This window comes from Agrobacterium sp. CFBP 3001, from assembly GCF_027871605.1.
Classification (GTDB): Bacteria; Pseudomonadota; Alphaproteobacteria; order Rhizobiales; family Rhizobiaceae; genus Agrobacterium; species Agrobacterium leguminum.
Window position 1 is genome coordinate 1 of record NZ_JAQAHD010000013.1, and the last position, 112420, is coordinate 112420.

General features: G+C 59.7%; 115 protein-coding genes, 2 tRNA genes, 1 pseudogene and 1 riboswitch (1 of these 119 cut by a window edge). Of the genes and pseudogenes, 54 read left to right on the forward strand and 64 right to left on the reverse strand.

Annotation, left to right across the window (positions count from 1 at the left end; translation table 11 throughout):
• Window positions 1-239 precede the first annotated feature (239 nt).
• The 3 genes from PH605_RS16555 to PH605_RS16565 all read right to left on the reverse strand — a co-directional run bounded on the left by PH605_RS16555 (window position 240) and on the right by PH605_RS16565 (window position 2303).
• Window positions 240-1169, reverse strand: a complete 930-nt coding sequence (locus PH605_RS16555; RefSeq protein ID WP_142845480.1) for a DMT family transporter — start codon at window positions 1167-1169, stop codon at window positions 240-242.
• Window positions 1170-1263: 94 nt separating this feature from the next.
• Window positions 1264-1998: a helix-turn-helix transcriptional regulator gene (locus PH605_RS16560; protein WP_142845481.1), complete on the reverse strand. Its 735-nt coding sequence runs from the start codon at window positions 1996-1998 to the stop codon at window positions 1264-1266.
• A gap of 128 nt (window positions 1999-2126) precedes the next feature.
• Window positions 2127-2303, reverse strand: coding sequence for a hypothetical protein (locus PH605_RS16565; RefSeq protein ID WP_003496171.1), 177 nt, complete (start codon window positions 2301-2303; stop codon window positions 2127-2129).
• Between the two features lie 239 nt (window positions 2304-2542).
• Between PH605_RS16565 and PH605_RS16570 the strand changes: the two genes are divergently transcribed.
• A complete protein-coding gene (locus tag PH605_RS16570; RefSeq protein ID WP_078052945.1) occupies window positions 2543-3112 on the forward strand; it encodes an AAA family ATPase in 570 nt (189 codons plus the stop codon).
• Between the two features lie 9 nt (window positions 3113-3121).
• Window positions 3122-3577, forward strand: coding sequence for a type II toxin-antitoxin system RatA family toxin (locus PH605_RS16575; RefSeq protein ID WP_065655387.1), 456 nt, complete (start codon window positions 3122-3124; stop codon window positions 3575-3577).
• Here the strand turns inward: PH605_RS16575 and PH605_RS16580 are convergent.
• Together PH605_RS16580 and PH605_RS16585 are read right to left on the reverse strand one after the other, a co-directional pair.
• Complete coding sequence (locus PH605_RS16580) at window positions 3559-4068, reverse strand: CinA family protein (RefSeq protein WP_078052946.1); 510 nt, start codon at window positions 4066-4068, stop codon at window positions 3559-3561. The two genes, PH605_RS16575 and PH605_RS16580, sit on opposite strands and share 19 nt — an antisense overlap.
• Complete coding sequence (locus PH605_RS16585) at window positions 4065-5252, reverse strand: bifunctional 2-C-methyl-D-erythritol 4-phosphate cytidylyltransferase/2-C-methyl-D-erythritol 2,4-cyclodiphosphate synthase (RefSeq protein ID WP_078052947.1); 1188 nt, start codon at window positions 5250-5252, stop codon at window positions 4065-4067. The genes PH605_RS16580 and PH605_RS16585 overlap by 4 nt, the downstream gene beginning before the upstream one ends.
• 276 nt (window positions 5253-5528) lie before the next feature.
• On the opposite strand from PH605_RS16585, the gene dusB reads away from it, so the two are divergent.
• The 8 genes from dusB (at window position 5529) to hflX (ending at window position 16285) form a co-directional block, all read left to right on the forward strand.
• Complete coding sequence (gene dusB / locus PH605_RS16590) at window positions 5529-6545, forward strand: tRNA dihydrouridine synthase DusB (protein WP_142845482.1); 1017 nt, start codon at window positions 5529-5531, stop codon at window positions 6543-6545.
• Window positions 6542-7690, forward strand: coding sequence for a two-component system sensor histidine kinase NtrB (locus PH605_RS16595; RefSeq protein ID WP_065655391.1), 1149 nt, complete (start codon window positions 6542-6544; stop codon window positions 7688-7690). Before dusB ends, PH605_RS16595 begins: the two co-directional genes overlap by 4 nt.
• Window positions 7687-9138, forward strand: a complete 1452-nt coding sequence (gene ntrC / locus PH605_RS16600) for a nitrogen regulation protein NR(I) (RefSeq protein ID WP_035217434.1) — start codon at window positions 7687-7689, stop codon at window positions 9136-9138. The genes PH605_RS16595 and ntrC overlap by 4 nt, the downstream gene beginning before the upstream one ends.
• A 150-nt stretch (window positions 9139-9288) precedes the next feature.
• Window positions 9289-11550: a sensor histidine kinase NtrY-like gene (locus PH605_RS16605; RefSeq protein WP_142845483.1), complete on the forward strand. Its 2262-nt coding sequence runs from the start codon at window positions 9289-9291 to the stop codon at window positions 11548-11550.
• Window positions 11540-12904 carry a nitrogen assimilation response regulator NtrX gene (gene ntrX, locus PH605_RS16610; RefSeq protein WP_003521348.1) on the forward strand — a complete coding sequence of 455 codons (1365 nt, stop codon included), beginning with the start codon at window positions 11540-11542 and terminating at the stop codon, window positions 12902-12904. The genes PH605_RS16605 and ntrX overlap by 11 nt, the downstream gene beginning before the upstream one ends.
• A gap of 48 nt (window positions 12905-12952) precedes the next feature.
• On the forward strand, window positions 12953-14329 hold the full coding sequence (gene trkA, locus PH605_RS16615) for a Trk system potassium transporter TrkA (protein ID WP_127756071.1): 1377 nt from the start codon (window positions 12953-12955) through the stop codon (window positions 14327-14329).
• A 184-nt stretch (window positions 14330-14513) separates the two neighbouring features.
• Entirely contained in the window at window positions 14514-14756 is a 243-nt protein-coding gene (hfq, locus tag PH605_RS16620) for an RNA chaperone Hfq (RefSeq protein WP_003496145.1), read from the forward strand.
• 92 nt (window positions 14757-14848) lie between these two features.
• A complete protein-coding gene (hflX, locus tag PH605_RS16625) occupies window positions 14849-16285 on the forward strand; it encodes a GTPase HflX (RefSeq protein WP_193559580.1) in 1437 nt (478 codons plus the stop codon).
• 149 nt (window positions 16286-16434) lie between these two features.
• Here the strand turns inward: hflX and mazG are convergent, their stop codons facing one another.
• Together mazG and PH605_RS16635 are read right to left on the reverse strand one after the other, a co-directional pair.
• Complete coding sequence (gene mazG / locus PH605_RS16630; protein WP_142845484.1) at window positions 16435-17280, reverse strand: nucleoside triphosphate pyrophosphohydrolase; 846 nt, start codon at window positions 17278-17280, stop codon at window positions 16435-16437.
• A gap of 55 nt (window positions 17281-17335) precedes the next feature.
• Window positions 17336-17923 (reverse strand): deaminase, encoded by a 588-nt coding sequence (locus tag PH605_RS16635; protein ID WP_142845485.1) that lies wholly within the window; start codon window positions 17921-17923, stop codon window positions 17336-17338.
• A gap of 263 nt (window positions 17924-18186) precedes the next feature.
• Here PH605_RS16635 and cysG point away from each other — a divergent pair, with 263 nt between their 5' ends.
• The 5 genes from cysG (at window position 18187) to PH605_RS16660 (ending at window position 23112) form a co-directional block, all read left to right on the forward strand.
• Complete coding sequence (gene cysG / locus PH605_RS16640) at window positions 18187-19650, forward strand: siroheme synthase CysG (protein ID WP_078052952.1); 1464 nt, start codon at window positions 18187-18189, stop codon at window positions 19648-19650.
• The gene (locus tag PH605_RS16645; protein WP_003521341.1) at window positions 19643-19957 is read left to right on the forward strand and encodes a DUF2849 domain-containing protein; all 315 of its coding nucleotides are present in this window, start codon (window positions 19643-19645) and stop codon (window positions 19955-19957) included. Before cysG ends, PH605_RS16645 begins: the two co-directional genes overlap by 8 nt.
• 8 nt (window positions 19958-19965) lie before the next feature.
• Complete coding sequence (locus tag PH605_RS16650) at window positions 19966-21636, forward strand: nitrite/sulfite reductase (protein WP_003521340.1); 1671 nt, start codon at window positions 19966-19968, stop codon at window positions 21634-21636.
• Window positions 21637-21646: 10 nt separating this feature from the next.
• Window positions 21647-22153, forward strand: coding sequence for a DUF934 domain-containing protein (locus PH605_RS16655; protein ID WP_078052953.1), 507 nt, complete (start codon window positions 21647-21649; stop codon window positions 22151-22153).
• Between the two features lie 146 nt (window positions 22154-22299).
• Entirely contained in the window at window positions 22300-23112 is an 813-nt protein-coding gene (locus tag PH605_RS16660; protein WP_035264028.1) for a ferredoxin--NADP reductase, read from the forward strand.
• Window positions 23113-23170: 58 nt separating this feature from the next.
• Here PH605_RS16660 and PH605_RS16665 read toward each other — a convergent pair whose 3' ends face one another.
• On the reverse strand, window positions 23171-24457 hold the full coding sequence (locus tag PH605_RS16665) for an MFS transporter (protein ID WP_125145721.1): 1287 nt from the start codon (window positions 24455-24457) through the stop codon (window positions 23171-23173).
• A 194-nt stretch (window positions 24458-24651) separates the two neighbouring features.
• Between PH605_RS16665 and PH605_RS16670 the strand changes: the two genes are divergently transcribed.
• Window positions 24652-25155, forward strand: a complete 504-nt coding sequence (locus tag PH605_RS16670) for a hypothetical protein (protein WP_080856330.1) — start codon at window positions 24652-24654, stop codon at window positions 25153-25155.
• A gap of 39 nt (window positions 25156-25194) precedes the next feature.
• Here the strand turns inward: PH605_RS16670 and PH605_RS16675 are convergent, their stop codons facing one another.
• From PH605_RS16675 to PH605_RS16700, 6 genes are all read right to left on the reverse strand, one after another.
• Complete coding sequence (locus PH605_RS16675) at window positions 25195-25998, reverse strand: endonuclease/exonuclease/phosphatase family protein (protein ID WP_161987928.1); 804 nt, start codon at window positions 25996-25998, stop codon at window positions 25195-25197.
• A 158-nt stretch (window positions 25999-26156) separates the two neighbouring features.
• Complete coding sequence (locus tag PH605_RS16680; RefSeq protein WP_065655403.1) at window positions 26157-26714, reverse strand: fasciclin domain-containing protein; 558 nt, start codon at window positions 26712-26714, stop codon at window positions 26157-26159.
• 217 nt (window positions 26715-26931) lie between these two features.
• Window positions 26932-29796, reverse strand: a complete 2865-nt coding sequence (gcvP, locus tag PH605_RS16685) for an aminomethyl-transferring glycine dehydrogenase (RefSeq protein ID WP_142845488.1) — start codon at window positions 29794-29796, stop codon at window positions 26932-26934.
• Window positions 29796-30158, reverse strand: a complete 363-nt coding sequence (gcvH, locus tag PH605_RS16690; protein WP_065655405.1) for a glycine cleavage system protein GcvH — start codon at window positions 30156-30158, stop codon at window positions 29796-29798. The genes gcvP and gcvH overlap by 1 nt, the downstream gene beginning before the upstream one ends.
• Before the next feature lie 28 nt (window positions 30159-30186).
• Window positions 30187-31326 (reverse strand): glycine cleavage system aminomethyltransferase GcvT, encoded by a 1140-nt coding sequence (gene gcvT / locus PH605_RS16695; RefSeq protein ID WP_142845489.1) that lies wholly within the window; start codon window positions 31324-31326, stop codon window positions 30187-30189.
• Between the two features lie 149 nt (window positions 31327-31475).
• Window positions 31476-31563, reverse strand: a riboswitch (glycine riboswitch).
• A gap of 124 nt (window positions 31564-31687) precedes the next feature.
• Complete coding sequence (locus PH605_RS16700; protein WP_065655407.1) at window positions 31688-31873, reverse strand: DUF3008 family protein; 186 nt, start codon at window positions 31871-31873, stop codon at window positions 31688-31690.
• A gap of 173 nt (window positions 31874-32046) precedes the next feature.
• On the opposite strand from PH605_RS16700, the gene PH605_RS16705 reads away from it, so the two are divergent.
• Together PH605_RS16705 and PH605_RS16710 are read left to right on the forward strand one after the other, a co-directional pair.
• Window positions 32047-32427: a hypothetical protein gene (locus PH605_RS16705; RefSeq protein ID WP_142845490.1), complete on the forward strand. Its 381-nt coding sequence runs from the start codon at window positions 32047-32049 to the stop codon at window positions 32425-32427.
• Window positions 32428-32514: 87 nt separating this feature from the next.
• Entirely contained in the window at window positions 32515-33486 is a 972-nt protein-coding gene (locus PH605_RS16710) for a copper chaperone PCu(A)C (protein ID WP_142845491.1), read from the forward strand.
• Window positions 33487-33723: 237 nt separating this feature from the next.
• Here PH605_RS16710 and PH605_RS16715 read toward each other — a convergent pair whose 3' ends face one another.
• A complete protein-coding gene (locus tag PH605_RS16715) occupies window positions 33724-34026 on the reverse strand; it encodes a hypothetical protein (protein ID WP_065655458.1) in 303 nt (100 codons plus the stop codon).
• 204 nt (window positions 34027-34230) lie between these two features.
• Here PH605_RS16715 and crcB point away from each other — a divergent pair, with 204 nt between their 5' ends.
• The 6 genes from crcB to PH605_RS16745 all read left to right on the forward strand — a co-directional run bounded on the left by crcB (window position 34231) and on the right by PH605_RS16745 (window position 38350).
• The gene (crcB, locus tag PH605_RS16720; RefSeq protein ID WP_065655410.1) at window positions 34231-34608 is read left to right on the forward strand and encodes a fluoride efflux transporter CrcB; all 378 of its coding nucleotides are present in this window, start codon (window positions 34231-34233) and stop codon (window positions 34606-34608) included.
• 66 nt (window positions 34609-34674) lie between these two features.
• Window positions 34675-35664: an RluA family pseudouridine synthase gene (locus PH605_RS16725; protein ID WP_035264040.1), complete on the forward strand. Its 990-nt coding sequence runs from the start codon at window positions 34675-34677 to the stop codon at window positions 35662-35664.
• 6 nt (window positions 35665-35670) lie between these two features.
• Entirely contained in the window at window positions 35671-36339 is a 669-nt protein-coding gene (locus PH605_RS16730; RefSeq protein WP_065655411.1) for an HAD family hydrolase, read from the forward strand.
• Window positions 36340-36368: 29 nt separating this feature from the next.
• Window positions 36369-37163 (forward strand): ATP12 family chaperone protein, encoded by a 795-nt coding sequence (locus tag PH605_RS16735; protein WP_059752907.1) that lies wholly within the window; start codon window positions 36369-36371, stop codon window positions 37161-37163.
• A gap of 60 nt (window positions 37164-37223) precedes the next feature.
• The gene (locus tag PH605_RS16740; RefSeq protein ID WP_065655413.1) at window positions 37224-37712 is read left to right on the forward strand and encodes a hypothetical protein; all 489 of its coding nucleotides are present in this window, start codon (window positions 37224-37226) and stop codon (window positions 37710-37712) included.
• A 248-nt stretch (window positions 37713-37960) separates the two neighbouring features.
• A complete protein-coding gene (locus PH605_RS16745) occupies window positions 37961-38350 on the forward strand; it encodes a RidA family protein (protein WP_080852082.1) in 390 nt (129 codons plus the stop codon).
• A gap of 60 nt (window positions 38351-38410) precedes the next feature.
• On the opposite strand, the gene fghA is transcribed toward PH605_RS16745, so the two are convergent.
• Genes fghA through PH605_RS16760 form a run of 3 tightly spaced genes read right to left on the reverse strand, consistent with a single transcriptional unit; the run spans window position 38411 to window position 40413 of the window.
• Window positions 38411-39244, reverse strand: coding sequence for an S-formylglutathione hydrolase (gene fghA / locus PH605_RS16750; protein WP_142845492.1), 834 nt, complete (start codon window positions 39242-39244; stop codon window positions 38411-38413).
• A gap of 28 nt (window positions 39245-39272) precedes the next feature.
• Window positions 39273-39932: a DUF1345 domain-containing protein gene (locus PH605_RS16755; protein WP_003523623.1), complete on the reverse strand. Its 660-nt coding sequence runs from the start codon at window positions 39930-39932 to the stop codon at window positions 39273-39275.
• A 25-nt stretch (window positions 39933-39957) separates the two neighbouring features.
• Window positions 39958-40413 (reverse strand): YaiI/YqxD family protein, encoded by a 456-nt coding sequence (locus PH605_RS16760; protein WP_078052961.1) that lies wholly within the window; start codon window positions 40411-40413, stop codon window positions 39958-39960.
• A gap of 167 nt (window positions 40414-40580) precedes the next feature.
• Here PH605_RS16760 and PH605_RS16765 point away from each other — a divergent pair, with 167 nt between their 5' ends.
• Complete coding sequence (locus tag PH605_RS16765; protein WP_142845493.1) at window positions 40581-41033, forward strand: DUF5680 domain-containing protein; 453 nt, start codon at window positions 40581-40583, stop codon at window positions 41031-41033.
• A 54-nt stretch (window positions 41034-41087) separates the two neighbouring features.
• On the opposite strand, the gene PH605_RS16770 is transcribed toward PH605_RS16765, so the two are convergent.
• On the reverse strand, window positions 41088-41744 hold the full coding sequence (locus PH605_RS16770; RefSeq protein WP_035217366.1) for a peroxiredoxin: 657 nt from the start codon (window positions 41742-41744) through the stop codon (window positions 41088-41090).
• A 245-nt stretch (window positions 41745-41989) separates the two neighbouring features.
• On the opposite strand from PH605_RS16770, the gene PH605_RS16775 reads away from it, so the two are divergent.
• Together PH605_RS16775 and PH605_RS16780 are read left to right on the forward strand one after the other, a co-directional pair.
• Entirely contained in the window at window positions 41990-43201 is a 1212-nt protein-coding gene (locus PH605_RS16775; RefSeq protein WP_142845494.1) for an MFS transporter, read from the forward strand.
• 28 nt (window positions 43202-43229) lie between these two features.
• A pseudogene (locus tag PH605_RS16780) lies at window positions 43230-43455 on the forward strand (HpcH/HpaI aldolase family protein); the annotation flags it as partial.
• Between the two features lie 46 nt (window positions 43456-43501).
• Here PH605_RS16780 and PH605_RS16785 read toward each other — a convergent pair.
• From PH605_RS16785 to PH605_RS16810, 6 genes are all read right to left on the reverse strand, one after another.
• Window positions 43502-44131 carry a DUF1062 domain-containing protein gene (locus tag PH605_RS16785; protein WP_142845495.1) on the reverse strand — a complete coding sequence of 210 codons (630 nt, stop codon included), beginning with the start codon at window positions 44129-44131 and terminating at the stop codon, window positions 43502-43504.
• A gap of 689 nt (window positions 44132-44820) precedes the next feature.
• Window positions 44821-45549: an arsenical resistance protein ArsH gene (gene arsH, locus PH605_RS16790; RefSeq protein WP_237680930.1), complete on the reverse strand. Its 729-nt coding sequence runs from the start codon at window positions 45547-45549 to the stop codon at window positions 44821-44823.
• Window positions 45524-45946, reverse strand: a complete 423-nt coding sequence (arsC, locus tag PH605_RS16795) for an arsenate reductase (glutaredoxin) (RefSeq protein ID WP_125145707.1) — start codon at window positions 45944-45946, stop codon at window positions 45524-45526. Before arsC ends, arsH begins: the two co-directional genes overlap by 26 nt.
• Before the next feature lie 2 nt (window positions 45947-45948).
• Window positions 45949-47007, reverse strand: coding sequence for an ACR3 family arsenite efflux transporter (gene arsB / locus PH605_RS16800; RefSeq protein WP_142845497.1), 1059 nt, complete (start codon window positions 47005-47007; stop codon window positions 45949-45951).
• Complete coding sequence (locus tag PH605_RS16805) at window positions 47007-47534, reverse strand: arsenate reductase ArsC (protein ID WP_078052966.1); 528 nt, start codon at window positions 47532-47534, stop codon at window positions 47007-47009. The genes arsB and PH605_RS16805 overlap by 1 nt, the downstream gene beginning before the upstream one ends.
• Window positions 47535-47617: 83 nt before the next feature.
• Window positions 47618-47971, reverse strand: coding sequence for an ArsR/SmtB family transcription factor (locus tag PH605_RS16810; protein ID WP_065655425.1), 354 nt, complete (start codon window positions 47969-47971; stop codon window positions 47618-47620).
• Window positions 47972-48253: 282 nt separating this feature from the next.
• Between PH605_RS16810 and PH605_RS16815 the strand changes: the two genes are divergently transcribed.
• Window positions 48254-48388, forward strand: coding sequence for a hypothetical protein (locus tag PH605_RS16815; protein ID WP_262927925.1), 135 nt, complete (start codon window positions 48254-48256; stop codon window positions 48386-48388).
• Window positions 48389-48390: 2 nt separating this feature from the next.
• On the opposite strand, the gene PH605_RS16820 is transcribed toward PH605_RS16815, so the two are convergent.
• From PH605_RS16820 to PH605_RS16855, 8 genes are all read right to left on the reverse strand, one after another.
• On the reverse strand, window positions 48391-50172 hold the full coding sequence (locus tag PH605_RS16820) for a chloride channel protein (protein WP_078052968.1): 1782 nt from the start codon (window positions 50170-50172) through the stop codon (window positions 48391-48393).
• A gap of 21 nt (window positions 50173-50193) precedes the next feature.
• Window positions 50194-51018: an MBL fold metallo-hydrolase gene (locus tag PH605_RS16825; RefSeq protein ID WP_003523686.1), complete on the reverse strand. Its 825-nt coding sequence runs from the start codon at window positions 51016-51018 to the stop codon at window positions 50194-50196.
• Between the two features lie 2 nt (window positions 51019-51020).
• Window positions 51021-51803 (reverse strand): TatD family hydrolase, encoded by a 783-nt coding sequence (locus PH605_RS16830; protein WP_142845498.1) that lies wholly within the window; start codon window positions 51801-51803, stop codon window positions 51021-51023.
• A gap of 11 nt (window positions 51804-51814) precedes the next feature.
• Window positions 51815-53365 (reverse strand): methionine--tRNA ligase, encoded by a 1551-nt coding sequence (gene metG / locus PH605_RS16835; RefSeq protein ID WP_142845499.1) that lies wholly within the window; start codon window positions 53363-53365, stop codon window positions 51815-51817.
• 305 nt (window positions 53366-53670) lie between these two features.
• Window positions 53671-54696 (reverse strand): DNA polymerase III subunit delta', encoded by a 1026-nt coding sequence (locus PH605_RS16840; protein WP_142845500.1) that lies wholly within the window; start codon window positions 54694-54696, stop codon window positions 53671-53673.
• Window positions 54689-55363 carry a dTMP kinase gene (gene tmk / locus PH605_RS16845; RefSeq protein ID WP_065655460.1) on the reverse strand — a complete coding sequence of 225 codons (675 nt, stop codon included), beginning with the start codon at window positions 55361-55363 and terminating at the stop codon, window positions 54689-54691. Before tmk ends, PH605_RS16840 begins: the two co-directional genes overlap by 8 nt.
• Window positions 55364-55499: 136 nt before the next feature.
• Window positions 55500-56672: a D-alanyl-D-alanine carboxypeptidase family protein gene (locus PH605_RS16850; protein ID WP_065655432.1), complete on the reverse strand. Its 1173-nt coding sequence runs from the start codon at window positions 56670-56672 to the stop codon at window positions 55500-55502.
• A gap of 75 nt (window positions 56673-56747) precedes the next feature.
• Window positions 56748-57836: a septal ring lytic transglycosylase RlpA family protein gene (locus PH605_RS16855; RefSeq protein WP_065655433.1), complete on the reverse strand. Its 1089-nt coding sequence runs from the start codon at window positions 57834-57836 to the stop codon at window positions 56748-56750.
• Between the two features lie 317 nt (window positions 57837-58153).
• Between PH605_RS16855 and PH605_RS16860 the strand changes: the two genes are divergently transcribed.
• Window positions 58154-58492, forward strand: coding sequence for a hypothetical protein (locus PH605_RS16860; protein WP_003523701.1), 339 nt, complete (start codon window positions 58154-58156; stop codon window positions 58490-58492).
• 129 nt (window positions 58493-58621) lie between these two features.
• On the opposite strand, the gene PH605_RS16865 is transcribed toward PH605_RS16860, so the two are convergent.
• From PH605_RS16865 to PH605_RS16880, 4 genes are all read right to left on the reverse strand, one after another.
• A tRNA-Ser gene (locus tag PH605_RS16865) sits at window positions 58622-58711 on the reverse strand.
• Between the two features lie 87 nt (window positions 58712-58798).
• Window positions 58799-58951, reverse strand: coding sequence for a hypothetical protein (locus PH605_RS16870; RefSeq protein ID WP_162856850.1), 153 nt, complete (start codon window positions 58949-58951; stop codon window positions 58799-58801).
• Between the two features lie 341 nt (window positions 58952-59292).
• Window positions 59293-59520, reverse strand: coding sequence for a hypothetical protein (locus tag PH605_RS16875; protein ID WP_035261278.1), 228 nt, complete (start codon window positions 59518-59520; stop codon window positions 59293-59295).
• 15 nt (window positions 59521-59535) lie between these two features.
• Window positions 59536-59799, reverse strand: a complete 264-nt coding sequence (locus PH605_RS16880; protein WP_035261275.1) for a hypothetical protein — start codon at window positions 59797-59799, stop codon at window positions 59536-59538.
• Window positions 59800-59936: 137 nt separating this feature from the next.
• Here PH605_RS16880 and PH605_RS16885 point away from each other — a divergent pair, with 137 nt between their 5' ends.
• From PH605_RS16885 to PH605_RS16895, 3 genes are all read left to right on the forward strand, one after another.
• Window positions 59937-60656 carry a hypothetical protein gene (locus tag PH605_RS16885; RefSeq protein WP_142845501.1) on the forward strand — a complete coding sequence of 240 codons (720 nt, stop codon included), beginning with the start codon at window positions 59937-59939 and terminating at the stop codon, window positions 60654-60656.
• Window positions 60657-60794: 138 nt separating this feature from the next.
• Window positions 60795-62288, forward strand: a complete 1494-nt coding sequence (locus PH605_RS16890; RefSeq protein WP_142845502.1) for a D-alanyl-D-alanine carboxypeptidase family protein — start codon at window positions 60795-60797, stop codon at window positions 62286-62288.
• An 83-nt stretch (window positions 62289-62371) separates the two neighbouring features.
• Complete coding sequence (locus tag PH605_RS16895) at window positions 62372-62632, forward strand: hypothetical protein (protein WP_003502750.1); 261 nt, start codon at window positions 62372-62374, stop codon at window positions 62630-62632.
• A gap of 96 nt (window positions 62633-62728) precedes the next feature.
• On the opposite strand, the gene gyrA is transcribed toward PH605_RS16895, so the two are convergent.
• Window positions 62729-65521 carry a DNA gyrase subunit A gene (gyrA, locus tag PH605_RS16900; protein WP_142845503.1) on the reverse strand — a complete coding sequence of 931 codons (2793 nt, stop codon included), beginning with the start codon at window positions 65519-65521 and terminating at the stop codon, window positions 62729-62731.
• Between the two features lie 217 nt (window positions 65522-65738).
• Between gyrA and PH605_RS16905 the strand changes: the two genes are divergently transcribed.
• Window positions 65739-66368: a MarC family protein gene (locus PH605_RS16905; RefSeq protein WP_003525062.1), complete on the forward strand. Its 630-nt coding sequence runs from the start codon at window positions 65739-65741 to the stop codon at window positions 66366-66368.
• Between the two features lie 132 nt (window positions 66369-66500).
• Window positions 66501-67649 carry an HPP family protein gene (locus PH605_RS16910; protein ID WP_003525060.1) on the forward strand — a complete coding sequence of 383 codons (1149 nt, stop codon included), beginning with the start codon at window positions 66501-66503 and terminating at the stop codon, window positions 67647-67649.
• Between the two features lie 37 nt (window positions 67650-67686).
• Here PH605_RS16910 and PH605_RS16915 read toward each other — a convergent pair whose 3' ends face one another.
• The gene (locus tag PH605_RS16915; RefSeq protein WP_142845504.1) at window positions 67687-67941 is read right to left on the reverse strand and encodes a hypothetical protein; all 255 of its coding nucleotides are present in this window, start codon (window positions 67939-67941) and stop codon (window positions 67687-67689) included.
• Between the two features lie 39 nt (window positions 67942-67980).
• The gene (locus PH605_RS16920; protein WP_065655441.1) at window positions 67981-68556 is read right to left on the reverse strand and encodes a single-stranded DNA-binding protein; all 576 of its coding nucleotides are present in this window, start codon (window positions 68554-68556) and stop codon (window positions 67981-67983) included.
• A 264-nt stretch (window positions 68557-68820) separates the two neighbouring features.
• Here PH605_RS16920 and uvrA point away from each other — a divergent pair, with 264 nt between their 5' ends.
• Together uvrA and PH605_RS16930 are read left to right on the forward strand one after the other, a co-directional pair.
• Complete coding sequence (gene uvrA, locus PH605_RS16925) at window positions 68821-71742, forward strand: excinuclease ABC subunit UvrA (RefSeq protein ID WP_142845505.1); 2922 nt, start codon at window positions 68821-68823, stop codon at window positions 71740-71742.
• Between the two features lie 56 nt (window positions 71743-71798).
• Window positions 71799-72599: a DUF72 domain-containing protein gene (locus PH605_RS16930; protein ID WP_142845506.1), complete on the forward strand. Its 801-nt coding sequence runs from the start codon at window positions 71799-71801 to the stop codon at window positions 72597-72599.
• A gap of 6 nt (window positions 72600-72605) precedes the next feature.
• On the opposite strand, the gene dusA is transcribed toward PH605_RS16930, so the two are convergent.
• Window positions 72606-73616, reverse strand: a complete 1011-nt coding sequence (gene dusA, locus PH605_RS16935) for a tRNA dihydrouridine(20/20a) synthase DusA (protein WP_142845507.1) — start codon at window positions 73614-73616, stop codon at window positions 72606-72608.
• A gap of 137 nt (window positions 73617-73753) precedes the next feature.
• On the opposite strand from dusA, the gene PH605_RS16940 reads away from it, so the two are divergent.
• Both PH605_RS16940 and PH605_RS16945 read left to right on the forward strand, forming a co-directional pair.
• Window positions 73754-74443, forward strand: a complete 690-nt coding sequence (locus PH605_RS16940) for a fumarylacetoacetate hydrolase family protein (RefSeq protein ID WP_078052997.1) — start codon at window positions 73754-73756, stop codon at window positions 74441-74443.
• Between the two features lie 31 nt (window positions 74444-74474).
• Window positions 74475-75008: a gamma carbonic anhydrase family protein gene (locus PH605_RS16945; RefSeq protein WP_065655446.1), complete on the forward strand. Its 534-nt coding sequence runs from the start codon at window positions 74475-74477 to the stop codon at window positions 75006-75008.
• A 37-nt stretch (window positions 75009-75045) separates the two neighbouring features.
• Here the strand turns inward: PH605_RS16945 and zur are convergent, their stop codons facing one another.
• From zur to znuC, 3 genes are read right to left on the reverse strand one after another with little or no spacing between them, the layout of a single operon-like run.
• Entirely contained in the window at window positions 75046-75459 is a 414-nt protein-coding gene (gene zur / locus PH605_RS16950) for a zinc uptake transcriptional repressor Zur (protein WP_020809932.1), read from the reverse strand.
• Entirely contained in the window at window positions 75456-76274 is an 819-nt protein-coding gene (gene znuB, locus PH605_RS16955) for a zinc ABC transporter permease subunit ZnuB (protein WP_142845508.1), read from the reverse strand. The genes zur and znuB overlap by 4 nt, the downstream gene beginning before the upstream one ends.
• The gene (znuC, locus tag PH605_RS16960; RefSeq protein WP_142845509.1) at window positions 76267-77193 is read right to left on the reverse strand and encodes a zinc ABC transporter ATP-binding protein ZnuC; all 927 of its coding nucleotides are present in this window, start codon (window positions 77191-77193) and stop codon (window positions 76267-76269) included. The genes znuB and znuC overlap by 8 nt, the downstream gene beginning before the upstream one ends.
• A gap of 104 nt (window positions 77194-77297) precedes the next feature.
• Between znuC and znuA the strand changes: the two genes are divergently transcribed.
• Window positions 77298-78290: a zinc ABC transporter substrate-binding protein ZnuA gene (gene znuA, locus PH605_RS16965; RefSeq protein WP_142845510.1), complete on the forward strand. Its 993-nt coding sequence runs from the start codon at window positions 77298-77300 to the stop codon at window positions 78288-78290.
• Between the two features lie 194 nt (window positions 78291-78484).
• On the opposite strand, the gene PH605_RS16970 is transcribed toward znuA, so the two are convergent.
• The gene (locus PH605_RS16970; protein WP_161987931.1) at window positions 78485-79537 is read right to left on the reverse strand and encodes a LacI family transcriptional regulator; all 1053 of its coding nucleotides are present in this window, start codon (window positions 79535-79537) and stop codon (window positions 78485-78487) included.
• Window positions 79538-80027: 490 nt separating this feature from the next.
• Between PH605_RS16970 and PH605_RS16975 the strand changes: the two genes are divergently transcribed.
• The 3 genes from PH605_RS16975 (at window position 80028) to PH605_RS16985 (ending at window position 84178) form a co-directional block, all read left to right on the forward strand.
• Window positions 80028-82526, forward strand: a complete 2499-nt coding sequence (locus PH605_RS16975) for a beta-mannosidase (protein WP_161987932.1) — start codon at window positions 80028-80030, stop codon at window positions 82524-82526.
• Window positions 82527-82629: 103 nt separating this feature from the next.
• Complete coding sequence (mgrA, locus tag PH605_RS16980) at window positions 82630-83661, forward strand: L-glyceraldehyde 3-phosphate reductase (protein ID WP_142845512.1); 1032 nt, start codon at window positions 82630-82632, stop codon at window positions 83659-83661.
• 190 nt (window positions 83662-83851) lie between these two features.
• Window positions 83852-84178 (forward strand): RcnB family protein, encoded by a 327-nt coding sequence (locus PH605_RS16985; RefSeq protein WP_142845513.1) that lies wholly within the window; start codon window positions 83852-83854, stop codon window positions 84176-84178.
• 67 nt (window positions 84179-84245) lie between these two features.
• On the opposite strand, the gene gndA is transcribed toward PH605_RS16985, so the two are convergent.
• From gndA to ccoG, 5 genes are all read right to left on the reverse strand, one after another.
• Entirely contained in the window at window positions 84246-85676 is a 1431-nt protein-coding gene (gene gndA / locus PH605_RS16990) for an NADP-dependent phosphogluconate dehydrogenase (protein WP_003525022.1), read from the reverse strand.
• 164 nt (window positions 85677-85840) lie between these two features.
• Window positions 85841-85999, reverse strand: coding sequence for a cbb3-type cytochrome oxidase assembly protein CcoS (gene ccoS, locus PH605_RS16995; RefSeq protein ID WP_003502794.1), 159 nt, complete (start codon window positions 85997-85999; stop codon window positions 85841-85843).
• On the reverse strand, window positions 85996-88287 hold the full coding sequence (locus PH605_RS17000; protein ID WP_142845514.1) for a cation-translocating P-type ATPase: 2292 nt from the start codon (window positions 88285-88287) through the stop codon (window positions 85996-85998). The genes ccoS and PH605_RS17000 overlap by 4 nt, the downstream gene beginning before the upstream one ends.
• On the reverse strand, window positions 88284-88784 hold the full coding sequence (locus PH605_RS17005; protein WP_142845515.1) for a FixH family protein: 501 nt from the start codon (window positions 88782-88784) through the stop codon (window positions 88284-88286). The genes PH605_RS17000 and PH605_RS17005 overlap by 4 nt, the downstream gene beginning before the upstream one ends.
• On the reverse strand, window positions 88781-90364 hold the full coding sequence (gene ccoG, locus PH605_RS17010) for a cytochrome c oxidase accessory protein CcoG (protein WP_065655454.1): 1584 nt from the start codon (window positions 90362-90364) through the stop codon (window positions 88781-88783). Before ccoG ends, PH605_RS17005 begins: the two co-directional genes overlap by 4 nt.
• A gap of 119 nt (window positions 90365-90483) precedes the next feature.
• Here ccoG and PH605_RS17015 point away from each other — a divergent pair, with 119 nt between their 5' ends.
• The gene (locus PH605_RS17015) at window positions 90484-90888 is read left to right on the forward strand and encodes an SRPBCC family protein (RefSeq protein ID WP_142845516.1); all 405 of its coding nucleotides are present in this window, start codon (window positions 90484-90486) and stop codon (window positions 90886-90888) included.
• Between the two features lie 10 nt (window positions 90889-90898).
• Window positions 90899-91255 carry a VOC family protein gene (locus PH605_RS17020; protein ID WP_078053007.1) on the forward strand — a complete coding sequence of 119 codons (357 nt, stop codon included), beginning with the start codon at window positions 90899-90901 and terminating at the stop codon, window positions 91253-91255.
• 237 nt (window positions 91256-91492) lie between these two features.
• On the opposite strand, the gene ccoP is transcribed toward PH605_RS17020, so the two are convergent.
• The 5 genes from ccoP to cobU all read right to left on the reverse strand — a co-directional run bounded on the left by ccoP (window position 91493) and on the right by cobU (window position 95650).
• Window positions 91493-92356 (reverse strand): cytochrome-c oxidase, cbb3-type subunit III, encoded by an 864-nt coding sequence (ccoP, locus tag PH605_RS17025; protein WP_142845517.1) that lies wholly within the window; start codon window positions 92354-92356, stop codon window positions 91493-91495.
• A gap of 3 nt (window positions 92357-92359) precedes the next feature.
• On the reverse strand, window positions 92360-92512 hold the full coding sequence (locus PH605_RS17030) for a CcoQ/FixQ family Cbb3-type cytochrome c oxidase assembly chaperone (RefSeq protein WP_003502810.1): 153 nt from the start codon (window positions 92510-92512) through the stop codon (window positions 92360-92362).
• Window positions 92513-92525: 13 nt separating this feature from the next.
• Window positions 92526-93257 (reverse strand): cytochrome-c oxidase, cbb3-type subunit II, encoded by a 732-nt coding sequence (gene ccoO, locus PH605_RS17035; RefSeq protein ID WP_065655033.1) that lies wholly within the window; start codon window positions 93255-93257, stop codon window positions 92526-92528.
• Window positions 93258-93267: 10 nt separating this feature from the next.
• Window positions 93268-94890, reverse strand: coding sequence for a cytochrome-c oxidase, cbb3-type subunit I (ccoN, locus tag PH605_RS17040; RefSeq protein WP_065655032.1), 1623 nt, complete (start codon window positions 94888-94890; stop codon window positions 93268-93270).
• A gap of 238 nt (window positions 94891-95128) precedes the next feature.
• A complete protein-coding gene (gene cobU, locus PH605_RS17045) occupies window positions 95129-95650 on the reverse strand; it encodes a bifunctional adenosylcobinamide kinase/adenosylcobinamide-phosphate guanylyltransferase (RefSeq protein WP_142845518.1) in 522 nt (173 codons plus the stop codon).
• A 504-nt stretch (window positions 95651-96154) separates the two neighbouring features.
• Here cobU and PH605_RS17050 point away from each other — a divergent pair.
• Both PH605_RS17050 and PH605_RS17055 read left to right on the forward strand, forming a co-directional pair.
• Window positions 96155-96847, forward strand: coding sequence for a DUF599 domain-containing protein (locus PH605_RS17050; protein WP_003524993.1), 693 nt, complete (start codon window positions 96155-96157; stop codon window positions 96845-96847).
• 69 nt (window positions 96848-96916) lie between these two features.
• Window positions 96917-97882, forward strand: coding sequence for a heparan-alpha-glucosaminide N-acetyltransferase (locus tag PH605_RS17055; protein WP_065655030.1), 966 nt, complete (start codon window positions 96917-96919; stop codon window positions 97880-97882).
• A 268-nt stretch (window positions 97883-98150) separates the two neighbouring features.
• Here the strand turns inward: PH605_RS17055 and PH605_RS17060 are convergent, their stop codons facing one another.
• Window positions 98151-98537: a MerR family transcriptional regulator gene (locus tag PH605_RS17060; protein ID WP_003524989.1), complete on the reverse strand. Its 387-nt coding sequence runs from the start codon at window positions 98535-98537 to the stop codon at window positions 98151-98153.
• A gap of 72 nt (window positions 98538-98609) precedes the next feature.
• On the reverse strand, window positions 98610-100037 hold the full coding sequence (gene mgtE, locus PH605_RS17065; protein ID WP_142779228.1) for a magnesium transporter: 1428 nt from the start codon (window positions 100035-100037) through the stop codon (window positions 98610-98612).
• Between the two features lie 393 nt (window positions 100038-100430).
• Between mgtE and PH605_RS17070 the strand changes: the two genes are divergently transcribed.
• From PH605_RS17070 to PH605_RS17080, 3 genes are read left to right on the forward strand one after another with little or no spacing between them, the layout of a single operon-like run.
• Window positions 100431-102731: an FdhF/YdeP family oxidoreductase gene (locus PH605_RS17070; protein ID WP_161987933.1), complete on the forward strand. Its 2301-nt coding sequence runs from the start codon at window positions 100431-100433 to the stop codon at window positions 102729-102731.
• Entirely contained in the window at window positions 102731-103033 is a 303-nt protein-coding gene (locus PH605_RS17075) for a hypothetical protein (RefSeq protein WP_142845520.1), read from the forward strand. Before PH605_RS17070 ends, PH605_RS17075 begins: the two co-directional genes overlap by 1 nt.
• Before the next feature lie 17 nt (window positions 103034-103050).
• Window positions 103051-103545, forward strand: a complete 495-nt coding sequence (locus PH605_RS17080; RefSeq protein WP_142845521.1) for a peptide deformylase — start codon at window positions 103051-103053, stop codon at window positions 103543-103545.
• 3 nt (window positions 103546-103548) lie between these two features.
• On the opposite strand, the gene PH605_RS17085 is transcribed toward PH605_RS17080, so the two are convergent.
• On the reverse strand, window positions 103549-103974 hold the full coding sequence (locus PH605_RS17085) for an OsmC family protein (protein WP_142845522.1): 426 nt from the start codon (window positions 103972-103974) through the stop codon (window positions 103549-103551).
• A gap of 111 nt (window positions 103975-104085) precedes the next feature.
• On the opposite strand from PH605_RS17085, the gene PH605_RS17090 reads away from it, so the two are divergent.
• The gene (locus PH605_RS17090; protein ID WP_003502827.1) at window positions 104086-104253 is read left to right on the forward strand and encodes a Thivi_2564 family membrane protein; all 168 of its coding nucleotides are present in this window, start codon (window positions 104086-104088) and stop codon (window positions 104251-104253) included.
• A 76-nt stretch (window positions 104254-104329) separates the two neighbouring features.
• Here the strand turns inward: PH605_RS17090 and PH605_RS17095 are convergent, their stop codons facing one another.
• Window positions 104330-104755: a PAS domain-containing protein gene (locus PH605_RS17095; RefSeq protein ID WP_065655024.1), complete on the reverse strand. Its 426-nt coding sequence runs from the start codon at window positions 104753-104755 to the stop codon at window positions 104330-104332.
• A gap of 216 nt (window positions 104756-104971) precedes the next feature.
• On the opposite strand from PH605_RS17095, the gene PH605_RS17100 reads away from it, so the two are divergent.
• Window positions 104972-105217: a hypothetical protein gene (locus PH605_RS17100; RefSeq protein ID WP_125145676.1), complete on the forward strand. Its 246-nt coding sequence runs from the start codon at window positions 104972-104974 to the stop codon at window positions 105215-105217.
• A gap of 198 nt (window positions 105218-105415) precedes the next feature.
• Here PH605_RS17100 and PH605_RS17105 read toward each other — a convergent pair.
• Window positions 105416-105500: transfer RNA gene (locus PH605_RS17105), tRNA-Leu, on the reverse strand.
• 189 nt (window positions 105501-105689) lie between these two features.
• On the opposite strand from PH605_RS17105, the gene lipB reads away from it, so the two are divergent.
• The 3 genes from lipB to PH605_RS17120 all read left to right on the forward strand — a co-directional run bounded on the left by lipB (window position 105690) and on the right by PH605_RS17120 (window position 108579).
• Window positions 105690-106421, forward strand: coding sequence for a lipoyl(octanoyl) transferase LipB (gene lipB / locus PH605_RS17110; protein ID WP_142845523.1), 732 nt, complete (start codon window positions 105690-105692; stop codon window positions 106419-106421).
• Window positions 106422-106487: 66 nt separating this feature from the next.
• Complete coding sequence (locus tag PH605_RS17115) at window positions 106488-107555, forward strand: NAD(P)-dependent alcohol dehydrogenase (RefSeq protein WP_142845524.1); 1068 nt, start codon at window positions 106488-106490, stop codon at window positions 107553-107555.
• An 88-nt stretch (window positions 107556-107643) separates the two neighbouring features.
• The gene (locus PH605_RS17120) at window positions 107644-108579 is read left to right on the forward strand and encodes a DMT family transporter (protein WP_020810929.1); all 936 of its coding nucleotides are present in this window, start codon (window positions 107644-107646) and stop codon (window positions 108577-108579) included.
• A 20-nt stretch (window positions 108580-108599) separates the two neighbouring features.
• On the opposite strand, the gene PH605_RS17125 is transcribed toward PH605_RS17120, so the two are convergent.
• The 4 genes from PH605_RS17125 to secDF all read right to left on the reverse strand — a co-directional run.
• Window positions 108600-109058, reverse strand: a complete 459-nt coding sequence (locus PH605_RS17125; protein ID WP_059753108.1) for a hypothetical protein — start codon at window positions 109056-109058, stop codon at window positions 108600-108602.
• 145 nt (window positions 109059-109203) lie between these two features.
• Window positions 109204-110049, reverse strand: coding sequence for a phytoene/squalene synthase family protein (locus tag PH605_RS17130; RefSeq protein WP_078053017.1), 846 nt, complete (start codon window positions 110047-110049; stop codon window positions 109204-109206).
• A gap of 23 nt (window positions 110050-110072) precedes the next feature.
• Window positions 110073-110465, reverse strand: a complete 393-nt coding sequence (locus PH605_RS17135; protein WP_003524967.1) for an Mth938-like domain-containing protein — start codon at window positions 110463-110465, stop codon at window positions 110073-110075.
• Window positions 110465-112420, reverse strand: partial view of a protein translocase subunit SecDF gene (gene secDF / locus PH605_RS17140; protein ID WP_003524965.1) — the 3' portion only. The gene runs 618 nt beyond the window's last position; the window shows 1956 of its 2574 coding nt (coding positions 619-2574); the start codon falls outside the window, past its right edge — the gene reads right to left on this strand; it ends in the stop codon at window positions 110465-110467. The genes PH605_RS17135 and secDF overlap by 1 nt, the downstream gene beginning before the upstream one ends.

The window sequence follows — 112420 nt, forward strand, 5'->3', positions numbered from 1 at the left end:
GCCGCACGGTGTTGCTCCTCTTTCGTGTCCGAGATCGTCGCCAAACGCTCGAATACGAGTAGAATCAACACCGTGCGCCATGTCCACCAAATTTAAACCGGACAGCAGTGGCACAGGGCCGAGGATCTGCAACCTATCGATTGTACGATACGTGATTGGATCCTCGGGCCCTAGGATGACGTGAGTAGGAGGCGAGGCTTGTGAAATGGCTCCGCCGCCTGTTTCCGGCCTTCAACCGATCACACCACAACCTTTTCCGGCCGATGCGCCCGCATGCACAGCACGACGCTCAGCACCACCGCACATATTGCCACGACCTCAATCAGTGTCGGGCCACGCCCTTCCCAGAGAAAACCGTAAAGCAGCGCAAACAGCGTTTCGAACAGGATCATCTGCCCGACCATGGTGAGCGGCAGAAGGCGGCTCATGCGGTTCCATAAGGCATTGCCGAGAATGGAAGCGGTGAAACCCAGCCCGGCTGCAACAGCCACAAAATGCAGCCAGTCGCCCGAACTATGGCTTTCGCCGCCAAAGCCAAAGGCCGGGATAGCAAGCAGCAGCGCAAGCCCGCCGGTCACCACGCCGGTCATCATGTTCCAGTCGTCGGCGCTGACATCGTGAAGGCGGGAGAGCCAGCGGGCGTTACCGACGGCAAAGGCTGTCCAAGACGCCAGCGCACCGAGCGCACAGGCCAGCCCGATGACGCGAGAGACATCGAGCCCCGCATCGTTTTCCGTCAGCGACTGCCAGGAAATGCCGATAATCCCCATCGCGCCGAAGGCGAGCGACGGCCACAGCCGCTTCAGCGACACCGCGCCGTGATCGCGGCTGCCGATGATGGTGACAGCGACGGGCAGGAAACCGATGATAATGGAGGTGAAGGCGACGCCGCTCAATTTTACCGCGGTCGATATGAAGACATAATAGGCGATATTGCCGATCATGCTCAGCCAGCCGAGTGCTATCCATTCCCGCGCGCCAAAATGGGCCGAGATGCGTTTCAGACGCGGCCCGATGATGATGAGGGAAATCAGCCCATAGGTGAGATAACGCGCCGTCGAGAGTTGCAGGGCGGAAAAATCCGGCACGAGTTTGGGAGCGAGAAAAATCCCACCCCAAAGCGCACCCGCCAGCATGCCGAAAAAAACACCGAGACCTGTTCTGTTCATGTCATGTCACATCCGCATTCACATCTGCCTGCGATGTGCCACAGCCCTTTGCGGCTGTCTTGACAAAAACTCCTGATCGAATGTGCTGGCGGTTTTAATGAAGCCCGCAGGTCCGACGGTAGGCTGCGGGCGTTTCACCCACTGCATTGCGCATGGCGCGCGTCAGTGCAGTCTGGTCGGAAAAACCGGCCCGCAAGGCGATCTCGGCAATCGGCAGGGTGGAATTGCTGAGCAATGCGCAGACCTTGTCCATGCGCAGCCCGGCCAGCCAGCGGTGAGGCGGAAGGCCGAATTCTTCGAGAAACAGCGCATGCAGGCGGCTGTCGCTGATCGTCACGCAGGAGGCGAGCATCTCGATGGTCCAGGGGAAGAACGGTTCCGCCCTGATAAGTGCAACAACCCTGCGCAGGCGTTGGCGAATGTCGGCTTTCTCATTGGCAAGGCTGTCGATCAGGAGCGGCGCCCACAGGCCGGCAATATCGTCGCGTCGCCCTTCTGTTCCGATGACACCGCGCATATAGGCGATCAGTTGGCCCGTATCCTGCGCGATATCGAGAAACGGCGAATGGGCGAATTTCTCGAGCGTTTGCTCGGGAAGGGCGCCTTCATCGATATCGACCACCAGCGAGTGGTTGCTTGCCGTCGCTTCCTGCGTATGCGGCGCATCGCGATGGATGAACACGCCGCGTCCGGCCGACAATTCGTCCTGCCGTCCCGCCACATCGATCAGCAGACGCCCGGAGACCGGAAGAACGATCTGAACGAAGCCATGCCGTTCCTTCGGTCTTTCTTCCCTATAGGTTCTGATATCGGCGGATGCGGCTTTCATAACGCTGTCGTTTCCATTGTGCAAAGAAATGGCCGCCTCGAAAAAGCGGCCAGTTTCATTGTTTGATTATGACATCGTCTTGAAGATTGGGCCAGCCGGCTTTATCGGTCGGCTCTGCGCGCCGGCAATTAACAGTCTTCCTTGGCGGTCGATTCGCCGCGTTTGCGCTTGCGCAGAACCGGCTTGTTCTCTCTCGCCTCGCATTTCGCGACGTCGATCAGATAGGCAAGCACCGGCATGCCGTTCATCGATGCGAGTTGCTTGGCGGATTCGAGAAGGTTGATGATGTTGGAAAAATCGTCCATCGGCTCACTCAGTGGCTCAAAGCGGTTATATGTCGGGTCTGAACCCAAGGATGAATACGCTGGGTGAAATCGGGAGCTTCCAGCGCCGTTGCATCCAATGGGTGTAATATTAGTCGCAAATAAATAGCAATCCCTGCGACGGGGTTACAATAGTCAATTTTCCGTAACTGTCATGCACGGCGACGATATCGCTGCGGGGCGATGGCAGAAAAATCCAGTAGTCAGATGAGGTTTCTGAAATGCCAAACTATCTTCACAGGGTGGAAGATGCGGCTGCGATCATCGCCGGGGCGCAGCGAATCATGGTCGTGGGCTGCTCCGGCGGCGGCAAGACGACGCTTTCGCAGAAGCTCGCGCGCAATTTCGGACTTCGCTACATCTCCATGGATCGCGATGTTTTCTGGCTGCCCGGCTGGCAGGCGCGCCCGCGCGAGGAGCAGCGACAGAGGATAGCCACCATCATTACCGAGGAACGCTGGCTGATGGACGGCAGCAATCCGTCGTCGTTCGATATACGGCTGCCGCGATCCCACATCGTTTTGTGGGTGCGCATGCCGCGCTGGCTCTGCCTGTGGGGCGCCGTCAGCCGGGCGATCAAGGGTTATGGCAAGGCCCGCCCGGAAATGGCGGAGGGGTGTCCCGAAAGGATAGACATCGATTTCCTGCGCTATATCTGGAATTTCGAACGCCGCCATGCCTCGATTTTCGAGCAGAATTTCGCGCTTTATGGTCCTGATGTGCCGGTATTCCAGCTGAAAAGCCGAAAACAGTTTCGCCGCCTTCTTGATCTTCTGCGTATCGAGGATTAACTGCCGCTCATGCCACAGTTCGAAACGCATCGCCACGTCAAACACTCGCCCGACCGCATGTACGACCTCGTCGCCGATGTGGAGAAATATCCGCAGTTTCTGCCCCTTTGCGAGGCGCTCACCGTCCGTTCGCGCAAGGAGCGCGATGGCAAGGTGCTGCTGGTGGCGGATATGACGGTGGGTTACAAGGCCATTCGCGAAACCTTCACCACGCAGGTGCTGCTGAACCCGGCCGAGCGCGCCATCGACGTGAAATATATCGACGGACCGTTTAAATATCTCGACAATCGCTGGCGTTTCGAGCCTGCCGACGAGGGCGGCTCAGCCATTCATTTTTTCATCGATTATGAATTCAAGAACCGTCTGCTCGGCGCGGTCATGGGGTCGATGTTCGACCGGGCCTTTCGCATGTTCGCGGAAGCCTTCGAGACGCGTGCCGATAAAATTTATACGGACCCGGCCTGATTGAGGGCTATCAGCATCTGGAGCGCCGTCCTCACCGTAGCAAGCCGGATTTCGGTGCGGCCGATCTCGCCGTAACGCATTTCCCGATGCAGGATTTTACCGCCGCGCGCATGGGCGGCCAGATGCACCAGCCCCACCGGCTTGTCGGCGGAACCGCCACCCGGACCAGCGATGCCAGTTACCGCCACGGCGAAATCCGCGCGGGAACGGAAGAGGGCACCATGCGCCATCTGCAGCGCTGTCTGTCGGGATACCGCGCCGAAATTCGCCAGCGTCTCGGAGCCAACGCCCAGCATGTCCATCTTGGCTTCATTGGTATAGGTGACAAAACCACGGTCAACGACAGCGGAGGAGCCGGCAATCTCCGTCAGGGCACCGGCGATCAGGCCGCCCGTGCAGCTTTCCGCGGTCGAGACCATGAAACCATGCGCGGTGAAATCGGCAATGATCCGCCGCGCCAGCTCTTCTATGTCAGCGGGAAAAAGGCTCATAAAGGTCTGCCCCTGTAGACGACCGTAGCGGTGGCGATTGCAGCGATGCCTTCCCGGCGGCCGACGAAACCGATGGTCTCATTGGTCGTCGCCTTGACCGAGCAGCGCTCCAGCGCGATGCCCAGCATGTCCGACAGTGCTTCGCGCATGGCTTGCCGATGCGGGCCAATACGCGGCGCTTCCGCAATCAGCGAGACATCGGCATTCATGATCGTGCCGCCATTGTCGCGAACCACTTTGGCCGCATGTTCGAGGAAGATGCGCGAGGCCGCTCCCTTCCATTGCGGATCGGAAGGCGGGAAGTGATCGCCGATATCGCCGGCGCCACAGGTGGCGAGCAGCGCATCCGTCAGCGCATGCAAAGCCACATCGGCATCCGAATGACCTTTCAATCTCTGGTCGTGTTCGATGAAGACGCCGCACAACGTCACGCCGTCGCCGGCTTCCAGCTGATGCACGTCGTAACCATTGCCGGTGCGCACGTCCGGCAATCCGTGGGAGAGCTTTTCATCGGCCATGGCGATATCCCGCTTGAGAGTGAGTTTTACATTGTCGACCGAACCTTCGGTCAGAGTCACCGTCAGTCCCGCCCATTCGGCAATCGAAGCATCATCGGTAAAATCGGACTTTCCGGAGGCGGCAGCGGCGCGGTGCGCGGCGAGAATATCGCCGTAGCCGAAACTCTGCGGTGTCTGCGCGGCATAAAGCCCCTGCCGGGAAACCGTTTCCACGACGCGACCATCCGAGCCGCGCTTCAGCGTGTCGGTGACGGAGAGGGCAGGCAGAACGCCGCTGGCGCCGGCCCGGTGCAGGGCGACGATCTGTTCCAGCATGTCCACGGGAACGAAAGGCCGCACGGCATCATGGATCATCACATGCGTCAGCTCTTCCGAAGAGAGCGCTTCCAGCCCGGCAAGCACCGATTGCTGGCGTGTTGCGCCGCCCGTGACGGTAACGATCCGCTCGCCGGCATCAAGCCGCTGGATGATCGGCGACAGTAGTTCCGCATCGTCTGCATGGCTGACGATCACGATGGGGGAGGCATGATTCCAGTCGAGGAAGGTCGACAATGTATGCTCGATCACGGCCCTGCCTCCGATAGGGCGATATTGTTTCGGCCCTTCCTCGGGAGAGCCCGCTCTTTCTCCGCGTCCGGCGGCGACGATGACGATGCCGAGTTTCATGGTACTTTCCTGCATTGGTCTTATGCTTTGCGCGCAACCCTTAGCGGTTGACAGTCCTGCTCTAGCGTTTCAAAACCCGGATGGCCAGCCCGATAAGACGCGCATTCGCCCCTGCATGTCGCAGGATCGAGCGTCATTGCGCCTTTGAACCTGCACAAATTGCTGCCGACAGCAAAACAGGCAGGCAGTCGCCCAGCAAATAAAAGGTGCAACCCTCTAAAAGTGCTTGGCAACTGCACAAACACTGTCTAAAAATAATGCAAATAACCCTTCTGCATGAAAGATCATCAATTGCATCTTCCGGAGTTGTCAGAACCGTTCAGCATCGGCTCAGTCGCGATCCGTAATCGTGCCGTGCTGGCGCCCATGTCGGGCGTGACGGATCTGCCGTTCCGGCAGCTTGCCTGGCGTTATGGCGCGGGCCTTGTCGTTACGGAAATGGTGGCAAGCCGTGAGCTCGTCGCCAACCGAGGCGAATCCTGGGCGCGGCTGAAAAATGCCGGCATGGTTCCGCATATGGTGCAGCTCGCAGGACGCGAGGCGCATTTCATGGCCGAGGCAGCCAAGATCGCGGCCGACAATGGCGCTGGCATCATCGACATCAATATGGGCTGTCCAGCCAAGAAGGTGACGGGTGGTTATTCTGGCTCGGCTTTGATGCGCGATCCGGATCATGCACTCTCGCTCATTGAGGCAACGGTCAATGCAGTCAACGTGCCTGTGACGCTGAAGATGCGGCTCGGCTGGGACGAGAACACCATCAATGCGCCGGAGATCGCCCGCCGTGCCGAAGCCGCAGGTGTTCAGCTGATCACCGTTCACGGCCGCACCCGCATGCAGTTTTACGAGGGACGGGCGGACTGGGATGCCATCCGCGCCGTGCGTGAGGTGATTTCCGTGCCGCTGATCGCCAATGGCGACGTTGAAACGGCCGGAGATGCGCGCGAAATCCTGCGCCGTTCGGGTGCGGATGCCGTCATGGTCGGGCGCGGCGCGCAGGGGCAACCCTGGCTGCCGGCGGTGCTTGCCGGACATTCAGCGCCGCACCGCGGCGATATTCCCGCCATCGCCATCGAACATTACGAGATGATGCTGGAATTTTATGGAAGGGAAGCCGGTCTCCGGCATGCCCGCAAACACCTCGGCTGGTATCTCGACCGTTTCGCGCCAGAGATCGCCACGACTGACAAGGCTGAAATCATGACATCGCGTGACACGGCGGAAGTGGCGGATCTGCTTCGCTCTGCCCTTAGCGAAAATGCGGGCGAAGACGCCGCAAGGAAGGCCGCATGAGCGCTGACAAACACAGCTCGGCAGATGCAAACCCGCTTGCCATGGCGGTTCTGAACGCGGTGCAGAACCCGGTTATTCTGGTGGATGCCGAAGGTTTCATCGCCTTCGCCAACTGGGAAGCCGAAGCCTTTTTCGGGGCGAGCGCCTCCCATCTCGCGCGCTACCGCGTTTCCACCTTCATTCCCTTCGGCAGCCCGTTGCTCGCACTGATCGATCAGGTGCGGGAGCGCCGCGCGCCGGTCAACGAATATCGCGTCGATCTGAGTTCGCCGCGTCTAGGCCAGGACAAGCTGGTCGATCTTTATGTCGCGCCTGTTGTCAGCGAACCGGGATCGGTGGTCGTCGTCTTCCAGGAAAGGTCGATGGCCGACAAGATCGACCGGCAATTGACCCACCGGGCGGCGGCGCGCTCCGTTACCGGCCTTGCCTCCATGCTCGCGCATGAAATCAAGAATCCGCTGTCCGGCATTCGCGGCGCTGCCCAGTTGCTGGAGACGTCGGTTGCCGATGAAGACCGGGCGCTGACGCGGCTGATCTGCGACGAGACCGACCGCATCGTCTCGCTGGTCGACCGTATGGAGGTGTTTTCCGACGAGCGGCCGGTGGATCGCGTCCCGGTCAACATCCATTCCGTGCTCGATCATGTAAAGGCCATCGCCAAGGCCGGTTTTGCCCGCAATATCAAGATTTCGGAAAACTACGACCCCTCGTTGCCGCCTGTTTATGCCAATCGCGACCAGCTGGTGCAGGTCTTTCTCAATCTGGTGAAGAATGCGGCGGAAGCCGTGGGCAACCAGCCGGATGGCGAAATCATCCTCACCACCGCCTATCGCCCCGGCATGCGGCTTTCGGTCGCCGGCAGCCGCGAGCGCATCTCGCTGCCGCTCGAATTCTGCGTGCATGACAATGGCCCGGGCGTTCCGGCCGATCTTTTGCCGCATCTTTTCGATCCCTTCATCACCACCAAGACGAATGGTTCGGGCCTCGGGCTGGCGCTTGTCGCCAAGCTGATCGGCGCCCATGGCGGCATTGTGGAATGCGACAGCCAGAACCACCGCACGACTTTCCGCGTATTGATGCCCGTCTCGCCGGAAGTGGCGCTCGACGACCGCTCTTTGCCGAACACGACAGGAAATGACCAATGACAGCTACGATCCTCGTCGCCGATGATGATGCCGCAATCCGCACGGTGCTGAACCAGGCGCTGAGCCGCGCCGGTTACGACGTGCGCATCACCTCCAATGCCGCCACGCTCTGGCGCTGGGTTTCGGCGGGTGAGGGCGATCTTGTCGTAACCGATGTCGTGATGCCGGATGAAAACGCCTTTGACCTGCTGCCGCGCATCAAAAAGGCCCGCCCGGACCTGCCGGTTCTGGTCATGAGTGCGCAGAACACCTTCATGACGGCCATCAAGGCCTCGGAAAAAGGCGCTTACGACTATCTGCCGAAGCCCTTCGACCTGACGGAGCTGATCGCCATCATCGGCCGCGCCCTGTCGGAACCGAAGCGCAAGCCGGCCAAACTCGATGACGACATGCAGGACGGCATGCCGCTCGTCGGCCGCTCGGCGGCGATGCAGGAAATCTACCGCGTTCTCGCCCGCCTGATGCAGACCGACCTGACGCTGATGATCACCGGTGAATCCGGCACCGGCAAGGAGCTGGTGGCGCGCGCTCTGCATGATTACGGCAAGCGCCGCAACGGTCCCTTCGTCGCCATCAACATGGCCGCAATCCCGCGCGACCTGATCGAATCCGAACTCTTCGGCCATGAGAAGGGCGCCTTCACCGGCGCGCAGAACCGCTCCACCGGCCGTTTCGAACAGGCCGAGGGCGGCACGCTGTTCCTCGACGAAATCGGTGACATGCCGATGGACGCCCAGACACGCCTGCTGCGCGTGTTGCAGCAGGGCGAATATACGACGGTGGGCGGCCGTACGCCGATCCGCACCGATGTCCGCATCGTCGCCGCCACCAACAAGGACCTGAAGCAGTCGATCAATCAGGGCCTTTTCCGCGAAGACCTTTATTATCGCCTGAACGTCGTTCCGCTGCGGCTGCCGCCGCTGCGTGACCGCGCCGAGGATATTCCCGATCTGGTGCGCCACTTTATCCAGCAGGGCGAAAAGGAAGGTCTGGAAGGCAAGCGTTTCGAGAGCGAGGCGCTGGAGGTCATGAAGGCCTATGCCTGGCCGGGCAACGTGCGCGAGCTGGAAAACCTGATCCGCCGCCTGATGGCGCTTTACCCGCAGGAAGTCATTACCCGCGAGATCATCGAGCAGGAACTGCAATCGGATGTTCCCGACAGCCCGCTCGACAAGATGGCGGTCCGCACGGGGTCGCTCACCATTTCGCAGGCGGTGGAAGAAAATATGCGGGATTATTTCGCCAGTTTCGGCGATGGCCTGCCGCCGCCCGGCCTTTACGACCGCGTTCTGCGCGAACTCGAATATCCGCTGATTCTCGCGGCTTTGACTGCGACACGCGGCAACCAGATCAAGGCCGCCGATCTTCTCGGCCTGAACCGCAATACGCTGCGCAAGAAAATCCGCGAGCTTGGCGTTTCCGTTTATCGCAGCTCCCGCCCAAGCTGAGAATGTTGACAAGGTCGCATTTGTCGTTGCACTTTCGCCACATTGTGTTGCTTGAAAAACACTAGGAAGGAAAGAGATTCGCCGGTCTGAGGCGCGTCTTACCTGACTTCATAAATGTGGTGCTGGCTGGCCAGCGATTGGGAGTAGTGCATGCGGAAACCCGCCGCCGAAAACGCCGTTGCCGATGAAGCAGCGGGCATGGTGGTTGCCGATCGCAGGATGTCTTTCGCTTTGCCGGGGCTGGTGCTCGCCGGCGTCGCTCTCGTTTGCGCCATCCTCACCCTGTTCGTGCTTCTGGGCGTCACGCCAATCGCGCCGACATCGAACGTCGTCATCGCCTCCGTCGTCATCAATTCGATCTTCGTGATCGGCCTGATCTTCCTCATCGGGCGCGAAATCAACCGGCTGCTGAAAGCGCGTAAAAAGGGCAGGGCGGCGGCGCGTCTGCACGTGCGCATCGTCGTGCTTTTCTCCATCGTGGCGATTACGCCCGCGGTGCTCGTCGCCATCTTCGCCAGTCTGACGCTGAATGTAGGCCTCGACCGCTGGTTTGCGCTGCGCACGCAGTCGATTGTCGATTCATCGAGCAATATCGCCCAAGCCTATATGATGGAGAATGCCGGTTATCTTCAGGGTCAGACCCTGTCGATGGCGACCGACCTCGACCGCAACCGTGCGCTTTTTTATCTGGATCGCACTGGCTTCGTCGATCTGATGACCCGTCAGGCCAAGGGGCGCGGCCTTCTCGGCGCGTTTCTGGTGCAGGAGGACGGCGACGCCGTTGCTCAGGCCGACATCAAGACCGAAAAACCGCTTCCCGCCATACCGCATGACGCGCTTGAAAAGGCGGCCGCCGGCCAGCCGACGCTGATACCGCCCGGTATCACCAACCTCGTCGGCGCCATTATCAAGCTCGAAGGCATCAGCGGCACCTTCCTTTACACGGTGCGCGCCGTCGATCCCAAGGTGATGAGCGCGATGCGGCTGATGGAAGAGAACCGCGCGGAATACAAGGCGATGGAGGCGGGCCGCGCGCCGCTGCAGATCGCCTTTGCGATCCTTTATCTCGGTTTCGCGCTGATCGTGCTTCTCGCTGCCATCTGGACGGCGATTGCGGTGGCCGACCGTATCGTGCGGCCTATCCGTCTCCTCATCAGTGCGGCAGACAGTGTCGCCACCGGCAACATGCATGTGCTGGTTCCCGTCCGCGCCGTCGATGGCGACGTCGGGCGACTGTCGCGCACCTTCAACAAGATGGTCTCCGAACTGCGCAGCCAGCAGGAACAGATCATCGAGGCCAAGGACGATATTGATGATCGCCGCCGCTTCATCGAGGCCGTGCTGTCAGGCGTCACCGCCGCCGTCATCGGTGTCGATGAGAACCGCAGGATCACCATCGTCAATCCGTCGGGCGAAGAATTCCTGGCGCAGACATCCGAGCAGCTTATCGGCGCGCAACTGTCGGAGATCGCGCCGGAAATCGAACAGGTGGTCAACGAGGCGAATACCTGGTCACGCGGCAATTTCCGCAAGCAGATCAACATCATGCGGCGGGGCAAGGAACGAACGCTGAATGTGCAGGTGACCCGCGAGGACGCTCGCGACAGCCGTGACAGCTACGTCATCACCCTTGACGACATCACCGATCTCGTCATCGCCCAGCGTTCGACCGCATGGTCTGATGTGGCGCGGCGCATCGCGCATGAAATCAAGAACCCGTTGACGCCGATCCAGCTTTCCGCCGAGCGTATCAAACGCCGTTTCGGCAAGCAGATCGACGAGAGCGACCGTGCCGTCTTCGACCAGTGTACGGACACCATCGTCCGGCAGGTTGGCGATATCGGCCGGATGGTGGATGAATTCTCCGCTTTTGCGCGCATGCCGAAGCCGACGAAGGAAAAGTCGGACCTGCGGGCGATCTTGAAGGACGCCGCATTCCTGCGCGAGATCAGCGCCGCCGATACGAAATTCTCAACCGAACTGGGCGAGATTCCGCTCGAGGGCATGTTCGATGCCCGCATGCTGGGTCAGGCCTTCGGCAATCTCATCAAGAATGCGACGGAAGCCATCGAGGCGGTGGAAGGCGAAAAGCGGCCTGGTAAAATTCTGGTGCGCGCCGCTTTCGACGAAGCCAATTCGCGTTTCGTGGCTGACATCATCGACAATGGCCGCGGCCTTCCCGTCGAGAACCGTCACCGCATTCTCGAACCTTATATGACGATGCGGGACAAGGGCACGGGCCTCGGCCTCGCCATCGTCAAGAAAATCATCGAAGAGCATGGCGGGTATCTGGAACTCCACGATGCCCCGCCGGAATTCGATCACGGCCACGGCGCCATGATCAGAGTGCTGCTGCCCTATATCGAGGCGGTCGGCGGCGAAAATAACAAGGAAGCAGCATATGGCGTCTGATATTCTGGTCGTGGATGACGAGGCGGACATTCGCGAAATCGTAGCGGGCATTCTTTCCGACGAGGGCCACGAGACCCGCATGGCGTTCGACAGCGACAGCGCGCTGGCCGCCATTTCGGAGCGCGTGCCGCGTCTGATCTTTCTCGATATCTGGATGCAGGGCTCGAAGCTCGATGGTCTGGCGTTGCTGGATGAGATCAAGAGCCGCCATCCCGAAATCCCGGTGGTCATGATTTCCGGTCACGGCAATATCGAAACCGCCGTCAACGCCATCAAGCGCGGTGCCTTCGATTTCATCGAGAAGCCGTTCAAGGCCGACCGCCTCATTCTGATCGCCGAGCGGGCGCTGGAAAACTCCAAGCTGAAGCGTGAGGTTCAGGAACTCAAGAAGCGCACCGGTGACGCGGTTGAACTCGTCGGCGCATCGCTTGCGGTGTCGCAGCTTCGCCAGACCATCGACCGTGTTGCGCCCACCAACAGCCGCATCATGATCCTCGGCCCCTCCGGTTCCGGCAAGGAACTTGTGGCGCGCATGGTGCACAAGAAGTCCTCGCGTGCGAGCGGACCCTTTGTGGCGCTCAATGCCGCGACGATCACACCGGACCGCATGGAAATCGCGCTTTTCGGCACGGAGGGCCTTCCCGGGCAGCCGCGCAAGGTCGGGGCTCTGGAAGAAGCTCATCGCGGCGTGCTTTATCTTGATGAAGTCGGCGAAATGCCGCGCGAGACCCAGAACAAGATCCTGCGCGTGCTGGTCGATCAGCAATTCGAGCGCGTTGGGGGCGGCAAGCGGGTGAAGGTGGATGTGCGCATCATTTCCTCGACCGCCCATCACCTCGAAAGCCTGATTGCCGAAGGCCAGTTCCGCGAAGATCTCTATCATCGCCTCGCCGTGGTGCCGGTGAAGGTGCCGGCCCTTTCTGAGCGGCGCGAGGATATTCCGTTCCTTGTCGATATGTTCATGCGCCAGATTTCCGAGCAGGCCGGCATCCGTCCGCGCAAGATCGGCGACGACGCCATGGCCGTTCTCCAGACGCATGACTGGCCGGGCAATATCCGCCAGCTGCGCAACAATATCGAGCGGCTGATGATTCTCGCCCGTCCCGAGGGCGGCGAAGCGCCGATCTCGGCCGACATGCTGCCTTCGGATATTGGCGACATGCTGCCGAAAATTTCGGCGCAGGGTGATCAGCACATCATGACCCTGCCGCTGCGCGAAGCCCGTGAAATGTTCGAGCGCGACTATCTGATGGCGCAGATCAACCGCTTCGGCGGCAATATTTCGCGAACGGCGGAATTTGTCGGCATGGAACGGTCTGCACTGCATCGCAAACTGAAATCTCTCGGCGTATAAGGAAAGAAGGCGCTTCGCCGTAACCGATTATTCCGTCAGAGAGACAGCATGAAAGTCATCATTTGCGGCGCAGGGCAGGTGGGTTACGGCATCGCCGAACAATTGTCGCGGGAAGATAATGAAGTATCGGTGATCGATACGGCCGCGCCGCTCATCACCGCCATTACCGAGACGCTGGATGTGCGCGGTTATGTCGGCCATGGCGCGCATCCCGACATGCTGGCCAAGGCCGGCGCCGACCAGGCCGACATGATTATTGCCGTGACCTTGCATGACGAGATCAACATCGTCGCCTGCGAGGTGGCGCATGCCCTGTTCAGCGTGCCGACCAAGATCGCCCGCATCCGCGACCAGAGCTATCTGAAGCCGGAATATGCCGATCTCTTCAGCCGCGAGAACATGTCCATCGACGTGACGATTTCGCCGGAAGTCGAAGTCGGCAAGATGGTGCTCCGGCGCATCGCCTTTCCGGGCGCAACGGATGTGGTGCGTTTCGCCGACGACACGATCTACATGCTGGCCATCGAATGCATGGAGGATTGTCCGGTCATCAACACACCGCTGCAGCAGCTTTCCAGCCTCTTTCCAGACCTCATCGCCACCGTGGTGGGGGTGTATCGGGATGGTATCCTCAAGGTAGCGCATTCTTCGGAACAGTTGCGGGTTGGCGACCTTGCCTATGTCATCTGCCAGCGCCAGCATGCCCGCCGCACCTTAAGCCTTTTTGGCCATGAGGAGCAGGAAGCGCAGCGCATCGTGATTGCCGGCGCCGGCAATATCGGCCACTTCGTCGCCCGCAAGATCGAGGAAATGCAGCCGAAAACGCGGGTGAAGATCATCGAGGCGGACCGCGACAGGGCGGTTGCCGCATCAGAACAGCTCAGCAATACCATCGTCATGCACGGCTCGGCGCTCGACCAGAAAATACTGATGCAGGCGGATATTCAGGATGCCGATCTTATCGTGACGCTCACCAATAACGATCAGACCAATATTCTGGCGGCGGTGATTGCCAAGCAACTCGGCTGCAAATCGAATCTGGCGCTTTTGAACAGTACGTCGTTCCACGACGTCGCCCGCTCTCTGGGGCTCGATGCCTATATCAACCCCCGGGCCGTGACGATCTCCCGCGTGCTTCAGCACGTGCGCAAGGGCCGCATCCGCTCAGTCTATGCCGTCCAGCGCGGCTCGGCGGAGGTGATCGAGGCGGAAGCGCTGGAGACGTCGCCGCTGGTCGGCCAGTCCTTCCGCGACATCGATATGCCCGACGGTGTGCGCATCGGGGCGATCTATCGCGACGGCGTGGTGATCCGCCCGGACGGCAGCACGAAAATCAAGGCGAAGGACCGGGTCGTGCTGTTCGCATCCGCCGATGCGGTGCGCGACGTGGAGCAACTTTTCCGTGTTTCGATACAATATTTTTGACTGTCCCGAATTGAAAATGTGGGTCAATACTCGTACTCATTCGGCTGTTTTGACCGTTGCGGAACGGAACACGATTTGATACCAGAGTTTGAGGTCGGCCAAGCGGGGGACAAGACTCGGCCGGCTTATTATTGATTGATTATTTTCCGGTATCCCTGCCGGCAAAAAAGAAAGAAGCGGCGCCATGGCGGAACGTTCTCAAAACCTTCAGGATCTCTTCCTCAATACCGTTCGTAAGCAAAAGATTTCGCTCACGATTTTTCTGATCAACGGCGTCAAGCTGACGGGCGTTGTCACCTCCTTCGACAATTTCTGCGTGCTTCTGCGCCGTGACGGTCATTCGCAGCTTGTTTACAAGCATGCGATCTCCACCATCATGCCCGGCCAGCCGATGCAGATGTTCGAAAGCGAAGAAGGCGCTGCCTGATCGGGCTCCCTCGACGGATATTCGACATAGACTGACCCGGACCGGGAACATTTCCCGTGCCGTCAGGTTAATTCCCATGGCCGCCCGCGCGGATGCGGTCGGCCGCAATCCTCTTTCTGGACAAGGCTGAACCCATTTCAACGCGCGACACCTCGAACGAATCGATTATTCCGGAGCAGGAAAAGCGCCGCGACGACATGCGTGCGGTCGTCCTCGTGCCGGTCCTCAAGCAGCGCGAAACGCGCGATGCGGCTGCTGGCCCGGCTGCCCCCGGCCGTTCGGTCGAAGCCAAGCTTGAGGAAGCGAAGGGACTGGCGCTCGCCATCGATCTGGAAGTGACGCAGGGTCTCATCGTTCCGGTGAACCAGCCGCGCCCGGCCACGCTGTTTGGAACGGGCAAGATCGAAGAAATCGGTCATCTTCTCGAAGAGACCGATTCCGGCCTGGTGATCGTCGATCATCCGCTGACCCCGGTGCAGCAGCGCAATCTCGAAAAGCAATGGAATTGCAAGGTCATCGACCGCACGGGCCTGATCCTTGAAATCTTCGGCCGCCGCGCCTCCACAAAGGAAGGCACGCTGCAGGTCGATCTTGCGCATCTGAACTACCAGAAGGGCCGCCTCGTCCGAAGCTGGACCCACCTTGAACGCCAGCGCGGCGGTGCGGGCTTCATGGGCGGCCCGGGTGAAACCCAGATCGAGGCCGACCGCCGGCTTTTGCAGGAACGCATCGTCAAGCTGGAGCGCGAGCTGGAACAGGTGGTGCGCACGCGCCAGCTACACCGCGCCAAGCGCCGCAAGGTACCGCATCCGATCGTCGCGCTGGTCGGTTACACCAATGCCGGCAAATCCACGCTGTTCAACCGCATCACCGGCGCCGGCGTTCTGGCGGAGGATATGCTGTTCGCCACGCTCGACCCGACCTTGCGCCGCATGAAATTGCCGCATGGTCGCACCGTCATCCTGTCCGATACGGTCGGTTTCATTTCCGACCTTCCGACGCATCTGGTCGCCGCTTTCCGCGCCACTCTGGAAGAGGTGCTGGAAGCCGATCTCGTTCTGCATGTGCGCGATATGTCCGATCCGGACAATGCCGCCCAGTCTGCGGATGTGTTGCGTATTCTCGGTGACCTCGGCATTGACGAGAAGGAAGCGGAAAAGCGCATCATCGAGGTCTGGAACAAGGTCGACCGTCTCGAGCCGGAAGCGCATGACGCCATCATGCAGCGCGCCGAAGGTCGTTCGGATATCCGCGCTGTTTCGGCCATCACGGGTGAGGGCGTCGATGCCCTGATGGACGAGATTTCAAAGCGTCTTTCCGGTGTTCTGACGGAAACGACCGTTGTCCTCTCCATCGAACAATTGCCGCTGATCTCCTGGGTCTACAGCAATTCCATCGTCGACGGTCGTGAAGACCATGAGGACGGATCGGTCGCGCTCGATGTGCGCCTTTCGGAAGCGCAAGCGGCCGAACTGGAACGGAAGCTTGGTAAAGTGACTATCCGCGAACGCGAGGACTGGGAGCGCTGAGCGCTCCTTGAATTGTCCCAAACTCTGTCCGTCATTCCGGCCTTGAGCCGGAATCCAGCCACGACGCGTCTGCGTCGTGAAAAACGAGTCTTTTGCGATCAAGGACTTGATCGCACTGGACCCCGGACTAAATCCGGGGTGACGGTGGGCTAGGACGAAACCGTATCAAGCGAACGTTCGATGCGTTTCGCCGCCTGCCAGAGATCTTCCATTCTCTCGAGGCTCGCTTCTTCCAGCGTTTCGCCATTTTGAGTGAGCGACGTTTCGATGTGATTGAAACGCCTGCGGAATTTCGTGTTCGTACCGCGCAGCGTATCTTCCGGATCGGCTTTGACATGCCTGCCGATATTGACGAGGGCAAAAATGAGATCGCCTAGCTCGTCCGAGACCTTTTCCGGTTTTCCTTCCGCCAGCGCCTCACGCAGTTCGGCGATTTCCTCCTCGATCTTGTCGAGAATGGGAGCGGGATTCGACCAGTCGAAACCGGCACGCGCTGCCTGTTCCTGCAGCTTCAGGGCTTCGGTCAGCGCCGGCTGGCTGCGCTGTACGCCGCCCAGAAAGCCGGCCTTGAAATCCTCGGTGATACCACGTCGCGCGCGTCGCTCTGCACGCTCGCGTTTTTCTTCCGCCTTGATGCGATCCCATTGCAGTTTGACGCCGTCCGGCGTGTCGGCGTCGGATACGGCGAAGACATGGGGATGCCGTCGGATCATCTTCGAGGTCACGGCATGCACTACGTCTCCGAAGGCGAATTCGCCCATCTCTTCGGCAATACGAGCATGGAAAACCACCTGCAGCAGAAGGTCGCCCAGCTCCTCGCAAAGATCGTCCATGTCCTTTCGCTCGATGGCGTCGGCGACTTCATAAGCCTCTTCAATGGTATAGGGCTTGATCGTCTCGAAGGTCTGCACGACATCCCAAGGGCAACCGGTTTCCGGCTGCCGCAGGGCTTCCATGATCTCGATCAGGCGGGAAATATCCTTCGAGGCTTCCATAGTGTCTCAAACCTTCGTTCTTTGTTTCTGCGCATCGCCGGGACGCGGAAATGCTCTAGTTCAATGGAATGTCGTTGCCGCTCTTCGACGACTGGTAGCTGGTGGAAAGATCGTCATAGGCTGCCTTGATGCGGGCCGTCTGCGCCTTCAACGTGGTCTTCCGCGGATCGTCTTCACCCTCCACCAGATCGGCAATGAAATACGAATTCCAGAAGGCATTGTTGCGGCGATACCCGCCCGGTTCCAGTCCGAAAACTTCCTTGAGGATTTTCAGGTCGTGAGGGATCGCGAAAGCGTCGCGGGAATCCTCGTGGCTGAAGAAGGAGTAGAAATTATCGAAGCCCGCCCAGGTGATGGCGGACATGCACATGGTGCATGGTTCGTGGGTGGAGAGAAAAATCAGCTCCTTCGTGTTCGGCTTTTCGCCCAACTCGTAAAACCGTTTCAGCGTGTGCACTTCGCCATGCCAGAGCGGATTTTCCAGCTCGTTATTGGTCTCGGCGATCACCAGCGACAGGTCCGATTTGCGCAGGATCGCCGCACCGAAAACCTTGTTGCCAAGGCTGACGCCACGCGCCGTCAAGGGCAGGATATCGTGTTCGATGACATCGAGAAGGCGGGCGGCGAGGGTGGAGCTGGTCAAGGGTCTTGTCCTTCATGCCGCTTTAAGGAAAAGCGGTCTTCGCATGGGGAAATCGACAGTCGATGGTCGCTCCTTGTTCGGCGCGAGAACCCGCTTTGTCAAGGGATTGCAAGGGGATTCTCAGAGCTTGCGCAGGTGCGGAAAAGCATCGCCGGTTTGTTTTCCTCCAAAACCGGGGTCTTCGAGAAATAAAAATCCAGGTGCCGGAAAGGCTTGAATTTCTGTTTCTTCAATCTTGCACCGCAATGCGGGATATATGTCCAATGCACAACGAACATGATTTTTCCGCTGCTGGCGACCGCCTTTCAACCTTCCCCGCTTTCTTCCGGGTCGAGGGACGGCAGGTCGCTGTTTTCGGAAATGGCGATGAAGCCTTCGCGAAGGTAAGGCTTCTCGCCAACACCAACGCGCATATCATTGCCTATGCCGACAAGCCGGAAGCCGATTTTGCCCGTTATATCAGCGAAAATGGCATTGATCATCGAGCTTTGGCTTTCGCCGGCGAATTGATCGAAGGCGCCACGCTGGTCTTCGCCGCTACCGGCGATGAGGCGCTGGACCGTGAGATCGTCACCCTCGCGCGCGCCGCGAAAATTCCCGCCAATGCGGTGGATCAGCCGGAATTCTGCGATTTCTTTACCCCCGCGCTCGTCGCCCGCGCGCCCGTCGCCGTGGCTATCGGCACGGAAGGGGCAGGGCCGGTTCTCGCCCAGATGATCCGCGCCCGCATCGACCAGATGCTGTCGCCGTCGCTTGGCAAGCTTGCGCGCCTTGCCGTGCAGTATCGTGATGCGGCCGAGGAGAACGTGCCGAAGGGCGCCTTGCGGCGCAATTTCTGGCGACGGTTCTTTTCAGGTGCAGTGGCGGATGCCGTCGCCGTTGGCGACACGCTCTCCGCCCGTCAGGCCGTCGACCGCCTGCTGCAATCGCCCGAACGCAGCGAAGGCCGTATCTGGCTCGTCGGCGCAGGACCGGGCGCTGAAGATCTGCTGACGCTGCGCGCGCAGCGCGTGCTGATGGAAGCCGATGTGATCGTTTACGATGCGCTTGTGCCACAGGCGATTGTCGATATGGGCCGCCGCGATGCCGAGCGCCTCTCCGTCGGCAAGCGCAAGGGCTGCCACAGCAAGTCGCAGGACGAGATTAACCGCCTGCTGGTGCGCCTCGGCAAAGATGGCAAGCGCGTCGTGCGCCTCAAATCCGGCGATCCGCTGGTCTATGGCCGGGCGGGTGAAGAAATGGCGGCGCTGCGTGAGGCCGGTATTGCCTATGAGATCGTGCCCGGCATCACGTCGGCCTTCGCCGCCGCTGCGGATTTCGAATTGCCGCTGACGCTGCGCGGTGTCGCTTCATCGCTGATTTTCACCACCGGCCACGATCTGGCTGGCGATGTCCTGCCCGATTGGGCAAGGCTTGCGGTTTCCGGCGCCACCATCGCCGTCTATATGGGCCGCAGTGTTGCTGCTTCGGTCGCGAAGCGGCTGATCGACGCGGGATTGGGTGTGGAAACCACGGTTGCCGTCATCGAAAACGCCAGCCGCGCGGATCGCCGCCTGCTGCATGGCACACTGAACGATCTGCCCGAACTCGAACATCGCGATGAACTGACCGGCCCGGTCATGGTCATCATCGGCGATGCGGTGGCGGGCGCCAATTTTGACAGGTCCGAGGCGCTTGCATTGTCAGTGCGGCCGGCGGATTTCAAACGGGAGTATGTAAATGGCTGACAAGGTTTTGACCGCCAACCGCCTGAGCGATGGCATCGCCGTCTGGCTCGATGCCAACGGGGAGTGGACGGAGAACCTGCAGGGCGCAATCGTTGCCCGCCATGCGGAGGCCGTCGCCTCGTTTGAGGAAATCGGCAAGCGGGATTTCTCCGCCAACAAGGTCGTCGATGTGGCCGTCATCGATGTCATCGAAGAGAACGGCAAGCTTTGGCCGACGCGTCTTCGCGAACGCATTCGCGCCGCCGGCCCCACCGTGCACTATGCCACCGGCTTCAAGCCGGCCGATGCAGCATTCATCGCAGTCTGAGGAATAATATGTACCGTTACGACGAGTTCGATCACGCATTTGTTGAAGGCCGCGTGGCGCAGTTTCGCGATCAGGTCGAGCGCCGCCTTTCCGGCGAACTGGCCGAGGATGCGTTCAAGCCGCTGCGCCTGATGAACGGCGTCTATCTTCAGCTGCATGCCTATATGCTGCGCGTCGCCATTCCTTACGGCACGCTGAATTCGAAGCAGATGCGGATGCTGGCTCATATTGCCCGCAAATATGACCGGGGTTATGGCCACTTCACCACCCGTCAGAACATCCAGTACAACTGGCCGCGCCTTTCCGATACGCCGGATATCCTGTCCGAACTGGCGAGCGTGGAAATGCACGCGCTTCAGACGTCCGGCAACTGCATTCGCAACGTCACCGCCGATCATTTCGCCGGCGCGGCCGCCGATGAGGTCGCCGATCCGCGTCCCTATGCGGAAATCCTGCGCCAGTGGTCTTCCGTTCACCCGGAATTCTCCTTCCTGCCGCGCAAGTTCAAGATCGCCGTCACCGGCGCCGAGCGCGACCGTGCCGCCATTCAGGTGCACGATATCGGCCTGCATCTGAAAAAGAACGATAAGGGTGAGATCGGTTTCGCCGTCTATGTCGGCGGCGGGCAGGGCCGCACGCCGATGATCGCCAAGAAAATCCGCGACTTCCTGCCGGAAGAGGACTTGCTTTCCTACACGACGGCAATCATGCGCGTTTATAACCTGCACGGCCGCCGCGACAATAAATACAAGGCGCGCATCAAGATCCTCGTGCACGAGACCGGTGCGGAAGAACTGGCCCGCCAGGTCGAGGTCGAATTCGCTGAACTCAAGAACACCGAGTTGAAGCTTCCGGATGCCGATATTGCGGCAATCACCGCTTATTTCGCGCCGCCGGCGCTGAAGGATCGGCCGGAAGGCTGGGAAAGCCTGGCGCGCTGGAAGCGGGCCGATGAAGGTTTTGCCCGTTTTGTCGAGCAGAACGTCGCGCCGCACAAGCATCCCGATTACGGCATGGTGACGATCTCGCTGAAGCCGATCGGCGGCATTCCGGGCGATGCGACCGATGAGCAGATGGAACTCGTCGCCGATATCGCCGCGGAATATGCTTTCGATGAAATCCGTATCAGCCATGAGCAGAACATCATCCTGCCGCATGTGGCGCTGGCCGATCTCGAGCCGGTTTATCGCGCACTGGTGGGTGCGGGCCTCGCGACCGCCAATGCCGGGCTGATCACCGATATCATTGCCTGTCCCGGGCTGGACTATTGCGCGCTCGCCAATGCGCGCTCCATTCCGGTGGCGCAGGAAATTTCCACCCGCTTCGGTTCGCCGGAGCGTCAGGCGGAAATCGGTGAGCTGAAGATCAAGATTTCCGGCTGCATCAATGCCTGCGGCCACCACCATGTCGGCCATATCGGCCTGCTGGGTGTGGAAAAGAAGGGCGCGGAACTTTACCAGATCACGCTTGGCGGATCGGGCGATGAGAACACCTCGATCGGTGAAATCATCGGCCGTGGCTTCGAGCCGGAAAAAGTCACCGACGCCATCGAAACCATCGTCGACACCTATCTCGGGCTTCGCCTTTCGAAGGAAGAAATTTTCCTCGAAGCCTATCGCCGCGTTGGACCGCAACCGTTCAAGGATGCGCTCTACGGTTCCGCTGCAGAAGCCGCCTGAGGAGAATGCCATGACGAAAATCTGGAACCGCGACGGCTTCGTGGAAAACGATCCCTGGCTGATCGAAACGGAAGAAGTGAAAGCGACGGCGGAGCAGAAGCCCGTGCTGCCGCTCGCCGATTTTCTGGTTCGTGCCGCCGAAAGCAACGATATCGGCCTCGGCGTTCTGATCACGCCCGCCGACGATGTGACGCGGCTCGGACCCTATCTCGACCGTATCGACCTTGTCGCCATAAGCTTCCCGGCCTTCAATGACGGACGCGGGTTCAGCCACGCTTCGCTGCTGCGCAGTCGTCTCGGTTTTGCGGGCGAGGTGAGGGCGGTTGGCGACGTCCTGATCGATCAGGTGCCGCTGATGCTTCGCACCGGCTTCACCAGCTTTGCGGTGACGAACGGCACGGCCATCCGCCGCCTGTCCGAAAATCGCCTGCCGGAAATTCCGGTTTATTACCAGCCGACAGCCAAGCCGGCGAGCGGCGGTGAGGCCTATAGCTGGCGTCGTCGTGCGTCTCTATGACACGTTGCGTGGAAATATGAGTTTTTGATACATATTTCCTACGCACATGGCAGTATTGACATTCTCATGCCTTCAAACCGGAGCAAAAATGGTATAATTGCCCGGTCGGAGAATGTCGCATCGAATAAGAATGGACGGAACCTGAAATGAACGCGCCAGCCAAGACGGAAGATTTCGCGATCAAGATACCTGACGGTGTTTACGCCGAGACGGTTTTATCGGTGGAACACTATACCGACCACCTGTTCCGTTTCCGTATGACGCGCCCGGCCGGCTTCCGTTTCCGTTCCGGCGAATTCGCCATGATCGGCCTGATGGTCGGCGACAAGCCGATCTATCGCGCCTATTCCATCGCCAGCCCTGCCTGGGACGAGGAACTGGAATTCTTCTCGATCAAGGTTCCGAACGGTCCGCTGACGTCGCATCTCCAGGCAATCAAGCCCGGCGATACCGTTCTGATGCGCAAGAAGCCGACAGGCACGCTGGTTCTGGATGCGCTGACGCCCGGCAGACGGCTTTACATGTTCTCCACCGGCACCGGCATCGCGCCTTTCGCGAGCCTGATCCGTGACCCGGAGACCTATGAGAAGTTCGAGGAAGTCATCCTCACCCATACCTGCCGCGACGTGGCCGAGCTGAAATACGGCTTCGATCTGGTCGAGGAAATCCGTAACCACGAATTCCTGAACGAGATCGTCGGCGACAAGCTGAAGCACTATGCGACCGTCACCCGCGAAGATTACCCCTTCAAGGGCCGCATCACCACGCTGATCGAGAACGGCAAGCTGTTTGCGGATCTCGGCGTCCCGGCGCTCGATCCCGAAATCGATCGCGGCATGATCTGCGGCTCCTCGGCAATGCTGAAGGACACCAAGGAGCTTCTGGAAAAAGCCGGCCTGAACGAAGGCGCCAACAACAAGCCCGCCGAATTCGTGATCGAGCGCGCTTTCGTCGGTTGATCCCATAAAAAGCTACGAGATTTCAGGAGGCCGTCAGGCCTCCTTTTTGTTTGCGCCTTCAGTGCCGGTGTTGAGAGGCGGCGTCGTCATCCTGTTTCGGGGCTATTTCGTTGCGATAGAGAAGAAAAAGCCCGATGGCGATAGCGGCAATGCCGCCGCCGACGAGATGCGACAGCGAATAACCGCCCTTCGTCACCAGCCAGCCTGCGACGACATTGCTGAACGATGCGCCGATACCCTGAACCATCATGACGCTGGCAAGGCCGACATTAAAACGACCGGTGCCTTTCAAAATCCTCTCCACAGCAACCGGGGTGACGATGCCGAGCAGGCCCGCGCCAACGCCATCGAGAAACTGCACCGGGAAGATCACCCAGAAATCCGAAAAGGCCGAGGCGAGGAGACCGCGTATCGGCAACGCGATCAGCGCGATGATGAAAACGGTCGAGAGACCGAAACGGCGTATCAGCCATGGGGCCATTGCGGCGACGAAGATCATCGCGAATTGCGCGACGCCGGTAATGATGGCGGTGGTGCGGAAGGGCGTCTGCAGTTCGATGGCGAAATCCTGCGCGATCAACCGGCCCATCGGCGCGTTGCCGAAGTGGAAAACAAGCAGAATGATGGCGAGAAAGATCAGCCCGCGTTCGTGCAGCAGCACCCTGATGCCGGACGGTCCCGGCTCTCCCTTGTCTTCGGCAAGGCCACGCGCAACCTTGTGGTCAATCCTATCGGGATCAATGGCCGCCGTAGCGAGCAGGGCGCCGGCAGCGGTCAGCAGCATGAGACCGATGATCCCGTTCATGCCGAAGAACGTTACGACCACATAAGTCGCGAAAAGCGACGCAAAATTACCACCGTGGTTCCAGAACTCATTGCGCGAAATCTGGTGGGAAAACAGTCGCTCGCCGACAAGGCCGAGTGTGAGGCCGGCAAGCGCGGGACCGACCACTGCGCCAACCACCGCCGTCATGATCTGGCCGGTCCAGACGATCCAAACATCCGGAAAGATCAGCGTGATCAACGCCCCGACGGTCACGAGAACAACGGGGATAGCAATCAGCGTTCGTTTCCACGTCGTCCCATCCACCAGCGCGCCGCAAAGCGGCGTGGCAAGCAGACCGACGAGGCCACCGACCGTGGCGATCATGCCCAACGAAAGCGAAGACCAACCCTGTGTCGCCAGAAATGCATCCAGAAACGGCCCGAGGCCGTCACGGGCATCGGCAAGGAAAAAATTCAGCGCTGCAAGGGCAAAAAGCGTGCGGTCTGAGATACCACCGCTACGCGGCAAGCCACCGGAAGGAAGTCCGCCGGGTGGTGCCGAAACGCCGATTGTCGTCATGAAATATGCTCCGAAAAATATGCAAGAGGGAATGGGAATTAATTGAGGCTGGCGAAAAACATCTGTGCCCGCATTTGGTTGCATTGGCACGACATGACGATAAATCCTAGATGTTTTTGGTCGCTGCAAAGTCGGCTGGAGGAACGTTTAACGGTACTGGTGAGTTAGTCTTCGTGGAAAAACGGATACGCGCCATGAAGATCAAGGTTTTTGCAGTTTTATTTTCGGCCGCATTGCTCGGCACGCAGCCCGCACATGCGGACGAACGCGCATTTCTCTCATCGCTGAAAGGCACATGGGCAGGCAAGGGAACCGTGATTACCCGGATAGGCACGCCGCCGATCAATGTGAGTTGCACACTGAACTCCAATGCGGGGGCATCGTCGCTCAACATGTCCGGCACTTGCCGCGGCCTTCTCGTGGTAAGGCGGGCAATCGCTGCCGATCTGTCGGAGAAAGGCGGACGCTACAGTGGCGCCTATACTGGGCCTTCCGGCCGCCCATCCGCACTTTCCGGCACAAGACAGGGAAACGCCATAAATCTGACAGTGCGATGGAACCGGGATATCAACGGCGATCGCATTGCTGCCATGACCATTGAAAAGATTGGAGCCAACGGTCTGCGGCTGCGCACCACCGATAAGGACGGCAGGACCGGCAAGACGGTGGTGACGAGCGATATCCGGCTCGTTCGCTAAGTCAGCGGTGAGACAATGACGGATGGGCGGCTCGGGTTTCTAGTGGAATTCGAGCAGCAGGGGGCAATGGTCCGAAACTTCCGGCTGCCTCACCACATCGAAACGATCGATCTGCACGGCTGGATTGACCAGCATGTAATCCGCATAACGGTTCGCTTTGGCATAATGTGAGGTCCGGGTGTCAGTAAAGCCGCGTGTCGTGACGAGTTCGGTGAGATCCAGTTCCTTCAGCACAGTGAAGGTCTCGCTGTCAGGCAGGACATTAAAATCACCGCAGACGATGATCCGGTCGCCATCCTCAGCAATGTTTTTGACAAGTTGTACGAGGCGTTTCGCCTGCGCTAGACGGGCGGGGATATCGTGTTTGCCGCTGAGGTCGCGCAATCCGTGCATATGGGCGATGACGGCCGGCTGACCGGTGGTGAAGTCGAAAACCCTGACGGCGTGGCCCGTGCGCGACCGTGGATGATCTCCATATCCGTCTGCGGAAAAAGTCCCGTGCACGAACCCTTGCGCCTGCGCAACGATGGCGATGGATTTGCGCACAAATGTCGCCAGCCCCCATTGGGAAGGATATCTAATCTCGCTGTGCCAGAGATCACCCTGCGCCGCCGGACAGAAGATCGCGAGGTGATCCGGCAAGGCCTCGGCGATTTCGTGGAAGAAGTTCGCCCTTTGCGGCAGGTCGATGCCGTGATCGCGGTAGCTCAGCCAGTCCTCAAAGGCAGTCGGCGTGTGCACCACCTCCTGCAGGCAAAGAATATCGGGATCTGATGAGGAGATATAGGGAACAATCTCGTCATGAAGCTTTCCGCCCCAACCATTCAGGCAAATCACACGCATTCCCACTCCATCGCCGCTTGATTGTGGCATCCGTTCTAGCATGGAATGTGTGGCGAGCAATCGTGTGCGGCGGGGCCGAGAAACGTTGCTGCTGTAACGGAAAAGGCCCGGATCGCTCCGGGCCTCTACATGTACCAGTCGCCTGCCGTCTCGTTATATTACATCTTCGGCAGCAACACCTTGTCGATGACATGAATGACGCCATTGGATTGTTTGACGTCGGCGATGGTGACGTGGGCAACCGTACCATTCTCGTCCGTCAACGTGATTTTGCCCATGCTTTCCTTGGCCTTGAGAACGCAGCCGCCGACGGTCTTAACGTCATGCTCACCTTTGTCGTCCTTGATCATTTTTTCGATGGCGGGTGACAGTGCATTGGCGGCAACCACATGGCAGGTCAGCACCTTGACCAGCTTCTCCTTGTTCTCGGGCTTCAGAAGGTCATCGACCGCACCCTTCGGAAGGGCCGCAAAAGCCTCATTGGTTGGTGCAAACACCGTGAACGGGCCCTTTCCCTGAAGTGTTTCGACAAGCCCGGCAGCCTTGACCGCTGCGACAAGCGTTGTATGGTCTTTCGAGTTCATCGCATTTTCAACGATGTTCTTGTCCTCGAACATTGCGGCGCCGCCAACTTTGGGGTTCGCGGCATAAGCGGAAACCATGCCGATGGAAAGAGCTGCGGCCAGCGTCAGGACGCGAACAGAAACGTTGTACATCGTTATTCCTCCTTGGTGACTTCCAAACCCCGAAAGGCACTTCTTTCGGTGGCCGCTATCGGTGATCCGTAGCGACACAAGAGACGGAAGCCGGCTCCTCGAAGTTTCGAGGCGAGCCAGGAAAAATGATAAATAATTGATTTCAAGAATGATTATCTATGTGTCGACATAAAAAAGCCCGGAGCGATCCGGGCTTTTGTCTTGAGCGAAACGAAGTTTACTCAGCCGCTTCGGCATAAGCCTCCATCGGCGGGCAGGTGCAGATGAGGTTGCGGTCGCCATAGACATTGTCGATGCGGTTGACCGGCGACCAGTATTTGTCGATGCGGAACGCGCCGGGCGGGAAGCAGCCCTTTTCGCGGCTATAGGGACGATCCCATTCACCAACGAGGTCTTCCACCGTGTGCGGTGCGTTCTTCAGCGGGTTGTTGGTCTTGTCCGCACGGCCTTCCTCGATGTCGCGGGCTTCCTCGCGGATCGCCAGCATGGCATCGCAGAAACGGTCGATTTCCGCCTTGGTTTCGGATTCCGTCGGCTCGATCATCAGCGTGCCGGCAACCGGCCAGCTCATGGTCGGCGCGTGGAAACCGCAGTCGATGAGGCGCTTTGCGACATCGTCCACCGTCACGCCGCAGCTATCTGCCAGCGGGCGGGTATCTATAATGCACTCATGCGCCACGCGGCCGGTTTCGGACTTGTAGAGCACGTCGTACGCACCCTTCAGCCGCTCGGCGATATAGTTGGCGTTGAGGATCGCCACCTTGGTCGCCTGCGTCAGCCCTTCGCCGCCCATCATCAGGCAATAGCTCCACGAAATCGGCAGGATCGACGGCGAGCCGAACGGGGCAGCAGACACCGCACCCTCACGACCGTCCGTCGCCGGATGGCCGGGCAGATAGGGAGCAAGATGCGCCTTGACACCGATCGGTCCCATGCCGGGGCCACCGCCGCCATGCGGAATGCAGAAGGTCTTGTGCAGGTTGAGATGCGAAACGTCCGAACCGATATCGCCGGGGCGGGCGAGACCGACCATGGCGTTCATGTTGGCGCCGTCCAGATACACCTGTCCACCATGCTTATGGGTGATTTCGCAAATCTCGCGAACCGTCTCCTCGAACACGCCGTGGGTGGACGGGTACGTGATCATGCAGCACGAGAGGTTTTCCGCATACTGCTCTGCTTTTGCACGGAAATCGTCGATATCGATGTCACCATTATCCCGCACTTTGACCGGCACCACTTTCATGCCGACCATCTGCGCAGAGGCAGGATTGGTGCCATGCGCCGACGTCGGAATGAGGCACACGTCACGGTGTGTGCCGCCATTGGCGAGGTGATAGTTGCGGATGGTCAGAAGCCCGGCATATTCCCCCTGCGCGCCGGAATTCGGCTGCATGGAGAAGGCGTCGTAACCGGTGACCGAGCACAGCTTTTCGGAGAGATCGTCGATCATCTCCTTGTAGCCGAGCGCCTGATTGGCCGGCGCGAAGGGATGGATGTCGGAAAATTCCGGCCAGGTGATCGGCAACATTTCCGCTGTTGCGTTCAGCTTCATGGTGCAGGAACCGAGCGGGATCATCGAGCGGTCGAGCGCCAGATCGCGGTCCGAGAGACGGCGGATGTAACGAGTCATCTCGCTTTCGGCGCGGTTCATGTGGAAGATCGGATGCGTCATATACGGGCTGGTGCGCAGCAGGTCCTTCGGCAGGCGATATTCCGGCTCGAAATCCGAGATCGAGAAATTGCCGCCGAAAGCGCGCCAGACCGCCTCAAGCGTTGCCGGGCGCGTGCGCTCGTCAAGGCTCATGCCGATCTTGGTCGCACCGACCTTGCGAAGGTTCACGCCTTCCGCAACGGCCGAGCGCAGGATGACGCCCTGCATATGGCCGACTTCAACGGTGATGGTGTCGAAGAAGGTTTCCGGCTCGATGGTGTAGCCGAGCTTTTCCAGCCCCTTGGCCATCAGAACGGCCTTCTGGTGGGTCTGCTGGGCGATCGCCTTAATGCCCTGCGGGCCATGGAAGACGCCATACATGGAGGCCATGACGGCCAGCAGCACCTGCGCCGTGCAGATGTTCGACGTCGCCTTCTCGCGGCGGATATGCTGTTCGCGTGTCTGCAGCGACAGGCGATAGGCGCGGTTGCCGCGCGCATCGACGGAGACGCCGACCAGACGGCCGGGCATGGAGCGCTTATGCGCATCCTTGACGGCCATGTAAGCCGCGTGCGGACCGCCGTAACCAACCGGAACGCCGAAGCGCTGAGAGGTACCGATGGCGATATCCGCGCCCATTTCGCCGGGAGATTTGAGCAGCGTCAGCGCCAGAAGATCGGCGGCGACGGCGGCAATCGCGCCCGTCTGGTGCAGGCGGGAAATCAGGCCGGAGAAATCGCTAACATGGCCGTGGGTGCCCGGATACTGGAAGATCGCACCGAACACATCGACCGGGTCGAGATCAGTAAAGGGGTTGCCGACAATCACCTTCCAGCCGAGCGGGGCCGCGCGGGTCTCGATCAGCGCAATGGTCTGCGGATGGCAATTGGCGTCAACGAAGAAGGCGGTCGCCTTGGACTTGGCAACACGCTGGCACATGGCCATGGCTTCGGCAGCCGCCGTCGCTTCATCGAGCAGCGATGCGTTGGCAACATCGAGGCCGGTCAGGTCGCAGACCATGGTCTGGTAGTTCAGCAGCGCCTCAAGGCGGCCCTGGCTGATTTCCGGCTGATAGGGCGTATAGGCCGTGTACCAGGCCGGGTTTTCCAGAATATTCCGCTGGATGACCGGCGGCGTGATCGTGCCGTAATAACCCTGGCCGATCAGCGAGGTCAGAACCTGGTTCTTGTTGGCCGTTTCACGCAGGCGGTCGAGCGCCTCGCGTTCGGTCAGCGCGGCACCCCAGGTCAGCGGCAATTTCTGGCGGATGGAGGAGGGAACGGTGGCGTCGATCAGGGCATCGAGGCTCTTATAGCCAACGACCTTCAGCATCTCGGCCATTTCCGACGGCGACGGCCCGATATGACGCCGGTTGGCGAAATCATAGGGCTGATAGTCGGTGAAATGGAATTCGGTGGGCGTCGTCATTACGCGATCAGCTCCTTGTAGGCTGCTTCATCGAGCAGCGTCTCGGCATCGGCCGGATTGGAGAGTTTCAGCTTGAAGAACCAGCCGGCGCCCTGCGGGTCGGAATTGACGAGCGAGGGATCATCAACGATGGCCTGGTTGATTTCGACCACTTCGCCATCCAGCGGACAATAGACATCGGAAGCCGCCTTGACGGATTCAACGGTTGCCGCGTCGCCATCCTTGGAGAAGGTGGCGCCCACTTCCGGCAATTCAACGAAAACGAGATCGCCAAGCTGTTCAGCGGCGTGGCTGGTGATGCCAACGGTGGCGATATCGCCTTCGAACTTCAGCCATTCGTGTTCTGCGGTAAATTTCAGCATCGTATTCTCTCCGGAGATGGGATGAAGATTATCGTTTATAGGTGGGCTTGATGAAGGGAAGGGCGGCGACGGTGACGGGCAGATATTTGCCGCGCACTTCCGCGAAAATCGCCGTACCGGGAGCAGCGTGGGAAACAGGCACGTAACCCATGGCGACGGGACCTTCGACCGAGGGACCGAAACCGCCCGAGGTCACTTCACCGATCTCCGTCTTGCCTTCGGCATCCGCAAACAGCTTCGAATGGCCGCGCACCGGCGCCTTGCCTTCTGGCTTCAGGCCGACGCGGCGGCGCGATGTGCCGTCTTTCAGTTCGCCGAGAATACGCTCCGCGCCAGGAAAACCGCCCTCGCGGTCTCCACCGGCGCGGCGCGCTTTCTGGATCGCCCATTCGAGCGAGGCGTCGATGGGGGAGGTCGTAGTGTCGATATCGTTGCCGTAGAGACAAAGGCCGGCTTCGAGGCGCAGGCTGTCGCGCGCACCAAGCCCGATGGCATCGCAATCGGGATGTTCGAGCAGGGCTTTGGCAATTTCTTCGGCCTTGTCGGCCGGTACGGAAATCTCAAAGCCGTCTTCACCGGAATAACCGGAGCGCGAGACGATGCACGGCACGTCATGCAGCGGCACTTCCTGCACATCCATGAATTTCATTTCCGAGACGCCGGCCCAGAGTTCAGCCAGAACGGCCTCAGCGCGCGGACCCTGAAGCGCGATAAGCGCCCGGTCATCGAGAAGCGTTATCTCGCAGGCATCGGAAAGATGCGCCTTCATATGGGCGACATCGGCATCCTTACAGGCGGCGTTGACGACGACAAAAAGATGATCGCCGCGATTGGTGATCATCAGATCATCCAGAATGCAGCCGTTTTCGTCGGTGAAGAAACCGTAGCGCTGGCGGCCTTCCTTGAGGCCGAGAATGTCAACCGGCACCAGCTTTTCGAGCGCGCGTGCGGCATCTTCATTGTTGCCGGACTTCGCTTTCAGGATCACCTGACCCATATGGGACACGTCGAACAGGCCGGCGGAGGTGCGGGTCTGGAGATGCTCCTTCAGAACGCCGGCCGGATATTGCACGGGCATGTCGTAACCGGCAAAGGGCACCATGCGGGCGCCAAGCGATATGTGCAGGGAGTGGAGCGGCGTGGTTTTCAGCGCGGCGGTATCGTCCAAGGACGCCTCCAGGGTTGCGCGAAAGATCGCGCGGGCTCAGGTCATGGCGCAAAGCACCGGTTCAAGAGCCCCCTCTGTCCTTGTCGCCTGAGATTGTTATCCCTTCGGCGAGCCGTCCTTATGAAAGGTGGCTTCTCTCCAGAGTTCCGTCGTCACCGCTGGTCCTTTTGCCTGAGAGTTTCCGGGGCGGTTGCTCCTTCGGCACCGCAATGAAGCGGTTTCTCCCAACGATGATGCGACGCTCATTATCTGCGAAGCCCCGCTGTTGGCAAGGACCAAATGACGCATCTGAACAGATTCTTGCTCCATCTGCGCCATCGGCGCAGCGATCCGCGGCAACAGATGGTCTTGGCGGCTTTCTTCAGTCGGATTTTTTCTCAGGAAGGCCCTTGCGTTTCGTCGATGCGAAATCCTCAAGTTCCTTTTCTGTCATGGACTTCTCCATGCTTTTTGAAGCACCTTTTAAACTGGATTTCTTCGTTTCTCCGCGTTTGGCCGCCAGTGCGGCGCCCGCCGCTTTCTGCTGGGCCTTCGATTTGGCTGGCATGTCGGGCCTCCCTTGGAACGATGGTTGTGGCAGGAAAATGCCCCCCGGCATCTATTGTTCCCTTGCAACGGTCTGGCCTGCGGCAAAATTGCCCTTTGAAATCGGAGAGAAACAGGGATATCGCCTAGAACATGGATGCAAATCGAAAAAGACGGCTGATGGGGATGGAGAAAATGCTTCGCATTTTCTGCGCTACCCTGATGTTGTCCCTCGGTTTTGCCCACAAGCCGGCGCTTGCCGCAGCACCCGCCGTTGCGCTGGATGAGAGTTACCGGCTGCCGGACGGCACCTTCGCGGAAATCTGCCTTGGCCATGGCAACGGCGTCAATGCTTCCCATACCAGGGAAGGCCCCGCCCATTCCAGCGACGCCATCCTGTTTTGCGAGGCCTGCCTGCTCGCCTCGTCCATTCTTCTGCCGATGCCCGATACGGCTGGCTGGCTGAAGACTGAGTTTGCCTGGCTCGACAATCGCCTGCCTGCGGAATGGAGCTTCCGCTCCGTGCTGACGATCCAGAAGCCCGCCGCGCGCGGCCCGCCATCCCTGTCCGCCTGATTTTTCGTTTTACGGGATCATCGCCGCCTTTGGCGGCACGGAGCGGCTGCGCGGACCCAGAGGGATAGCAGTCGCAGGGACAAGCAAATGAAAACCACCAAGATCATCACCTGCAGCCTTTTCGTCGCCTCGGTTTCGACCGCGCAGGCTTTCGCCCATGCCACATTCGTTGACGGTTCGGCCGAACAGGAAAGCACCGTCGTTGCCGCCCTCCAGGTTCCGCATGGCTGCGAAGGCGGGCTCGCCACCACCGAAGTTCAGATCAAGCTGCCGGAAGGATTCATTGCCGCGAAGCCCCAGCCCAAGGCTGGCTGGGAACTGGAGGTCATCAAGGGAGACTACCAGAAGGCCTACAAGAACCACGGCAAGGAGATTAAAAGCGGACCGGTCGAAATCCGCTGGAAAGGCGGCAACCTGCCGGATGAATTCTACGACACCTTCTCCGTGCAGGGAAAAATCTCCGGTATTGAGGCGGGGCAGGACCTGCCATTCAAGGTAACGCAGCTCTGCGGCGACAAAGGCAAGGTTGCCTGGGACGAAGTGGCAGCGGCCGGCGTCGATCCACATTCCCTGAAAAGTCCCGCTCCCACCATTCGCGTTGCCGCAAAGGCTGCGCATGCCGGCGGCCATGATCACTCCGCCATGGATATGGATGTCGTGAAGGCCGGCAGCCTCGAAGTGTCGGAGGGAACGACCAAGGCCATGCTGCCGGGCCAGCCCGTGGGCGGTGGATACGTGACGATCAAGAATACCGGCGATAGCGACGACAAGCTGATCGGCGTTGAATCGTCGTCCGCCGGACGTGCTGAAATCCACGAGATGGCCATGGTCAACGACGTCATGAAAATGCGCAAGCTGGATGACGGCATCGTCATTCCCGCCGGCCAGACGGTGGAGCTGAAGCCCGGCGGCCTGCATATGATGTTCTTCGATGTGAAGAAGCCCTTTGCCGAAGGCGACAAGGTGCCGGTAACGCTCATCTTCGAAAAGGCCGGCAAGGTGGAGATCGTGCTGTCCGCAGGCGCAGCCAAGGGCGGCGGCGACCACCAGCATAATTGACCGATAAAAAACGGCTACCGGAACGCGTGACAGGTCCGGTAGCCGCAAATTTTCATCTGTCGTGTTTGTTCTTCAGCGCCGTGGCGGAAAAGCAGGGTACATCTGCCCACGTGATTTTCCGGAACTCGGTCGCAAATCTCTAGAAGATCAGTCTGACACCAGGCTGAATGCGAAGGCTCCGCCTATATGGCGAAAGACTGAAGAAACGACATTAAAATATCTATATATCCACTTGATCTATAAATTACTTTCAGATTTTGATGTGAAGCTGTTTTCCTCGTAGGCCTCCACGGCCTGCTCGAGTGTCGCCTGTGGCTCCTGACGCTGGCTGCTTGCTATCAGGAAATAGAGGGTGAGGGCCGGCGGCTTGATCGTCGTCATCAGGCCCCTGAGCTGGAAATCGTCGCCGTTTTCGGCCTTGCGCGCCAGTTCGTGAATGGCCTCTTCAACCTCGCTCTTGCGCGGCACGCGTTGCGGCGGCTTCATGGCCTCCAGCGCATAGGCCGCTGTATTCGCGGAAACGGAAAGAACCTGTGTCATCGAACCTCCGGCCATCTTCGCCGACCCTGAAAAACCGTAGATTAACAGTTGCCTATTGTTGGAAGGCTAAATCGCACAGCTGCAATTTAATCGTATTTTAACAGCCGAAAGCGCCGGGCAAAGGGGTTTCGCCGGCGGTTCCCATGGTCTAAAAATGTCCTGGACCGTCCGGTCCGACGATTTCTTCCGGAGACACAATTCCCCATGATCAATATCGCCCTTGTCGCTGCAGGCGGCGCAATCGGTTCCGTGTTCCGTTATCTGGTCGGGGTCTGGAGCATGCGGTTGGCCGGACCGAATTTTCCCTGGGGAACCCTTGCCGTCAATGTGGTCGGATCTTTCCTGATCGGTCTGCTGGTCGAGCTTGTGGCGCGCCGGCTGAACGCCTCGATGGAAATGCGCCTGTTTCTCGTCACCGGCGTGCTCGGCGGGTTCACCACATTCTCGTCCTTCTCGCTCGATGCGGTCGCGCTGTTCGAACGCGGCGCGCTCGGGCTATCGGCGGTTTACGTGCTTGCAAGCCTCGCTGTTTCCATCACGGCGGTTTTCGCCGGGCTGGCCTTGGGCCGCAGTTTGTTCTAAAGGCTTGGTCCAAACGGCGCGCCGACGAATAGGGCGCGCGATCAGGACAGAAAGACTGGAAATTTCATGGCAGGTATCGAGCATATCAAGGTCGGGGCCGACGAGGCCGGTATGCGCCTCGATCGCTGGTTCAAGATTCATTATCCGGGACTTGGTTTCGGGCAGTTGCAGAAGCTTCTGCGCTCCGGCCAGGTGCGTGTGGATGGCGGCCGGGTGAAGACGGATGCACGCGTGCAGCCGGGACAGATGGTGCGCGTACCGCCGGTCGATTCCGATCTCAAGGTCAAGAGCGGCCCGATCGGATCGAAAGACCTCAAACACTCCGAAGATGGCGAGCTTCTGGCGCGCATGCTCCTGCATGAGGACGACAAGGTGTTCGTCTTCAACAAGCCGGCCGGCATTGCCGTGCAGGGCGGCTCCGGCGTTACTCGCCATATTGACGGGCTGCTGGAAGCCTGGACCAATCAGAAAGGCGAAAAGCCGCGTCTGGTGCACCGCCTCGACCGCGATACGTCGGGTGTGCTGGTGGTTGCCCGCACCCGCGGTGCTGCGCAGAAGCTGACGGCCGCCTTCCGCGAACGCGATACCAAGAAGACCTATTGGGCCCTGGTCAAGGGCGTGCCGCGCAAGCATCAGGACAAGATTTCCACCTGGCTGGTCAAGGAACAGACGATGGATGGCGATCGCATGCGTATCGCCAAGCATGGCGAGGAGGGCGCCGATCACGCCGTTTCCTATTACCGCGTCATCGATACCGCCGCGCAGAACCTCGCCTGGCTGGAAATGGAACCCTATACCGGCCGCACCCATCAGCTTCGCGTGCACGCGCTGCATATGGGCCACCCGATCATCGGCGATCCGAAATATTACATCGACGATCCGAACTGGGATTTCCCGGGCGGCATCCAGAAGCGCCTGCACCTCCACGCACGCCATATCGACATTCCGCATCCGAATGGCGGCCGGCTTCGGGTCAGCGCGCCCCTTCCGCCGCATATGGTCCAGACCTGGAACCTGCTCGGTCTCGACGTGGCCGATGGCGACAGGGAAGACTGACAGCCCATGAAACTGGTTCTTTTCGATTGTGACGGAACGCTGGTGGATAGCGCCGGCCTGATCCATGCCGTCATGTCCGATACTTTCGCTGATTTCGGCAAACCGCGCCCCGATATCTCCGAAACCAAGGCGATCATTGGCCTGACGCTGGATATCGCCATCGCCCGCATGCTGGGCAAGGCGCATGTGGATGATGAAGCGAAGGCGATGACGGAACGTTACAGGGAACTCTATCATCCCCTGCGGGAGCGGCCGGAAATGACCGTACCGCTTTTCGACGGTATCGCCACGCTGATCGATACGCTTTCGAAACGCGACGATGTGCTGATCGGCGCGGTGACAGGCAAGGGCCGGCGCGGTCTTACCCATATCCTGCAGACCCACGGCCTTGCCGATCACTTCATCGTTTCGCGCACGGCGGATGATTGTCCCTCCAAGCCGCATCCGGCCATGGTGATGGAATGCTGCCATGAAACCGGCATGGTTCCGGCCGATACTGTCGTTATCGGCGATGCGATCTACGACATGCAGATGGCCAAGGCCGCCGGCGCGAAAGCAATCGGCGTTGCCTGGGGTTATGCCTCGGTCGACGATCTCTGGAAGGCAGGCGCCGATGCGGTCGTCAGCCACCCGCGCGAAATTCCGGCCTATGTTCCGGCCGATATTCTTGAATAACCTTTCTATCCGACTGACGAGGACGTGCCATGCGTGATCTCCTGAACGACCTTTCGGAGGGCCTGAGCCATCCCGACCCGATCCTGCGCGCGCAGATCCAGATGCAGAAACCTCTGCCGAAGCGGTTCTATAAAGATGTCACCGTCGGCGAGGCGGAGGAGGGCGGCTTTACCATCCTTCTCGATGGCAAGCCGCTGCGCACTCCTGCCAAGAAGCCGCTGACCGTCCCGACGCGTGCGCTGGCGGAACTGCTTCGCGATGAATGGGACGCCCAGAAAGAAGTGGTGAATCCGGTGGTAATGCCGGTTTCTCGGCATGTGAACACGGCCATTGATGGCGTCGCCAATGATACCCAGGCTGTTTTTGAGGACATACTTCGTTTTTCCTCTTCCGATCTCCTCTGCTATCGCGCCGGCGATCCGGAAGCGCTGGTTGCGCGGCAGACGGACCATTGGGATCCGGTTCTGGACTGGGCGGCCAATGTGCTCGGAGCGCGCTTCATTCTCGTTGAAGGCGTGATGCATCAGGACCAGCCGCGCGAAGCCATCGCGGCCTTTGCGGTAACGCTGAAGAAATACGATACGCCGATTGCGCTTGCCGCTCTCCACACCATGACATCGCTGACCGGCTCCGCCATTTTGGCGCTGGCGCTGGCGGAAGGGGAGTTGACGCTGGAGGAAGCCTGGGCGCTCGCCCATCTGGACGAGGACTGGACCGCCGAGCAATGGGGCGAGGACGAGGAGGCGCTTGAGCGCCGCGCCGTCAGGCTTGTCGATATGCGCGCGGCACTCAATGTTCTGGAGTCGCTCAAGAGCGCGTCTTAACGCTTTTCTAACCCTGATGGCCGAATATGCGGTTACCTCACGTTAGGGGAGCCGCTGATCATGACCACCTCGTTGAAACGCCTTGGCATTCTTGTGCTGGCGTGTTTCACGCTCATGTCTTTCAGGCTGGAACCGGAAGCGACCCATACTGACCGGCTGCTGTACGATGTGCGCGGCGCATTCGTCGCCGCACGCCCGGATGTCGCTCCGGCGCTGATGCAGTCCATTCATGCGCAGGTGCAGAATGCGATCAAAACAACGGCGCGTGGAGAAACGCGGCCGCGCGTGGTACTGACCATCCGTCTCGCATCTGTGACACGCGGCCCGTTCCTGTTCGGGGAAAGGGCGTCGGCCAAGGTCATCGTCCGCGCCGCCGCCGTCGCGACGGGAGAGGTGATCGCCGAGGCCAAATTCACCGCCACCGTCGTCAGCTTCGATAATCAGTCGATAGAGCAGGAACTTGCCTATGGTGTCGCCGAACGTGTGATCCGCGAATTCAGGCTCAGCCGGCCCGGCCCGACAACGCTGGCGACGGCATTGTTTCCATAAGCGGGACACAAAAGGCGAGGGCGCGACGCCTATTCGTCCGCATTTCAGCTTCCGAAATATTTCAAGCTTCAATCAGGCGCATCTTCGGTGCCCTTAAATTCACATACGTCGCGTATATGTAATTGACATGCGGCGCGTATGTAACTATCTGACATACGTAACGTATGTAAATGGGTGTCCGAAGCCCTCTTTTAAAAAGAGCAACGCTTCTCGCGTCCATGACCACTCAGCCAAAAGAGAGATGCATAATGACCGCACGCGAAGCAATTTTCCCCGCTAACAGGCATGCGCTTTACGAGGAGCATGGCTATTCCGCAGCTATCCGATCCGGTGACCTTCTTTTCGTTTCCGGCCAGGTCGGCAGCCGTGCCGATGGAACGCCTGAACCTGATTTTGAACGTCAGGTCCGGCTGGCCTTCGAAAACCTCAAGGCCACGCTTGCAGCGGCGGGCTGCACTTTCGACAATATTGTGGATGTAACGACGTTCCACACGGACCCGCAAAACCAGTTCGGAACGATCATGACCGTCAAGCAGGAGATTTTCAGCCAAAAGCCTTACCCGAACTGGACGGCTGTCGGCGTCAACTGGCTTGCCGGTTTCGATTTCGAGATCAAGGTCATTGCCCGCATCCCGTAATGTCAGGTTAAATCCGAAACGGCGGCGCTTACAGGGCGCCGCCAGCCTGCTTCTCCATCCTTATCCCAGCCGCTCCGCATGCCACTTCAAATGGTCATCCATGAAGGTGGAAATGAAATAATAGGAGTGGTCGTAACGCTCATGCATGCGCAGCGTCAGGCCGATATCCGTGCCCTTGACCGCTTCTTCGAACAGCCAGGGCCGCAGGCCCTTTTCAAGGAAACTATCGGCCTTGCCCTGATCTATCAGGAACTCGGGGAAACGCGCACCGTCCTCGACCAGCGCACAGGCATCGTACTGACGCCATGCGGCCTTATCCGCACCGAGGTATTTTTCCAGCGCCGGCTCGGACCAGTCGGCCGAAGAGGGAGCCACGATCGGTGCAAAGGCGGAGCAGCTCTTGAAACGCTCGGGGTTCTTCAGCGCAATGGTCATTGCGCCATGGCCGCCCATCGAATGGCCGAAAATGCCCTGGCGGCTCATATCCGCACGGAAATGCTGGCCGATGAGGGCAGGCAGTTCTTCCGTCACATAGCTGTACATCCGGTAGTGCTCGGACCAGGGCTCCTCTGTGGCATCGAGATAAAATCCAGCGCCTTTGCCCATCTGCCAGTTGGTCAGCTCATCCGGCACATCGTTGCCGCGCGGGCTGGTATCCGGGCAGACGACGATCAGCCCGAGTTCGGAGGCCATGCGGCGATATTCGCCTTTTTCCATGACATTGGCATGGGTGCAGGTAAGGCCGGAAAGATACCACAGGACAGGGCAGGGCTCATGGATCGCCTTCGGCGGCACATAAACCGCAAAGCTCATCTCAGATTTCAGGGTTTCCGATGTGTGCGAAAATACGCCCTGCATGCCGCCAAAGGCCGTATTCTGCGAAATAATGTTCATGAAGCCATTCCTTGTGAAATTCTGCGGTTTAGCCTGCAAGCGAAACGGCTGCATTGACCGCCGCCGCCACAAGAACCGTATTGAAGAAGAAAGAAACGATGGAGTGCAGCAGCGTGACCTTGCGCATGGCGGTCGTGGTTATCCCCACATCCGACGTCTGCGCCGTCATGCCGATCACCACGGCGAAATAGAGAAAGTCGTAACCGCAGGGTTCCTTCGTGCCCGGAAAATCCATGCCGCCGCGATGCTGGCGTTTGCCGTCCACCATCGCGGGCCGCCAGTAAAGATGGGCGTAATGCAGGGCGGTCATGGTGTGGATGGTCAGCCAGCCGAAGATAACCGACGCGAAGGCGATGAGCAGCGTCCAGACAGTCTCGCCCGTATGGTTGAGAGCTTGAAACAGCGATACCACCGCGACGGCAACGGCTAGCAGCGTAACGGCGATGATGGCGACCGCAGGCAGATCGTCGCTATCGGCATGGGCCTTAAGGTGCTGCGCCGTCAGGCCCGACAGGCGAAAGGCAATCAGGGTGAGATAGGTCAGGAAGAACAGAACGGCCGCGATCTCGATCGCCAGCGGCGGCGCAAAAACCAGCGCCAGGCCAAGGCTCACGGCGCCGACCAAAAAGGCAATGACGAAAGGTTGATGGCGGCGATAGCTGTTGCTTTTCATATTGGCCGGGGTCATGGGCGGCACCTTTCCGTTGGCGCCGTCATTTTTTGACACGGCGGCAGAAACGGTCAAGCGTCTCCAGAAAGGCGGAGCGGTCACGCGGTGAAAAAGCCGCATTATATCCCTTGCTTTCACCGGTTTCGCGCAGATGCGCGCCAAGATCGCGCATCGCCGTCGCCATCCCGATATTCGCCTGGTCAAAAACGCGGCCCGTCGGCCCGGTCACCAGCGCACCCTTGGCGACGCAGCGGCCGGCCAGCGGCACGTCGGCGGTGATGACGATATCGTTTTCGGCTGCATGATCGGCGATCCAGTCGTCCGCCGCGTCGAAACCGGCGGAAACAATGACGTTTTTCACCATGGGATCGCGCGACGGGCGCAGACCGGAATTGGCAACGAAGGTCACTTCCAGCCCATGCCGCTCCGCCACCTTGAGAATCTCCGGCTTCACGGGGCAGGCATCGGCATCGACATAGATTTGCGGGTTTTGCGGCATGAGCACTCTTTTTGAGATAATTCCTGTCACGCTTCTAAGCGTAAATGCCGCGATTACCAAGCCTATCATTGCTGAAATGCGGGGTCGATGCCGGGTAGGGGCGGCACTTGCGACCACCCTGAAAATCGCATATGTTCCCCTTATGTTCTTATCCCGAAAGGTTTCCCATGCTGGAAGAGTTCATCGTGCAGGCGAAGTCCGCCACCTATGTCGGCGGCGGCAGCAAATCCGCGACGCCCACCCGCAAGGGATCGCACGATCTCGGTTATCAGAGCGGCGACTTGCACTATATCGACAGCTATTTCGGGGGAGCCGATTTCATCGGCCAGGAGGTTGTCTGGCATCAGGGAACGGCGGTGTGGACGATGAGTTATTACGGTCGCATCCTCCGGCCCGACATGATCGACGGCTCCACGGCCGGCATGGTCATTCAGCGGTCGCTTTCCACGCTCTATCGTCAGGGCCGGTTCCTTGGCGGTTTCACCAACCCGGTGGAAAATCTGGTCTATGTCGATACGAATGAAGGTGAATCCCGGTCCTTCACCGGGATCGAGCGCATTTACCGAGGCCATGTCGAGACGTACCGGCTTGATTATCACGGCGGGATCATAAAGCCATGAGAGATGCGGCGGGATGGGACGATGATGTTTCACCGCCCCATCATAGGCTTCAAATCAGCCGGGCTGCTTGGTCTTGCGCAGATAGGGAAGAACCGTGTCGTAGGAGCCGAAACGGGCAATCGCATCTTCATTGGAAACGGCGGCGGTGATGATGACATCTTCACCCTGCTTCCAGTTGGCCGGTGTCGCCACCTGATGTTTGGAGGTGAGCTGGATGGAATCGATCGCGCGAAGAATTTCCTCGAAGTTGCGGCCGGTGGTCATGGGGTAGGTGAGGACCAGCTTGATCTTCTTGTCGGGACCGATGACGAAGACGGAGCGCACGGTGGCATTATCGGCAGGCGTGCGGCCTTCGGAACTGTCGCCAGCGCCGGCCGGCAGCATGTCGTAAAGCTTGGCGACCTTCAGGTCCTTGTCGCCGATCAGCGGATAATCGACGTTGAAACCGGTCGCGGTGCGAATATCGTTCTTCCATTTTTCATGGCTTTCGACCGGATCGACCGAAATACCGATGATCTTGACGCCACGCTTTTCGAATTCCGGCTGCAGGCCGCCCATCGCGCCGAGTTCCGTCGTGCAGACCGGCGTGAAGTTCTTCGGATGCGAAAACAGGACCGCCCAGCCGTCGCCGATCCAGTCGTGGAAGCTCACCGGACCATGGGTGGTCTCGGCGGTGAAGTCGGGTGCTATATCGTTGATACGCAGGCTCATCTGATGTTTTCTCCCTAATGATTTGAACTGAAAACTGATGGTTCTCGGCAATCCGTGTCCGGCGCTGGAGCTTAGAGTTTTTGCATGAAATGGCCAGCCCTTTCATCGGGCTTCGGCGGTATTTGCTTCAGCCCCACAGAGATTTGATGGCCCTGATTTCCCCTGTTTGTCGCGGTTGCGCGATATCGGCCCGGTTGATTGTTTCAGGAGGACATGATTATTCCAGAGACGATCGGGGGGCCATCATGACGACTTCTTCTGCGCCTGTTTCCGCGACGGTTCGGGCACGCATTCCAGCGACGGTCTGGGTGCTCGGCATCGTTAGCCTTCTGATGGATATTTCTTCGGAAATGGTGCAGACGCTGCTGCCCTATTATCTCGTTTCCGGTCTCGGCGCTTCCGCGGTCACTGTCGGTTTCATCGAGGGAATGTCGGTTGCCATCGCCACCACGACCAAGCTGTTTTCCGGGATTATCGCGGACTGGACGAGGCGGCGGAAAATGCTCGCCGTGCTTGGATACGGTCTCGGCGCAATCTCGAAACTCGCTTTTCCCTTTGCCACCTCGCTTGGCTGGATCGTCGCCGCCAAGGCGGTGGACCGGGTCGGAAAGGGCATTCGCGGAACGCCGCGCGATGCCCTTATTGCCGATGTGACGCCGCCTGAAATTCGTGGCGCCGCATTCGGGCTTAGAAAGTCGCTCGATACGGTCGGCGGCTTCCTCGGGCCGCTGGCGGCCATCGGGCTGATGTTCGCGCTCAGCGAAAATGTACTCGCCATTTTCTGGATCGCGGTCATTCCCGCTTTCCTTGCGGTGTTCATTCTCATCGCCGGTGTGACGGAACCGGATGCGCCCGCAAGACCGAAAGCCGAAAAGCCATTCCGGCTCGCCGATTTTGCGAAACTCAATCGGGCGGTCTGGATCGTCATCATCGCGGCGTCGCTCCTGACCTTCGCCCGTTTCAGCGAAGCATTCCTGTTGCTGAAATCCGAAGAGGCAGGCTTCCGGCCGGCATGGATACCGATCACCATGGTCATCATGCATGCCGTCTATGGCCTGACAGCCTATCCCGTCGGCCGGCTCTCGGACAGGATCGGCCGCTCAGGGATTATCGCGGCGAGCGTGGCCGTGCTGATGGCCTCTTATCTGACGCTCGCTTTTGCCAATTCCATTCCGCTGTTCCTGTTCGGCATTCTTCTGTGGGGCTTGCATATGGGTCTGTCGCAGGGTCTGCTTGCAGCCCTGATTGCGGAAACGGCGCCGCCACATCTCAAGGGAACGGCCTTCGGCGTTTTCAATCTGATGACGGGTCTCGCGGTACTGGTCGGCAATGTCATCGCCGGCTTGCTGTGGGACCTCCACGGTTCCTTCGGCACCTTCCTGGCAGGCGCCGCACTGTCTTTTACCGCATTGACGATGTTGATCTGGGTGTCCCGTCGAAAGAGCGCCGCCGCCTGAGCCTCTACCGAAAACACGACGACGTTCCGCGCCGCCATTCGGCGAGCCGCGCCGGAGGTGGTGATGCAGAAGGTCGCCATTGCTGTCGACAAGATACGCGCAGCCGGAAAAATCGTGGGGACGCTCGCGACATTGGAAGAAATGCCGCACTGGCGGAAGCGTGGCGTGCAATTCTTCTACTCCATTCCGATCCTTTCCTGCGCCGCGGTGAGGGAGGCGCTCGCCTGAGGCGGAGCAGGGGTTCTTCGGTTTAACGATGCCGCAAGCGAGGGCCTGAACCTTCAGGCCCTTGCCATGCCGTTAGAAATCCGCCGTGACGGATTTCCACAAATGCACCGGATCGAAGCCGCCGCAGCGCGCGATCACAATCCGGGTGCCGTTTTTAACCCGCCGCCGCAAAAGATCGGAACGTTCGGACTGCGCCCGAAGAGAACCGTCATCCTGAAGCTTCTGCAGCATCGACCGCGAAAGCCCGAGTTCAGACGCCAGCAGACGATCAAGGCGTATACCGGCCTGAAGCGGAACCATGAGATCGATCTCCGCCATGGCCCAGTCGGGAGGGTCATCCCGTATCTGTTTCGTGATATCGAATTCGGGAAACTCGTCAACGCGCTGCGATTTACGTCTCAAGGCTTCGAGGTTGAATGTCTCCGCCCTTATCCATTGCGGATCGTTGGACTGCAACGCTTCGAGAACGGCAGGGCTGATGTCCCGGACATTCTGCCGCTCGAAAATCGGCCTGTTCCAGCTCTTGTCGCAGATCAGGCATCTATAGATAAGCCACGCATCCAGCTTGCGGCCATTGGCATTGAGCCGGATCTTGCCGCTGGCCTGAAATGCCCTCAGGCCACCGCATCCGCTGCATGCAAGCCAGGGCTGGGGCGCCGTTCGTGGTGTAATGGTCCATTGGACCCGAAGTAAATTGCACATAGTCTCTTGGTCTTCCATTTGGAAGTCCACCGAGATGGTGCAGGAGAAAACCCTTACGGGAACGGCATGGCGGTGTTCTGGGGTGGTGAAGAGCTGAGACAGCGGCGCTGTGCAGGGCACATTGTAACAATGCCAGACCGGTCTCTTGCCACCACCCGATGAACATGATCATACGCAGACAGCCTGCGGCTATCCGCAATACGGGTGAAACTGGATTGAGACCGGTATTTACTTAGGCAAAGTCTACCTCGATGCGCCAATGCTCTTCGGTGGCGACAATAACAAACGATCGTTCCGAAGCAGAGTCATCAAGTGCAGCGAAAAGGCCGAAAGCCGTTACTATGCGACTTTTATGCAACGTCAGGTGACCCGCCCATTCTTCCCGGTTCGAACGACGTCGACGGACGGATTTTGCGCCTGTTAGCGGCTGTCGGAAACGGAAGATACCGGTGACTATACGCGGGGCAAACATCCTTAAGGGGCGACGGTTTCAATCTAGAAACATAATCGCATAAGATAGATTATGGAACTTATTCGATGATGTAATTCCGGATTCAATGTCGCCGCGCGATCAAGCCATGGCTGTTTCAACTCCTCGAAACCCTGCGTATATCCTCTCCCACCACAATCGAACCGATCATATGGTTCCGGAATTGAAAAGCACGAAGCGTTGAACTGAACTCACCCTGTCAGATTGATTTTAGCGAAACACGTTTCTCAAGTTCATCTGCCAACTCTTTGCGTTCGCTATATCTATCTGTGAGATAGCTGGAAGCGTCACGCGTCAGCAGCGTGAATTTTACCAGTTCCTCGCAGACATCCACGACACGGTCATAATAGGATGAAGGCTTCATCCGGCCTTCCGCGTCGAACTCCTGATACGCCCTTGCCACCGAGGACTGGTTGGGAATGGTGATCATCCGCATCCATCGGCCGAGAATTCGCATCTGGTTCACGGCGTTGAAGGACTGGCTGCCGCCGGACACTTCCATGACGGCGAGCGTCTTGCCCTGTGTCGGCCGTACAGAACCGATTGCAAGAGGAATCCAGTCGATCTGCGACTTCATGATGCCGGTCATTGCGCCATGGCGTTCGGGGCTTACCCAGACCTGTCCTTCCGACCATTCTGAAAGTTCACGCAGTTCCTGCACCTTGGCATGGCTGGCTGGCGCTTCATCGGGTAAAGGCAGGCCCTTCGGATCGAATATTCGAACCTCGCAACCGAAGTGTTCGAGCAGCCGCCCAGCCTCGAATGCCAGCAGACGGCTATAGGACACCTCGCGCAGCGAGCCATAAAGGATCAGGATGCGTGGTTTATGGGTCGAAAACGCCGGACGCAGAGCCTCCGGGTCAATGCTGTGCAGGTGATGCGCCTGTAACGCGGGAAATCTGTCAGACAATGCGCTTTCCTTCATTATCGAGAACCTGCTCGCCATCCTCCTTGAAGAATGGCCCTTTGAAAGCGTCCGGCAGAATATCCAGCACGACCTCTGAAGGACGGGCGAGCCTGGTGCCGAGCGGTGTTACGACAAAGGGGCGATTGATGAGGATCGGCGTTTCCATCATCGCATCGAGCAACTGGTCGTCAGTCAGGTCCGGATTATCGAGACCGAGCTCGGCATAAGGTGTCCCCTTCTCGCGCATGGCCTCGCGCACCGTCAGGCCAGCATCCGCAATCATTCTTGCGAGATTCTCGCGTGTCGGCGGTTCCCGCAGATATTCGATTACGGTCGGTTCGATCCCTGCCGCGCGGATCAGCGCCAGCGTGTTGCGCGACGTCCCGCAGGACGGGTTGTGATAGATGGTGATGTCCATAGTCACTGCCTTTCGGTCATTATCGTTCGGGAAACGGCGGGTGCGGCCTCATACCAGCCCTTCGAGCGGTTCACGATCCAGACGACCGAAAGCATGACCGGAACTTCGATGAGGACGCCGACAACGGTTGCCAGCGCAGCACCTGACTGAAAGCCGAACAGGCTGATGGCCGCCGCGACCGCGAGCTCGAAGAAGTTGCTGGCGCCAATGAGTGCGGAAGGCCCGGCGACGCAATGGCGCTCACCTGTCATGCGGTTCAGGAGGTAGGCAAGCCCCGAATTCAGATAGACCTGGATGAGGATGGGAATGGCGAGCAGGCCGATGATGGCGGGCTGGGCGATGATTTGCTCGCCCTGAAAGGCGAAGAGAAGAATGAGTGTCGCGAGCAGCGCCGCCAGAGAAACCGGCTGCAGCTTTGCGAGAACGCAATCCAGCATCCGTGAGGTTCCGTCAGTCATGAGCCGATGCCTGATCAGCTGCGCAAGGATGACCGGAACGACAATATAAAGCGCAACGGAAAGAACAAGCGTATCCCAGGGCACGGTAATGGCGGTGAGGCCAAGCAGCAGGCCGACCACGGGAGCAAAGGCCACGACCATGATCGCATCGTTGAGCGCGACCTGCGACAGCGTAAACAGCGGCTCGCCGCGTGTAAGGTTGCTCCAGACGAAGACCATGGCGGTGCATGGAGCAGCGGCAAGGATGATCAACCCGGCGACATAGGAATCGATCTCACCAGCCGGAAGATAAGGGCGGAACAGCCAGCCGATGAAAAACCAGCCTAGCAGCGCCATCGAGAACGGCTTGACGGCCCAGTTGATGAACAACGTCACGCCAATGCCGCGCCAGAACATGCCGACCTGCGAAAGAGACCGGAAATCGATCTTGAGCAGCATCGGAATGATCATCAGCCAGATCAGGATCGCGACCGGAATATTCACTTTGGCGATCTCGGCCGTAGCGATGAGCTGAAAGACGCCGGGCATCAGATGGCCGAGCGCAACACCGGCGACGATGCACAGAAACACCCAGACGGTCAGATATCGTTCGAAGACAGACATCAGGCCGACTTTCCTTCAGGATTGGTGGTTCCATCCAATGCACCGATCTGCCGAAGCTGCGTTTCCAGCGCCATTCGATCGATGGATTGCAGGGGAAGGCTGACGAACGCCGCGATCCTGTTCTTGAGGAAACGCGCGGCCTGCGCGAAGGCGCGCTGAACCTCGATCTCCGAGCCGACCGCAGCGGCAGGATCCTCTATCCCCCAATGGGCCGTCATCGGATGGCCGATCCAGACCGGACAGGCTTCTCCGGCGGCGCTGTCGCACACAGTGAAGATGAAATCCATCCGGGGCGCATCAGGTCCGGCAAACACGTCCCAGCTTTTCGAGGTGAAGCCGCTGGTGGGATACCCCAGTACCGCGAGTTCCTTCAGGGCGTGAGGATTTACCTCTCCCTTCGGCTGGCTGCCGGCCGAATAGGCATTGAACCTCCCCTCACCTTCCTTGGCGAGAATGGATTCGGCAAGAATGGAGCGAGCGGAATTGCCCGTGCACAAAAAGAGCACGTTATAGATCTTGTCGGTCATGGTTTCGTTCCGTGGTTAGATCGGTGGTCTCGCAAGCCCCGCGATCGAAGCAGAAGAAGTGGTGGACACCAGCCCGGCGGCGCTCATGACGGCTTTACCTGCGGGCTGCAGCAGGGTGTCAGCTCGGCAATCAAAGGCGCGCAAAGCTCGGTCGAGCCACCGCAGCAATCCTTCAGCAGAAACAGGGTCAGCAGGCGCAACCCGTCAAGATCGGCGCGATAGATGATAGACCGGCTCTGCCTCTCACTCTTGACCAGACCCGCCCGGGAAAGCGTGGCGAGATGCGCAGACATCGTGTTCTGGGGAACGTCGACAAGACGCGCGAGCTCACCGGCCGGAATACCTTCCGGCTCGTGGCGCACGAGAAGCCGGAAGGTCTCCAGGCGGGTAGATTGGGCGAGCGCGCCAAGCGCGGTTATTGCACTATTATTATCCATATATCTAGAATAATGGATATATCGAGCGTGTCAAGTGACGGATATCGTCATGGTCGACAGGCTGGGCGAAGTAATTCCCCTCGCCCTGCCCCCCCCCCCCGCAAGCGCTTGAACCAGCTTCGCGTCATAAAGCCGTGAGATGACCGTTCTTGAGACCGCAGTCCGGTTTTTGGGGACTATTCGGTACGGGCCTATGCCCCAGCTGTTGCCGGCGTCGGACACCGTCCGGTTTCATCCGCTGCATTGGAATTGCCGTGCCGAGAGGAAACGGCCGATGATCAGATGCATCATCTCGGCCTCTTTCAGGGGCCGGAAATCGGGATCGACCGCCAGGCGCGAGAAAACACCGTCAATCAATGCGGCAATCCAGGTGGCGGCGCGCTCGGCGTCGAGATTGGCACAGATAATCTAATGTAATTTCAAAACTCACCAGACGCCTCCCGGCGTCTCAGGTCCAGTTCTTCGCTATAGCGCCTCAGCGTATGGCTTTCGGTGAGCAATCCGACAGGGCGATTTTCGATCTTGTCATTAACGACAACCAGCGCTTCGCTCTCCGCCGCATCGAAGGCTGCCGCCGCCTGGCGGGCATTCATGGTCGGCAGCAACACATCGTTCTTGTATTGCAGATAGGTTTCGAGGCTGATCTTGCTGGGATCGCGATCCATCGGGTCGGCGTAAATTTCCGGCACGAGGACGATGCCGGCATAACGCCCGTCATCATGGGTCATGATTACCCGTTGCGTCGAACCGAGCGGGAACTTCTCCTTGAAGGCCGGGAGGCCCATGCTGACATTGGCCTTGCGGATATCGGCGCGCATCATCCTGCCGACCGTCAGGTCGCGGATCCAGCCAATATCATGGGCGCTGCGAATGCTCTCGCCCCGCAGGTGAAAACGCCAGGTGGCGAAGGAGTAACCGAAGGTGGTGCGCACCACGAGCGAGGTGGTGATGACGGCGGCAAGCACAAGCGCCGTGATCTGGAAGTCGCCTGTCAGTTCCAGCGCCAGAAACGTCATCGTCAGCGGACCGCCGATAATGGCGGCGGCAAAGGCGCTCATGCCGATCACGGCATAGACGATGGGCGCCGTCGACCCATAGCCGATATACGGTGCGCAGAGCGCGAAAATCTTGCCCAGCAGCGAGCCCATGAACAGCGACGCGAAAAACAGGCCACCACGGAAATTCGAACCGATGGAAATGGCGCTCGCCGCCGCCTTCAGCAGGAACAGCCCGGCCACCCCGTATATCGTCAGTTCCGCATCGATATTGAGATGCAGCGCCCCATGGCCGCTCGACAGCACCTGCGGTGAAATCAGCGCAAGCCCGCCCACCGCCACGCCGCCGATGGCAGGACGCAGCCAGCCCGGAATGGCGCTTTTGCGTGCGGTTTCTTCGATGAAGGACACCGCCTGCATCAGCACGATGCCGATGGCCGCACATACGACGCCGAGAAAGATGGCGGGCACATAATCCGCCGGTGTTACACGGCTGGCATCGACAATATCGATCGAGATACCATGGCCGCCGATAATCCCGATGACCGTCGTCGCCACCAGTGCCGAGACGATGAGCGGCGCAAGCGTCACGACGGTATAGGTGCCGATGATGAGTTCGATGGCGTAAAACGCCCCGGTCAGCGGCGCGTTGAAGGCGGCCGCAATCGCCCCCGCAGCGCCGCAGCCGACAAGGATACGCATGTCCCCTCGCCGCAGCTTCAGCTTGATGCCGATCTTCGAGGCGACGCCGCTGGCGATCTGGGTGTAACCGGCCTCCAGCCCCACGGACGCGCCAAAACCGTTGGAGACGATATTCTGCACGCAGACGATGATGCTGTCCGTCAACGACAACCGGCCGCCATGCAGCGCATTCGCCTCGATGGGGTCGACCATGGGTTTCTTGCGGGTCTTCGAAAGGATGAAGATGATCAACCCGAGCACGATGCCGCCGATGATCGGGCCGACAAGCACGATACGTCCGGAAAGATCGCTGCTGCTCAACCGCTCGACGCCGAAAACCAGCAGATGCAACGCCGTGCTCAAGGCGCCGATCAGCGCCACCAGAAGGCCTGCCGCAATGCCGATGAAGACGGCAAGGAGCACCAGTCCCAGTTCGCCGCGCCGGAACATCGCCCGCAGGCGACTGGCGCGCAGATTGTCGAAGAAGCTCGCCATACTGGGTGCACGGAAAGGCTTGGTCGACATGCTGTTCCTTTTCAGGCGGCGTCAGGCTGCTTCGATCTCGATCTCGAAACGCATTTGATCATAGGCCGGTTCGACATGATCAGGCGTTTCCCGCATCACCGTCTCATAATCGAGCGGAATATGCATGTGGGTCAAGATCGCCCTTTTGGGTGCGAATCTCTCGATCCAGCCGAGCGCCTGTTCCAGTGAAAGATGGCTGGGGTGGTAACGGTGCTGCAGCGCGTCGATGACGAGGACATCGAGACCGGCAAGCTTCGGCAGGCTTTCTGCCGGAAAATCGCTGACATCGGTGCAATAGGCGACGTCACCGATGCGGAAGCCCAGCGAATGCACATCGCCATGCTGCTGCATATGCACGTTGAACGGGATCGGCCCGCCTGCCCCATCGATGATCAGCGCCGCGTCGATATCGGCGATGATCCGCGGTTCGACGATGGGAGGATAGCTGCTGCCCGGCGGGGTCTCCAGGCAATAGGCGAAACCGTCCTTTATCCGCGCCATGGTAATGGGATCGGCATAGATCGGAATGCGGTTTTGCTGAAGGGCGAAATAGATGCGCAGATCGTCGATACCGTGCAGATGGTCGGCATGGGCGTGGGTGTAAAGCACAGCATCCACCGCCTCCACCTTGGCCGCGATCATCTGCTCGCGAAAATCCGGGCCGGTATCGATGACGACAGTCGTCCTGCCTCCATCCGGGCCGATCTGCTCCACCATGAAGGCCGTTCGCGTGCGCCGGTTCTTCGGGTTTTCGGGGTCGCAGGCGCCCCAGTCGCCGTTGATGCGCGGCACGCCGGGCGACGACGCGCAACCGAGAACCGTGAAGCGACGACGGTAGATTGCCACACCTATACCCTTGTCATCTTGGAAAAGCAGCGGAAGGCGTTTTCGGTGGTGATTTCGGCCATGCGCTCATAGGAAATGCCATGCACCTCGGCCAGAACCTCAGCTGTATTGACCACATAGGACGGCTCGTTGCGCTTTCCCCGCCAGCGCTTCGGCGCAAGATAGGGCGCATCAGTTTCCACCAGCAGCCGGTCCAGCGGCACGGAGGCGGCGATATCGCGGATATCCTGCGATTTCGGGAAGGTCAGAATGCCGGAAAAGGAGACATAACCGCCAAGCTCGACACCGGTTTTCGCCAGCTCGGGACCGGCGGAAAAGCAGTGCAGGATGAAGGGGAAGGCACCCTTCCCGCTTTCGGCGCGCAAAATAGCGGCCATATCGTCATCGGCGCTGCGGCTGTGGATGACAAGCGGCAGCTTCGTTCGTCTTGCTGCCTCGATGTGGCGAATGAGGCCGGTCTTCTGGTCTTCCGGCTTCTGCGTATCGTAGAAATAATCCAGACCCGCCTCGCCGATCGCCACGATCTTGTCATGGCTCTCCGCCAACCGTACCAGATCGTCGGCGGAGATATCCAGTTCCTCATCGGCATTGTTCGGATGCGTGCCGACCGAACAGAAGACCGACGGATATTTTTCCGTGATCTTCAAAAGTTCGGGCAGACGACGCACCCGGGTCGAGATCGTCACCATCTGGCTCACACCCGAAGCATGGGCGCGGGCGATGATATCGTCGCGCTCAGCCTCGAAATCGGGAAAATCCAGATGGCAATGTGTATCGATCAGCATGGGTCTCGCCTTCACGCTTCCGGTGCGACGTAACGCGGGAAGACCGGCTTCGGTGCTTCCAGCGGCGTGCCCGGAACCAGACGGCCCGCTTCGCCGAGTGCTGCAAAATCACGTTTGTCGGCAGGGGCAGCAACGAGATCCAGCAGCTTCTCGCAGGATTCCGGCATAAAGGGCTGCAGGAGAATGCCGATCTGGCGCACCACTTCCGCCGTTACGTAAAGCACGGTGCCCATGCGCTCGGGATCGGTCTTCTTCAGCGCCCACGGCTCCTGCGAGGCGAAATAGCGGTCGGTTTCCGAGACGACGGCGATGATGGCTGCAAGCGCACGGTGGATGAGCTGCTTGCCCATTTCCTCGCGGCAAAGCGCCAGCAGCCCGTCGGCGGAAGCCAGCATCGCCTTGTCTTCTTCGGTGAACTCACCGGGCGTCGGGATCTGGCCGTCGCAATTCTTGACGATCATCGATAGCGAACGGCTGGCGAGATTGCCGATACCATTGGCAAGATCGGCATTGATGCGTGTGGCGATGCCCTCTTCGCTATAGCTGCCGTCCTGGCCGAAGGAGACTTCGCGCAGGAAGAAATAACGGACTTGATCGAGACCGAAATGATTCACCAGATTGGCCGGATCGACGACATTGCCGAGCGACTTCGACATCTTCTCGCCCTTGTTGAGCAGGAAGCCATGCGCATAGACCCGCTTGGGCAGCGGCAGCTTCGCGCTCATCAGGAAAGCCGGCCAATAGACCGCGTGGAAGCGGATAATGTCCTTGCCGATGATATGCACGTCGGCCGGCCAATATTTCGCACGCGGGCCGTTTTTATCCTCGATGTAACCCGTGGCGGTGATGTAGTTGGTCAGCGCATCGACCCAGACATACATGACGTGTTTCGGATCGTTCGGAACCTTGATGCCCCAGTCGAAGGTGGTGCGGGAAATCGACAGGTCCTTGAGGCCGGATTTGACGAAGGAGATGATTTCGTTGCGGCGTTCTGCCGGGCCGATGAACTCCGGGTTCTCCTCATAGAGCTTCAGCAGCTTGTCCTGATATTCGGAGAGCTTGAAGAAGTAGCTTTCCTCCTCCACCCACTCGACCGGCGTGCCCTGCGGTCCGTAACGAACGCCGTCAGCACGCACTTCCGTCTCGTCCTCGGCGTAATAGGCCTCGTCGCGCACGGAATACCAGCCGGCATAGCTGTCCTTGTAGATGTCGCCGCTGTCGGCCATCAGGTTCCAGATATTGCGCGAGGTCTCGTGGTGACGCTCTTCCGTGGTGCGGATGAAATCGTCGTTCGAGGCGTTGAGCAGCTTGCCCATCGCGCGGAACTGGTCGGAATTGCGCGCAGCCAGGTCTTCCGGTGAAATGCCTTCCGCACGCGCCGTCTGCTGCATCTTCTGGCCATGTTCGTCGGTGCCGGTCAGGAAGAACACATCCATTCCATCCAGGCGCTGAAAGCGTGCCATGGCGTCCGTCGCAATCAACTCATAGGCATGGCCGATATGCGGCTTGCCGTTAGGATAGGAGATCGCGGTGGTGATGTAGAATGGTGTCTTGTCTTTCATGACGGTCTATCGACTTTACAGGCTGTTTTTTGGATAGACCGCTCTTAAACCATTGTTCGCAGCAGCGAAAGAAAAAGAGTACGTTTTGTACGACCGCTTGCAGACAAATTGGATTTGGCGAGCGCTTGGCATCCGCACTACCATCAACCCGGACTGGATCCGGGGTCCAGCCCGATCAAGTCCTTGATCGCAAAAGACTCTCTTCACGGCGCGGACGCGCCGTGGCTGGATGCCGGATCCAGTCCGGCATGGCGGAGGAGAATTTATGCACCGTCGAATCGTACATTCCGCACGATTTCTCGCCTTCAAACGCCGCGAATATCTTCCAGAATGGAAAGCACCATCTGCTTCTTGTCGAGATTATAGGCCTGCGCCACGGTGATGCGTTCCGAGAGCGCCGAGGAAAGCCGTGCATGTTTTTCCGCCGCCGCAATATCGCCCGCCATCGCCGCCGCCCGTGCGCGTTCCATCAGTTCTTCCGTCACATGCTCCATGAAGAAGCCGAGAACGATGTCGCCATCCTTCTGTGCCAGAACCTCGGCAAGCTTGTGCATCTGCTTGCGCACGCCAGGTCCCTCAGCCGCCATGACCTCAGCAAAGGCCTCGACAATGTCGGAGCCGCCGTAATTCATCAGCTTCAACGCCTGCGCCACGCTGCCCTTGGAGGCGGCAAGCAGGGCGTCACGTTTTTCGCCTTCCGGGCTGATGCCAAGATGATCGAGAGATTGCACCATGGCTGCATCGGAAAGCGGCAGGAGCCTCAACGGCATACAGCGCGAACGGATGGTCGGCAGCAATTTTCCCGGCGCATGCGACAGGACGAGGAACATCGCCCGCTTCGGCGGCTCCTCCAGTATTTTGAGGATCGCATTCGCGGCGTTGCGATTGAGATCGTCGGCGGGATCGATGATGACGATACGCCAGTTGCCGGTACCGGAGGTCTGCGAAAAGAAGTGCCCTGCCCGCCGCACCTCGTCCACGGTGATGGCGGATTTCACGCGGCCGGTCTTTTCATCCACCGGACGGGTCAGATGCAGCAGATTATGCGAGGCCCCGGCCGTGATCTGGCGGCTGACCAGCGATTGCGGATCGGGATCGGCGAGAAAATCCGGCGCCAGCGACGGATCGGGATGGCTGAGCACATGATTGGCGAAACGGAAGGCAAGCGTCGCCTTGCCGATCCCCTCCGGCCCTTCGATCAGAATGGCATGATGCCCCTTGCCGGAGCGATAGGATTGCGCGAGGAAGGCTTCCGCTTCCTCATGCCCGAAAAGCTTCGTGTTCTGCTGCGGCGCAATCGCACCGTCGAGAACGCCCTGGACCTCACTCATGCGCTGCGCCCGCTGCTGTTTTCAGCTGTTCGAGCAAGGGTTCGACGAAGGACATGACATCCTCCGCCACTTTTTCTTCCGGCTGATCGGCGTTGACGATCCGGCAACGACGCGGCTCGGCGAGCGCAATATCCAGATAGGCCTCGCGTCGCTTCTCGTGGGTCTCGATTTCCTCTTTTTCGAAGCGGTCCGGCGCAGCGCCTTCATCCGCGCGCTTTCTGGCGCGGGCGAGCCCCTTTTCGGCGGCAATATCGAAAATCAACGTCAGTTCCGGCACGACACCGTCAATCGCGATGCGTTGCAACGTCTCGATGAAATCCGGCTCCAGATTGCCGGTCGTGCCCTGATAGACGCGGGACGAATCGAGGAACCGGTCGCAGAGCACGATCTCACCGCGCGCAAGCGCCGGGCGAATGACCTCTTCGACATGGTCGTTGCGCGCCGCCGCAAACAGGATCGCTTCCATGCGCACCCCGAAGGATTCGGCAGCACCCGAGAGGAGAACATGCCGAACGGCCTCCGCGCCCGGCGAGCCGCCCGGCTCACGCGTCACGACCACCTCGAAACCACGGCCGCGAAGCGCCTCGGCAAGCGTGCGAATCTGCGTCGACTTGCCGGCGCCTTCGCCGCCTTCGAAGCTGATGAACAATCCGGTCTTTTCGGCCAATGTCACGTCCTGCGAGGAATTCACGTCAATGTTGAAATGCCTGTTTACAGCATCGAACGGAAAAGTGTGAAGCGCTTTTCAGAAAATCCGGTGGCTGAACAAAAGCATAGGAACAAGGCTGCGCGTCAACAGGCTTTCAGAGCCAGAACAGCAGTAGTTCCTTCAGCGCGCCAGTCGCATTCTGGGTGAGCGACCCCTTGCCGACTGCCGCCTTCGTATAAAGCGGTACCTCCCGCAACAGGCGCTCGCCCGAAAAAATCTTAAGCGTTCCGGCATTCGCCCCGACGTCCAGCGGCGCATTCAGAGGCCAGCGATAGACGATGCGGCCGGAAATTCGATCCGGATTATTGACCGGTACAAGCACGCTGACATCTTCCTTCGGCGAAAGATCGATATGCGAAACATCGCCGCCATAAACGCTGACGGACCCAACCGCTTCGTCCTTGCTGAAGAGATGGCGTTTTTCAAAGGCGGTCAGGCCCCAGTCCACCACCCGGCGGGCCTCCTCCTGCCGCGTCTTGTCGTCCACGATGCCGGCAAGCGCCAGATAGACCCGGCGGCCTTCCCGCTCGGCCGAAACGACAGCGGCAAAACCGCTGCCTTCCGCAAAACCGAGACCGAGACCGTCGATACCGCTGCCGGGCATCAGCAGCGTATTCTTGTTGCGCTGGAAAATCCGGTTCCATTCGAAATCCGGTTTGGTGAAAAGCCCGTAACGCTCCGGATAGGTATCGCGCAGATGCTGCGCGAGACGCACCATGTCCCTCGCGGTCGTCCGGTTGCCGGGGTCGGGAAGCCCGGTCGAATTGGTGAAGGTGCTGCTGCTCATGCCCAGTTCGCCCGCCCGCGCCGTCATGCGCTTGGCGAAAGCGGCATCCGAACCCGCCATGCCTTCGGCAACGACGATGCAGCCGTCATTGGCGTTCTGCACGATGATGCCGGTCAAAAGATCGTTGATGCTGACGGAGGATTTCAGCGCCGCGAACATGGTCGAGGTGCGCGAGGGCGCGCCGCCCGTGCGCCAGGCATATTCCGAGACGGGATAAGCCGTCTCTGACGTGACCTGCCCCTTTGACAGCGCATCCAGCACCACCTCAACCGTCATCAGCTTTGCAAGCGACGCGGGCGGAAAGGGCTGATTCTCGTTTTGCGAAAGAAGCACCGTGCCTGTTTCGGCATCGATCATGTAAGCCTGTTCGGCCTTTGCGATGAAGGGGCCGGTCTGTGATTGCACCGGGCCTGCACTGAAAAACGCAAACGCTGCCGCTACGGCGACCGAACGATAGGAGCGATGAATGGCCTTGCGCATGAAACCGCCCAGTCCTGCCTGCCGTAACCGGCTGCCCGCGATAAAGGCGAGAGGCCGGCCGTATCCTTCAACCCGTCAGCGGGACTTCGCCTGCTGACGCTTCACATGGGCGAGTATCGATTGCTCGTTGAGCGCGCCACGGTCGACGAGCACGCTGTCGAAGGCGCTCGCGGTCCTGGAGACCGTAGCCGATTCTTCGGAATAGGCCGCAGCAAATTTGGAGGAAGGCGTCGGCACACGCAGATAATTGCCGCCAGGCGCCGCCGGCTCACGCATGAAATTGCCTTCCGGGCGCTCCGCCAGGATAGGGCCGATTTCCGGCAGTATCGCGAACTGCTCGAAAGCCGGTGCCGGGCCGTTGACCAGCGGCATGGCCTGAAGCGCCGCATTCTTCTTGGAACCGACGAGCGCCGTCTGTGTGGAGCCGGCATAATTCGGGTTGGACGCGGGCGCCGGAACGAAATTCGGCGAGGCCGAAGCCACCATCACGCCCGTCGCGATCTGCCCTTCGGGTGCCACACCCGGCGAGCGCGAACCCTTCGGGATATAGGATGCCATCAGATAAGGCATGTCGTGACCATCAAGCGGTGCGCGGCCGGCATATTGCACCCGCACATTGGCCGTGCCGGTGGCCTTCATGTCGAGAAGATCGGCCGTCTTGCTGGAAACGTCGATCAGGCGGCCTTCGTGGAACGGTCCGCGATCGTTGACGCGCACCAGAACCGAAGCGCCATTTTCCATGTTGGTGATGCGCGCGTAGCTCGGCAGGGGAAATGTCGGATGTGCGGCAGAAAGATGTTCTTTGTCGTAGACTTCGCCATTGGCGGTCAGGCGACCATGGAAGGCAGAACCGTACCAGGAAGCAAGACCGGTCTTGTTGTAACCCGGCTCTTCCTTCGGGAAATAACGGCGGCCCTTGACTGTATAGGCATTGCCGATCAACTCTCGCCCGCCGCCCTTGGGAATGGCCTTGCCATCGGCCACACGCGGACTGGCTTTGACGCCATATTCGGATTCGGAAAAATATTCCTTGCTGCGCTTGGGCTTGGGCTTGGTCTCGGATGTCGTGGAACACGATGCGGTTGCGGCGCAAAGCACGGAAATTGCAAGCCACTTCACGCCCGACCTGGCGTTGATGCCGAGTTTCTTGACCGTAGAATTCAAATCGTCTGCCCCACGCTGCTATTGGCTCGGAGAACCGCACCCTCACTTGCCTCGATAACTGCCCCTGCCATCGAAGCACCTAACAGTCGCTTAATCTTGTGCATAACGTGGCGAAAATGCGAACGACTTCTGCAAATTCGATAAAATTGTAACGAACGTGGTTAATGATTTCTATCTTTTGAGCCCACCCATCGGGCCGGATTTACCCGCCTCAACATCTCCCGCTCACCGCGTCTGCAAGGAACAAACGGACGGCAACCGCGTTCTCTCCCCGCAAAGAAACGAGCTTTCCGCCGGTTTCGGCTGAGGGAGGAAACATGATCAAGCTTATGAAAACCACAGCTCTTGCGATGGGCATCGCCCTAGTATCCTTCGCCGCGCCGATCCCCGCAGGTGCGCAGGACATGGAACTCAGAATCGGCCCCGACGGCGTTCGCCCCGTCATCCGCGATCGTGACCGGGACGTAGACCGCCGCGGCCCGCCCCGCATGCGTGGCTGCAGCGAACGCGAAGCCCGCGCTGCCGCCCGTGAAGCAGGCCTGCGCGATCCAGAGGTCGTGCGCGTCACACCTGGTCGTGTCGTCGTCGAAGGCTTCACGCGCCGGGGACCGGATCGCATCACCTTCGCCAACGAACGGGGCTGCCCGGAAATCTGATTGGATGAACACTGGGAACCCGCCGCAAGGCGGGTTTCTCATTTGCGCTGAATTCGAGCCATTCCAAAGCTGATTAACGCGATCGAGGCATCCCTCGTCGCAGCGTGTTTGAATGATTTTTGCGCTTTATGGCAGATGGGGTGGGATTCGAACCCACGGTACGCTCTCACGCACGCCGGTTTTCAAGACCGGTTCCTTAAACCACTCGGACACCCATCCATCGGTGGTGAGGCTTTATAGCGGTTTGAAAAAGGCCGTCAATCCCGCCCGGGCGAGCTGTGTCGCCCTTCTCTTACGGCTGGCATATCATTGCCCCGGGGTCGTTGCCGGAGGCAGCAGGGATCCGTCGCCTGAAGGTATCGAGGGCACCTGCTGAGCCGTATCGAATAGCGTCAGGCTTAAAACGATTGCGACAAGCACCAGCAAAAGCGCCACGAAGAGGATTCCCGATTTATCCATGCGTCTGCTCATGTCACGTTATGTTAAAGGCGAATATGTGCAATTCGAGGCAATGCGAAGAATAAAGCGCAAGTCTGTCAAGTTGTCTTACAGATTGTCCGAACTCGTCGTTTAAAAATCTGCTGATTGAGCGAAATTTATGCATAGGCGTACTGTTTGGGACGGAAATGGCCTATCGCGTCAGCACTATCGTCACTTATATCAACCCATCGCTCCCGGGCATTGCCCAACTTTCCCCGAGCGATCAACCTGCCCCGCCTCTTTGCGGGGCTTTTTTCTTTTTTGGCCCAGAAGGCGAAGCGCACCCAAAAAAGGCCAGCGGCTCTCCAACCGCCCTCGCCTCAGACGCCGATGCTCGGCCCACCATTGCCATGCCGGCCGTCACCCCGGAGAATATCTTCGAACAGGTTCAGCAGCGCCGGCGGCAAGGTGTCGGACAATTCCGCGATGATTTCGTTGGCGCGATTATAGGAGTAGATGGCTGAGAGCGTCAGCACCAGAAGCACGATCCACGGCCAGATCGGCTTGCGCCTTTGCGGCGCTCCGTTCGGTTGTTGCGGTAAAGTCATGCTGGCACCTTCCCTTCAGGCCTTCACCCGTGGCTCGCCTCCGGGCGCATAGGCGGTTTTCTGCAGGAAACGGAATATATTGCCGCACTGAGCGCAGCGGATCATGAAATCCGTCGGATCGCCCGAGGCGCGCTCCGCGCGAAATCCACGCGGCATTTCATCGATGCGAAAATCGACGTCCCGGCGGCTCTTGTCATCCGATTCCGACGCTTCGGCAAAACCCTGATGACCACATCTGGAACATTCGAGCTTCCGGGAATATCTGTCGCGCGCTGCCATATGCCGTCCTTTGCTTGGTGGTTATCAGGTAGCAGCGGCAAAACATCATTTCAATGCCGATCGCCCCGGGTTAAAGCTTTGCACGGCTATTTCCCGGCCGGAAACCCATCCGGCGGCCGGAACGAATATGGAAGCCCATGAACGACCAGAAACCCCTGCTTTCATCGTCACTCATGCTCCGGGCCGCTCTCATCGCCGGAATTCTTCTCGTCTTTCTCGGCACCCTCAACGTCGGCATTAAATGGTATGGCGAGCGGATTCTCCAGGCGGGCCATACGACGGCCACCGAGGAGGTGGAGATCGTCATCGGCAACGACCGGCTGAAGCTTGCCAAAAACACCCTTCGGGCGCCTTCCGAGCGCCTCGGCGGAGAACGCGAGCGCGTCGACCTTTATCTGAGCTGGCCTGACCTCAAGGGTTACGAGGAAGCGAATCGCGCCGTCTTCGACGATCCGGCGCAGGCGGCAGGGCTGATCTTCATCCAGCTTTCGCAAAGCACCATGTCCGAGGACATGTCCGGTCGTTTCGGGCCGATCTATTCGCGGCTGACGGAGGGAGAGCCCGTACCGCTGAAGCACGGCCTGCTGCTGCACCGCCTGCGCGCCGATTCCGGTTACGGCAAGGAAGTCATATTGACCGGCGAGCGCGAAGGCCAAAGCGCCTATGTGGTGCGCTGCCTGCTGCCGCAAACGCCGCAGGCGGCCACCGGCAGCGATTGCCAGAGGGATATTCACGCCGGACAGGACCTCAGCCTGTTCTATCGTTTCTCCTCCGCCCTGCTGCCACAATGGCAAAAGCTCGACGCGGATGTAAAAAACTATATCGAGCGCCGCCTCGTAAAAGACGGAAATCGGTGAAACAGCACGGCACAGATTGCGTGCGAAAAGTCGCATTTTATGGAAGGCAGATACCTTTCATAAACCACTTGGTAACGCCATCCCGATAAAGTTTCTTCCCGGAGCATCGGGCGGGGCGTGTCCGAGCGGAACAGAAATATGCGATTGAAGAGTTCAGCAGTGTTGAAAAGTCTATCTGGGGCACATTCGCGCAAAGCGGGTGCGACGTCTTTCGTAAGGTTTATTGCGCTAACCCTTGCTGCGGCGTTCATAACCGCAACATCCGTTCAGACCGCAAAGGCCGATCCGAAATATGCGGGCATCGTCATCGATGCCAAGACCGGCAAGGTCCTCTATGGCGAGGATCCGGACGGGCTGCGTTATCCGGCTTCGCTGACGAAGATGATGACGCTTTATCTGACATTCGAAGCGCTCAATACCGGACGTATCTCGCTCGATTCCAGGGTGCCGGTGTCAGCCAACGCCGCGAAGGAGCCGCCATCCAAGCTTGGCGTGCGCGCCGGCGGCAGCATCACTGTGGAACAGGCTATCCTTGCACTCGTCACCCGGTCCGCAAATGACATGGCAACCGCGCTCGGCGAATATCTCGGCGGCTCGGAAGACCGTTTCGCCAGAATGATGACCGCCAAGGCCCGCGCACTCGGCATGACCCGCACGACCTATCGCAACGCCAACGGCCTGCCCAACACGGCGCAGATGACGACGGCACGCGACCAAGCCCGTCTCGGCGTCGCGCTTCGCCAGCATTTCCCGCAATATTACGGCTATTTCTCCACCCGCACCTTCAACTTCGGCAAGCAGGTTATCGGCAACCATAACCGCCTCGTCGGAACCGTGAAGGGTGTGGATGGCATCAAGACCGGTTATACACGTGCAGCCGGCAGCAACCTTGCCACATCGGCTCAACTTGACGGTCGCTCCATCGTCGCCGTCGTTCTCGGCGGCCGCTCCAGCGCTGCCCGTGACGCCACCATGCGCAAGCTTGTCGCAACCTACCTGCCGCAGGCATCGCGTGGCGGCAACAGCAACCTGATCGCGCAGACCCGCTCAGCGCCGGTCGAAGAGCCCGTCGCCGTGGCCGCTGCTGTTCCTTCCGTGGCAGTTGCAGCAACCGCAGCCGGCCTACCCAATTCCGGTCCGGTGCCGCAGACCCGTTACGAAGAATCCCCGGTCACCGCCTTCGCAGGCTCCTCTTCCAATGCAGCCGTCAAGGCCATGGAAGCTGCCACCTGGCAGAAGGGCAAGGATCCAATCAATCAGGCGCCCGCTGCACCGGACCGCAAATTGATCACCAATTCGACCAAGGTGGACAATATCGTCACCGCGTCCACCACGGCGCCTGTTGTCTCCGCCCCTTCGGTTTCGGCCAGGGCCGAGGCTCCGCAGGGTGGCTGGGTCATCCAGATCGGCGCATCTCCGGATGAGAACTCCGCACGTGGCCTGTTGCAGAACGCACAGGAAAAGGGCGGCGCGGCACTGCGCTCCGCAAAACCCTTCACGGTCGCCTTCAGCAAGGACGGCTCCCAGATCTACCGCGCCCGTTTCGGCGGCTTCGATGGCCAGAACGCCGCGGTAAATGCATGCAATGCATTGAAAAAGAAAGGCGTCAGCTGCTGGGCGTCACTCCAGTAACAGACGTTTCCGCAGGCGGTGGTTCATAGTCGAAACATCGCCTGTCTCCTCGAAGTTTGTAATGTGTAGCGAGGCTTTCCAAGATGGCAGTCAACGAGAATTATTCGGACATTGCGTCTGGCAACGGGCATGGCAGCCTGTCGGTTCTGCATCCCATTCACGAAGCGGCGATGCGTATCGCCGATCTCGGTCTTAATCGCTCCAAGGCGAAGACACGCGATCTCGTGGCGCTGCTTCTGTCGCATGGCGCCCGCGCCTGGCGCTCCAACCAGCCGGAAGCGAACATCCACCTTCATGTCGCGAGCCGCTCGGGTCGCGCTCCGGTCCATATTCGCATTCGCTGAAAATCAAACGCAGTCGACTAGACACAAACAAAAACCCCGCGGAGCCTGAGCGCCGCGGGGTTTTTCTTGATTGGTAACCGAAGATAACGAGGCGGCTTACGCCTCGCTCTCCGGTGCCTCCGGCGTATCCGGCAGATCGTCGGCGGCATCTTCGCCATTGCCGTTCTCTGCTTCGTCGTCGCCTTCCGGCTCGTTGATGCGCTCCACGGAAACCACCTTCTCATCCTTGGCGGTAGAGAAGATCGTCACACCCTTGGTGGCGCGGCTGGCGATGCGGATGCCGTTGACCGGCACGCGGATGAGCTGACCGCCATCGGAAACCAGCATGATCTGGTCGCCTTCTTCCACGGGGAAGGCCGCGACGAGTTCGCCGATCTCGTTGGTCTTCGAGGTATCGGTGGCGCGGATGCCCTTGCCGCCGCGACCAGAGGTGCGGAAGTCGTAAGAAGAGGAACGCTTGCCGAATCCCTTCACGGAAACCGTCAGCACGAATTCTTCGCGTGCCTTCAGTTCCTGATAGCGCTCTTCGCTGAGTTCGCCCTCTTCCGTAACTTCCTCGCCGACGAGCGCGATATCGTCCTCATCGACGCCTGCGGCACGCCGTTCGGTAGCCGAGCGCTTCAGATAGGCCGCACGCTCCCACGGTTCAGCTTCCACATGGCCCACAATGGTCATGGAGATGATGCGGTCGCCCTCGGCCATGTTGATGCCGCGCACGCCGACGGAGTTGCGGCCGGCAAAGACGCGCACATCGTCCACGGGGAAGCGGATGCACTGGCCGAGCGCGGTCGTCAGCAACACGTCGTCGCGGTCCGTACAGGTTTCGACGGAGAGGATTTCATCGCCCTCCTCGTCCAGCTTCATGGCGATCTTGCCATTGCGGTTGACCTGAACGAAATCGCCGAGCTTGTTGCGGCGAACCGTGCCGCGCGTCGTCGAGAACATCACATCCAGCGTTTCCCAGGTGGTTTCGTCCTCGGGCAACGGCATGATGGTGGTGATGCGCTCGCCGGGCTCCAGCGGCAGCATGTTTATGAGGGCCTTGCCCTTGGACTGCGGCGTACCGATCGGCAGACGCCAGACCTTTTCCTTGTAGACGATGCCACGCGAGGAGAAGAACAGCACCGGCGTATGGGTATTGGCAACGAAGAGACGGTTGACGAAATCCTCGTCGCGCGTCGCCATGCCGGAACGGCCCTTGCCGCCGCGACGCTGCGCCCGGTAGGTGGTCAACGGCACGCGCTTGATATAGCCGAGATGCGAAACGGTGACGACCATGTCCTCGCGGGCGATGAGGTCTTCATCGTCCATATCGGGACCGCCCTCGACGATCTCGGACCGGCGCGGCGTGCCGAACTCGTCGCGGATGGCGACAAGCTCGTCCTTGACGATCTGCTGGATGCGCAGGCGCGACGACAGGATTTCGAGGTACTCGGAAATTTCCGCGCCGATCTTGTTCAGCTCGTCGCCGATTTCATCGCGGCCAAGCGCCGTGAGGCGGGCAAGGCGCAGTTCGAGAATGGCGCGGGCCTGCTCTTCCGAGAGATTATAGGTGCCATCTTCATTGATGCGGTGGCGCGGATCGTCGATCAGACGGATCAGGCTTTCCACATCCTGCGCCGGCCAGCGCCGCGTCATCAGCTCTTCGCGGGCCGAAGCGGGATCGGGCGCATGACGGATAACCCGGATGACCTCATCGATATTGGCAACCGCAATCGCCAGACCAACCAACACATGCGCGCGCTCGCGCGCCTTGCGCAGCAGATATTTCGTACGACGGCTGACGACATCCTCGCGGAAGGCCACGAAGGCGCGCAGCATGTCGATAAGCGTCATCTGCTCCGGCTTGCCGCCGTTCAGCGCCACCATGTTGCAGCCGAAGGAGGTCTGCAGCGGCGTATAGCGGTAAAGCTGGTTCAGGATGACTTCGGCATTGGCGTCGCGTTTCAATTCGATGACGACGCGATAGCCCTGACGGTCGGATTCGTCGCGCAGGTCGGAAATACCCTCGATGCGCTTTTCCTTGACCAGTTCGGCCATCTTTTCGATCATGTTCGCCTTGTTCACCTGATAGGGAACCTCGGTGATGATGATCTGCTCGCGGTCGCCGCGCATCGGCTCGATGGTGGCGCGGCCGCGCATGATAACCGAGCCGCGGCCGGTCTCATAGGCTGAACGGATGCCGGAACGGCCCATGATCAGCGCGCCGGTCGGGAAATCCGGGCCGGGAATGATCTGCATCAGCTCCGGCAGCTCGATCGCCGGATTGTCGATCATGGCGATACAGCCGTCGATGACTTCCGAGAGATTGTGCGGCGGAATATTGGTGGCCATGCCGACCGCGATGCCGCCTGCCCCGTTGACCAGAAGGTTCGGGAACTTCGCCGGAATGACGACCGGCTCCTGCAGGGTGCCGTCATAGTTGTCGCGGAAATCGACCGTTTCCTTGTCGAGATCGTCGAGCAGCGAATGGGCGGCCTTTTCCAGACGGCATTCGGTATAACGTTCTGCCGCCGGCGGATCGCCGTCGATGGAGCCGAAATTGCCCTGCCCGTCGATCAGCGGCAGGCGGAGCGACCAGTCCTGCGCCATACGCGCCAAAGCGTCATAGATCGCCGCATTGCCGTGCGGATGGAATTTACCCATCACGTCCCCGGTAACGCGGGCGCATTTGACGTATTTCTTGTTCCAGTCGATGCCGAGTTCGGACATGCCGTAAAGAATACGGCGATGAACCGGCTTCAGGCCGTCTCGCACATCGGGAAGCGCGCGGGACACGATGACGCTCATGGCGTAATCGAGATACGACCGCTGCATTTCCTCCATGATGGAAATCGGTTCAATGCCTGGCGGAAGTTTTCCGCCGCCGGGGGGGCTCTGGTCAGTCAAAACGGATCACATTCTCTGTTAAGAATCGGATGGATTTTTATAGCGGAAACAGCCACGTTAAGCCAATTTCCCGGCGAGTTTTGAACAGGCTTTTGCGTCATTTGCAAGACGAACGCCGCTTTTCACGATTTAGCCCGGCAAAAGCACCGCCGCTCCCTTTCAAAGTGCCGGCGACTTGCGTAGGCTCCGTCCTAAAAACAGATAAGACGGGGAAAGAATGGCCAGCAGCGAAACGCTCATCAACGCGCTTACCACACTTCTGGTCACGCTCGATCCGCCGGGCCTTGCCCCCGTCTTTCTGGCGCTGACCGCCGGTATGACGCGCGACCAGCGCAGCCAGGTGGCGCTGCGCGGCTCCATCATCGCCTTCGGCATTCTCGCCGTCTTCGCGCTCTTCGGCCTTGCCATCCTCAATCTTCTCGGCATCTCGCTCGGCGCTTTTCGCATCGCCGGCGGCCTGTTGCTGTTCTGGATTTCCTTCGAGATGATTTTCGAAAAACGCCAGGAGCGCAAGGAAAAGACCTCCGAGATCGCCATCACCAAGGACCACCTTCACAATCTGGCGGTCTTTCCGCTGGCGCTGCCCCTGATCGCCGGGCCGGGCGCCATTTCCGCCACCGTGCTACTTGCCGGCTCGATGAAAACCACCGTCGAGATGCTGGTGCTCATCCTGATCCTCGCTTTCGCCATGGCCCTCGTTTATGCCGCGTTGATCGTCTCGGAACGGATGGACCGTTTTCTCGGCAATACCGGCCGCGCGATCCTGACCCGACTGCTCGGCGTGCTGCTTGCCGCCCTTTCCGTACAGTTCGTGGTCGATGGCATAAAATCGGCCTTCGCATTTTGAAAGGCCAACCCTTGGCGGTGCCTGCGCAATAAATTCCCGCCAACCGCTGAAATGCCGGAAAATCCTCCCTTTAAATCCGACCGCCGCTTCGGCTAAAAGACGCATGTTTTTTCGGATTCGAAAGTTATCTCCATGCGTTCCACGCTGCGTCGCCTCATCCCGGATGCCGCACCCGTCAGCAACAGGGAAAGGCTGCGCTCCGCAACCGGCGCCTTTGTCGGCATTCTGCTGACCGGCCTTCTGGGAAGTCTCGCTCTCAGTTTCGATCCCACCCTGCCCGCCATGATCGCGCCGATGGGCGCTTCCGCGGTGCTTTTGTTCGCCGTGCCCTCCAGCCCGCTGGCGCAGCCCTGGTCGATCCTCTGCGGCAACCTCGTTTCGGCCTTCGTGGGCGTGACAGTGGCGCTGCTGGTTCCGGATCTATTCCTTGCCAGCGCGCTCGCCATCAGCCTCGCCATTGCCGCGATGATGGCCTTGCGCTGCCTGCACCCGCCAAGCGGTGCGGTGGCTCTGACCGCCGTTCTCGGCGGCCCTGCCGTCCACAGCCTCGGTTATGGCTTTCTGCTGTGGCCGGTCGCCGGAAATTCGCTGATCCTTCTTGCCCTGGCCCTCGCCTATAACAATGCTACCGGCCGCGCCTACCCACACGGCCTGAAGCTCGGCAAGGCCGCCCATGGCACCACCGATCCGACCCCCATCCAGAAAATCGGCTTTTCCTCCAACGACCTCGACGAGGTGCTGAAGGAATATGACCAGGTCCTGGATATCGACCGCGACGAGCTCGAAACCATTTTACGCAAGACCGAACTGCGCTCCTGGCGTCGCCGTGCGCTGCATCTCGATTGCGCCAGCGTCATGTCGCGCGATGTCGTCGGTGTTGCGCCTGATGACAGTCTGCGCCATGCCCACGCGCTGATGCACAGCCACCATTTCAAGGCATTGCCGGTCACCAACGATAAAGCGGAGATCGTCGGCATCGTCACCCAGACGGATTTTCTGGAAAAGGCGAGCTGGAGAAACGGCCGCCCCTCCATTGGTTTCCTGCAGCGGCTGCGCCTCATCCTCTCCGGCGCAAGCGCCCCCAACGATACCGTCAAGGACATCATGACATCGCCGGTCAGAACCGTACGGCCTGAAACGGCAATCGAGGAGGCCATCATCCGCTTTGCCGAAGAAGGACTGCATTACCTGCCGGTCATCGACGCCAGAGGTAAGATGGTGGGCATCGTGTCGCAATCCGATGTCATGGTCGCGATGCTGGCGGACAAGGTCGCGGCATAGTCTGCCGCGACGCCCCTGGAACCGGCAAAGCCGGATGTTAGCGCCTCGCCTTCAGAAGACGCTGCCATAGCGTGCCGCCGAAGAACCGGCCGAGCACGACAAAATATGCGATGATAAGCGCAAAGGCGATAAAGGCAGGCACACCGTTCAAGGCAAACCCCTGTGGCGTGCGCCCGTCTGCAACCGCCGCCACGAGAAATCCGGCGGCGAAAAACGCCGTCCAGAAATCGAGAAAGAAGGCAAGAACGATGCGCCAGGTTGCCGGCTGTTTCGGTGCGGGCGCATCACTCATACCTGTCTCCCGTTACGCTTTCCCGAATTCGCCAGCCGCTCAGAACGGAATATCGTCATCCATATCGTTGGAGAAGCCGCCGGAAGGCTGGCCGCCGCCACGGGAAGAGCCGCCGCGCGACGAGGACTGCTGGTCGTAACCGCCGCCATAGCTGGAGCCGCCGCCACTGCCATAATCGTTGCCGCCGCCGAAATCGCCGCCGCTGCGGCCACCGCCCTCACCGCGACCATCGAGCATCGTCAGCGTGGAGTTGAAGCCCTGCAGCACGATTTCAGTGGAATAACGGTCGTTGCCGGTCTGGTCCTGCCATTTGCGCGTCTGCAGCTGGCCTTCGATATAGAGCTTGGCGCCCTTCTTGACATATTGCTCGACGACCTTGCACAGGCCTTCGTTGAAGACGACGACGGTGTGCCATTCGGTCTTCTCGCGGCGCTCGCCGCTGTTGCGGTCCCGCCAGGTCTCCGAGGTGGCAATGCGCAGATTGGCGATGGGGCGGCCATCCTGCGTCCGGCGGATTTCGGGATCGGCGCCCACGTTCCCGATCAGAATTACCTTGTTTACGCTACCAGCCATCTCGTCATCCTGTCCGCCGGCCATCATGACCGGCAATTGCATTTCAAAAAATTCGCCACACAATAGCTGCCGCCGCCCGCAAAGGGCACCGCAAGCATGGAACTATCCACAAAGAATAATCTTAAGCTGCGGGAGCAGACATTCGCGCTTGCAATTCGTTCCTTTTTTGTTCTATTAAATCGCAGATTTCGAGTCAAGCATTCCGAAAAGCTGCGACCGATTGGGAATAGACCTCGACACATCCGGCTGCGTCACTACATAAGGACGCGCTGCCATCAAGCCTGTTATTTTTGTCCGAGCCTTGTCATGAGTGAACTGAAGACGATTTCCATCCGTGGCGCCCGCGAGCACAACCTCAAGGGCATCGATCTGGACCTGCCGCGCAACAAGCTGATCGTCATGACCGGCCTTTCCGGTTCGGGCAAGTCCTCGCTTGCCTTCGATACGATCTATGCCGAAGGCCAGCGCCGTTATGTCGAGAGCCTGTCGGCCTATGCGCGCCAGTTCCTGGAAATGATGCAGAAACCGGATGTCGACCAGATCGACGGCCTCTCGCCGGCAATCTCCATCGAGCAGAAGACCACATCGCGCAATCCGCGTTCCACGGTCGGCACGGTCACCGAAATCTACGACTATATGCGCCTGCTGTTCGCGCGTGTCGGCGTCCCCTATTCGCCGGCCACGGGCCTGCCGATCGAAAGCCAGACGGTGAGCCAGATGGTCGACCGCATCCTCGCTTTCGAGGAAGGCACACGTCTTTATATTCTCGCGCCGATGGTGCGCGGCCGCAAAGGCGAATATAAAAAGGAACTCGCCGACCTGATGAAGAAGGGCTTCCAGCGCGTCAAAGTGGATGGCCAGTTCTACGAAATCGCCGACGTGCCCGCCCTCGACAAGAAATACAAGCACGATATCGACGTTGTGGTCGACCGTGCGGTGGTGCGCCCGGATATGGCCGCGCGCCTGGCCGACAGTCTCGAGACCTGCCTCAAGCTCGCCGACGGCCTGGCGGTTGCCGAATTCGCCGACAAGCCCCTGCCGCCGGAAGAAACCGCCGCCGGCGGCTCCGCCAACAAGTCGCTCAACGAGACCCATGAGCGGGTGCTGTTTTCGGAAAAATTCGCCTGCCCCGTTTCCGGTTTCACCATTCCGGAAATCGAGCCGCGGCTGTTCTCCTTCAACAATCCCTTCGGCGCCTGCCCGAGCTGCGATGGCCTCGGCTCGCAGCAGAAAGTGGATGAAAACCTGATCGTGCCGGAGCCCGCCCGTACCCTGCGTGACGGCGCCATCGCTCCCTGGGCCAAATCCTCGTCGCCCTATTACAATCAGACGCTGGAAGCGCTCGGCAAGGCTTTCGGCTTCAAGCTGTCGAGCAAGTGGTCGGATCTTTCGAAAGAGGCGCAGCACGCCATTCTTCAGGGCACGGATGACAAGATCGAATTCAACTATCAGGACGGCGCCCGCTCCTACAAGACGGTGAAGAATTTCGAAGGCATCGTGCCCAATCTGGAGCGTCGCTGGAAAGAGACCGACAGCGCCTGGGCGCGCGAGGAAATCGAACGCTACATGTCGGCGGCCCCCTGCCCGGCCTGCGCCGGTTATCGCCTGAAGCCGGAAGCGCTCGCCGTCAAGATCAACAGGCTGCATATCGGCGAAGTCACCGAAATGTCGATCCGCACCGCGCGCGACTGGTTCGAGGTACTGCCGGAAAGCCTCAACGCCAAGCAGAACGAGATCGCAGTCCGCATCCTCAAGGAAATCCGCGAACGCTTGCGCTTCCTCAACGATGTCGGGCTGGATTATCTCAGCCTGTCGCGCAATTCCGGCACGCTTTCCGGCGGAGAAAGCCAGCGCATCCGGCTGGCCTCGCAGATCGGTTCGGGCCTCACCGGCGTTCTCTATGTTCTCGACGAACCGTCGATCGGCCTGCACCAGCGCGACAATGCCCGCCTGCTGGATACGCTGAAACATCTGCGCGATATCGGCAATACCGTCATCGTGGTCGAACACGACGAGGACGCCATTCTGACGGCGGATTATGTGGTCGATATCGGCCCAGCCGCCGGCATTCATGGCGGTCAGGTGATCGCTGAAGGCTCGCCGCAGGACGTGATGGCCAATCCGAAATCGCTGACCGGCAAATATCTCTCCGGCGAGCTCGGTGTCGCCGTGCCGGCGGAGCGCCGCAAGCCCAAGAAGGGTCGCGAGATCAAGGTTTTTGGCGCACGCGGCAACAACCTGAAGAATGTCACGGCCGCCGTGCCGCTCGGTGTTTTCACTGCCGTAACCGGCGTATCGGGCGGCGGCAAATCCACCTTCCTGATCGAGACGCTCTACAAGTCGGCGGCGCGTCGGGTGATGGGTGCGCGCGAAATCCCGGCCGAACACGACCGCATCGACGGTTTCGAATTCATCGACAAGGTCATCGATATCGACCAGTCGCCGATTGGCCGCACGCCGCGTTCCAACCCGGCCACCTATACCGGCGCCTTCACGCCGATCCGCGACTGGTTCGCCGGCCTGCCGGAAGCGAAGGCGCGCGGTTATGCGCCGGGCCGTTTCTCCTTCAACGTCAAGGGCGGCCGCTGCGAGGCCTGCCAGGGCGACGGGGTCATCAAGATCGAGATGCACTTCCTGCCTGATGTTTACGTCACCTGCGATGTATGTCACGGCAAGCGTTACAATCGCGAGACGCTCGATGTCACCTTCAAGGGCAAGTCCATCGCCGATGTGCTGGATATGACGGTGGAAGAAGGCGTGGAGTTCTTCGCCGCCGTCCCGGCCGTGCGCGACAAGCTGCAATCGCTGTTCGATGTCGGCCTCGGTTACATCAAGGTCGGCCAGCAGGCCAATACGCTCTCCGGCGGCGAAGCGCAGCGCGTCAAGCTCGCCAAGGAACTGTCGAAACGCTCGACGGGCCGCACGCTCTATATTCTCGACGAACCGACGACGGGCCTGCATTTCCACGACGTCAACAAGCTCCTGGAAATGCTGCATGCGCTGGTCGAGCAGGGCAATTCCGTCGTGGTGATCGAGCATAATCTGGAAGTCATCAAAACGGCTGACTGGATCATCGATATCGGGCCTGAAGGCGGCACGGGCGGCGGCGAAGTGGTGGCGACGGGCACACCGGAGGACATCGTGAAGGTCGAGCGTTCCTATACCGGTCACTTCCTGAAGGAGCTTCTGGAGCGCCGGCCGGCCGGAAAACGGGAGGCTGCGGAGTAATCCGCAGCTTTCGTCGCAAGGGTTCGATAGGCCGAAGGCCGGAGGAGGAACAGCATATGTCTACATCAGGCACGATCCGCACCGGTATCGGCGGCTGGACCTTTGAGCCATGGGAAGGCACGTTTTATCCCGAAAAATTGCCGAAGAAGCGCCAGCTGGAGCACGCCAGCCGGCAGCTCACGGCCATCGAGGTGAACGGCACCTATTATAGCAGCCAGAAGCCGGAAACTTTTGCAAAATGGGCTTCCGAAGTGCCCGAGGATTTCGTCTTCTCGCTAAAGGCGAGCCGCTTCGTCACCAACCGCAGGGTTCTGGCCGAGGCCGGTGAATCGATGACGAAGTTTCTGACGCAGGGGCTGACGGAACTCGGGTCCCACCTCGGTCCAATCCTCTGGCAATTCGCACCGACGAAAAAATTCGACGCTGAGGATTTTGGCGCATTTCTGTCCCTGTTGCCCGAGAAGCAGGACGGCATCCGTCTTCGCCATGTCGTCGAGGTACGCAACGAGACATTTCAGGTTCCGGAATTCATCGATCTTCTCGCCAGGCACAAGGTCGCCGTCGTCTGCGCCGACCATCATGATTATCCGATGCTGCCTGATGTGACGGCCGATTTCGTCTATTGCCGCCTGCAGAAGGGCGAGGACGATATCAAGACCTGTTACCCGAAAAAAGAGATCGACCACTGGGCCGACCGGGTAAAGACCTATGCAAAGGGCGGCGTGCCGGACGATCTGCCGCTGATAGCGCCGGATCGGAAGGTCGAAAAGACACCGCGCGATGTCTTCGCCTTCTTCATCACCGGCGGCAAGGTGAATGCGCCTGTCGGTGCACAGGAACTGCAAAAGGCGGTCTGAACTCTTTCAGCCCGCCATGTCTTTCGTCGGGCTGAAATCGATGGCCGCGAAAGCGGCCTCGATCACCTCCGGGCCTGCGCCCGGCCGGGTGGCGTCGCTGGAGAGGATTTGCCGAAAACGGCGCGCGCCGGGCATGCCTTGAAACAGCCCGACCATGTGGCGGGTGACGTGGTTGAGACGTCCGCCTGCGGCGATATAGTCGGCGGCATAGGCCATCATCGCGTCGCGCAGCGCCATCCAGTCTGGCTGGTGAGCCTCTTCGCCATAGATGCGATGGTCGACATCGGCAAGAATGGACGTGTTGTGATAAGCGGCACGGCCGAGCATCACACCATCCATATGCTGGAGATGTTCGCTCGCCTGATCGAGATCGGCGATACCGCCATTGATGCCGATAAAGACATCAGGGTTTTCCCGCTTCATGCGATAGACGAGATCGTAATCGAGCGGCGGCACTTCGCGGTTTTCCTTCGGCGAAAGCCCCTGCAGCCAGGCTTTTCGCGCATGAACCCAGACGGCGTCCGCGCCTGCCGCAACAACCCGCTTCAGAAAGTCCGGCAGGACCGCTTCCGGCTGCTGATCGTCCACCCCAATGCGGCACTTCACCGTAACCGGCACGCTGGCGACCGCCTTCATTGCGGCCACACATTGCGCCACCACATCAGGCTCGCGCATCAGGCAAGCGCCGAAGGTGCCGGATTGCACCCGATCCGAGGGACAGCCAACATTCAGATTGATTTCATCATAACCGTAGTCCCCGGCGATCCGAACCGCTTCGGCAAGCTTGGCCGGATCAGACCCGCCGAGCTGCAACGCGACGGGATGCTCCTGAGTGTGATAACCGAGCAGCCTTTCACGCAGGCCGTGGATGATAGCGTCGGCAACGATCATTTCGGTATAAAGCAGCGCGCGCTTCGACAATTGCCGGTGCAGAAATCTGCAGCGGGTATCGGTCCAGTCGATCATGGGGGCCACGGCGAAGATTTTTTCGCCGTTTGCAAGCGCTTGTCTGTACATGAATTAACCTCTTTGCGCCGGCTTCTACAGCAAAGGACCGTAAAAAGCCAGTTTTGCAGCCGGGGTCATTTTGAACTGGAAATCGCCCCGGAATCGCGGGACAAGAATTGCACCGAAAAAGACGACAGGAAATCGACATGGCCGCCACCGTCATCCCCGCTCCGAAACCCGTTCTCCTGCCCGTTGAAGGCACGGACGATCTGTTCCCCGTACGGCGGGTCTATTGCGTCGGCCGCAATTATGCCGATCACGCCATAGAGATGGGTCACGATCCCTCGCGCGAGCCGCCCTTTTATTTCCAGAAAAACCCGGACAATCTGCTGCCCGCCGGTCAGGATTTCCCCTACCCGCCGCTGTCGTCGAATGTGCACTACGAAGTCGAGTGTGTCGTGGTTCTGAAAAGCGGCGGTGCCGATATCCCGGCTTCCGAGGCGCTGGACCATGTCTGGGGTTACGCCGTCGGCATAGACATGACCCGCCGCGACCTTCAGGACGGCCTGAAGAAGATGGGCCGCTCCTGGGAAGGCGCGAAGGCTTTCGAATATTCCGCACCGGTCTCCCCCATCGTCCCGGCGGACAGGATCGGCCATCCCGCCACAGGTGCGATCTGGCTCGACGTCAATGGCAAACGCAAGCAGACGGGCGATCTTGCCCAGATGATCTGGAAGGTGCCGGAAGTGATTGCCGAGCTTTCCAAGCTGTTCACGCTTGCCGCCGGTGACGTCATCATGACCGGCACACCGGCCGGCGTCGGCCCCATCGTACGTGGCGACCGCATCGAATGCGGCGTCGAGGGTGTCGGCACGCTGGGCGTGACGGTTGCCTGAGGCCGAAGAAAACAAAAGGGAGGAGACCACGATGCCGCTTTACCGCCTCGCCGACCGGGTGCCGCAGACCCCTGCGCCTGATCGCTACTGGGTTGCCCCAGATGCCAATGTCGTCGGCTCGGTGACGCTCGGTGAGGATGTCGGCATCTGGTTCGGCGCAACGCTGCGCGGCGATAACGAGCCGATCAGCATCGGGCGCGGCACCAATATTCAGGAGGGCGTGATGGTGCATAGCGACCCCGGTTTTCCCGCCGTCATCGGCGAAATGTGCACCATCGGTCACCATGCCATCGTGCATGGCTGCACCATTGGCGACAATTCGCTCATCGGCATGGGCGCAACGATCCTGAATGGCGCGAAGATCGGCCGCAACTGCCTCGTCGGCGCCAATGCGCTGGTGACGGAGGGCAAGGAATTTCCGGACAATTCCCTGATTGTCGGCTCGCCGGCGCGCGCGATCCGCACGCTGGATGATGAGGCCGCAGCAGGGCTCCGCCGCTCAGCGGAAAAATACATCGAAAACTGGAAGCGCTTTTCGAAGGATCTGGCGATCGTCGAAGGATAGGAAGCGGCGGGCATCCATGCCCGCCCTGCCCGCGAGCTTAAGCCGAGCACGCGGCGCAGAGGCCGCGAATTTCAATGGTGGTCTTTTCCGCCTTGAACTTGCTGTCCTTCACCCAGCGCTCCAGGCGGTGGTCGATTTCATGATCGTGGAATTCCGTCACCTGCCCGCAGGATTCGCAGATGGCGAAAGCCACCGTACCATGGTGGTGCGAGCAGCACTCCGCCTGCGTATGGGTGCAGGCGACAAAGGCGTTGAGGCTCTCGAGCCGGTGCACGAGGCCAAACTCCACCAGCTTTTCCAGCGCACGGTAAACCTGCAGCGGCGCACGAAAACCCTCATCCCGCAGCTTGTCGAGGATCATATAGGCGCTGAGCGGCTGATGCGCGTTTGAGAGGGCATTCATGACCAGCGACTGGTTCTTGGTGAGGTTCTGCTGGGTCTGCGCATTCATGATTTGCCTCCTTCATCCGCGGCGCGGGAAAAACCCGGCGCCGGCAACAGGCTTATAACGAAGAGGATCACCGCGGCAACCACGATGGATGGGCCGGACGGTGTATCGTAACTGAGCGAGCCGAACAGGCCGCCGACAACGGCGACTGCGCCGATCAGCGAAGCCACCACCGCCATCACCTCCGGCGTCGCGGAAAAGCGTCTGGCAGTCGCCGCCGGTATGATGAGCAGCGACGTGATGAGCATGATGCCGACCACCTTCATGGCAATGGCGATCACCAGCGCCATCAACAGCGTGAAGATCAGTTTTGCACGCTCCGGGTTCAACCCCTCGGCTTCGGCCAGCTCCGTATTGACGGTGGAGGCGAGCAGCGACCGCCATAGGAATACCATGGAGACGATGACCACCAGTCCGCCGCCCCAGATCAGGGCGATATCGCTGCGGGTGACGGCGAGAATATCGCCGAACAGGAACGAGACGAGATCGATACGCACCCAGTTCATGAAAGCGACGATGACGAGACCGATCGCCAGCGCCGAATGGGACAAAATGCCAAGCAGCGCATCGGCGGAGAGCGCCTGCCGCCGTTGCAAAAAGAGCAGCAGGATCGAAACCGCCGACGCCACAAGAAAGACGCTGACGATGAGGTTGAGCTGCAACAGCAGCGACAGCGCGACGCCGAGCAGCGCCGAATGGGCCATCGTATCGCCGAAATAGGCCATGCGACGCCAGACGACGAAACAGCCGAGAGGACCGGCAGTGAGCGCAACGCCGATACCGGCGACCATGGCGCGAACGAAGAAATCGTCAAACATGGCGCTCTCCCTGTCCGTGGCTGGATGGCGTATGGCCCTCATGCTCATGCTCATGCTCATGGCCGCAGCCGCATTCGTCATGGCTGTCGTGATGGTGGCCGTAGTCATGCATATGGTGGTGCCCATCCTCCGGACGGCAATGATCGGTCACCGAACCATCCGCATGCTGCACCCGGCCATCAGGCAGATGCGTATGATCGTGATGGTGGCTATAGACCGCGAGCGCCTTGGCAGCGGCGCCGCCGAACAGCCGCATATATTCCGGGCTCTGGCTAACCGCCTGCGGCGTGCCCCGGCAGCAGACATGGCCGTTCAGGCATATGACGGTGTCGGTTTCAGCCATTACCACATGCAGGTCATGCGAGATTAACAAAATTCCGCAATTATTTGAATTTCTGATATTTTTTATCAAATCATAGAGCGCAATCTCGCCGGAGAAATCGACCCCCTGCACGGGCTCGTCAAGAACCAGCAGATCGGGCTTGCGGGCGATGGCGCGGGCCAGAAGTGCGCGCTGGAACTCACCACCGGAAAGGTGCTGCACTTCCGCATTGGCGAGATGCGCAATGCCCGTCGCATTCAGCGCCGCATCGATTTCGCGGGCTGGCAGCGGGCCGGTCAGTGTCATCAGCCGCCGCACCGAAAGCGGCATGGTCCAGTCCACGGCAAGCTTCTGCGGCACATAACCGACCTTCAGACCGGCGATGCGCGAAACCTCGCCCTCGGTCGGCTTCACCACGCCGATTGCCATTTTCGCGCTGGTGGATTTGCCGGAACCGTTCGGCCCGATCAGCGTGACGATCTCGCCTTTGCTGACGGAAAACTCCACGCCACGCACCAGCCAGCGGCCGTTGCGCTGCACGCCGGCATTGGCAAGGGAAACCAGTATCTCTTTGCCCCGATGGGCGGAATGAAGCATGGGATTGTCCGTTCGGCGATGTTGCTTACCGCTATTGCATACGTTATAGAGTTACGCAATAAATGTAATAACATAACTATACTTCTTCAAGTGGAGTGCATTTCATGAAATCGTTCCTGATCCCGCTCATGGCATCGGTGGCAATAGCGGCCGCCGCTTCCGGCGCCACCGCCGCGCCCGATGTCGTGGTCTCGATCAAGCCCGTCCATTCCCTCGTCGCCGCCATCATGCGGGGCGTCGGCGAACCGCAGCTCATCGTCGACGGTGCGGCCTCACCGCACACCTATAATCTCAGACCGTCCAATGCCCGCAAGCTCGAAAAGGCCGATGTGGTCTTCTGGGTTGGGCCGGGACTGGAAGCATTCCTGGAAAAGCCGCTCGAAGCGCTTGCCAGCAAGGCAACCGTGGTGGAACTGGAAGACGCAAAGGGTCTGGAAAAGCTGCCCTTCCGTGAAGGCGGCCCCTTTGAAGCACACGACCATGGCAACGAAGGCCACGAGGCGCATGACGGCCACGCTGAAGAGGAAGGCGCACACAATCATGGACACGACCATGCGGAGGGTCACGAGGGCCATGACCACGGCGCATATGACACCCATCTCTGGCTCGATCCCGAAAATGCCAAGGCCATGGCGCAGACGATAGAAACCGCGCTGATCGCCGCCGATGCCGGCAATGCCGCCACCTATCAGGCCAATACCAAAAAACTGATCGACGACCTCGATGCGCTCGATGCCGAACTCAGGGAAACGGTCAAGCCGGTGAAGGACAAGCCCTTCATCGTCTTCCACGATGCCTATCAATATTTCGAGCATCGTTACGGCGTGAAGACGGCGGGGTCGATCACCGTCAGCCCCGAAACCCTGCCGGGTGCGGACCGCGTCAAACAGATGCAGGAAAAGGTTCGCCAGCTCGGCGCAACTTGCGTTTTCGCTGAACCGCAATTCGAGCCGAAGCTGATTTCGGTCATCACCGAAGGCACCATCGCGAAATCGGCGACGCTCGATCCGGAGGCAGCGACACTGGAACCCGGCCCGGACCTTTATTTCAAGCTGATGCGCGGCATTGCAGGCTCGCTGAAGGATTGCCTGTCCTGACGCGCATTGCCGCCCCTAACGCTCCGGTTCCGTCATTCCGGCTTTGAACCGGAATACGGCCGAGGCGTGAATTATCGGAATAATATATATTTCAACCAGTTACTTGCGCTTGAAATATAAAGTACCGCATAAGGAAACGAGGCGCGACAATCGCTGGGTAAAAGACGTCGCGCCATCAATCGCAAGGCAGCTCGTTACGGCTTCGGCGCCATCGAAGACCAGACAGGACTGCTGATACTCTGCAAGGTTTCCGGCGGCGCGCCGTTGATGCGCGCCAGAAGGGCCTTCGCAAGCTCCCTGCCCGCCAGCTTGATATCCTCATTGACGGTGTGGATCTGCGGTTTGATCCAGTTCAGGAACTCGGCGGACTGTTTCGAGACGATATCGATATCTTCGCCGATTTTCACACCGGCTGCCTCAAAACCGGCCACCAGCGCAATGGTGCTGCTGCCGCTGATCGAAACGATGCCGTCGGGACGGTCATCGGATTGCATCAGCCGCTGGCCGAAATCGCGGATTTTTTCGAGCGGCGTTTCGATGGTGATGGCATCCAGCGGAAATTCGCTAAGGCCGAAATCCCTGATCGCTCTCATGAACCCCTTGCGGGCGTGATCGTGGAACGAAAACCGCGATGGCGGCACGACGACGGCGATCCTTTTGCGCCCGCATTGCGCCAGCCGCTCGACCGCCTCATAGGCATAGGCCTCATTGTCGAAATCATGAAAGGCATGGTCGATTCCCATATCGGAGCGCCCATGGGTGACGAAGGGCATGTTGCGCTCGGTCATGAAACGAACGCGCGGATCGTTGGGCTCAATCTTCGAAATAATGACCCCATCCGCTGAACCGGTATCGAGAATATAGCGGATCGGCACCATTGAATCCTTGGCATGGATGTGGGGCGTTACGACCAGATGATATTGTGTCGTGGAAAGAACCTCGGTGATGCCGAAGACCATCTGGCTGGTGAAACCCATCAGTTCTTCATCGACACTCAGCACAAGGGCAATCACATTGGTCTTGCCGGTGCGAAGGCGCACCCCGGCGCGGTTTGGCTGGTAACCGATCTGCCGGGCGATCAGCCGCACGCGCTCCTTGGTTTCAGCGCCGATATCGGGCGCATCCTTCAGTGCGCGCGAGACGGTGGTGATGCCGAGACCCGTCATATAGGCGATTGTCTTCAAGGTCGGACGCTCGCCCGTGGTCGCGGGTATGTCGTCCCTGCCGGATTTGCCAGTATCGTTCATGTCATTTCGCCACGCTTTACCGAACGGTAATCATAGATAGCTTTTGCTCCGTTGCAAAGGCAAAGGTCTGCGGACAAAGGCCGGTCCTGTCCGGCTGTCGGCCAATTCAGCTAAAACGATATAGGTCCGCAAAATATTTCCCGACTGCGATCCTTTTCTTACGGGGCCAAAAGTCCGGATATCATTGAATGAATTTCCTCGTTATATAGATTAAGAAATTTACGTAAAACGCTAATATAAAATGATAAAAATCGATAATTTTTGGACGATGCAACAGCATCGTCAAGACTCGGCGTTCCCTGGCATTTTTCATGTTACCGATTGTCACTCAAAGGAATGACGGAACGATTGTTTTACGGTAACGTTGCCGAAGGGAGGAAATCGCAAAGCCGGATAAATGTGAGGCAGCCGCTTTGCGGGCATCCATTCCCCCCAGATTCTGACACAAGCTTGCACCATGATGCAGGCCAGTCTTCTTCGAATTCATATTATGCAGGGTCCGATTATGATTTCTTCTTCCTCGCCCGAAACCGTCATCGATCTGGCCGGGTCCTGGCGCCTGACCTCGGTGGAAGGAGACCACGCCACCCAGCTTTCCGTACCGGGCGATATTCACACCGCGCTCAAAAATGCGGGCATCATTCCAGATCCCTATCACGGCGCCAATGAGAAGGCGGTACAATGGGTCGCGCAGCAGGACTGGATCCTTGAGCGAACCTTCATTCTCGATGAGGCTGATGCCAGCTGGTATCTCGATATCGATTACCTCGACACCGTCGCCATCGTCTTCGTCAACGACATTCCTGTCCTGAGCGCCGACAATTGTTTCCGCCGTTACCGCCCGGATGTTTCGCGGGCTGTGCGGCCGGGTGAAAACACCATCCGCATCCATTTCCATTCCAACATCGCCGCCGGCGCGGAACGGCAGGCGCGGCAGCCTTTTTATATTCCCTATCACCCCGGCAATTCGCCGATTGCCAATGGCAACATGCTGCGCAAGCCGCAATGCCATTTCGGCTGGGACTGGAATATCGCGATTGCCCCGCTCGGCCTTTACGGCAAAATCCTGCTGAAGCGCCTCGATACAGCCCGCATCGAACATGTCGTCACCTCGCAGCACCATGTCGAAGGCGGCGTGGAACTGCATGTCGCCGTCACGCTGTTTGCCGAAGGTCCGGCGAGCCTGCCGGTCTATCTGACGCTGAATGACGAAAGGCTCAGGCTCGATTGCGGCGTCGGCGCCGGCGAAACGGTGGTGCGCCACGTCTTCTTCGTGGAAAATCCGGAACTCTGGTGGCCGGCCGGCAGTGGCGAACAGACGCTCTACGAGCTGACGGTGGAATTGCCCGATGAGACCGTGACCCGCCAGATCGGCTTCAGGACCATCGAGCTTCTGACGGACAAGGACGAGGCAGGCAGCCGCTTTGCCTTCCGCATCAACGGCCGGGAAATCTTCTGCCGCGGTGCCAACTGGATCCCTGCCGATGCGCTTTATTCGCTGACCAGCCGGGAAAAGACCGAAGACCTTCTCTGCTCCGCGGTCGAGGCCAATATGAACATGATCCGCGTCTGGGGCGGCGGGTTCTATGAGGAAGACTGGTTCTACGATCTCTGCGACCGTCTCGGCCTGCTGGTCTGGCAGGATTTCATGTTCGCCTGCAATCTCTATCCCTGCAGCGATGATTTCCTCGACAATGTCGAACACGAGGTCGATTATCAGGTGAAACGCCTCTCCTCACATCCCTCCATCGCGCTCTGGTGCGGCGATAACGAGCTGGTGGGTGCGCTGACATGGTTCGATGAATCCCGCAATAATCGCGACAGTTATCTCGTGGCCTATGACCGCCTGAACCGCACCATCGAACGGGCCCTGAAAAAAGCCGCTCCAGAAGCGCACTGGTGGCCATCGAGCCCTGCCTCCGGTTATCTCGATTATGGCGATGCCTGGCATGCTGATGGTTCCGGCGACATGCATTACTGGTCCGTCTGGCACGAGAACAAGTCATTCGACAATTATCGTTCGGTGAAACCGCGCTTCTGCTCCGAATTCGGTTTCCAGTCCTATACATCCATGCACGTCATCCGCACCTACGCGGAAGACCGGGACATGAACATCGCCTCCCCCGTCATCGAACTGCACCAGAAGAATGTCGGCGGCAATGAGCGGATTGCGGGCACCATGTTCCGCTATTTCCGCTTCCCGAAGGATTTCGAGAATTTCGTTTATCTCAGTCAGGTCCAGCAGGCGCTGGCGATCCGCACGGCTGTCGATTACTGGCGCTCGCTCAAGCCCCATTGCATGGGCACGCTTTATTGGCAGCTGAACGACACCTGGCCGGTCGCCTCATGGTCGAGCCTTGATTATGGCGGAGGCTGGAAAGCGCTGCATTATGCCGCCCGCCGTTTCTTCCAGCCGGTTACAGTCTCGGCCATCCCTTCAGAAGATGGAGGCCGGGTGAGCTTCTCCATGGTCAACGACACGGCGGAGGATGTGGAAATCGACATGAACATCGTTGCGCTGACCATGGACGGCAACCGCGTGCCGCTGAAATCCGCCAACGGCACCTGCGCGACCGACAGGGCCGCCATGCTGACCGATATCGACATGGACAGCCTGCCTGATGGCGCCATCCTCGCCTGGAATTTCATCGCTTCCAACGGCATGACCGGCGAAGGCCACCATGTGCGCGATAGCTACAAGGCGCTGGAGCTTCAGCCAGCAGGCCTGACATTCACCACCAGCACACTGAAAAACGGTCAGTTCGAAATCGATGTCAGCGCCACCGGCCTCGCTCTCTTCGTCATGCTGGAGGCAGATCAGCCCGGACGTTATTCCGACAATCTCTTCGATCTTGCCGCCGGCGAAACGCGCCGTATCATCTTCACCCCGAAAGCGGACGGCCCCCAGCCGCATTTCCGCATCTTCGATCTTCATACCTGCCAATCCTCGCCCAATCCCGGCATTGAAAGCATGCGGAGAAAGGCATAACCATCCCTCTCGGGAATGACAGGTGAACCCACGCCTGTCTTCATCAGTTCAAAAGGCTGCCGGGTTCTCCGGCAGCCAGTCATCAGCAAGCGGAGGAAGACCCATGGTTTGGCAACCGGCCGAAAACCGATATGCATCCATGAAATATAATCACTGCGGCAAAACCGGCCTGAAACTGCCGGCAATCTCGCTGGGACTCTGGCACAATTTCGGCAACGATACGCCGCACCAGACCAAACAGGCCATTTGCCGCCGCGCTTTCGATCTCGGCATCACCCATTTCGATCTCGCGAACAATTACGGCCCGCCGCCCGGCAGCGCCGAAACCGCCTTCGGAGAAATTCTGAAGACGGATTTCAGAGGCTATCGCGACGAGATGATCATCTCCTCCAAGGCCGGTTACAACATGTGGCCCGGTCCTTACGGTGAATGGGGCAGCCGTAAATATCTGATAGCTTCCTGCGACCAGAGCCTGAAGCGCATGGGGCTGGACTACGTCGATATTTTCTACTCCCACCGTTTCGACCCCAACACGCCGCTTGAGGAGACCTGCGGCGCGCTGGACCAGATCGTGCGCTCGGGCAAGGCGCTTTATGTCGGCATCTCGTCCTACAACTCGAAGCGCACCCGCGAGGCCGCCGCGATCCTCAAGGACCTCGGCACGCCCTGCATCATCCATCAGCCGAGCTATTCGATGATCAACCGCTGGATCGAGGAAGACGGTCTCGTCGACACGCTGGAAGAACTGGGCATCGGCTCCATCGTCTTCTCGCCGCTGGCGCAGGGCATGCTGACGACGAAATATCTCGGCGGCGTGCCGGATGGCAGCCGTGCATCGCAGAGCAAGTCTCTCAACCCGGCCTTCCTCAACGAGCGCAATGTCGAGAACATCCGTGCGCTGAACAGCATTGCGGAGCGGCGCGGCCAGACGCTGGCGCAGATGGCGATTGCGTGGGTTCTGCGCGGCGGCCGCATCACCTCGGCGCTGATTGGCGCAAGCCGTGTCGAACAGGTCGAGGATTGCGTGAAGGCGCTCGACAAGCAGGATTTCACGGCAGAAGAGCTTGCCGAAATCGACCGTTACGCCAAGGACGCGGATATCAACCTCTGGGCAAAATCCGCCGAACGCGTCTGACGGAGGAGAGACCGCCCGGTTCTGCCGGGCGGTCTGCACATTGCAAAAGCCGGGCCAAAAATCTCAAAACAAAAGATTAACTTCCACCCCTAACCGTTAATAACCATTACATAAATGTAATTTTAAATTCAGTTTGCGTTCATTCGTTTATTCGTAAGTTCTCCTCATCGAAACACGAGAGGAAACTTCCATGAAAAAGTTCGTCACCATTCTTCTGGCTGCCACCGTTCTCGCCGCTCCGATGGCTCAGGCCCAAAGCCGCCACGACGATCGCCATCGCGGCGTCACCGTCGAGCGTCAGGTCACCACCAAGAAGGTCATCGTCAAGAAGCACCGCTGGGATCGCGGCCAGCGCCTTTCGGCCCGTGAGCGCCGCAACATGGTAGACCGTCGTGACTACCGCCGTTACCACCTTGCAGAACCGCGCCGCGACCAGCACTGGGTACGCGTCGACAACCAGTTCCTGCTCATCAACGCCGTCAGCGGCCTGATCGTCGGCCTCGCCGCCGCCCGCTAATCCAGGCATCGATGAAATGAAAAAGGCCCGCTCGCGCGGGCCTTTTGTCGTTTGTCGTTTCAGCCGATCAAAAAATGTCGGCGCCGCTGCCCCACGGGCCGTGTGGCTTGTCCACACCGTCGGTGCGTTCGAAACCATGGGCGCCGAAGAAGTCGCGCTGCGCCTGAATGAGGTTGGCGCTGCCGCGGCCACGGCGATAGGCGTCGAAATAACCGAGCGCCGAAGCAAGTGCCGAAACCGGCAGACCCGACAGGACGGCGTAGGAGACGACACGGCGCAGCGGTGCGTCGGTATCCTTGACGATGCCGGCAAAGGCAGGCGTCACGATGAGGTTGGCCACATGCGGGTCCTTGGTGAAGGCCGACGTGATCTCATCGAGGAATTCCGAGCGGATGATGCAACCGGCGCGCCAGATGCGAGCAATCGTCGGCATCGGCAGGTTCCAGTTGAACTCCTTGGAAGCGGCCGACATGATCGCGAAGCCCTGCGCGTAAGCGCCGACCTTGGCGGCCAGAAGCGCGCTTTCCAGATCGGCAATGAAAGCCTTTTTGTCAGCCGGTGCAGGCGCAACGGTCGGCAGACCGAAGATCTTCTCGGCAGCTTCACGCTCATCCTTCTGCGAGGACAGAATACGCGCAGCCACGGCCGCCTCGATGGCGGTTGCGGCAACGCCCATATTCTGCGCCTCGATGACCGACCACTTGCCGGTGCCCTTCTGGCCGGCCTTGTCGAGGATAAGATCGACCATCGGCTTGCCGGTGATCGGATCGGCGGCGCGCAGAACCTTCTCGGTGATTTCGATCAGGTAGGAATTCAGGCGGCCCTTGTTCCATTCGGCGAAGACATCGGCGATTTCGACGGCGCTCATGCCAAGGCCGTCACGCAGGATGCCGTAGATTTCGGCGATCATCTGCATGTCGGCATATTCGATGCCGTTATGGATGGTCTTGACGAAATGGCCAGCGCCGTCATTGCCAAGCCATGCCACGCACGGATCGTTGTTGTACTTGGCGGAAATGGAAGTCAGCACCTTCTCGACGCGCTTCCAGCTATCTTCGGTGCCGCCAACCATGATCGACGGTCCATGGCGCGCACCTTCTTCGCCGCCGGAAACGCCCATGCCGATAAAGGTCAGGCCGCTATCCTTCAGATTGTCGAAACGGCGGATCGTATCGCGGAAATTGGCATTGCCGGCGTCGATCATGATGTCGCCATTGGCGAGATGCGGTTTCAGGATTTCCATCTGCTGGTCAACCGGATCGCCGGCCTTGATCATGATGATGATCGGGCGCGGAGGACGAATGGCGGCGACGAATTCCTCGATGGTTTCGCAGGGGATCAATTGTCCCTGCAAGTCCCCAGCCTCGGCGTAGAATTTTTTCGTCGCTTCAGGGGTTCGGTTGAATACGGCAATCTTGTTGCCCTTTTCCGCGATGTTCAACGCCAGGTTCGAGCCCATGACGCCGAGACCGATCAAACCGATTTCTGCCTGTTCCACGGATGTGCCTCCATCTTGCTTTTTGGTGGTCGTGTTGTGGCACTGTAATGAACAAACGGCAAGGCTAGCCGCGACTGAAACGATTAAATTTTGATGACGCAAATCAGCTTTGCATATTTGCGACAGGTCGAGGCCGGCTCAAAATGGCAAGCCCGACTCGCCTCTTATGATCGTCGGGGCCGGTCGTCACCATCATCCAGCGCCCGCCAGGCGGCCCCGTCCATATCCTCATATTGGCCCGAACGCACCGACCAGAGGAAGGCGAAAAGGCCGAGCGCTCCTAAAAACAGCGCGACGGGAATGAGATAGATCAGCATGTTCATGCCAGTTGCGCCCCCTCGCCTGCAAATCCGGTCTTCGCTTCATTCTGAGGACGGACGGTTTCAGCCGTACCGGCAAGACGCAACGCATTGGCGACGACGATTAGCGAGGACGTCGACATGGCGATGGCCGCGATCATCGGCGTCGCATAACCGGCAATCGCAATCGGCACGGCGATGATGTTGTAGCCGATGGCGAGCGCGAAGTTCTGCCGGATCAGCCTTCCGGCCAGTTGCGATGTCTCGATTGCGAAAGGCACGGCGTCGAGATCCTCCTGCATGAACACGAAATCGGCGGCCTGCCGGCCGATATCGGCGGCGGTGGCGGGCGCCATGGACACATGCGCGGCGGCGAGCGCCGGCGCGTCGTTGATACCGTCTCCCACCATCAGTACCCGCCGCCCCTCGCCCGCAAGCTCGGCGCAACGCGCCGCCTTGTCCTTCGGCGACAGGTCCGCACGCCAGTTGCCGATCCCCAGCCGCTGCGCCATGGCGCTGACGGCGGCGGCCCGGTCACCCGAAACGATTTCCTGCATAAGCCCCCGTACCGACAGGCTGCGCAATGCCGCAACCGCACCCGCGCGCGGATTATCCTCGAAACCGAAGCTCGCCAGATGCCGACCGTCGAGAGACAGCACCACTTCCGAGCGCGCATCGCCATTATCGACGCTCGCTTCACTTGGGCACGCGAAACGGCGATTGCCCAGCCGATAGGTTCCGGCTTCCGTCTCCGCCTCGACGCCGGAGCCCGGAATTTCCCGCACCGCCTCATAGGCCGGCACCGCGCCGCTATGGGCAGCATGCAGGGCTTTCGACAGGGGATGCCGCGAATGGGCGGCAAGCCCCGCTGCAATCGCAACGGTCGCGGGCTTCACATCGCCAGTCTCAACCAATCTCGGTTTGCCGATAGTCAGGGTGCCGGTTTTGTCGAACAGCACGGTATCGATTTCGGCCAGCCGCTCCATGGCCGAGCCTTCCTTGACCATGATGCCGTGCCGGAACAGCCTTCCGGCGGCCACCACCTGCACGACGGGAACGGCAAGGCCAAGCGCGCAGGGGCAGGTGATGATGAGAACCGCAATGGCGATCAGCATCGCCTGTTTCCAGTCACCGCCGAAAATGCCCCAGCCGAGAAACGTCACCAGCGCGAGAAGATGCACCACGGGAGAATAATAGCTTGCGGCGCGGTCGGCGATGCGCCGGTAACGCGCCCGCCCGCCTTCGGCCGCCTCCATCAGCCCGATCACTTCCGAAAGGAAGGAATCTTTTGCCAATGCCGTCACCCGTGCAGTCAGCGAACCGGTGAGATTGAGCGTACCGGCCTGAAGGCTGTCGCCTGCCGCAACGCGGCGCGGCGCGCTTTCACCGTTGACGATGGACATGTCGAGATCGCTGCTGCCGGAGACGACCACGGCATCCACCGCCACGCGGTCCCCGGCCGCAATCGCAATCGACATTCCCGGCTGGATATCGGCAAGCGGCCGATACTCCCGCGTTCCATTCTCACCGATCACCGTTGCCCCGCGCGGCGAAAGACGGGCAAGCCCGGCAATGGCCGAGCGCGCCTTGTCGCGCATGATATGGTCAAGCGTTCGGCCGATCAGCAGGAAGAACAGAAGCGAGACGGTCGCATCGAACCAGGCATGTTCGCCGTGATGGATCGTCTCCCACAGGGAAACGGCATAGGAGAGCGTGATGGCGAGTGCGATCGGCACATCCATATTGGTACGGCCGTGTTTCAGCGCGTTCCAGGCCGATTGATAGAAGAAACGCCCGCCATAGATCAGCGCCGGCGCGGCGATCATCGCCGAAATCCAGTGGAACATGTCGCGCGTCGCCGCATCCGCCCCCGACCAGACGGAGACGGACAGAAGCATGATATTGGCGGAAGCAAAACCGCACAGCGCCACCGCCCTGATCAGCTGCGAACGCAAGGCGTCCGAGGCATCCTGCCCGCTGGCGAAAAGATGCGTACGATATCCCGTCGCAAGAATGGCGCGGGCAATCTCGGAAGGGTCAGTCCTGACTCCGTCGACTTCTTCTTTCCAGACGACCGCCACGCGTTTGGACGACAGGTTCACACGCGCCCGCTCCACTTGGCGCAGACGGCCGAGCGCGGTCTCGATGGTGGTGATGCAGGCGCCGCAATACACATCCGGCACGCTGAGGTCGGTCTGGCGCAGCCCCTGCCCCAGATCGCGGCTCGCCAGCAGCAATTCCTCCGACGAGGGCGGATTGACCGGCTCGCCGAGCTGTAACGAACCTTCCGTTCCCGGTGCGCAGCAGCTCATTTGCGCCCCCTGATGACGGCAATCCGCGTGCCCTCATGAACGATGATCCGGCCGTCCTTGACGGCGGTGACCTCGACGATCCATTGGCCCGGCAGCATGTCATGCGGGCCGGTGAAGACGCCGGTGGAAACCGGGGTCAGTTCCATGTCGAAATTCTGGCGTTCACCGACGGGCCGGCGAAAATGCGCCGTCACCTTATCGGTGTCGACCGGGCCGGTGTCGGGATGAAACACCTCATATCGCACCGTCTTTTCATCCACGATGAGCTTGCCCTTGATGCCGGTCGCGGCCCTTGCCTTGGCGGCTTCCGCCTTGGCGTTGAACTGCTGGCTGGCCACATAGGTATTGGGCACGACAAGCCCGCTCCAGCTGTTGACCGCGTTCCAGGCCATCACCATGTTGACGGTGATGACGGTGCCGAAAAACAGCAGCATGACACCCAGCATATGCCAGCCGGTGAACGTGAAACCGGACGTCTGGCGATTGTTCACGGTCATTTTTTCACTCCCGGAGCGTTGAATACAGCATCGTAGCGGGCCGTCTCATGGCCGCCCGTATCGCTGACGATGAATTCGAAATTTTCCGCCGCCCGCGCAACATCTTTGCCCGGCAGAGTGACGAAGACCTTCAGCGTCGTCGCCTCGTCCGGCTCCACCGTCACTTCGAAGGTGCGCGCGGCCGTATCCGGCATGCCGTTGATCTTCATCACCGCATTCGGAATGCCCTCGATGGTCAGGTTCATCGTGCGTGGCTGCGGCACCATGTTCAGAATGCGCACCGTATAGCCGTTGCGAATGGAACCGTTCGATTCCAGCACATATTGCGGATTGCGGTCATGCAGGACATTCAGCGCCAGCCGCTCGCGCGTCACCAGCGCAAACAGCATGCCGATACCGACCGCCGACCAGATGGCCGTGTAAAGCAGCGTGCGCGGCCGGAAGACGATGCGCCAGTTGAAGTGGCGGACACTCTTCCTGAAGCTGCCGTCCTCCTCACGCACATTGGCAGGGCGGATGGCGTGCTCACCATTGCCGGTCGCCAGCGCCATGTTGGACTGGTATTCGGAAAGCGTCGCATAGGCGATCAGCCCGCGCGGCTTGCCGATCTTGTCCATCACCCCGTCGCAGGCATCGATGCAGAGCGCGCAGGTGATGCATTCCAGCTGCTGCCCGTCCCTGATGTCGATGCCCATGGGACAGACCGCGACGCAGGCATTGCAATCGACGCAGTCGCCGATGCTTTCCCCTGCCGCCGCAGCCTTCTTGGCATGCCGCGAGCGCGGTTCACCGCGCCAGTCATTATAGGTGACGACAAGCGAGTTCTCATCCAGCATCGCCGCCTGAATGCGCGGCCAGGGACACATATAGGTGCAGACCTGTTCCCTCATCAGCCCGCCGAAGACATAGGTGGTGGCGGTGAGGATGGCGACGGTGGAATAGGCGATCATCGGCGCCTGCCCGGTCATGAACTGCATCGCCAGTGTCGGCGCATCGGCGAAATAGAAAATCCATGCGCCGCCGGTCAGAACGCCGATCACCAGCCAGATCGCATGTTTCAGCACCCGCTTGCGCAATTTGCCGAATGTGAAGGGCGCGGCATCCAGTTTCATGCGCGCGTTCCTGTCACCCTCTATCGCCCGTTCGACCACCAGAAACAGGTCGACCCAGACGGTCTGCGGACAGGTGTAACCGCACCATGCGCGCCCGACAGCGGAAGTCACGAGAAAGAGCCCAAGCCCGGCCATGACCAGCAATCCGGCGACGAAGAAGAATTCCTGCGGCCAGATTTCGATGAAGAAGAAATAAAAGCGCCGGTTGGCGATATCGATCAGCACCGCCTGATCCGGCGCATAGGGACCGCGATCCCAGCGCAGGAACGGCGTCAAATAATAAATGCCGAGCGTGACCAGCATCACCAGCCATTTGAAGCGCCGAAACCTGCCCTCGGCGCGCTTGGGAAAAATCTTCCTGCGTGCCTCGTAGAGCGGTTTGCGCGTTTTTGCGGAATTGACGGCTTCCGCCTCCAGCCTCTCGACAGGCTGTTGCGGGCGATCCTGTCCGGCGCGATAGATGTTCATGATAGGAGTCCGTTTTTATCTCCTTGCTTTCTCCCATCTCCCCGGTGAAACATCCTTGACTTACATCAAGTGACGACAAAGTGGCGCAGTATGGGAACGCGCCGCCAAGGGAGGATGAAATGCCTGTCATGCAGTCGAGAATCATTCATCTGTCGGTCGAAAAACCCTGGAGCCACGTCTATGACTTCGCCTCCAACCCGCAGAACATGCCCCGCTGGGCCGCGGGCCTTGCGGGCGGCCTCACACCGGACGGCGAGGACTGGATCGCCGAGGGCGGGCCGCTTGGCGAAGTGCGCGTCAATTTCGCGCCCGCAAACGAGTTCGGTGTCATCGACCATGTCGTGACATTGCCGGATGGCGTGAAGGTTTATAACGCGCTACGGGTAACGCCGAACGGCAGCGGCACGGAGGTGAGTTTCACCCTGCTTCGCCTTCAGGAGATGACGGACGAGGATTTCGAGCAGGATGCAAAAGCGGTCACGGCCGATCTCGAAACGCTGAAGGCGCTGCTCGAAAAGGATTGATGGAGGAAGCATGACCACGAATACGAACGACCGGCGGATCGATTATGTCGAATTCAACGTCGCCGATATCGAGCGCAGCAAGGAATTTTACGGCGGCGCGTTCGGCTGGTCCTTCAAGGATTACGGTCCGCAATATTGCGAGTTTTCCGATGGCCGGCTGACCGGCGGTTTCACCACGACGGCTCCGGTCTCGGCCAAGGGCGGACCGCTCGTCATTCTCTACGCCGACGATATCGAGGATGTGCAGCGACGCGTCGAAGCCGCCGGCGGGCAGATCAGCGTCGCAATCTTCGAGTTTCCGGGCGGCCGGCGTTTTCACTTCACCGATCCGGACGGATACGAACTGGCCGTCTGGTCGGACCGATAAGAAAAAGGCCGCATCGCGGCCCACATTGAAACCTCTCCGTCATGCCGGACTTGATCCGGCATCCAGCCACGGCGCGTCTGCGCCGTGAGAAGAGTCTTTTGCGATCAATGACTTGATCGCGCTGGACCCCGGATCAAGTCCGGGGTGACGGAGTGCGGATGAGGTACTCTGCCCAAAACATCTCCGCGTGGCCTTAGGGCCGCATCACGCGGCCCTTTGCTTTTCTACCTCAAGCAATCACTCACCCCCGCCAAGCGAATGAACGAAGATCGCCAGCTGCTTGACCGTCGTATCGCCGAGACGCTCACCCCAGGCGGGCATGACCCCGTGCTTGGGCGAACGGATCTGCGCGGCGATGCCTTCCTCCCCATGCGCCTTCAGCCAAATCGCGTCGGCCAGATTGGGCGCGCCGAATTCGCGATTGCCCTTGGCATCTTCCCCGTGGCAGGAGGCGCAATTGTCGGCAAAGAGCTGCTTGCCTGGCTCCACCAGAGCCGGGTTGGATGGGGTGCCGGTGAGGCTGACGACATAGGCCGCAACCTCGCGGATTTCGTCCGATTTCAGAATTTCACCGAAAGCGGGCATTTCCGAAGCACGCGTATCCGCATCGTCGGCAAAACGAATGCCATGCTTCACCGTCGTATAGATGTCGTCGACGCTGCCGCCCCACATCCAGTCGTCATCGTTGAGGTTGGGATAGCCCTGCCCGCCTTCCGCGCCCGAACCGTGACACTGAATGCAATTGACCTTGAAAGCGGCAGCGCCGCCGGAAAGGGCAAATTGCATCAGGGTCGGGTCGGCCTGAATTTCGGCAAGCGACGAATTGGCGATCTTGTCGACAAAGACGCTCTGCGACTGTTTTGCATCGGCAATTTCGGCGGCAATATCGCCGCGGCTGTTCCAGCCGAGCAACCCTTGCGTCGCCCCATTGATCAGCGGCCATGCCGGATAGGCGATGGTATAGCCGATGGCCCAGAGGATCGTAAAATAGAAGGTCCAGACCCACCAGCGCGGCATGGGATTGTTCAGCTCGCGGATACCGTCCCATTCGTGGCCGGTGGTTTCGACGCCGCTGATGTCATCAATGTGTTTTTCGGACATATCCTAGTCCTCCTTGAGCGGAATGCTGGCGGCATCGTCCGCGGCCTTCTTCGAGCCGGGGCGAAGGGTGAAAACGACGACGCCGGCAAAGAACAGGGTCATGGCAAGCAGACCCCAGCTATCGGCGAAGTGGCGCATGGCCGTGTAGGTTTCCATGGCTCACACCTCCTCACCGGTATCCGGCGGCATCGTCATAGGTCGAGAAATCGACCAGCGTGCCGAGCATCTGCAGATAGGCGACCAGCGCATCCATTTCGGTGAGCTTCGCCGGATCGCCGTCGAAATCGCCCACCTTCGCTTTCGGATAACGCGCCAGAAGTTCCGACGAATCCGCATTCGGGTCGGCCTGGGCGGCAAGATCGGCAGCGGATTTCTCGATCATCTCGTCGCTATAAGGCACGCCGACAGCGCGGTTGGCCTTCAGCTCCATGGAAACATCGGTGATCTTCAGCGGCGTGGTCTTCAGGAACGCATAGGAGGGCATGACCGATTCCGGCACCACCGAACGCGGATCGGCCAGATGCTGCACATGCCATTCGTTCGAATAACGGTCGCCGACGCGCGCAAGGTCAGGACCCGTGCGCTTGGAACCCCACTGGAACGGATGATCGTACATGGATTCAGCTGCCAGGCTGTAATGCCCGTACCGCTCCACCTCGTCGCGGAACGGCCGGATCATCTGGCTGTGGCAAACGTAACATCCCTCTCGGATGTAGATGTTGCGCCCGGCCAGTTCCAGCGGCGTGTAGGGCCGCATGCCCTCCACCTTCTCGATGGTGTTTTCGAGATAAAAGAGCGGTGCGATTTCAACGATGCCGCCGATGGAAACGACCAGCAGGGAGCCGACCAGAAGCAGCGTCGCGTTGCGTTCGATGACGCCGTGTTTGTCAAGTATGGACATCGGCCTCTCCTTATTCAGCAGGCTGCAGCGAAGGAGCCGCGTCCTTGCTGGCGCCCTCCTCGCGTTGATGACCGAGGATGGTCATCGTGACGTTGTAGGCCATGATCAGCGCGCCACTGAGGAACATCAGGCCGCCCAATGCACGCATCACGTAGTAGGGGAACAGCGCCGCGACCGATTCCGCGAAGGAATAGACGAGGAAGCCTTGGGCATCATATTCGCGCCACATCAGCGCCTGCTGGATGCCGGCGACCCACATGACGGCGGCGTAAACGACGATGCCGAGCGTGGCGAGCCAGAAGTGCCAGTTGACCAGTTGCAGGCTGTAGAGACGCTCCCTGCCCCAGAGTTTCGGCGTCAGGTAATAGATCGCGCCGAAGGTGATCATGCCGTTCCAGCCGAGTGCGCCGGAATGAACATGGCCGATGGTCCAGTCGGTATAGTGGCTGAGCGAATTGACGGCCTTGATCGACATCATCGGGCCTTCGAAGGTCGCCATGCCGTAGAAGGCAACCGCCATCACCATCATGCGCACGACGGGATCGGTACGGATCTTGTCCCATGCGCCCGAAAGCGTCATCAGACCGTTGATCATGCCGCCCCACGAGGGCATCCACAGCATCACCGAGAACACCATCCCGAGCGTCTGCGCCCAGTCCGGCAGCGCTGTATAGTGCAGGTGGTGCGGGCCGGCCCAGATATACATGAAGATCAGCGCCCAGAAGTGGATGATCGACAGGCGGTAGGAATAGACCGGGCGGTTCACCTGCTTCGGGATGAAATAATACATCATGCCGAGGAATCCGGCCGTCAGGAAGAAGCCGACGGCATTGTGGCCGTACCACCATTGCGTCAGCGCATCCTGCACGCCCGAAAAGGCCGAGTAGCTCTTGACGCCGAGAAACGAGACCGGAATGGCGAGATTATTGACGATATGCAGCATGGCAATCGTGACGATGAATCCCAGGTAGAACCAGTTCGCCACATAGATATGCGGCTCCTTGCGCATGAAGATCGTGCCGAGGAAGGCGACGAGATAGGCAACCCAGACGATGGTCAGCCAGATATCGACATACCATTCCGGCTCCGCATATTCGCGGCCCTGCGTGATGCCGAGCAGATAGCCGGTGGCGGCCATGACGATGAAGAGATTGTAGCCCCAGAACACGAACCAGCCGAGATTGCCGCCGAACAGGCGGGCCCGACAGGTTCTCTGCACCACGTAAAAGGAGGTGGCGATCAGCGCATTTCCCCCGAAAGCGAAGATCACCGCCGATGTGTGCAGCGGCCGCATCCGGCCGAAATTGAAATAGGGCGCGATATTGAGATCGGGAAAGGCGAGCTGAAGCGCCACCACGACGCCGACCAGAAAGCCGACGACACCCCAGAACACGGTCGCAATGACGCCGTATTTCACCACCTCATCGAAATATTCCGACTTGAGGCGGGCACGCGCGGCTGAATCGACAGGCGCGAAGGAGACACGGCGCAACAGAAGCACCGTGCTGACCAGAAGCGTAAAGAACAGCACCCACATATGGGCGGCGAAAAGACTGTCATGGGCAAAGGCTGCCCCAAGCAACGCGAGAAAGGCCCCAAGGGCCACGATCGCGGTTTCTAACGTGTAATTCATTGTTGGTTTCCCCCAACGTGCAAGCCGACCGACGAAAGGCACGGCACGCGCCTGGGAGAGCGGAAACGCGCCTTTGCGTCGGTTGGAGCATTGCCACCAGCAGGGGAACGCCACCTTGATCCAGATCAAGAATGCAAAGCTGTCGCAGCCCCGGCAAAACGGGGCGCGGCTTTATGAGAGGAATTTGCGTAAGAGCAAAAATACACGGCGATGTCGGCCCGCTTTCGCGGGTGCCGCTTCAGCCCTTCATCTTCAGGGGCAGACCGGCGGCGACAAAATAGACCTCACCGGCAATGGCGGCGATTCGCTGATGCAGGCGGCCGGCGTGGTCGCGAAATTCCCGCGCCATGCGGTTTTCCGGCACGATGCCGAGACCGACTTCGTTGGAGACAAAAATCAGCTTTGCCCGAGCCGATACAATCGCCGCCTCGAGCGCCGCAAAGGCAGCCTCGATATCGGCATTCTCCATCATCAGATTGGTGAGCCACAGGGTGAGGCAATCGATGAGAACGACATTTTCCGGCGCATCGAGCTGCTCCAGCACGGCGGCAATATCGACGGGCGCTTCATGGGTGGTCCATTCACCGCCGCGTCGCCCCTGATGATGGACGATGCGGTCGCGCATCTCGTCATCCCATGCCCGGCCGGTGGCCAGATAATGCAGGCTTCCACCGAACTTGCCCGCAAGCTCTTCCGCAAAACGGGACTTGCCGGAGCGCGCGCCGCCAAGAATGAAAACGGAGCGGTTTTTATCTGTCATCTAAAACCTGAAGGAAGAGAATGAAGTGGACCGGCATCTTCGCCGTGTCGAAAGCCAGGGACAGGCAGACATGAAGGGAACGATTCGTAGAAAAAGGCGTCCCCCGGTTGTTCATGCCGGACTGCCGCTGATACCGGACCGGAGAGACAAAACCTGCCTGCGGGATGCGGGACATATCACAGCCTTGGCAACTCCGGATACCGGAAACACCGGTCCTGATGAAAGGCTAGGTGCGAACGGCCATCCTGTCAATCGGTCCCTGCCGTTAGCCAAAAATCAGGCGGAACCGGAACGCAAAACCTTAATCCGGAACCGGCAGACCTGTCGTCCGCGACTGGATTGATAAAGCGACTTGGTTACCGGAAAGTTAGCGAAAAACCGAATGATGAAACCGCAACGCCAAAGGAGAATATGGAGTGACGGCAGCCGCCGCCATTGCCTTGCCATGGCCTTCAAATCAATATGCTTTCGAAGATTCGCAAACAGCAAGGTGGCCTGCCCGTGATGACCGTCATGGACTATATCTCGATCGTCGTTTTCATCCTGTTATGGGCCGTCTATACCCATGTCACGACGGGAACGCGGCTATTTTCGAGAGCCAGCCTCAATCAGGCCATGGCCGAGCGTCGGCGAGACTGGATCATGAATTCGCTGAAGCGCGACCTGAAGATGATCGACACGCAGATCATGGCCGGCCTGCAGAACGGCACCGCCTTTTTCGCTTCCACCTCCATCTTCGCCATTGGCGGATGTTTCGCGCTTCTGGGCGCGACAGAACAGGTCGAATCGGTGTTTCGCGACATGCCTTTCGTGCATTATGCGGGGCGCACGGCCTTCGAACTGAAGGTCATCGGACTCACCTGTCTTTTCGGTTATTCCTTCTTCAAGTTCGGCTGGTCCTACCGCCTGTTCAACTATTGCACGATACTGTTCGGCGCCATTCCCATGGTCCACGATGTCGGCGCCGATCGCGAGGCGGCGGAGCGGGCGGCGGAAAACGTCATAAAGATGAACATCATCGCTGCTAAGAACTTCAATGACGGCCTGCGGACCATCTTTCTGTCCATCGGTTATCTCGGCTGGTTCATCAGCCCTTACGTCTTCATCGCCAGCACGGTCATCATCATCGTGGCGCTGCTACGCCGCCAGTTCTTTTCCGAAGCACGACGCGCCATCATGGAAGAAAACAGGCCTTGAAATAGCCGCACTTCAAGGGCCAAGCCCAGCGTGATACCGGCCTCCCCGAAAGCTTGAAAAACGGAAACCATGGACACGAACGCAGCCGCAAACGAAAACCGCCGCAAAGGCCGCATAGGCGGTCTCGACACCCTGCGCGGGCTGGCCCTCATCGCCATGGCGTCCTACCACTTCACGTGGAATCTGGAATATTTCGGCTATCTCGAACCCGGCACGGCGACGACCGGCCTGTGGAAACTCTATGCGCGCGGCATCGCCAGCTCGTTCCTGTTTCTGGCCGGTTTCAGCCTGTTTCTCGCCCATGGCAAGGGCGTGAACTGGCCGTCCTTCGGCAAGCGCTTTGCGATGGTGGCCGGCTCGGCGCTGCTCATTACCGTCGCCACCTATTTCGCCTTTCCGGACAGCTTCATCTTCTTTGGCATATTGCACAATATCGCCGCCGCAAGCCTTGTCGGGCTGTTGTTCCTGCGAGCACCCGCGGCCGTGACGCTGCTTTTTGCGGTGGTCGCTTTCATCCTGCCGCACTATCTGCAATCGGAGCTGTTCAACGCAAAATGGCTGGCCTGGATCGGTTTTTCCACCATGCCGCCCCGCTCGAACGATTATGTGCCGCTGCTGCCCTGGCTTGCGCCCTTCCTCGCCGGCCTTGCGGTGTCGCAATTCGTCACACCGCGCGACTGGCTCGACCGCTTTCGAAGCCCGAGTTCGCCTCGCAACCTGATCGCAGGCGCCGGCCGTCACAGCCTTGCCTTTTACCTCATCCACCAGCCGGTGCTGATCGGCCTCGTCTACACGCTGTCACTCATCGCCCCGCCCCCGCCTGTCGATCAGGTCGAGCTTTACAAATCGAGCTGTGAAAAGAGCTGCGTCGAGCAGGCGAACGGACTGGAACTGTGCCAACGTTTCTGCGGCTGCACGCTGGAGAAGCTGCAGGCAGAAAACCTGTTCGACACGATGATGGAAGGCAAGCTCAGCGCCGATCAGCAGACGAAGGTCAGCGAGGTGGCGAAGCAGTGCACTGTTGAGGCGCAGTAGGCTCAGGTAGCCAGAACGTTAGCGCTTGCCGCCTTTTCTTCTCCCCGCCGGGGAGAAGGTGGCCCGAAGGGTCGGATGAGGGGGCAACGTCGGCGATAAATCGAGAGCTTGCCCCCTCATCCCGCTGCCGCGACCTTCTCCCCGGCGGGGAGAAGAGACAAGCGAAACCCGCTCGTTCCATATGCAACAAAAGTGAAAAGGCTTCGGAGCCATTCTTGACAGCTACGTCAACGGAATAGCCAACACCGCTATAGGGCCGGGGCCGGCTTCAAGTCCCCACGCCGATTTCGGCAAGCCGCGTCAGACAGGCTTCTTCGACATTGTCGAGTTCCGCCAGCGTCTCTTCGATGTCCTTGCGTTTTTGCCGAAGCTCCGCGCGCTTTTCATCGACCTTCTTCATCAGAAGCACCAATTGGCCCGATTCGCCCGGCGGTTCCTTGTAGACGTGGATGATTTCGCGAATTTCGGAGATCGTGAAACCGATACGGCGGCCGCGCAGGATTTCCTGAATGAGGCGGCGGTCCGCAGCCCTGAAAAGCCGTGTGCGCCCGCGACGCTCAGGGTGAATTAGCCCCTCGTCCTCGTAAAATCTCAAGGTACGGGTGGAAACACCGAATTCGCGTGTCAGTTCGGTTATGCTATAATACTTGTCCAAGGGCCTATCCGATTCATAACCGGATGATATTATTTGACCTTCACGTAAAAGTCAATTTTCGCCCGCCCGGCCTTACCCGGAAATACCGTACCACCAGGTCGCGATCCCCAGAAAGGCGAAAAAGCCGACAATATCGGTGACCGCCGTGACGAAGACCGCCGAGGAGACCGCCGGGTCCGCCCCGAACTTGTCGAGCACCAGCGGAATGAGAATGCCCGCCAGCGCCGCCGCCAGCATGTTGAGACACATGGCCGTGGCGATGATGCCGCCAATATGGATATCCTGAAACCAGATACCGGCAACAATGCCGATGGCGCAGCCGAACAGCATGCCGTTCAGGATACCCACACCCGCCTCACGCCGGATGATGCGCGCGGCGTTGTGAATATCGAGGCTTTTGGTGGCAAGTGCCCGCACCGACACCGTCATGGTCTGCGACCCGGCATTGCCGCCCATGCCGGCCACCGCCGGCATCAGGATCGCCAGCGCGACGATCTGCTGGATCGTCGCATCGAACAGGCTGATGACGGAGGCGGAGAGAAAGGCGGTGATGAGATTGACCGCAAGCCAGGGCACGCGTGAACGCGATGTGCTGGCAATCGAGTCCGACAGTTCTTCGTCACCGACACCGCCAAGGCGCAGCAGATCCTCTTCGGCCTCTTCCTGAATGACGTCCACCACGTCATCGATGGTCAGCACGCCCACCAGTCGGCCGTTGTTGTCGACCACGGCGGCGGAGAGAAGGTCGTATTGCTCGAAAAGCTGCGCGGCCTCTTCCTGGTCCATTTCCGCCGGAATGGAGTGGTTGGTCTCGTGCATGATCGTTTCGATCTTCACCTGACGCTTGGCGCGCAGCACCTTGTCGAGATCGAGCGCGCCGACCAGCTTGAAGGTGGGGTCGATGACGAAGATCTGCGTGAAGGAATCCGGCAGCTCCTCCTCCTCGCGCAGATAATCGATGGTCTGCCCCACTGTCCAGAACGGCGGCACAGCCACGAATTCCGTCTGCATGCGGCGGCCGGCCGAGCTTTCCGGATAATCCAGAGCCCGCATCAGCCGCACACGTTCGGTGAACGGTAGTTGCGAGAGAATATCCTCGCGGTCCTCGTCGTCGAGGTCCTCGAGAATATAGACGGCGTCGTCCGAATCCAGCTCGCCGATACCGGCGGCGATCTGCTCGTTCGACATCTGGTCGACGATATCGAGGCGGATGCCCTCATCCACCTCGGTCAGCGCCGTCATGTCGAAGTCGGAACCGAGAAGACGCACCAGCGCATGGCGCTGTTCCGGCAGGATGGATTCCAGCACGTCGCCGAGTTCGGATTCGTGCAGCCGCGCCACGTTCTTGCGCAGGAAAAGCAGATCGCGGTCAGCGATCGCAGCGCCCACCATCGTCAGAAAATCCGAGCGGACGGAGCCGTCTTCGGCGTAAATATCGGAGGGCGCTTCCGCAGGCTTCATGTCCTCGGGCGCGACAGGATCGTCGTCACGGTCTGTCATCTGGCGTCCCCTTGTATTCAAATGCCGCAGTGCACGGATGCGCAGGCAGAATGGCGTTAAAAGGTTTATTGTCAACAACCGGATAGCGGCAAATAAACAAGCTCTCCGGCTGCGGCGAAAAATCCATTCGACATTCCTCTTCCGGTTCGCAGACTTAGCCACGGCCAGCGGCTATAGGCATGTTTAGCGAGGCTTTGCAGCTTGTTTTGCGACAACGCCCACCCCCTTTACGCCGTTCCCGTTTTAAATGTCGAACGGGCGAACAAAGGTTTCGCCGCAATGCACAATTAAGACATTGACAGGCAGCGTGGAACGGCGCTTCTGGATAGGCATTTGACAAACGGCAAACGCCGACAGGCGGGCACGAGAAGACAGATTCCGGGAATCAGGAACATGAGCAAGACGGACTTCATTGGCAAGGCATCGACAGCCGCAGGCGGCTGGGGCGCTCTCAAAAGCGTCGGCAAATGCCTTCTCGAATCCGGCGCCCCGATTTCCGGCGCCCGCACGCTTTTGAAGACCAACCAGCCGGATGGATTCGACTGCCCTGGCTGCGCCTGGGGCGATCCGGAACACGGCTCGTCTTTCGAATTTTGCGAGAACGGCGTCAAGGCCGTGTCATGGGAGGCGACGGAGGCCCGCGTGCCGCCGGACTTCTTCGCCAGCCGCACCGTCTCGGAACTGCGCGGCTGGTCCGACTACGATCTGGAAAAACAGGGCCGCCTCACCCATCCCATGCGTTATGACCGGGCGAGCGACAAATATCTGCCCGTCTCCTGGGACGATGCCTTCTCCGAAATCGGCCGTATCCTCAACAGCCTCGACAGCCCGGACCGGGCGGAGTTCTATACCTCCGGCCGCGCCTCCAATGAGGCGGCCTTCCTCTATCAGTTGATGGTCCGGCTTTACGGCACCAACAATTTCCCCGATTGTTCGAACATGTGCCACGAAGCGAGCGGCGTTGGCCTGAAGGCTTCGATCGGCGTCGGCAAGGGCACCGTTTTGCTTGAGGATTTCGAACAGACGGACGCCATTTTCGTCATTGGACAAAATCCCGGCACCAACCATCCCCGCATGCTGGGCGACCTGCGCCGCGCCGCCCTTCGCGGCGCTCGCATCGCCGTTTTCAACCCCATCCGTGAAAAGGGTCTGGAACGCTTTGCCGACCCGCAGGACAAGGTGGAGATGATTACCGGCGGCAGCACCCGCATCGCCACCAATTATTACCAGCCGCGCCAGGGCGGCGACATGGCGGCCGTGCGCGGCATGAGCAAGGCGGTCTTCGCCGCCGACGATGCCGCAAGGGCAGCGGGCGAACCCGCCATTATCGATTACGACTTCATCGCCGAACATGCGGTGGAGTTCGAGGCCTATCGTGCCGCCGTCGATGCGACCAGCTGGGAAAGCATCCTCGACCAGTCCGGCCTCACCCGCGCGGAGATCGAGGAAGCCGCCCGTATCTACATGAATGCCGGTTCCGTCATCGCCACCTGGGCCATGGGCGTCACCCAGCACAAGCATTCTGTCATCATCGTTCGCGAGATCACCAATTTCATGCTGCTGCGCGGCAATATCGGCCGTCCGGGCGCCGGCCTTTGCCCGGTGCGCGGCCATTCCAACGTGCAGGGCGACCGCACCGTTGGCATCGACGAAAAGGCCCCGCCAGCGCTTCTCGAAGCGCTGGAAAAGGAACTCGGCGTCCCCATGCCGCGCAAGCCCGGCCACAACACCGTGGAAGCCGTCGCTGCGATGCTGGACGGCGAGGCTCAGACTTTCATCGCGCTCGGCGGCAATTTCATGCGCGCGACGCCCGACAGCCCGCTGATCGTCAAGGCTTTCGAAAAGCAGAAGCTGACCGTCAACATCGCCACCAAGCTCAACCATTCGCATCTGGTGCCGGGCGAAACCTCCTTCGTGCTGCCCTGCCTCGGCCGAACGGAAATCGACCGCAATTCGGCCGGCCGCGCGCAGATCGTCACGGTGGAGGATTCCATGAGCATGGTGCACGGTTCCGGCGGCATCAATCCGCCGGCCTCGGATGAGCTGCGTTCGGAAGTCGCCATCGTCGCCGGCATCGCCGAGGCGACGCTTGGCAATACCCATGTCGACTGGAAGGCGCTTGCCGATGACTACGATCTCATCCGCGACATGATCGAGCGGGTCATTCCCGGTTTTGATAATTTCAACGAGCGCGTCCGCGTGCCGCGCGGTTTTCATCTGCGCAACGCAGCAGCCGAACGGGAATGGAACACGCCGGCGAAAAAGGCCACCTTCTATAGCGGCCCCTTGCCCGAACAGACCGAACACCAGCAGGCGCTCACGCGCGACGACCTGTTCGTATTGCAGACCTTCCGCAGCCACGATCAATACAACACCACGATCTACGGCATGGATGACCGTTATCGCGGTGTCTATGGCGAGCGCCAAGTCATCTTCATGAACCCGAAGGATATGGAAGCGCTCGGCGCTCATTCCCGCCAGCGCGTCGATGTCATCGGCGAATATGGCGACGGCGTGGAACGCATCGCAAAGAATTTCCGGCTGGTGCCCTATAATATCCCGCAGGGCAGCGTCGGCGGTTATTATCCCGAACTGAACGTGCTGGTGCCGCTGTCGAGTTATGGCGAAGGCAGTTTCACGCCGACATCGAAATCGGTGCTCGTCTCCGTTCGCCTGCGCCGGGATGCCTCCTGATGGAAGAGGAGCAATCCACTGCGGCGTTCATGGCGGCGGTGGAGCGGGTTCAGGAAAGCGCCTCAAAGGCGCTGACCGCCACGGGCGCAGCGATCCTTCTTTCGGTTTATCTGACCATCGGCGCTGACAGCCGCAGTATCGCCAACCGGCTGGGGCTTGCACACGCCCTCATTCTGCGCGAAATCACTTCCCTGTCGCCACGTTTCGTGCGGGTGACAAAACGCGATGCCCGCACCCAGCGCAGCTTTCTGGAGGCAACCGAAGAAGGACAGTCCCTTGCGGCGGCGTCCCTGCGGATTTGAAACGAACGGAGCATTCCTTGGCAACCAGGCCGATCCTGCCCTATCCCCATCCCGGCTTGTCCGAAATCTGCGCGCCGGTCACGGCTTTCGACGGGCAATTGCAGGAACTGGTGACGGACCTGATCGATACGATGCGCGCCGCACCCGGCGTCGGCATCACCGCCGCCCATATCGGCGTCAAACAGCGCGTTTTCGTGCTGGAGCTGACACCGGGAACCGTGCTCACCTACATCAATCCTGAAGTCGTCAGCCAATCCACGCAGACCATGCGCCATGTGGAGGGCAGCGTCTCCATGCCGGGCTTCACGGAGGAAGTGGAGCGACCCTCCGAAATCGAGGTGAGATTTCAGGACGTAGCCGGCGGCGAACACCGGCAGATCGCAGAGGGATTTCACGCCATCTGCATCCAGCACGAGATCGACCAGCTGGACGGCATTTTCTGGCTGAAGCGCCTCTCGAAGCTCAAGCGCGACCGGCTGGTGAAAAAATGGGAAAAATCCCGGAAATCCTGATGGTCAGCCGGTAATCGACAGCGCAAATTCCGCATCGTCCTTCAGCGTGTTGCTGACGGTGCAGATTTCCTCGGCCATATGTGCGATGGCGCTGCGCGTAGCCTCATCGAAATCCCCCTTTATCTCTATCCGGACATCGAAACGCACGATCCGCGATGGCTCCTCCTCAGCCTTTTCGCCGGACACGTGCACCATGACCTTTTCGAACCGGTCGAGCACGCCCATGCGGCTCGCCGCAATCCGGGCGCTGAGCGCCAGACAGGCCGACAGCGACGAATAAAGGAGATCGAGCGGATTGAAACCCGGCTCCGAGGCCGCCGTCACCACCGTCAGGGCGCCTCCGGTGGCCGTGACGACATCGGGATGCCCGAGACGGCCAAGAGTGACGACAGCGCCCGTCGGCCGCTTTTTAACCCTGAACTGATTCATGCCCGACCTCACACCGCGATTTCGCCCGATGGAACCAAAATTAGCCTCGCGCTTTTACTCACGCAACGGTGAACGACCGTTGAGTATTGATTGAAAAGGGAGCTGGGACATATGGTTACATCTACGCTCGTCAGCATTCTGATCACCTTCCTGGTGATTGTGCTCGTCTTGTGGCTTATCGCGCGACTGCCGGTCGGCGGCGGTGCGAAACAGATCGCACAGGTGATCGTCATCATCATCGGCATTATTTCGCTGCTGAAATATCTCGCCGTCTTCTGATGTCCCCGCACGGTGCAGACGAAAAAAGGCGGCGAAAGCCGCCTCTTTTTATGCGCGGTTTTCACCCATCCGGTCGCTATTGCCGAGGCTCGAACTGATAGGTTTTTTTCAGGGTAATATCCCGAACGCTGCCAATACCCAGAAACGGCGTATTGTCGGCATCGAAAATCGCCCTGCCCTTCGCCACGATCCACCGATCCGACCCATCCGGCAGATTGACCTTGTAGCGCTGGTCGAAAAACACCCCGGTAGTGATGCTCTCAAAAATGGCCTGCGCCACCTGATCGCGCATCTCGACGTCGATTCTTTCGAGAATCTCCTCGATCGTCACCCCACTCGACGCAACCGGCTCCGAAAACCCATGGCATTCCGCAGTGACCGCATCCATGATCAGCCTGTTATCGGAAATACTCCACATGTAATAGCCAAGCGCATTGTCTGAATCCGTTTTGTCCCCCTGCACGAAAACCCCCAGACATATTTTCCTGACAAAAGCTAACATCGGACCTCTAATATTCCACCCCTCCTTTTTGTAGGGGGAAACGCACGGCTACTACAGCGTGCATCGATATCCACTGAAATTTGACGATGACCAAATCCAGCTGGAGCATTTCCAGTAAAAGTGCGTAGCGGTTTTACGTCCCGGAATGCGAAAAAACAAAGCGATAGAGCACGCCCCACGATTCCGTTTTGACCGGACGTGCTCCAGGGTTCCGAAATGGACGATAAATTTCGAAGAGGCATCGCAAAACCACCTGCCTGCGCCTACATGGCTTGTGATGACATGTCGAAGGAGTTCAATATGGTGCGAGCCGCCCTCACTTTCGGATTGTTGACCGCAACCGTCTTTCTGGCCGGGTGCCAGACGTGGCATAGTCCATATCGTGGAAACGAGTGGCGCATGGATCAGGTCATGGATGGTGACCCCTACCGTGTCGGTGACGGCCAGCGCAACCGACGCTGATCCACCTCGTCCATTCAATTCGAACGGCGGCAGGTCGATAATTTGCCGCCGTTAATTCGTGGCGCTCTGGCTGCGGGATAAAGCAGATTGGTGTGACTTGGGACACATCCGATACGGTCCAACGAACCGGGGACCGGAAACAGAAGGCAAGCTAAACGACTGGCTAAAAAAGAAAAAACCCGCCGAAGCGGGTTTCTTTGGTGCGGTCGAGAAGACTCGAACTTCCACGGGTTGCCCCACAGCGACCTCAACGCTGCGCGTCTACCAATTCCGCCACGACCGCATCGTGGTAGGCGTCGACTTGCGCCGACGGGGGTGCATGTAGCAAAAGGATTTTCGGTGCACAAGAGCGTCGTGACAGTTTTTTGAAATTAAAAATCGCACCGCACCATCCTATATGCAGGAAGCCCGGAAATGCTGGGGTTGCGGCCCTGTCGCCATTTTGCGAGAAGGCTGTGGAAAGGACTTTTTCATGCTCACACGCACCGATATCGAGACAAACATGCTCCCCGCCCCCGGTTCGCCGCCCGTTCGCTGGCGAATCTCGGAAGGCCTCGTCCCTTATGAGCAGGCGATTGAGGAAATGGAGCGTGAAGTCGCCGCCATTGCCAGCGGCGAGGCCGACGAACTCGTCTGGCTTCTGGAACATCCGCCGCTCTATACCGCCGGCACCAGCGCCGATGCCGCCGACCTCATAGAACCGGAGCGTTTTCCCGTCTTCGCCACGGGTCGTGGCGGCGAATATACCTATCACGGGCCGGGACAGCGGGTCGTCTATGTCATGCTCGACCTGAAGCGGCGGCGGCAGGATGTCCGCGCCTATGTGGCGGCGCTGGAGGATGTCATCATCCGCACGCTCGACAAGATGAATGTGCGTGGCGAGCGGCGCGAGGACCGCGTCGGCGTCTGGGTCAGGCGTCCGGAAAAACCGCTGCTTCCCGATGGCGGCATGGCCGAGGACAAGATCGCGGCACTTGGCATCAGGCTGCGCAAATGGGTGAGCTTCCACGGGCTTTCGATCAATGTCGATCCGGACCTCTCGCATTTTTCCGGCATCGTTCCCTGCGGCATCAGCGCCTATGGCGTCACCAGCCTTGTCGATCTTGGATTGCCGGTTATGATCGGCGACGTCGACGTTCTGCTGCGCGAGGCCTTTGAGGAGGTGTTTGGCGAGGCAGTGCCCGAAACCGGCGCAAGCGGCTGATCCCACCGCAACCTTTGCCGCAGGCCGGTGTTTCCAGCATCGATCACCACAAGAGGAGGAACGATCATGTTCACAACGTCCGCCTATGCCTGCGATGACGGCTCTTCGCCGATGAAGCTCGCGACCATCAAGCGTCGCGATCCCGGCCCGCGCGATGTCGAAATCGAGATAGAATTTTGTGGCGTCTGCCATTCCGATATCCACACGGCCCGCAGCGAATGGCCGGGCTCCCTCTATCCCTGCGTTCCCGGCCACGAAATCATCGGCCGCGTCGGGCGTGTCGGCGCGCAGGTCACCCGGTTCAAGGCGGGCGACCGCGTCGGCGTCGGCTGCATCGTCGATAGCTGCCGGGAATGCGCAAGCTGCGCCGAGGGGCTGGAGCAATATTGCGAAAACGGCATGACCGGCACCTATAATTCGCCCGACAAAGCGATGGGCGGCAGCGCGCATACGCTCGGCGGTTATTCCGCCCACGTCGTCGTTGATGATCGTTACGTCCTCAACATTCCCGAAGGCCTTGATCCGGCGGCGGCGGCACCCCTGCTCTGCGCGGGTATCACCACCTATTCGCCGCTGCGCCACTGGAACGCCGGCCCCGGCAAGCGTGTCGGCGTCGTCGGTCTCGGCGGTCTTGGCCATATGGCCGTCAAGCTCGCCAATGCCATGGGCGCAACCGTGGTGATGATCACCACCTCGCCCGGCAAGGCGGAGGACGCGAAAAAGCTCGGCGCCCACGAGGTGATCGTCTCGCGCGATGCCGAGCAGATGAAGAAGGCCGCTTCGAGCCTCGATCTCATCATCGACGCCGTGGCCGCCGACCATGACATCAACGCCTATCTGGCGCTGCTGAAACGTGACGGCGCGCTGGTGCAGGTGGGCGCACCGGAAAAGCCGCTCTCGGTTATGGCCTTCAGCCTCATCCCCGGCCGCAAGACCTTTGCCGGCTCGATGATCGGCGGCATTCCCGAGACGCAGGAAATGCTGGATTTCTGCGCCGAAAAAGGCATCGCCGCCGAAATCGAGATGATCGATATCGATCAGATCAACGACGCTTATGAACGCATGATAAAAAGCGATGTGCGTTATCGTTTCGTCATTGATATGAAGAGCCTGCCGCGCCAGAAGGCCGCCTGACCCCGGAAGGGGGGCGACCTTGCGGGCGTCCCCTCTCCCGTTGGACCTTTCGGTCGAAAGCGCAGCCTGACCCATGACTCCCCGATCCATGACCAGCCAGACCGGTTTCAACGATATCGCCAAGGGCATGACCATCATGGCGGGTTGCATGCTGGTGCTGCCGGTCATGGATGCGATTGCCAAATACATGGCGGTGAGCGGCGGCATGTCGCCGGCGCAGGTGACCTTCTACCGCTTCTTTTTCCAGGTGCTCTGCACCCTGCCGCTGCTGCTCGTGGTGTCGCCCAGGGCGCTGTTCAGCGCCAAACGACCGTGGATGAACTGCCTGCGCGGCGTCCTGCACGCCTCGGCCAGCCTGATGTTTTTCGCCGCCGTCAAATACATGCCGCTCGCCGATGTCTTCGCGATCTATTTCGTCGAGCCTTTCATGCTGACGATGATGTCGGCCCTCTTCCTCGGTGACAAGGTGGGCTGGAAGCGCTGGACGGCGATTGCGGTCGGCTTCGGCGGCGCGCTGATCGTCATACAGCCGAGTTTCGAAATCTTCGGCTGGACATCGCTTCTGCCGGTCGCCTGCGCCTTTCTTTATACGCTCTACCTTTTCCTGAACCGCGCCATCGGCGATGCCGACAGCCCGCTGGTCATGCAGACAATGTCCGGCATTGCGGGAACCGTGTTCATGGGGGCGGCACTTTTCGCCGGCGATGCGCTGGGCGATAAGGATTTTGCCGTCTCGCTGCCGCAATCCGGCTTCGCACTTGCCCTGCTCGTATTGTTGGGATCGATATCCGGCTACATGCACCTGCTGATTGTCAGGGCCTTCCGGCTGGCGCCGCTCTCTCTGCTGGCGCCGTTCCAGTATTTCGAGATCATCTCGGCGACGATTCTCGGTTATGCGCTGTTTTCGGATTTCCCGACGCCGTCGAAATGGCTCGGCATCCTCATCATCGTCGCATCCGGCCTGTTCATCATCTGGCGCGAGCGCCAGCAGGCCGGTGCGACCCCGCCGCTTGACGGGCAGTGACAGCCGACACCTGACGTGCCTCAACCGTTCGAGGGCAGCGGGCCTTCGTCGTGATGGTCCTGCGCCTCCACGAGACTGCCGAGCAGCCAGAGGGAAACCTCGGCCGCCTCCCCGGCCGATTTGAACCGGTATGAGCCGCTATATTTCGGCATGTCGAAAAAGGTGACGACGAAACCGTCGCCGCTTTCAAGACTTTCGACCCGGATGCGCTCGGGATCGATCATCACGCACACATAATGCGACCCCATATTGCGCATGAAGCCGGCTTTGTTGTCGTGCAGCCGCACGAAGGCTGCGCCGCCATCCGCCGTCATATGCAGACTTCTGATCGCCTCATTGGGAAAGGCGCGGGCGAAATCCATGATCGCCTGCCCCACATCATGACTGTTATCCTCATCCGTCGCCCGCGACATGCGCCAGGCATAAACAGCGAAGACCGAAAGCAGCACGAAAACGATAATCCAGATCGCAATACTCATCCGGGACGCTCCCTCAGCATCGAAACATCAAGATTCGCGAATCGAAACGATGCGAACTCGGTTCAGGTTCATATAGGCCGAGGCTTGTGTGAAGTGTGGCTTTGCGGGATCGACGTCGTTTCGCAGCCTGGCACGATCCGTGCCATCAGAAACGCTTGAGGAGGGAAGCCTTTGCCAGCAGCCATTGCCGGCGAAGCTGCGACAGCTGCAGGTCGCCGTCGAATACGCCACTCCCAGCCTTACGGGCGGCGGCTATGACCGGCCCGGACAGGGCGACGGGAAGATAGGCGGCAAAGACATTTTTTGAAATCTTCGCGCGTCTCGCCTTCTCAATATGATCCAGCGCATGGGCCGCGAAAATTTCGATGGCGATGCCGATGCGCTGCCTGTCCTGCCCTTCAAGAAATGTTTCGCGGTCGAGCCCGGCCGCAGCCAGCATATCGGCGGGAATATAGACCTGCCCGCGACGCCGGTGCAGCGGCATGAGCAGCAGCATGCCCGCCATGGCCTGCGCCACGCCCGCGTGCCCTGCCGCCTCCGCGCTGGATGCGGCGTCTTCAGCGGAAAGCACGAGACTTGCAAGCTGGATCAATGCGGATGCGGTCTCTCCGGCATAACCTTCCAATGCATTGCGATCCTCGAACAGGTCGTCATAGAGATCGAAGATACGCGCCTCGATCATATTGGCGAGAACCGGGCGCGGCAGGCGATAGTGCTCGATGGTTGTCAAAAGCGCTGCAGCCACTGGGTGGGACTGGCTGTCGCCATGTGGATTGCCGTCGAGAAGATCGCGCCACCATTGCATGCGCACCTCGCCGGGCAGCGCTTCGCGCACGGAATCGCGGATGCGGGCAATTTCGGCATTGAAGGCGTATAGCGCCGCAAGCGCATTACGCCTGTCGGCAGGCGACAGAAGACATGCGAGATAGCGGTCGCGATCGGTATCGCGCAGCGTCGCGAGGCAGACGTCGAGATTTTCTGTGGGTGCCATGGTTCCCCGCGCGAAACGTCCTGTCAGCCTTCGACGGCAATCAGCGCCGCGGCCACGGCACGCGATTCCGACAGCATGATATTATAGGTGCGCACGGCAGCACCCGTGCTCATCGGGTCGACGGAAATGCCCGCTTCCTTGAAGGCGGCGCGCAATTCCTTCGGCAGAACCCGCATGCCGTCGCCCGTCCCGATCAGCAGCACTTCGATATCCTGCGCTTCCGCCAGAACCTTTTCGAAATGTCCGACCGTCAGTTCTTTCGCATCGACAGGCTCCCACCCGTAGATGCCCGAAGGCAGGAGCAGAAGCGAACCGCGATGCGACATGTCGGCAAAACGGAACCCGCCATTGCCATAGGCATCGATGGGCGCCCGGCCGGGAAAATGGGCCGGGCGTATTTCAATCCCGCCGGCCATCAGACGGCAGGCTTGCCGCCAATGGCGCCGGTGTTGTTTTCTTTCTTGTCGTCCTTCTCGTCTTCCGCATCCTTGCTATCAGGACGCAGCTTGAAGGCGATCAGCACTGGAGCGGCGATGTAGACCGAGGAGAACACGCCGATACCGACACCGAACAGCATGGCGAAGGTGAAGGAACGGATGACCTCGCCGCCGAAGAGATACAGCGCCAGCAGTGCCAGAAGCACGGTCAGACCTGTGAGGATCGTGCGCGACAGCGTCTGGTTCAGCGACACGTCGATGATCATGGAAAGCGGCATCTTCTTGTATCGCCTGAGGTTTTCACGGACACGGTCGTAGATGACGACGGTGTCGTTCAGTGAATAACCGATGATCGTAAGGATCGCCGCGATACTGGTCAGATTGAACTCTATCCCAAGGAAGACGAACAGTCCGATCGTGAAGACCACGTCATGCACCATGGAGATGACCGCGCCGAGTGCAAACTGCCACTCGAAGCGAACCCAGATGTAGACCATGATCGCCGCCATGGCGAGCATAACGCCGATGGTGGAGGTAACGGTCAGGTCGCCGGAAACGGCAGGACCCACGACTTCCACGCGGCGGAAGTCGTATTTGTCCTCAAGCTCGCCGCGCACCATGGTGATGGCGGACTGCTCGGCGTTTTCGCCGCCGTCCTGCGCCTGAATGCGGATGAGAACATCCTGCGGCGTACCGAAATTCTGCGCCTGGATTTCACCGAGGTTGAGCTGGTTCAGACGATCGCGAATATCGGCGAGATCGGCTTCACCCTGCTTGGCGCGCACTTCGATGACCGAACCGCCCTGGAAATCGATGCCGAGGTTCAGACCCTTGGCCACGAAACCGCCGACGCAGGCGAGCATGATGGCGCCGGTGATCATGAACACCACGCGGCGATAACGCATGAAGGGAATGTCGCGACCGTCGAACATGGCGGTGCGGACACCCTTCGGCAGATGTTTCGGACGGCTGCGGCGAACCCAGTAGCCGAACATCCATGCCGTCAGCGTGTAGGCCGTGAAGACGGTGGTGATGATACCGACGGCAAGCGTGACTGCGAAGCCCTTGACCGGGCCTGTGCCCATGTAGAACAGCACGCTTGCCACGATCAGCGTCGTCAGGTTGGCGTCGATAATGGTCGCAAAGGCGCGGGTGAAGCCGTTATCCAGTGACTGGATCAGCGGTTTGCCGCTCTTCACCTCCTCGCGTATTCGCTCATAGATCAGAACGTTCGAATCCACGGCCATGCCGATGGTCAGGACGATACCGGCAATACCCGGCAGGGTCAGCGTCGATCCGATAACACTTAGCACCGCGAGCAGCATGATGACGTTGACGATGAGGGCGATGTTCGCCAGCAGGCCGAAGAAGCCATAAAAGACGAACATGAAGATGAGGACGCCGACCGCGCCGATGGCGCTGGCCGTCAGGCCGGCGGTGATGGAGTCGTTACCGAGGCTCGGGCCGACGGTGCGTTCTTCAACCACGGTCAGCGTGGCCGGCAGCGCACCGGCGCGCAGCAGGACCGCGAGATCGTTGGCGCCCTGCACCGAGAAATTACCCGAAATCTGCCCCGAACCGCCGATGATCGGCTCGCGGATGACAGGTGCGGAAATGACCTGGTTATCGAGAACGATGGCGAAAGGCTTGCCGACATTCTGCTGCGTCGCCTGCGCGAAGCGCTGCGCACCGCGGCTGTCGAAGCGGAAGGTAACGACCGGCTCGTTGGTCTGCTGGTTGAAGCTTGCCTGCGCGTCGACGAGATTGTCGCCGGAAACAAGCGCGCGACGTTCCACCAGATAGGGAACCGGCGGATCGTCCTGCGAATAGAGAACCTCGGAGGTCGCGGGCGGACGGCCGTTCATCGCCTCCTGCACCGGCATCGTCGTATCGACCATGCGGAAGGAGAGCTTTGCCGTCTGGTTCAGAAGCGA

Excerpts from the sequence above, each read along its gene's own strand:
- PH605_RS16760 (WP_078052961.1), bottom strand. The coding sequence starts at position 40,413 with ATGCCGCAAAACCCGCAAATCTATGTCGATGCCGATGCCTGCCCCGTG.
- PH605_RS16905 (WP_003525062.1), top strand. The coding sequence starts at position 65,739 with ATGGCCAGCAGCGAAACGCTCATCAACGCGCTTACCACACTTCTGGTC.
- znuC (WP_142845509.1), bottom strand. The coding sequence starts at position 77,193 with ATGCTTCATTCCGCCCATCGGGGCAAAGAGATACTGGTTTCCCTTGCC.
- PH605_RS17075 (WP_142845520.1), top strand. The coding sequence starts at position 102,731 with ATGGAAGAGGAGCAATCCACTGCGGCGTTCATGGCGGCGGTGGAGCGG.
- PH605_RS16840 (WP_142845500.1), bottom strand. The coding sequence starts at position 54,696 with ATGAGTGAGGTCCAGGGCGTTCTCGACGGTGCGATTGCGCCGCAGCAG.
- PH605_RS16915 (WP_142845504.1), bottom strand. The coding sequence starts at position 67,941 with ATGAGTGATGCGCCCGCACCGAAACAGCCGGCAACCTGGCGCATCGTT.
- gcvP (WP_142845488.1), bottom strand. The coding sequence starts at position 29,796 with ATGACGACGCCCACCGAATTCCATTTCACCGACTATCAGCCCTATGAT.
- PH605_RS16860 (WP_003523701.1), top strand. The coding sequence starts at position 58,154 with ATGATCAAGCTTATGAAAACCACAGCTCTTGCGATGGGCATCGCCCTA.
- PH605_RS16680 (WP_065655403.1), bottom strand. The coding sequence starts at position 26,714 with ATGTACAACGTTTCTGTTCGCGTCCTGACGCTGGCCGCAGCTCTTTCC.
- PH605_RS17125 (WP_059753108.1), bottom strand. The coding sequence starts at position 109,058 with ATGAGTATTGCGATCTGGATTATCGTTTTCGTGCTGCTTTCGGTCTTC.
- PH605_RS16910 (WP_003525060.1), top strand. The coding sequence starts at position 66,501 with ATGCGTTCCACGCTGCGTCGCCTCATCCCGGATGCCGCACCCGTCAGC.
- PH605_RS16730 (WP_065655411.1), top strand. The coding sequence starts at position 35,671 with ATGAAACTGGTTCTTTTCGATTGTGACGGAACGCTGGTGGATAGCGCC.
- PH605_RS16820 (WP_078052968.1), bottom strand. The coding sequence starts at position 50,172 with ATGTCGACCAAGCCTTTCCGTGCACCCAGTATGGCGAGCTTCTTCGAC.
- PH605_RS16765 (WP_142845493.1), top strand. The coding sequence starts at position 40,581 with ATGCTGGAAGAGTTCATCGTGCAGGCGAAGTCCGCCACCTATGTCGGC.
- PH605_RS16605 (WP_142845483.1), top strand. The coding sequence starts at position 9,289 with ATGCGGAAACCCGCCGCCGAAAACGCCGTTGCCGATGAAGCAGCGGGC.
- znuB (WP_142845508.1), bottom strand. The coding sequence starts at position 76,274 with ATGTTTGACGATTTCTTCGTTCGCGCCATGGTCGCCGGTATCGGCGTT.
- cobU (WP_142845518.1), bottom strand. The coding sequence starts at position 95,650 with ATGACAGATAAAAACCGCTCCGTTTTCATTCTTGGCGGCGCGCGCTCC.
- dusA (WP_142845507.1), bottom strand. The coding sequence starts at position 73,616 with ATGTACAGACAAGCGCTTGCAAACGGCGAAAAAATCTTCGCCGTGGCC.
- PH605_RS16940 (WP_078052997.1), top strand. The coding sequence starts at position 73,754 with ATGGCCGCCACCGTCATCCCCGCTCCGAAACCCGTTCTCCTGCCCGTT.
- PH605_RS16700 (WP_065655407.1), bottom strand. The coding sequence starts at position 31,873 with ATGCCAGCCAAATCGAAGGCCCAGCAGAAAGCGGCGGGCGCCGCACTG.
- PH605_RS16725 (WP_035264040.1), top strand. The coding sequence starts at position 34,675 with ATGGCAGGTATCGAGCATATCAAGGTCGGGGCCGACGAGGCCGGTATG.
- PH605_RS16655 (WP_078052953.1), top strand. The coding sequence starts at position 21,647 with ATGACGAAAATCTGGAACCGCGACGGCTTCGTGGAAAACGATCCCTGG.
- PH605_RS17000 (WP_142845514.1), bottom strand. The coding sequence starts at position 88,287 with ATGAGCTGCTGCGCACCGGGAACGGAAGGTTCGTTACAGCTCGGCGAG.
- PH605_RS17050 (WP_003524993.1), top strand. The coding sequence starts at position 96,155 with ATGACCGTCATGGACTATATCTCGATCGTCGTTTTCATCCTGTTATGG.
- PH605_RS16930 (WP_142845506.1), top strand. The coding sequence starts at position 71,799 with ATGTCTACATCAGGCACGATCCGCACCGGTATCGGCGGCTGGACCTTT.
- ccoO (WP_065655033.1), bottom strand. The coding sequence starts at position 93,257 with ATGTCCATACTTGACAAACACGGCGTCATCGAACGCAACGCGACGCTG.
- PH605_RS16985 (WP_142845513.1), top strand. The coding sequence starts at position 83,852 with ATGAAAAAGTTCGTCACCATTCTTCTGGCTGCCACCGTTCTCGCCGCT.
- znuA (WP_142845510.1), top strand. The coding sequence starts at position 77,298 with ATGAAATCGTTCCTGATCCCGCTCATGGCATCGGTGGCAATAGCGGCC.
- PH605_RS16745 (WP_080852082.1), top strand. The coding sequence starts at position 37,961 with ATGACCGCACGCGAAGCAATTTTCCCCGCTAACAGGCATGCGCTTTAC.
- PH605_RS16970 (WP_161987931.1), bottom strand. The coding sequence starts at position 79,537 with ATGAACGATACTGGCAAATCCGGCAGGGACGACATACCCGCGACCACG.
- PH605_RS17120 (WP_020810929.1), top strand. The coding sequence starts at position 107,644 with ATGACCAGCCAGACCGGTTTCAACGATATCGCCAAGGGCATGACCATC.
- PH605_RS16670 (WP_080856330.1), top strand. The coding sequence starts at position 24,652 with ATGAAGATCAAGGTTTTTGCAGTTTTATTTTCGGCCGCATTGCTCGGC.
- ccoN (WP_065655032.1), bottom strand. The coding sequence starts at position 94,890 with ATGAATTACACGTTAGAAACCGCGATCGTGGCCCTTGGGGCCTTTCTC.
- PH605_RS16595 (WP_065655391.1), top strand. The coding sequence starts at position 6,542 with ATGAGCGCTGACAAACACAGCTCGGCAGATGCAAACCCGCTTGCCATG.
- PH605_RS17070 (WP_161987933.1), top strand. The coding sequence starts at position 100,431 with ATGAGCAAGACGGACTTCATTGGCAAGGCATCGACAGCCGCAGGCGGC.
- PH605_RS16715 (WP_065655458.1), bottom strand. The coding sequence starts at position 34,026 with ATGACACAGGTTCTTTCCGTTTCCGCGAATACAGCGGCCTATGCGCTG.
- mgtE (WP_142779228.1), bottom strand. The coding sequence starts at position 100,037 with ATGACAGACCGTGACGACGATCCTGTCGCGCCCGAGGACATGAAGCCT.
- uvrA (WP_142845505.1), top strand. The coding sequence starts at position 68,821 with ATGAGTGAACTGAAGACGATTTCCATCCGTGGCGCCCGCGAGCACAAC.
- PH605_RS17100 (WP_125145676.1), top strand. The coding sequence starts at position 104,972 with ATGGACGATAAATTTCGAAGAGGCATCGCAAAACCACCTGCCTGCGCC.
- ccoG (WP_065655454.1), bottom strand. The coding sequence starts at position 90,364 with ATGAACATCTATCGCGCCGGACAGGATCGCCCGCAACAGCCTGTCGAG.
- PH605_RS16850 (WP_065655432.1), bottom strand. The coding sequence starts at position 56,672 with ATGCGCAAGGCCATTCATCGCTCCTATCGTTCGGTCGCCGTAGCGGCA.
- PH605_RS17020 (WP_078053007.1), top strand. The coding sequence starts at position 90,899 with ATGACCACGAATACGAACGACCGGCGGATCGATTATGTCGAATTCAAC.
- gcvH (WP_065655405.1), bottom strand. The coding sequence starts at position 30,158 with ATGCTGAAATTTACCGCAGAACACGAATGGCTGAAGTTCGAAGGCGAT.
- PH605_RS16575 (WP_065655387.1), top strand. The coding sequence starts at position 3,122 with ATGCCACAGTTCGAAACGCATCGCCACGTCAAACACTCGCCCGACCGC.
- PH605_RS16885 (WP_142845501.1), top strand. The coding sequence starts at position 59,937 with ATGAACGACCAGAAACCCCTGCTTTCATCGTCACTCATGCTCCGGGCC.
- PH605_RS16555 (WP_142845480.1), bottom strand. The coding sequence starts at position 1,169 with ATGAACAGAACAGGTCTCGGTGTTTTTTTCGGCATGCTGGCGGGTGCG.
- ccoS (WP_003502794.1), bottom strand. The coding sequence starts at position 85,999 with ATGAACATGCTGATCTATCTCATTCCCGTCGCGCTGTTTTTAGGAGCG.
- PH605_RS17015 (WP_142845516.1), top strand. The coding sequence starts at position 90,484 with ATGCCTGTCATGCAGTCGAGAATCATTCATCTGTCGGTCGAAAAACCC.
- PH605_RS16675 (WP_161987928.1), bottom strand. The coding sequence starts at position 25,998 with ATGCGTGTGATTTGCCTGAATGGTTGGGGCGGAAAGCTTCATGACGAG.
- PH605_RS16805 (WP_078052966.1), bottom strand. The coding sequence starts at position 47,534 with ATGACCGACAAGATCTATAACGTGCTCTTTTTGTGCACGGGCAATTCC.
- PH605_RS16585 (WP_078052947.1), bottom strand. The coding sequence starts at position 5,252 with ATGAAACTCGGCATCGTCATCGTCGCCGCCGGACGCGGAGAAAGAGCG.
- ntrC (WP_035217434.1), top strand. The coding sequence starts at position 7,687 with ATGACAGCTACGATCCTCGTCGCCGATGATGATGCCGCAATCCGCACG.
- dusB (WP_142845482.1), top strand. The coding sequence starts at position 5,529 with ATGAAAGATCATCAATTGCATCTTCCGGAGTTGTCAGAACCGTTCAGC.
- PH605_RS17030 (WP_003502810.1), bottom strand. The coding sequence starts at position 92,512 with ATGGAAACCTACACGGCCATGCGCCACTTCGCCGATAGCTGGGGTCTG.
- hflX (WP_193559580.1), top strand. The coding sequence starts at position 14,849 with ATGCGGTCGGCCGCAATCCTCTTTCTGGACAAGGCTGAACCCATTTCA.
- PH605_RS16665 (WP_125145721.1), bottom strand. The coding sequence starts at position 24,457 with ATGACGACAATCGGCGTTTCGGCACCACCCGGCGGACTTCCTTCCGGT.
- PH605_RS16570 (WP_078052945.1), top strand. The coding sequence starts at position 2,543 with ATGCCAAACTATCTTCACAGGGTGGAAGATGCGGCTGCGATCATCGCC.
- trkA (WP_127756071.1), top strand. The coding sequence starts at position 12,953 with ATGAAAGTCATCATTTGCGGCGCAGGGCAGGTGGGTTACGGCATCGCC.
- PH605_RS16565 (WP_003496171.1), bottom strand. The coding sequence starts at position 2,303 with ATGGACGATTTTTCCAACATCATCAACCTTCTCGAATCCGCCAAGCAA.
- ccoP (WP_142845517.1), bottom strand. The coding sequence starts at position 92,356 with ATGTCCGAAAAACACATTGATGACATCAGCGGCGTCGAAACCACCGGC.
- mazG (WP_142845484.1), bottom strand. The coding sequence starts at position 17,280 with ATGGAAGCCTCGAAGGATATTTCCCGCCTGATCGAGATCATGGAAGCC.
- PH605_RS17115 (WP_142845524.1), top strand. The coding sequence starts at position 106,488 with ATGTTCACAACGTCCGCCTATGCCTGCGATGACGGCTCTTCGCCGATG.
- ntrX (WP_003521348.1), top strand. The coding sequence starts at position 11,540 with ATGGCGTCTGATATTCTGGTCGTGGATGACGAGGCGGACATTCGCGAA.
- PH605_RS17085 (WP_142845522.1), bottom strand. The coding sequence starts at position 103,974 with ATGAATCAGTTCAGGGTTAAAAAGCGGCCGACGGGCGCTGTCGTCACT.
- PH605_RS16880 (WP_035261275.1), bottom strand. The coding sequence starts at position 59,799 with ATGGCAGCGCGCGACAGATATTCCCGGAAGCTCGAATGTTCCAGATGT.
- PH605_RS17095 (WP_065655024.1), bottom strand. The coding sequence starts at position 104,755 with ATGTTAGCTTTTGTCAGGAAAATATGTCTGGGGGTTTTCGTGCAGGGG.
- hfq (WP_003496145.1), top strand. The coding sequence starts at position 14,514 with ATGGCGGAACGTTCTCAAAACCTTCAGGATCTCTTCCTCAATACCGTT.
- arsB (WP_142845497.1), bottom strand. The coding sequence starts at position 47,007 with ATGTCTGTCTTCGAACGATATCTGACCGTCTGGGTGTTTCTGTGCATC.
- PH605_RS16975 (WP_161987932.1), top strand. The coding sequence starts at position 80,028 with ATGCAGGGTCCGATTATGATTTCTTCTTCCTCGCCCGAAACCGTCATC.
- PH605_RS16785 (WP_142845495.1), bottom strand. The coding sequence starts at position 44,131 with ATGTGCAATTTACTTCGGGTCCAATGGACCATTACACCACGAACGGCG.
- PH605_RS16770 (WP_035217366.1), bottom strand. The coding sequence starts at position 41,744 with ATGAGCCTGCGTATCAACGATATAGCACCCGACTTCACCGCCGAGACC.
- zur (WP_020809932.1), bottom strand. The coding sequence starts at position 75,459 with ATGAATGCGCAGACCCAGCAGAACCTCACCAAGAACCAGTCGCTGGTC.
- metG (WP_142845499.1), bottom strand. The coding sequence starts at position 53,365 with ATGAAAGACAAGACACCATTCTACATCACCACCGCGATCTCCTATCCT.
- PH605_RS16920 (WP_065655441.1), bottom strand. The coding sequence starts at position 68,556 with ATGCAATTGCCGGTCATGATGGCCGGCGGACAGGATGACGAGATGGCT.
- arsC (WP_125145707.1), bottom strand. The coding sequence starts at position 45,946 with ATGGACATCACCATCTATCACAACCCGTCCTGCGGGACGTCGCGCAAC.
- PH605_RS16890 (WP_142845502.1), top strand. The coding sequence starts at position 60,795 with ATGCGATTGAAGAGTTCAGCAGTGTTGAAAAGTCTATCTGGGGCACAT.
- PH605_RS17135 (WP_003524967.1), bottom strand. The coding sequence starts at position 110,465 with ATGGCCGGCGGGATTGAAATACGCCCGGCCCATTTTCCCGGCCGGGCG.
- PH605_RS17130 (WP_078053017.1), bottom strand. The coding sequence starts at position 110,049 with ATGGCACCCACAGAAAATCTCGACGTCTGCCTCGCGACGCTGCGCGAT.
- PH605_RS16830 (WP_142845498.1), bottom strand. The coding sequence starts at position 51,803 with ATGCTGATCGATACACATTGCCATCTGGATTTTCCCGATTTCGAGGCT.
- crcB (WP_065655410.1), top strand. The coding sequence starts at position 34,231 with ATGATCAATATCGCCCTTGTCGCTGCAGGCGGCGCAATCGGTTCCGTG.
- PH605_RS16895 (WP_003502750.1), top strand. The coding sequence starts at position 62,372 with ATGGCAGTCAACGAGAATTATTCGGACATTGCGTCTGGCAACGGGCAT.
- PH605_RS17005 (WP_142845515.1), bottom strand. The coding sequence starts at position 88,784 with ATGACCGTGAACAATCGCCAGACGTCCGGTTTCACGTTCACCGGCTGG.
- PH605_RS16945 (WP_065655446.1), top strand. The coding sequence starts at position 74,475 with ATGCCGCTTTACCGCCTCGCCGACCGGGTGCCGCAGACCCCTGCGCCT.
- cysG (WP_078052952.1), top strand. The coding sequence starts at position 18,187 with ATGCACAACGAACATGATTTTTCCGCTGCTGGCGACCGCCTTTCAACC.
- PH605_RS16710 (WP_142845491.1), top strand. The coding sequence starts at position 32,515 with ATGAAAACCACCAAGATCATCACCTGCAGCCTTTTCGTCGCCTCGGTT.
- PH605_RS16740 (WP_065655413.1), top strand. The coding sequence starts at position 37,224 with ATGACCACCTCGTTGAAACGCCTTGGCATTCTTGTGCTGGCGTGTTTC.
- mgrA (WP_142845512.1), top strand. The coding sequence starts at position 82,630 with ATGGTTTGGCAACCGGCCGAAAACCGATATGCATCCATGAAATATAAT.
- lipB (WP_142845523.1), top strand. The coding sequence starts at position 105,690 with ATGCTCACACGCACCGATATCGAGACAAACATGCTCCCCGCCCCCGGT.
- PH605_RS17055 (WP_065655030.1), top strand. The coding sequence starts at position 96,917 with ATGGACACGAACGCAGCCGCAAACGAAAACCGCCGCAAAGGCCGCATA.
- PH605_RS16650 (WP_003521340.1), top strand. The coding sequence starts at position 19,966 with ATGTACCGTTACGACGAGTTCGATCACGCATTTGTTGAAGGCCGCGTG.
- PH605_RS16815 (WP_262927925.1), top strand. The coding sequence starts at position 48,254 with ATGCATCATCTCGGCCTCTTTCAGGGGCCGGAAATCGGGATCGACCGC.
- PH605_RS16875 (WP_035261278.1), bottom strand. The coding sequence starts at position 59,520 with ATGACTTTACCGCAACAACCGAACGGAGCGCCGCAAAGGCGCAAGCCG.
- PH605_RS17090 (WP_003502827.1), top strand. The coding sequence starts at position 104,086 with ATGGTTACATCTACGCTCGTCAGCATTCTGATCACCTTCCTGGTGATT.
- PH605_RS16775 (WP_142845494.1), top strand. The coding sequence starts at position 41,990 with ATGACGACTTCTTCTGCGCCTGTTTCCGCGACGGTTCGGGCACGCATT.
- PH605_RS16580 (WP_078052946.1), bottom strand. The coding sequence starts at position 4,068 with ATGAGCCTTTTTCCCGCTGACATAGAAGAGCTGGCGCGGCGGATCATT.
- PH605_RS16810 (WP_065655425.1), bottom strand. The coding sequence starts at position 47,971 with ATGGATAATAATAGTGCAATAACCGCGCTTGGCGCGCTCGCCCAATCT.
- PH605_RS16645 (WP_003521341.1), top strand. The coding sequence starts at position 19,643 with ATGGCTGACAAGGTTTTGACCGCCAACCGCCTGAGCGATGGCATCGCC.
- PH605_RS16870 (WP_162856850.1), bottom strand. The coding sequence starts at position 58,951 with ATGGATAAATCGGGAATCCTCTTCGTGGCGCTTTTGCTGGTGCTTGTC.
- PH605_RS16560 (WP_142845481.1), bottom strand. The coding sequence starts at position 1,998 with ATGAAAGCCGCATCCGCCGATATCAGAACCTATAGGGAAGAAAGACCG.
- fghA (WP_142845492.1), bottom strand. The coding sequence starts at position 39,244 with ATGAACATTATTTCGCAGAATACGGCCTTTGGCGGCATGCAGGGCGTA.
- PH605_RS16735 (WP_059752907.1), top strand. The coding sequence starts at position 36,369 with ATGCGTGATCTCCTGAACGACCTTTCGGAGGGCCTGAGCCATCCCGAC.
- PH605_RS16755 (WP_003523623.1), bottom strand. The coding sequence starts at position 39,932 with ATGACCCCGGCCAATATGAAAAGCAACAGCTATCGCCGCCATCAACCT.
- PH605_RS16660 (WP_035264028.1), top strand. The coding sequence starts at position 22,300 with ATGAACGCGCCAGCCAAGACGGAAGATTTCGCGATCAAGATACCTGAC.
- PH605_RS16705 (WP_142845490.1), top strand. The coding sequence starts at position 32,047 with ATGCTTCGCATTTTCTGCGCTACCCTGATGTTGTCCCTCGGTTTTGCC.